The organism is Scandinavium tedordense (assembly GCF_024764965.1).
Lineage (GTDB): Bacteria > Pseudomonadota > Gammaproteobacteria > Enterobacterales > Enterobacteriaceae > Scandinavium > Scandinavium tedordense.
Window position 1 is genome coordinate 401546 of the sequence record NZ_JALIGG010000056.1, and the last position, 115343, is coordinate 516888.

General features: G+C 52.0%; 112 protein-coding genes, 8 tRNA genes, 2 pseudogenes and 1 other annotated feature (2 of these 123 running past the window's edge). Of the genes and pseudogenes, 56 read left to right on the forward strand and 66 right to left on the reverse strand.

Annotated features, from left to right (window positions below):
- Positions 1-362, reverse strand: partial view of an arabinose ABC transporter substrate-binding protein gene (locus MUU46_RS15070; RefSeq protein WP_258965918.1) — the 5' portion only. The gene continues 619 nt to the left of window position 1, outside the view; 362 of the gene's 981 nt are visible here — the first part of the coding sequence; it begins with the start codon at positions 360-362; its stop codon lies off the left edge, out of view.
- 285 nt (positions 363-647) lie between these two features.
- Positions 648-1205, reverse strand: coding sequence for a DJ-1/PfpI family protein (locus MUU46_RS15075; protein WP_258965919.1), 558 nt, complete (start codon positions 1203-1205; stop codon positions 648-650).
- Positions 1206-1466: 261 nt separating this feature from the next.
- Between MUU46_RS15075 and MUU46_RS15080 the strand changes: the two genes are divergently transcribed.
- Positions 1467-1970 (forward strand): non-heme ferritin-like protein, encoded by a 504-nt coding sequence (locus MUU46_RS15080; protein ID WP_258965920.1) that lies wholly within the window; start codon positions 1467-1469, stop codon positions 1968-1970.
- Between the two features lie 164 nt (positions 1971-2134).
- Positions 2135-3478, forward strand: coding sequence for an anaerobic C4-dicarboxylate transporter (locus tag MUU46_RS15085; RefSeq protein WP_258965921.1), 1344 nt, complete (start codon positions 2135-2137; stop codon positions 3476-3478).
- 80 nt (positions 3479-3558) lie between these two features.
- Here the strand turns inward: MUU46_RS15085 and MUU46_RS15090 are convergent, their stop codons facing one another.
- Positions 3559-3813 (reverse strand): DUF2766 family protein, encoded by a 255-nt coding sequence (locus tag MUU46_RS15090; protein WP_159753399.1) that lies wholly within the window; start codon positions 3811-3813, stop codon positions 3559-3561.
- A 187-nt stretch (positions 3814-4000) separates the two neighbouring features.
- Between MUU46_RS15090 and MUU46_RS15095 the strand changes: the two genes are divergently transcribed.
- A complete protein-coding gene (locus MUU46_RS15095; RefSeq protein WP_159753396.1) occupies positions 4001-5422 on the forward strand; it encodes an MFS transporter in 1422 nt (473 codons plus the stop codon).
- 38 nt (positions 5423-5460) lie between these two features.
- Here MUU46_RS15095 and MUU46_RS15100 read toward each other — a convergent pair whose 3' ends face one another.
- Positions 5461-6099, reverse strand: a complete 639-nt coding sequence (locus tag MUU46_RS15100; protein ID WP_110509649.1) for an RpiB/LacA/LacB family sugar-phosphate isomerase — start codon at positions 6097-6099, stop codon at positions 5461-5463.
- A 249-nt stretch (positions 6100-6348) separates the two neighbouring features.
- On the opposite strand from MUU46_RS15100, the gene MUU46_RS15105 reads away from it, so the two are divergent.
- The 8 genes from MUU46_RS15105 to MUU46_RS15140 all read left to right on the forward strand — a co-directional run bounded on the left by MUU46_RS15105 (position 6349) and on the right by MUU46_RS15140 (position 16504).
- Complete coding sequence (locus tag MUU46_RS15105) at positions 6349-8520, forward strand: HD domain-containing phosphohydrolase (protein WP_258965922.1); 2172 nt, start codon at positions 6349-6351, stop codon at positions 8518-8520.
- Positions 8521-8625: 105 nt separating this feature from the next.
- A complete protein-coding gene (yecR, locus tag MUU46_RS15110; protein ID WP_159753393.1) occupies positions 8626-8964 on the forward strand; it encodes a YecR family lipoprotein in 339 nt (112 codons plus the stop codon).
- A 191-nt stretch (positions 8965-9155) separates the two neighbouring features.
- Positions 9156-9653 (forward strand): non-heme ferritin, encoded by a 498-nt coding sequence (gene ftnA, locus MUU46_RS15115; protein ID WP_110509647.1) that lies wholly within the window; start codon positions 9156-9158, stop codon positions 9651-9653.
- Positions 9654-9897: 244 nt separating this feature from the next.
- Complete coding sequence (gene fdnG / locus MUU46_RS15120) at positions 9898-12945, forward strand: formate dehydrogenase-N subunit alpha (RefSeq protein ID WP_258965923.1); 3048 nt, start codon at positions 9898-9900, stop codon at positions 12943-12945.
- Between the two features lie 11 nt (positions 12946-12956).
- Positions 12957-13841, forward strand: coding sequence for a formate dehydrogenase subunit beta (fdxH, locus tag MUU46_RS15125; RefSeq protein WP_159753386.1), 885 nt, complete (start codon positions 12957-12959; stop codon positions 13839-13841).
- Positions 13834-14490 carry a formate dehydrogenase-N subunit gamma gene (gene fdnI, locus MUU46_RS15130; RefSeq protein ID WP_258965924.1) on the forward strand — a complete coding sequence of 219 codons (657 nt, stop codon included), beginning with the start codon at positions 13834-13836 and terminating at the stop codon, positions 14488-14490. The genes fdxH and fdnI overlap by 8 nt, the downstream gene beginning before the upstream one ends.
- Before the next feature lie 228 nt (positions 14491-14718).
- A complete protein-coding gene (gene tyrP, locus MUU46_RS15135; protein ID WP_258965925.1) occupies positions 14719-15930 on the forward strand; it encodes a tyrosine transporter TyrP in 1212 nt (403 codons plus the stop codon).
- A gap of 214 nt (positions 15931-16144) precedes the next feature.
- The gene (locus MUU46_RS15140; protein WP_258965926.1) at positions 16145-16504 is read left to right on the forward strand and encodes a DUF4156 domain-containing protein; all 360 of its coding nucleotides are present in this window, start codon (positions 16145-16147) and stop codon (positions 16502-16504) included.
- 31 nt (positions 16505-16535) lie between these two features.
- Here the strand turns inward: MUU46_RS15140 and MUU46_RS15145 are convergent, their stop codons facing one another.
- The 7 genes from MUU46_RS15145 to uvrY all read right to left on the reverse strand — a co-directional run bounded on the left by MUU46_RS15145 (position 16536) and on the right by uvrY (position 20848).
- Complete coding sequence (locus MUU46_RS15145) at positions 16536-17201, reverse strand: YecA/YgfB family protein (protein ID WP_258965927.1); 666 nt, start codon at positions 17199-17201, stop codon at positions 16536-16538.
- A 120-nt stretch (positions 17202-17321) separates the two neighbouring features.
- Positions 17322-17408 (reverse strand) — tRNA-Leu (locus MUU46_RS15150).
- A gap of 13 nt (positions 17409-17421) precedes the next feature.
- Positions 17422-17495, reverse strand: a tRNA-Cys gene (locus tag MUU46_RS15155).
- Between the two features lie 37 nt (positions 17496-17532).
- Positions 17533-17608: transfer RNA gene (locus MUU46_RS15160), tRNA-Gly, on the reverse strand.
- Between the two features lie 150 nt (positions 17609-17758).
- Positions 17759-18307 carry a CDP-diacylglycerol--glycerol-3-phosphate 3-phosphatidyltransferase gene (gene pgsA / locus MUU46_RS15165; RefSeq protein ID WP_110509640.1) on the reverse strand — a complete coding sequence of 183 codons (549 nt, stop codon included), beginning with the start codon at positions 18305-18307 and terminating at the stop codon, positions 17759-17761.
- A 55-nt stretch (positions 18308-18362) separates the two neighbouring features.
- Positions 18363-20195, reverse strand: coding sequence for an excinuclease ABC subunit UvrC (gene uvrC, locus MUU46_RS15170; protein WP_258965928.1), 1833 nt, complete (start codon positions 20193-20195; stop codon positions 18363-18365).
- Complete coding sequence (gene uvrY / locus MUU46_RS15175) at positions 20192-20848, reverse strand: UvrY/SirA/GacA family response regulator transcription factor (protein WP_159753373.1); 657 nt, start codon at positions 20846-20848, stop codon at positions 20192-20194. The genes uvrC and uvrY overlap by 4 nt, the downstream gene beginning before the upstream one ends.
- Before the next feature lie 457 nt (positions 20849-21305).
- Here uvrY and MUU46_RS15180 point away from each other — a divergent pair, with 457 nt between their 5' ends.
- Positions 21306-21530 carry a DUF2594 family protein gene (locus tag MUU46_RS15180; protein WP_159775409.1) on the forward strand — a complete coding sequence of 75 codons (225 nt, stop codon included), beginning with the start codon at positions 21306-21308 and terminating at the stop codon, positions 21528-21530.
- Between the two features lie 49 nt (positions 21531-21579).
- On the opposite strand, the gene sdiA is transcribed toward MUU46_RS15180, so the two are convergent.
- From sdiA to MUU46_RS15220, 8 genes are all read right to left on the reverse strand, one after another.
- Positions 21580-22302: a quorum-sensing transcriptional regulator SdiA gene (gene sdiA / locus MUU46_RS15185; protein WP_258965929.1), complete on the reverse strand. Its 723-nt coding sequence runs from the start codon at positions 22300-22302 to the stop codon at positions 21580-21582.
- Between the two features lie 258 nt (positions 22303-22560).
- A complete protein-coding gene (tcyN, locus tag MUU46_RS15190; RefSeq protein WP_159753367.1) occupies positions 22561-23313 on the reverse strand; it encodes an L-cystine ABC transporter ATP-binding protein TcyN in 753 nt (250 codons plus the stop codon).
- Positions 23310-23978 carry a cystine ABC transporter permease gene (tcyL, locus tag MUU46_RS15195; protein ID WP_110509634.1) on the reverse strand — a complete coding sequence of 223 codons (669 nt, stop codon included), beginning with the start codon at positions 23976-23978 and terminating at the stop codon, positions 23310-23312. The genes tcyN and tcyL overlap by 4 nt, the downstream gene beginning before the upstream one ends.
- A 12-nt stretch (positions 23979-23990) precedes the next feature.
- The gene (gene dcyD, locus MUU46_RS15200) at positions 23991-24977 is read right to left on the reverse strand and encodes a D-cysteine desulfhydrase (protein WP_258965930.1); all 987 of its coding nucleotides are present in this window, start codon (positions 24975-24977) and stop codon (positions 23991-23993) included.
- Positions 24978-25067: 90 nt separating this feature from the next.
- Positions 25068-25868, reverse strand: a complete 801-nt coding sequence (gene tcyJ, locus MUU46_RS15205) for a cystine ABC transporter substrate-binding protein (RefSeq protein WP_159753363.1) — start codon at positions 25866-25868, stop codon at positions 25068-25070.
- An 84-nt stretch (positions 25869-25952) separates the two neighbouring features.
- Positions 25953-26501 (reverse strand): flagella biosynthesis regulatory protein FliZ, encoded by a 549-nt coding sequence (gene fliZ, locus MUU46_RS15210; protein WP_159753361.1) that lies wholly within the window; start codon positions 26499-26501, stop codon positions 25953-25955.
- Positions 26502-26553: 52 nt separating this feature from the next.
- On the reverse strand, positions 26554-27285 hold the full coding sequence (locus MUU46_RS15215) for an RNA polymerase sigma factor FliA (RefSeq protein ID WP_159753359.1): 732 nt from the start codon (positions 27283-27285) through the stop codon (positions 26554-26556).
- A gap of 162 nt (positions 27286-27447) precedes the next feature.
- Complete coding sequence (locus MUU46_RS15220; protein ID WP_258965931.1) at positions 27448-28740, reverse strand: FliC/FljB family flagellin; 1293 nt, start codon at positions 28738-28740, stop codon at positions 27448-27450.
- A gap of 278 nt (positions 28741-29018) precedes the next feature.
- On the opposite strand from MUU46_RS15220, the gene fliD reads away from it, so the two are divergent.
- The 4 genes from fliD (at position 29019) to amyA (ending at position 32804) form a co-directional block, all read left to right on the forward strand.
- On the forward strand, positions 29019-30425 hold the full coding sequence (fliD, locus tag MUU46_RS15225) for a flagellar filament capping protein FliD (protein ID WP_258965932.1): 1407 nt from the start codon (positions 29019-29021) through the stop codon (positions 30423-30425).
- Between the two features lie 22 nt (positions 30426-30447).
- Positions 30448-30858: a flagellar export chaperone FliS gene (gene fliS, locus MUU46_RS15230; protein ID WP_258965933.1), complete on the forward strand. Its 411-nt coding sequence runs from the start codon at positions 30448-30450 to the stop codon at positions 30856-30858.
- A complete protein-coding gene (gene fliT / locus MUU46_RS15235; protein WP_110509627.1) occupies positions 30858-31235 on the forward strand; it encodes a flagella biosynthesis regulatory protein FliT in 378 nt (125 codons plus the stop codon). Before fliS ends, fliT begins: the two co-directional genes overlap by 1 nt.
- Before the next feature lie 81 nt (positions 31236-31316).
- On the forward strand, positions 31317-32804 hold the full coding sequence (amyA, locus tag MUU46_RS15240; protein ID WP_258965934.1) for an alpha-amylase: 1488 nt from the start codon (positions 31317-31319) through the stop codon (positions 32802-32804).
- Between the two features lie 60 nt (positions 32805-32864).
- Here amyA and yedD read toward each other — a convergent pair whose 3' ends face one another.
- Positions 32865-33278 (reverse strand): lipoprotein YedD, encoded by a 414-nt coding sequence (gene yedD, locus MUU46_RS15245; protein ID WP_258965935.1) that lies wholly within the window; start codon positions 33276-33278, stop codon positions 32865-32867.
- Between the two features lie 387 nt (positions 33279-33665).
- Here yedD and MUU46_RS15250 point away from each other — a divergent pair, with 387 nt between their 5' ends.
- Positions 33666-34379 carry a hypothetical protein gene (locus MUU46_RS15250; RefSeq protein WP_258965936.1) on the forward strand — a complete coding sequence of 238 codons (714 nt, stop codon included), beginning with the start codon at positions 33666-33668 and terminating at the stop codon, positions 34377-34379.
- A gap of 68 nt (positions 34380-34447) precedes the next feature.
- Here the strand turns inward: MUU46_RS15250 and fliE are convergent, their stop codons facing one another.
- Positions 34448-34759: a flagellar hook-basal body complex protein FliE gene (gene fliE, locus MUU46_RS15255; protein ID WP_159753340.1), complete on the reverse strand. Its 312-nt coding sequence runs from the start codon at positions 34757-34759 to the stop codon at positions 34448-34450.
- A 214-nt stretch (positions 34760-34973) separates the two neighbouring features.
- Here fliE and fliF point away from each other — a divergent pair, with 214 nt between their 5' ends.
- The 14 genes from fliF (at position 34974) to rcsA (ending at position 46476) form a co-directional block, all read left to right on the forward strand.
- Positions 34974-36653 (forward strand): flagellar basal-body MS-ring/collar protein FliF, encoded by a 1680-nt coding sequence (gene fliF / locus MUU46_RS15260; protein WP_258965937.1) that lies wholly within the window; start codon positions 34974-34976, stop codon positions 36651-36653.
- A complete protein-coding gene (gene fliG / locus MUU46_RS15265; protein ID WP_258965938.1) occupies positions 36646-37647 on the forward strand; it encodes a flagellar motor switch protein FliG in 1002 nt (333 codons plus the stop codon). The genes fliF and fliG overlap by 8 nt, the downstream gene beginning before the upstream one ends.
- A complete protein-coding gene (gene fliH / locus MUU46_RS15270; RefSeq protein ID WP_258965939.1) occupies positions 37640-38338 on the forward strand; it encodes a flagellar assembly protein FliH in 699 nt (232 codons plus the stop codon). The genes fliG and fliH overlap by 8 nt, the downstream gene beginning before the upstream one ends.
- Complete coding sequence (fliI, locus tag MUU46_RS15275) at positions 38338-39708, forward strand: flagellar protein export ATPase FliI (RefSeq protein WP_159753333.1); 1371 nt, start codon at positions 38338-38340, stop codon at positions 39706-39708. The genes fliH and fliI overlap by 1 nt, the downstream gene beginning before the upstream one ends.
- A gap of 18 nt (positions 39709-39726) precedes the next feature.
- Positions 39727-40170 (forward strand): flagellar export protein FliJ, encoded by a 444-nt coding sequence (gene fliJ / locus MUU46_RS15280; RefSeq protein ID WP_258965940.1) that lies wholly within the window; start codon positions 39727-39729, stop codon positions 40168-40170.
- Positions 40167-41390: a flagellar hook-length control protein FliK gene (locus tag MUU46_RS15285; RefSeq protein WP_258965941.1), complete on the forward strand. Its 1224-nt coding sequence runs from the start codon at positions 40167-40169 to the stop codon at positions 41388-41390. Before fliJ ends, MUU46_RS15285 begins: the two co-directional genes overlap by 4 nt.
- Positions 41391-41495: 105 nt before the next feature.
- On the forward strand, positions 41496-41948 hold the full coding sequence (gene fliL, locus MUU46_RS15290) for a flagellar basal body-associated protein FliL (RefSeq protein ID WP_258965942.1): 453 nt from the start codon (positions 41496-41498) through the stop codon (positions 41946-41948).
- Positions 41949-41952: 4 nt separating this feature from the next.
- Positions 41953-42957 (forward strand): flagellar motor switch protein FliM, encoded by a 1005-nt coding sequence (fliM, locus tag MUU46_RS15295; protein WP_258965943.1) that lies wholly within the window; start codon positions 41953-41955, stop codon positions 42955-42957.
- Positions 42954-43367, forward strand: coding sequence for a flagellar motor switch protein FliN (fliN, locus tag MUU46_RS15300; RefSeq protein WP_159753323.1), 414 nt, complete (start codon positions 42954-42956; stop codon positions 43365-43367). The genes fliM and fliN overlap by 4 nt, the downstream gene beginning before the upstream one ends.
- A 1-nt stretch (position 43368) precedes the next feature.
- Entirely contained in the window at positions 43369-43752 is a 384-nt protein-coding gene (fliO, locus tag MUU46_RS15305) for a flagellar biosynthetic protein FliO (protein ID WP_159753321.1), read from the forward strand.
- Positions 43752-44489 (forward strand): flagellar type III secretion system pore protein FliP, encoded by a 738-nt coding sequence (fliP, locus tag MUU46_RS15310; RefSeq protein WP_159753319.1) that lies wholly within the window; start codon positions 43752-43754, stop codon positions 44487-44489. The genes fliO and fliP overlap by 1 nt, the downstream gene beginning before the upstream one ends.
- An 11-nt stretch (positions 44490-44500) precedes the next feature.
- A complete protein-coding gene (fliQ, locus tag MUU46_RS15315; protein WP_110509611.1) occupies positions 44501-44770 on the forward strand; it encodes a flagellar biosynthesis protein FliQ in 270 nt (89 codons plus the stop codon).
- Positions 44771-44775: 5 nt separating this feature from the next.
- Positions 44776-45570, forward strand: coding sequence for a flagellar biosynthetic protein FliR (gene fliR / locus MUU46_RS15320; protein WP_258965944.1), 795 nt, complete (start codon positions 44776-44778; stop codon positions 45568-45570).
- A 282-nt stretch (positions 45571-45852) separates the two neighbouring features.
- Positions 45853-46476 (forward strand): transcriptional regulator RcsA, encoded by a 624-nt coding sequence (gene rcsA / locus MUU46_RS15325; protein WP_159753315.1) that lies wholly within the window; start codon positions 45853-45855, stop codon positions 46474-46476.
- Positions 46477-46530: 54 nt separating this feature from the next.
- Here the strand turns inward: rcsA and dsrB are convergent, their stop codons facing one another.
- On the reverse strand, positions 46531-46719 hold the full coding sequence (gene dsrB, locus MUU46_RS15330) for a protein DsrB (protein ID WP_159753313.1): 189 nt from the start codon (positions 46717-46719) through the stop codon (positions 46531-46533).
- A 130-nt stretch (positions 46720-46849) separates the two neighbouring features.
- On the opposite strand from dsrB, the gene yodD reads away from it, so the two are divergent.
- Positions 46850-47077, forward strand: coding sequence for a YodD family peroxide/acid resistance protein (yodD, locus tag MUU46_RS15335; protein ID WP_110509607.1), 228 nt, complete (start codon positions 46850-46852; stop codon positions 47075-47077).
- A 200-nt stretch (positions 47078-47277) separates the two neighbouring features.
- Positions 47278-48093 (forward strand): mannosyl-3-phosphoglycerate phosphatase-related protein, encoded by an 816-nt coding sequence (locus tag MUU46_RS15340; protein WP_159753311.1) that lies wholly within the window; start codon positions 47278-47280, stop codon positions 48091-48093.
- Here the strand turns inward: MUU46_RS15340 and dgcQ are convergent.
- From dgcQ to MUU46_RS15355, 3 genes are all read right to left on the reverse strand, one after another.
- On the reverse strand, positions 48072-49772 hold the full coding sequence (dgcQ, locus tag MUU46_RS15345; RefSeq protein ID WP_258965945.1) for a cellulose biosynthesis regulator diguanylate cyclase DgcQ: 1701 nt from the start codon (positions 49770-49772) through the stop codon (positions 48072-48074). The genes MUU46_RS15340 and dgcQ overlap by 22 nt on opposite strands.
- A gap of 73 nt (positions 49773-49845) precedes the next feature.
- Positions 49846-50025, reverse strand: a complete 180-nt coding sequence (locus tag MUU46_RS15350; protein ID WP_159753307.1) for a YodC family protein — start codon at positions 50023-50025, stop codon at positions 49846-49848.
- Between the two features lie 77 nt (positions 50026-50102).
- A complete protein-coding gene (locus MUU46_RS15355) occupies positions 50103-51011 on the reverse strand; it encodes a DUF808 domain-containing protein (RefSeq protein ID WP_159753305.1) in 909 nt (302 codons plus the stop codon).
- Positions 51012-51351: 340 nt separating this feature from the next.
- Here MUU46_RS15355 and yedA point away from each other — a divergent pair, with 340 nt between their 5' ends.
- Positions 51352-52263 (forward strand): drug/metabolite exporter YedA, encoded by a 912-nt coding sequence (gene yedA, locus MUU46_RS15360; protein ID WP_159753303.1) that lies wholly within the window; start codon positions 51352-51354, stop codon positions 52261-52263.
- Here the strand turns inward: yedA and MUU46_RS15365 are convergent.
- The 4 genes and pseudogenes from MUU46_RS15365 to MUU46_RS23055 form a co-directional block, all read right to left on the reverse strand.
- Positions 52238-52732: a very short patch repair endonuclease gene (locus MUU46_RS15365; RefSeq protein WP_258965946.1), complete on the reverse strand. Its 495-nt coding sequence runs from the start codon at positions 52730-52732 to the stop codon at positions 52238-52240. The genes yedA and MUU46_RS15365 overlap by 26 nt on opposite strands.
- Positions 52716-54137 (reverse strand): DNA cytosine methyltransferase, encoded by a 1422-nt coding sequence (locus MUU46_RS15370; RefSeq protein ID WP_258965947.1) that lies wholly within the window; start codon positions 54135-54137, stop codon positions 52716-52718. Before MUU46_RS15370 ends, MUU46_RS15365 begins: the two co-directional genes overlap by 17 nt.
- 57 nt (positions 54138-54194) lie before the next feature.
- Positions 54195-54890, reverse strand: a complete 696-nt coding sequence (locus MUU46_RS15375) for a phosphohydrolase (RefSeq protein ID WP_159753297.1) — start codon at positions 54888-54890, stop codon at positions 54195-54197.
- A 52-nt stretch (positions 54891-54942) separates the two neighbouring features.
- A pseudogene (locus tag MUU46_RS23055) lies at positions 54943-55056 on the reverse strand (cell division protein DrpB); the annotation flags it as partial.
- Positions 55057-55637: 581 nt separating this feature from the next.
- Here MUU46_RS23055 and ompC point away from each other — a divergent pair.
- Entirely contained in the window at positions 55638-56798 is a 1161-nt protein-coding gene (gene ompC, locus MUU46_RS15380; RefSeq protein ID WP_258965948.1) for a porin OmpC, read from the forward strand.
- A gap of 515 nt (positions 56799-57313) precedes the next feature.
- Here ompC and MUU46_RS15385 read toward each other — a convergent pair.
- A tRNA-Ser gene (locus tag MUU46_RS15385) sits at positions 57314-57403 on the reverse strand.
- Between the two features lie 92 nt (positions 57404-57495).
- On the opposite strand from MUU46_RS15385, the gene mtfA reads away from it, so the two are divergent.
- Together mtfA and MUU46_RS15395 are read left to right on the forward strand one after the other, a co-directional pair.
- Positions 57496-58293 (forward strand): DgsA anti-repressor MtfA, encoded by a 798-nt coding sequence (gene mtfA / locus MUU46_RS15390; protein WP_258965949.1) that lies wholly within the window; start codon positions 57496-57498, stop codon positions 58291-58293.
- Between the two features lie 100 nt (positions 58294-58393).
- Positions 58394-58469, forward strand: a tRNA-Asn gene (locus tag MUU46_RS15395).
- A gap of 46 nt (positions 58470-58515) precedes the next feature.
- Here the strand turns inward: MUU46_RS15395 and cbl are convergent.
- Positions 58516-59466 (reverse strand): HTH-type transcriptional regulator Cbl, encoded by a 951-nt coding sequence (cbl, locus tag MUU46_RS15400; protein ID WP_159753291.1) that lies wholly within the window; start codon positions 59464-59466, stop codon positions 58516-58518.
- Between the two features lie 102 nt (positions 59467-59568).
- Positions 59569-60486 (reverse strand): nitrogen assimilation transcriptional regulator NAC, encoded by a 918-nt coding sequence (nac, locus tag MUU46_RS15405; RefSeq protein WP_110509595.1) that lies wholly within the window; start codon positions 60484-60486, stop codon positions 59569-59571.
- Positions 60487-60817: 331 nt separating this feature from the next.
- Here nac and MUU46_RS15410 point away from each other — a divergent pair.
- A tRNA-Asn gene (locus MUU46_RS15410) sits at positions 60818-60893 on the forward strand.
- A 148-nt stretch (positions 60894-61041) separates the two neighbouring features.
- On the opposite strand, the gene MUU46_RS15415 is transcribed toward MUU46_RS15410, so the two are convergent.
- Positions 61042-61896: a 5'-methylthioadenosine/S-adenosylhomocysteine nucleosidase gene (locus MUU46_RS15415; RefSeq protein WP_159753287.1), complete on the reverse strand. Its 855-nt coding sequence runs from the start codon at positions 61894-61896 to the stop codon at positions 61042-61044.
- 228 nt (positions 61897-62124) lie between these two features.
- Between MUU46_RS15415 and MUU46_RS15420 the strand changes: the two genes are divergently transcribed.
- Together MUU46_RS15420 and MUU46_RS15425 are read left to right on the forward strand one after the other, a co-directional pair.
- The gene (locus MUU46_RS15420; RefSeq protein ID WP_258966020.1) at positions 62125-63579 is read left to right on the forward strand and encodes an AMP nucleosidase; all 1455 of its coding nucleotides are present in this window, start codon (positions 62125-62127) and stop codon (positions 63577-63579) included.
- A 17-nt stretch (positions 63580-63596) separates the two neighbouring features.
- The gene (locus MUU46_RS15425) at positions 63597-65363 is read left to right on the forward strand and encodes an aminopeptidase P family protein (RefSeq protein WP_258965950.1); all 1767 of its coding nucleotides are present in this window, start codon (positions 63597-63599) and stop codon (positions 65361-65363) included.
- A 137-nt stretch (positions 65364-65500) separates the two neighbouring features.
- Here the strand turns inward: MUU46_RS15425 and MUU46_RS15430 are convergent.
- From MUU46_RS15430 to MUU46_RS15440, 3 genes are all read right to left on the reverse strand, one after another.
- Positions 65501-65576 (reverse strand) — tRNA-Asn (locus tag MUU46_RS15430).
- A gap of 104 nt (positions 65577-65680) precedes the next feature.
- Positions 65681-67069 (reverse strand): APC family permease, encoded by a 1389-nt coding sequence (locus MUU46_RS15435; RefSeq protein WP_258965951.1) that lies wholly within the window; start codon positions 67067-67069, stop codon positions 65681-65683.
- 394 nt (positions 67070-67463) lie between these two features.
- Positions 67464-68882, reverse strand: a complete 1419-nt coding sequence (locus tag MUU46_RS15440; protein ID WP_258965952.1) for a glutamine synthetase family protein — start codon at positions 68880-68882, stop codon at positions 67464-67466.
- A 212-nt stretch (positions 68883-69094) separates the two neighbouring features.
- On the opposite strand from MUU46_RS15440, the gene puuD reads away from it, so the two are divergent.
- From puuD to MUU46_RS15460, 4 genes are all read left to right on the forward strand, one after another.
- Positions 69095-69859 (forward strand): gamma-glutamyl-gamma-aminobutyrate hydrolase, encoded by a 765-nt coding sequence (gene puuD, locus MUU46_RS15445; RefSeq protein WP_159753279.1) that lies wholly within the window; start codon positions 69095-69097, stop codon positions 69857-69859.
- Between the two features lie 25 nt (positions 69860-69884).
- Entirely contained in the window at positions 69885-70442 is a 558-nt protein-coding gene (gene puuR, locus MUU46_RS15450) for an HTH-type transcriptional regulator PuuR (RefSeq protein WP_110509576.1), read from the forward strand.
- 150 nt (positions 70443-70592) lie between these two features.
- On the forward strand, positions 70593-72089 hold the full coding sequence (puuC, locus tag MUU46_RS15455) for an aldehyde dehydrogenase PuuC (RefSeq protein ID WP_258965953.1): 1497 nt from the start codon (positions 70593-70595) through the stop codon (positions 72087-72089).
- Positions 72082-73362 carry an NAD(P)/FAD-dependent oxidoreductase gene (locus MUU46_RS15460; RefSeq protein WP_159753275.1) on the forward strand — a complete coding sequence of 427 codons (1281 nt, stop codon included), beginning with the start codon at positions 72082-72084 and terminating at the stop codon, positions 73360-73362. Before puuC ends, MUU46_RS15460 begins: the two co-directional genes overlap by 8 nt.
- Before the next feature lie 120 nt (positions 73363-73482).
- Here MUU46_RS15460 and MUU46_RS15465 read toward each other — a convergent pair whose 3' ends face one another.
- Positions 73483-74907 carry an EmmdR/YeeO family multidrug/toxin efflux MATE transporter gene (locus MUU46_RS15465; RefSeq protein ID WP_159753273.1) on the reverse strand — a complete coding sequence of 475 codons (1425 nt, stop codon included), beginning with the start codon at positions 74905-74907 and terminating at the stop codon, positions 73483-73485.
- A 79-nt stretch (positions 74908-74986) separates the two neighbouring features.
- The gene (locus MUU46_RS22980) at positions 74987-75094 is read right to left on the reverse strand and encodes a DUF5951 family protein (protein ID WP_374685010.1); all 108 of its coding nucleotides are present in this window, start codon (positions 75092-75094) and stop codon (positions 74987-74989) included.
- Between the two features lie 5 nt (positions 75095-75099).
- Here MUU46_RS22980 and MUU46_RS15470 point away from each other — a divergent pair.
- Positions 75100-75175: transfer RNA gene (locus tag MUU46_RS15470), tRNA-Asn, on the forward strand.
- Between the two features lie 62 nt (positions 75176-75237).
- Here MUU46_RS15470 and ldtA read toward each other — a convergent pair.
- The 5 genes from ldtA to dacD all read right to left on the reverse strand — a co-directional run bounded on the left by ldtA (position 75238) and on the right by dacD (position 79821).
- Positions 75238-76173, reverse strand: a complete 936-nt coding sequence (ldtA, locus tag MUU46_RS15475) for a L,D-transpeptidase (protein WP_258965954.1) — start codon at positions 76171-76173, stop codon at positions 75238-75240.
- Positions 76174-76381: 208 nt separating this feature from the next.
- Positions 76382-76717: a DUF496 family protein gene (locus tag MUU46_RS15480; RefSeq protein ID WP_159753269.1), complete on the reverse strand. Its 336-nt coding sequence runs from the start codon at positions 76715-76717 to the stop codon at positions 76382-76384.
- 164 nt (positions 76718-76881) lie between these two features.
- Complete coding sequence (locus MUU46_RS15485; protein WP_258965955.1) at positions 76882-77940, reverse strand: FUSC family protein; 1059 nt, start codon at positions 77938-77940, stop codon at positions 76882-76884.
- 101 nt (positions 77941-78041) lie between these two features.
- A complete protein-coding gene (gene sbmC, locus MUU46_RS15490; protein ID WP_258965956.1) occupies positions 78042-78515 on the reverse strand; it encodes a DNA gyrase inhibitor SbmC in 474 nt (157 codons plus the stop codon).
- A 139-nt stretch (positions 78516-78654) separates the two neighbouring features.
- The gene (gene dacD / locus MUU46_RS15495) at positions 78655-79821 is read right to left on the reverse strand and encodes a serine-type D-Ala-D-Ala carboxypeptidase DacD (RefSeq protein WP_185153719.1); all 1167 of its coding nucleotides are present in this window, start codon (positions 79819-79821) and stop codon (positions 78655-78657) included.
- A 188-nt stretch (positions 79822-80009) separates the two neighbouring features.
- Between dacD and sbcB the strand changes: the two genes are divergently transcribed.
- Positions 80010-81434 (forward strand): exodeoxyribonuclease I, encoded by a 1425-nt coding sequence (gene sbcB, locus MUU46_RS15500; RefSeq protein ID WP_258965957.1) that lies wholly within the window; start codon positions 80010-80012, stop codon positions 81432-81434.
- 69 nt (positions 81435-81503) lie between these two features.
- Here the strand turns inward: sbcB and MUU46_RS15505 are convergent, their stop codons facing one another.
- The 4 genes and pseudogenes from MUU46_RS15505 to MUU46_RS15520 all read right to left on the reverse strand — a co-directional run bounded on the left by MUU46_RS15505 (position 81504) and on the right by MUU46_RS15520 (position 84920).
- Positions 81504-82862 carry an APC family permease gene (locus tag MUU46_RS15505; RefSeq protein ID WP_185153716.1) on the reverse strand — a complete coding sequence of 453 codons (1359 nt, stop codon included), beginning with the start codon at positions 82860-82862 and terminating at the stop codon, positions 81504-81506.
- Positions 82852-82914 carry a membrane protein YoeI gene (gene yoeI / locus MUU46_RS15510; RefSeq protein WP_133461903.1) on the reverse strand — a complete coding sequence of 21 codons (63 nt, stop codon included), beginning with the start codon at positions 82912-82914 and terminating at the stop codon, positions 82852-82854. The genes MUU46_RS15505 and yoeI overlap by 11 nt, the downstream gene beginning before the upstream one ends.
- A 175-nt stretch (positions 82915-83089) precedes the next feature.
- Positions 83090-84062 (reverse strand): annotated as a pseudogene (locus tag MUU46_RS15515) (LysR substrate-binding domain-containing protein); the annotation flags it as partial.
- A 39-nt stretch (positions 84063-84101) separates the two neighbouring features.
- On the reverse strand, positions 84102-84920 hold the full coding sequence (locus tag MUU46_RS15520; RefSeq protein WP_258965959.1) for an SDR family oxidoreductase: 819 nt from the start codon (positions 84918-84920) through the stop codon (positions 84102-84104).
- Positions 84921-85222: 302 nt separating this feature from the next.
- Between MUU46_RS15520 and hisL the strand changes: the two genes are divergently transcribed.
- From hisL to hisIE, 9 genes are all read left to right on the forward strand, one after another.
- Positions 85223-85273: a his operon leader peptide gene (gene hisL / locus MUU46_RS15525; protein WP_258966021.1), complete on the forward strand. Its 51-nt coding sequence runs from the start codon at positions 85223-85225 to the stop codon at positions 85271-85273.
- Positions 85249-85372: a sequence feature (His leader region), on the forward strand. Its footprint overlaps the gene before it by 25 nt.
- A 46-nt stretch (positions 85373-85418) precedes the next feature.
- Positions 85419-86318 (forward strand): ATP phosphoribosyltransferase, encoded by a 900-nt coding sequence (gene hisG / locus MUU46_RS15530; RefSeq protein ID WP_159753149.1) that lies wholly within the window; start codon positions 85419-85421, stop codon positions 86316-86318.
- Positions 86319-86324: 6 nt separating this feature from the next.
- On the forward strand, positions 86325-87629 hold the full coding sequence (gene hisD, locus MUU46_RS15535; RefSeq protein WP_159753147.1) for a histidinol dehydrogenase: 1305 nt from the start codon (positions 86325-86327) through the stop codon (positions 87627-87629).
- A complete protein-coding gene (gene hisC / locus MUU46_RS15540) occupies positions 87626-88687 on the forward strand; it encodes a histidinol-phosphate transaminase (protein ID WP_258965960.1) in 1062 nt (353 codons plus the stop codon). Before hisD ends, hisC begins: the two co-directional genes overlap by 4 nt.
- The gene (hisB, locus tag MUU46_RS15545) at positions 88684-89751 is read left to right on the forward strand and encodes a bifunctional histidinol-phosphatase/imidazoleglycerol-phosphate dehydratase HisB (RefSeq protein WP_258965961.1); all 1068 of its coding nucleotides are present in this window, start codon (positions 88684-88686) and stop codon (positions 89749-89751) included. Before hisC ends, hisB begins: the two co-directional genes overlap by 4 nt.
- Positions 89751-90341, forward strand: coding sequence for an imidazole glycerol phosphate synthase subunit HisH (hisH, locus tag MUU46_RS15550; RefSeq protein ID WP_159753141.1), 591 nt, complete (start codon positions 89751-89753; stop codon positions 90339-90341). Before hisB ends, hisH begins: the two co-directional genes overlap by 1 nt.
- The gene (gene hisA / locus MUU46_RS15555; protein WP_258965962.1) at positions 90341-91078 is read left to right on the forward strand and encodes a 1-(5-phosphoribosyl)-5-[(5-phosphoribosylamino)methylideneamino]imidazole-4-carboxamide isomerase; all 738 of its coding nucleotides are present in this window, start codon (positions 90341-90343) and stop codon (positions 91076-91078) included. The genes hisH and hisA overlap by 1 nt, the downstream gene beginning before the upstream one ends.
- Complete coding sequence (gene hisF, locus MUU46_RS15560) at positions 91060-91836, forward strand: imidazole glycerol phosphate synthase subunit HisF (RefSeq protein ID WP_159753137.1); 777 nt, start codon at positions 91060-91062, stop codon at positions 91834-91836. Before hisA ends, hisF begins: the two co-directional genes overlap by 19 nt.
- Positions 91830-92429 carry a bifunctional phosphoribosyl-AMP cyclohydrolase/phosphoribosyl-ATP diphosphatase HisIE gene (hisIE, locus tag MUU46_RS15565; protein ID WP_258965963.1) on the forward strand — a complete coding sequence of 200 codons (600 nt, stop codon included), beginning with the start codon at positions 91830-91832 and terminating at the stop codon, positions 92427-92429. Before hisF ends, hisIE begins: the two co-directional genes overlap by 7 nt.
- Before the next feature lie 64 nt (positions 92430-92493).
- Here the strand turns inward: hisIE and wzzB are convergent, their stop codons facing one another.
- A complete protein-coding gene (gene wzzB / locus MUU46_RS15570; protein WP_258965964.1) occupies positions 92494-93498 on the reverse strand; it encodes an LPS O-antigen chain length determinant protein WzzB in 1005 nt (334 codons plus the stop codon).
- A 231-nt stretch (positions 93499-93729) separates the two neighbouring features.
- Between wzzB and MUU46_RS15575 the strand changes: the two genes are divergently transcribed.
- Positions 93730-94734 (forward strand): NAD-dependent epimerase, encoded by a 1005-nt coding sequence (locus MUU46_RS15575; protein WP_258965965.1) that lies wholly within the window; start codon positions 93730-93732, stop codon positions 94732-94734.
- A gap of 72 nt (positions 94735-94806) precedes the next feature.
- Here MUU46_RS15575 and ugd read toward each other — a convergent pair whose 3' ends face one another.
- The 18 genes from ugd to wzxC form a co-directional block, all read right to left on the reverse strand.
- Positions 94807-95973: a UDP-glucose 6-dehydrogenase gene (gene ugd / locus MUU46_RS15580; protein ID WP_258965966.1), complete on the reverse strand. Its 1167-nt coding sequence runs from the start codon at positions 95971-95973 to the stop codon at positions 94807-94809.
- A 230-nt stretch (positions 95974-96203) separates the two neighbouring features.
- A complete protein-coding gene (gene gnd / locus MUU46_RS15585) occupies positions 96204-97610 on the reverse strand; it encodes an NADP-dependent phosphogluconate dehydrogenase (protein WP_159753127.1) in 1407 nt (468 codons plus the stop codon).
- 173 nt (positions 97611-97783) lie between these two features.
- Positions 97784-98320, reverse strand: coding sequence for a dTDP-4-dehydrorhamnose 3,5-epimerase (gene rfbC / locus MUU46_RS15590; protein ID WP_258965967.1), 537 nt, complete (start codon positions 98318-98320; stop codon positions 97784-97786).
- 13 nt (positions 98321-98333) lie between these two features.
- Positions 98334-99758, reverse strand: a complete 1425-nt coding sequence (gene wbaP, locus MUU46_RS15595; RefSeq protein ID WP_258965968.1) for an undecaprenyl-phosphate galactose phosphotransferase WbaP — start codon at positions 99756-99758, stop codon at positions 98334-98336.
- Between the two features lie 20 nt (positions 99759-99778).
- Positions 99779-100693, reverse strand: a complete 915-nt coding sequence (locus tag MUU46_RS15600; RefSeq protein ID WP_258965969.1) for a glycosyltransferase family 2 protein — start codon at positions 100691-100693, stop codon at positions 99779-99781.
- Positions 100693-101664, reverse strand: a complete 972-nt coding sequence (locus tag MUU46_RS15605) for a glycosyltransferase family 2 protein (protein ID WP_258965970.1) — start codon at positions 101662-101664, stop codon at positions 100693-100695. The genes MUU46_RS15600 and MUU46_RS15605 overlap by 1 nt, the downstream gene beginning before the upstream one ends.
- On the reverse strand, positions 101665-102852 hold the full coding sequence (locus tag MUU46_RS15610) for an EpsG family protein (protein ID WP_258965971.1): 1188 nt from the start codon (positions 102850-102852) through the stop codon (positions 101665-101667).
- A 40-nt stretch (positions 102853-102892) separates the two neighbouring features.
- Positions 102893-104095 carry a CDP-glycerol glycerophosphotransferase family protein gene (locus tag MUU46_RS15615; RefSeq protein ID WP_258965972.1) on the reverse strand — a complete coding sequence of 401 codons (1203 nt, stop codon included), beginning with the start codon at positions 104093-104095 and terminating at the stop codon, positions 102893-102895.
- On the reverse strand, positions 104092-105321 hold the full coding sequence (locus MUU46_RS15620) for an oligosaccharide flippase family protein (RefSeq protein WP_258965973.1): 1230 nt from the start codon (positions 105319-105321) through the stop codon (positions 104092-104094). The genes MUU46_RS15615 and MUU46_RS15620 overlap by 4 nt, the downstream gene beginning before the upstream one ends.
- A gap of 12 nt (positions 105322-105333) precedes the next feature.
- Positions 105334-105726 carry an FAD synthase family protein gene (locus tag MUU46_RS15625; protein ID WP_258965974.1) on the reverse strand — a complete coding sequence of 131 codons (393 nt, stop codon included), beginning with the start codon at positions 105724-105726 and terminating at the stop codon, positions 105334-105336.
- Positions 105727-105782: 56 nt separating this feature from the next.
- A complete protein-coding gene (gene rfbA, locus MUU46_RS15630; RefSeq protein ID WP_258965975.1) occupies positions 105783-106664 on the reverse strand; it encodes a glucose-1-phosphate thymidylyltransferase RfbA in 882 nt (293 codons plus the stop codon).
- 53 nt (positions 106665-106717) lie between these two features.
- A complete protein-coding gene (gene rfbD / locus MUU46_RS15635) occupies positions 106718-107617 on the reverse strand; it encodes a dTDP-4-dehydrorhamnose reductase (RefSeq protein WP_258965976.1) in 900 nt (299 codons plus the stop codon).
- Positions 107617-108702 carry a dTDP-glucose 4,6-dehydratase gene (gene rfbB / locus MUU46_RS15640; protein WP_258965977.1) on the reverse strand — a complete coding sequence of 362 codons (1086 nt, stop codon included), beginning with the start codon at positions 108700-108702 and terminating at the stop codon, positions 107617-107619. The genes rfbD and rfbB overlap by 1 nt, the downstream gene beginning before the upstream one ends.
- Before the next feature lie 376 nt (positions 108703-109078).
- Positions 109079-109972, reverse strand: coding sequence for a UTP--glucose-1-phosphate uridylyltransferase GalF (gene galF / locus MUU46_RS15645; RefSeq protein ID WP_159753101.1), 894 nt, complete (start codon positions 109970-109972; stop codon positions 109079-109081).
- 146 nt (positions 109973-110118) lie between these two features.
- On the reverse strand, positions 110119-111522 hold the full coding sequence (gene wcaM / locus MUU46_RS15650) for a colanic acid biosynthesis protein WcaM (protein WP_258965978.1): 1404 nt from the start codon (positions 111520-111522) through the stop codon (positions 110119-110121).
- Between the two features lie 10 nt (positions 111523-111532).
- Positions 111533-112753: a colanic acid biosynthesis glycosyltransferase WcaL gene (wcaL, locus tag MUU46_RS15655; RefSeq protein ID WP_159753097.1), complete on the reverse strand. Its 1221-nt coding sequence runs from the start codon at positions 112751-112753 to the stop codon at positions 111533-111535.
- Positions 112750-114030 carry a colanic acid biosynthesis pyruvyl transferase WcaK gene (wcaK, locus tag MUU46_RS15660; RefSeq protein WP_159753095.1) on the reverse strand — a complete coding sequence of 427 codons (1281 nt, stop codon included), beginning with the start codon at positions 114028-114030 and terminating at the stop codon, positions 112750-112752. The genes wcaL and wcaK overlap by 4 nt, the downstream gene beginning before the upstream one ends.
- Positions 114031-114080: 50 nt before the next feature.
- Positions 114081-115343, reverse strand: the 3' portion of a protein-coding gene (gene wzxC / locus MUU46_RS15665; RefSeq protein WP_159753093.1) for a colanic acid undecaprenyl disphosphate flippase WzxC. It continues 216 nt past the right edge of the window; the window shows 1263 of its 1479 coding nt (coding positions 217-1479); its start codon lies beyond the right edge, outside the window; it ends in the stop codon at positions 114081-114083.

Consider the following 115343-nt stretch of genomic DNA (forward strand, 5'->3'; position numbering starts at 1 on the left):
TTACCTTTAGCGTTGACAAACTGATCGTCGACGGTGATGACCTTCATGTCATAGCTGCGTGCTTTGGCCATGATCGCAGGCCCCAGTTTTGGGTCAGGCGTACAGATGACGAACCCTTTCGCGCCGTTAGCCGCCAGGCTATCAATGGCGTTCAGCGTTTTCTCACCGTCCGGCACCGCGATTTTGATGACGTCAAAACCTAAATCTTTCCCGGCCTTATCAGCGAAACGCCATTCGGTCTGGAACCATGGCTCTTCCGGCTGCTTAACCAGAAAACCGAGTTTCATGGTTTCAGCCATAGCTGATTGTGACATAACCGCTGTCAGGCCAATAACCGCCAGCGCTTTAGTGAATTTGTGCATGGTTAACTCCAGCTTTAATGTTCTTTTTTGTAGGGGAAAATAGGAACAACTTATTTTTATCAGCAGTAAAACAATGCATTAGCGGCTTCGTTCAGAATCGCTATTACGTTAACCTATTAATAGCGGGAAATTAATTATCCATAAGAGAGCGCCATCACACCGCAGAATTACAGTAATTGCGTGCATAAATTCAGCGATAAATGACATAAAAAAAGGGTGAATTGTCAGACAATTCACCCTGGGGTTAGCAGAATAATCTATAGCGGCGGCCAGTAAATCCTTATCTCACCAGCGATAATAAATATGCTCTGCGTGTTCACGCACTGGCGCTTCATCCCCGAGTAATCTGGCGGCGACGGTAAAGGCGAAATCGAACACGTGTCCAAAACCTTTGCCGCTGATCAAATTGCCGTCTTCCACCACCGGTGCATCGACATAGTGGCCGTCTTTAACATCCTGCCAGAGATCGCCCGAGCACACGTAGTTGCGCCCTTTTAACAGGCCGTTGCCGCCCAAAACGCGTGCCGCCGCAGAGCAGATTGGGCAAATCAGTTTGCTTGCTGCATCATGTGTCGCCACAAAATCAATTACCTGAGGGTTGGCCGCTAAATTGACACTGCCCTGCGGTCCGCCGGGTAAAACCACCGCATCGTACAGGACGCCGCTGCGCTCGGTGAGCGTGCTGTCTGCTACCATTGGGATCCCGTGATAGCTGGTGACCCCTCGGGTGGTGGTGCAGGAAAGCAGTTCCACATCCAGATCCAAACGCCGCAGAATATCGATGGTGACGATGGCCTCACCTTCTTCAAATCCAGGTGCCAGAAGCACCGCGACTTTTTTCATTTCGCACTCCTTAAACTCAAATTTTTGCTTGCGGGAATTACCCCTAATATTGTCCAGAAATATATTTGTTAAAAGTAACAATAGCGATCAATGCAAAGCAGATCGCAGTTTTATCTTTTAAACACAGAATACAATTGCATTGAACATCATGCCGTTAACATCGGCTTTCGCAGAGTTTTAGAACGGTAATATCGAATATTTACGACATCATGTAACGAAGCGTAAATAATAACTGCGACAACGCTGAATAAGGATATTGCTATGACAGTCCCTGGAATGGTTAAAAAACTCAATGCGCATATGAATCTGGAGTTTTGTGCCTCCAACTTTTATCTGCATTTGAGCGAGTGGTGTTGTGAACATAAGCTACCGGGAACCGCAACGTTTCTGCGGTCACAGGCGCAGTCCAACGTCACTCAAATGATGCGCGTTTTTGATTTCATGAAAAAGGCCGGTGCCTATCCGGTGGTCAAAGAATCCCTCCCCTGCGACAACAGCTGTAAGACCCTTGAAGACCTGTTTCTGCAAACCCTTGAAGAACACCAGCAGCGGAGCAGCACGCTCGGCGCATTGACCCTTGAAGCCAAAGCGATGCATGACGACAGCACCCTGCGCTTTCTGAATACCCTGGAAAAAGAGCAACGGCAGGACGGTATTCTGCTGCGCACTATTCTCGATGAAGTGCGCAGCGCCAGAAAAGCCGGTCTTTGTATGCATCAGACCGATAAGCATCTGCTCAATGTGATGAATCATCGTCACCATTAATCTGTTTTGGGCGGCATAGTCCGCCCTACCCGCGCTCTATTTGTTAAATAAATGTACACAACAGGCTGTTTTTGTTGCTGTTTATAAATCCGATCTGTCTCTCAATTAAAAACATTACAAAATGTAATGCTTTATACCTTCTTTATGGATGAGACAGGTGAGAGATGATTACGCTTGAGTTTGCAGTCATTATTTTGTGCTTGCTGGTTGGAACCCGCTTTGGCGGAATGGGCCTGGGGCTAATTAGCGGTATCGGCTTATTTATTCTGTGCTTCGTTTTTGGGCTCGAACCAGGCAAACCGCCAGTAGAGGTGATGCTGACCATACTGGCAGTGATCGGCTGTGCAGCCACGCTGCAAACCGCAGGCGGACTGAACGTGATGATGCAGTGTGCCGAAAAGCTGCTGCGTAAACACCCGCAGCACATCACGCTTTTAGCCCCGTTCACCACCTGGACGCTGACTTTTTTGTGCGGCACCGGGCACGTGGTCTACACCATGTTTCCCATCATTGCCGATATTGCGCTGAAAAAAGGCATACGCCCGGAACGTCCGATGGCGGTGGCGTCGGTGGCCTCACAAATGGCTATCACCGCTTCGCCCGTTTCTGTGGCGGTCGTTTCGCTGGTATCGATTCTCGGCGCGCAGCATGGGATCGGCCATGCGTGGAGCATCCTCGAAATTTTGGCGGTTTCAGTGCCGGCATCGCTGTTTGGCGTGGCGATTGCGGCATTGTGGAGCCTGCGTCGCGGTAAAGAGCTAGCCGACGATCCAGAGTTTCAGGCCAAACTCACTGACCCGAAACAGCGCGAGTTCATTTACGGCAGCACTGAAACGCTGCTCAACCAACGCTTTTCGCGCGAAGCATACTGGTCGACATGGATCTTCTTCGCCGGGATTTTAGTGGTGGTGCTGCTCGGTGCCCTGCCGGAACTGCGCCCATCGTTCGAGGTGAAAGGTAAAATCGCGCCGCTGTCGATGAACCTGGTCATTCAGATGATGATGCTGATTGCCGGGGCGGTGATGTTGATGGTCTGCAAAGTGAACGCTGCCGCGATTTCCAACGGCGCTGTATTCAAAGCGGGGATGGTGGCGATTTTCTCGGTGTTTGGCGTGGCGTGGATGAGCGATACCTTTTTCCAGGCACATTTGCCTGAACTGAAAATGGCGCTGGAAGGCGTGGTACAAAACCACCCGTGGACTTACGCGATTGTGCTGTTCCTGGTGTCGAAACTGGTGAACAGCCAAGCCGCCGCACTGACCGCCGTCGCCCCGATGGGGCTGATGCTTGGCGTGGAGCCGAAAATGCTGATTGCCTTCTTCCCGGCGGCGTATGGCTATTTCGTCTTGCCGACCTACCCGAGCGATTTGGCCTGTATCGGCTTTGACCGTTCCGGCACCACCCGCATTGGTAAATTCATTATCAACCACAGTTTCATACTGCCAGGCCTGATTTCCGTAAGCTGCGCCTGCATGGCGAGTTATTTACTGGTTCAAGCGCTGTATTGAAAGCGCCCGGCGGCGCTGACGCTTGCGGCCTGCAATAGCATGTGTAGGCCCAATAAGCGTCAGCACCAACGGGCTTTTCATTAATGCGTGCTACCGTCCTGCGGCGTGAACTTCAATTCAATCAGCGCAATGGCTTTCTGAATGGCCCGCTGGGTAACTGGATCAGCCCCCGCCGGGTGCGCACTAAAATCAATCGCGCGTAGCTGGTTGGCCATTTTTTCACGGACTTCAACCGGGGCGATAACATCGATAACGTCGAGAATTTGTTTGATGACCAGCTGGCAGGCGACAACGTCGGAAACCAGCTCATCGTTGGCGGTCAGGTTTTGGGACATAATTTACTCCTGGTTTTCAGACCGCCATAGTACCCTGATTTTTCTAGCCAGAAATCAAAAAACCTGCTGAAGCCCGCATTTTCTTGCGCTATGGTCATCAGAGACAACAAACCTGGGCATTCGCCCATCGTGAAGCGGTACGACGACGCGTACAGTAAGCGATTCATTTGGATATGGCAGCTTTATCATGAGTGAAAATGTCTCCGCGAAGGAGAGCCGTGGTCTGTCACCGGCGGCACTGTTGGTGGCCGGTGCATTCTTTATGGAGTTTCTCGACGGGACGGTGATCGCCACCGCGCTGCCGGATATGGCGAAAAGTTTTGGCGTGGAAGCCGTCGCCCTTAACATCGGTATCAGCGCCTATCTCATCACCCTCGCGGTGTTGATCCCCGCCAGCGGCTGGATTGCCGATCGCTTCGGCGCCCGTAACGTGTTTACCCTGGCGCTGTTCATTTTCACCCTGGCCTCTGTTTTCTGCGGGCTGGCAACAAGCGTTGACAGCTTTGTCGCAATGCGCATTTTGCAGGGCGTGGGCGGGGCGCTGATGGTGCCGGTCGGACGTCTGGCGGTTCTGCGCACCACGCCGAAACACCAGCTGATCACTGCTATCGCGACGCTCACCTGGCCCGCGTTAGTGGCCCCGATAATCGGCCCGCCGTTGGGTGGATTCATTACCAGTTTTGCTAACTGGCGCTGGATCTTCTTTATTAATGTGCCGCTAGGACTGGTCGCAATTTTCCTGGCGCTGCGCATCATTCCAGATATTCGCGAGGATCAACGCCGTCCGTTTGACCTGCCGGGTTTCCTTGCCACGGCGATTGCGATGGTGAGCCTGGTATACGCGATGGAAGCCTTCGGCGCGGAACATGGCCGAAGCTGGCTGCCGTTTGCACTGCTGGCGTTGGGCGCGGCAACATTCCTGTTTGCCTTGCGTCATTTTAAACGCGTCGAATGGCCGATGATTCGCCTCGATGCGCTAAAGGTGCCGACCTTCAGGGTCACGATGTACGGCGGCTCGCTGTTTCGTGCCTCGATAAGTGCGGTACCGTTCCTGCTACCGCTACTGTTCCAGGTCGGTTTTGGTATGGATCCTTTCCATGCCGGGCTGCTGGTGCTGGCGGTGTTTGTCGGCAATCTGACCATTAAACCCGCCACCACGCCGCTCATTCGCTGGCTTGGTTTTCGTAAGCTGTTGCTGATCAATGGCGCGCTGAACGTGCTGGCGCTGCTGGCATGCGCTTTCCTCACGCCGCACACACCGCTGTGGGTGACGCTACTGATTCTGTACCTCGGTGGCGTTTTCCGCTCGGTGCAGTTTACCGGCGTCAGTACCCTCGCCTTCGCCGATGTGCCGTCTGCGCAGATGAGCTACGCCAATACCCTGTTCAGCACCGCGACGCAGCTCGCCGTTGGGCTGGGCATTACGCTTGGTGCAATTGGTATTCGTCTGGGCGAGAAGATGAGCGACTGGCTGCAGCTTGGCGCGGTTCCTGGGGCAAGTTTCCGGTTGGCATTTGTGTTTATCGCGGTGATTTGTCTGGTGGGAATGTTTGATACGTTACAGCTGACGCGGGATGCGGGAAGTTCGGTGTCGAATCGCAAGAAGTAAAATTATCCGGCGGCGCAATGCCGCCGGACGTCATATCGTTACGCTAAAACCTGGCGCACGAAGGCTTCAATTTCTTTATCCTGGCAGTTTTCAAAGAAGCACTGCTGGAAGCGCTGACCAGAGACGGCCGTTTTCACCAGTTCCGGATCGATGGCGCGCAGGGTGTCGAGATAATTTTCTTTCACCACCGCCGCTTTCACCTGATTCAGTATGCCCGCATTACGTACCTGTGGTTCTTTACGCTCCGGTGGATACCCTTCGCCGTTGCGACCGGTGAACGCTTTTTCAAAGATAAAGCGCACGTTCAGTTCCGCGCCCCAGCCAAAGCCTTTGGCGAACGGCAGAGACAGCGCGTTACCGTTGTTGATTTGCGCAAACAGGAACGCATCCGCCGGGTCGATACAGTAGCCGCAAACCACGCCCGGATGAATGTTCAGCGACATCAGTGCGCCCTGGCCGGTACCGCAACCGGTCACCACGAAATCGACCGCTTTGGCGTTGAGCAGAATACTGGCCATGATCCCGAGGTGGATGTAGGTCAGGTGATGGTCCTGTTCATCGCTCATGCCGACGTTGTAAACCGGAAAACCTTTTTCATCGGCCACGCCCTTGAGCTCACGATGGATGACCGCATTTTTAGCGGCCTGGCTGTTTTCCATCATCAGTGCAATTTTCATTCTTTTATCTCCTGAAATCTGCGCGGAAGACTCCGCAGTGAACAATGGTGTTACTCTCACCTTAACGCGCATCAAACGCACATTCAAATTTAATGAAATATTGTTTCATTAATTACAGTTGAGCTCACAGTTTTCTACGGCAATCACGATAATGAATGGTTATTCACAAAATCAACAAATCTCTATCTGGCGTCACGGCTGTTAGTTAGACTGAAAACAAACGACACAATAAAAATCAGGAACCTCCTTGTGCGCTCCTTGCTAACAATTTCGCTCACGTTGCTTTGGGTTACTCTGCTTACACACGCTTATTCTCTGCGGGCTGCACCGTTAAATGCCACGTCTTCCAGCGCCCCCATTCCAGTCTGGGTGTTCGATGCGGACAACTTCGAATTCTGGCGCGACACACAGGGAAATTTTCACGGTTATTACCCGGCTCTCATTCAGGAAATAAATAAACGCTACGGCTATCATCTCGTACTCAAGCCCATACACGGCGAGGAGATTAGCCGCCGTTTCAGCGCTAATAGCACCGGTTTGTACGCAGGCGTAGTGCGCACCGAGGAGCGCTCACGCACTAAAATCCTTTCCGCGCGTCTGTTTGATAACGAAGTCCTCGCCGCCAGCCTCAGCCGCACTGCCGCGGTACCGGAAGATCTCAATGATACGCGCGTCATTTTTCGCCGCGATGATGCCACTCAAAAACAGGTACTGCAGCATTATCCCTGGCTTCGATTTCGCAAGCTGATTCTGGTCGACAGCAGCACCGAAGCGTTCGCTTTGCTGCGCGAACGCAAAGCCGATTTCTACCTCAACGACGATTCCGAGATGGACGATACGCAGCACTATTACACGTTGTCGCGCCCGTTCTCCGATTTGCGCCTGCCCTGCGTGATGGGCTTCAGCCCTGAAATGCGCTTTATGCGCGATAATATTAATCAGCTGATTGCCGAATGGCAGCAAAACGGCAAGCTCAAGGCGCTGGAGAACCAGAGCAAGCGCAATTATCTGGTCAGCCGTATTCAGGTAACGCCTGCCGAAGCCGCATGGATGCGTGATAACACACTGACGGTGTGGCTGCCGAAAAACGAGAACTTCGCCCCGCTGCTGTGGCAAGACGCACACGGCTATCACGGCACGGTGATGGACATGATTAACGATATGCGCGACCTGCTGCACATCAACGTTGAGGTGAAATATACCGATAACTACGTCGCGCGCCTGCGCCAGGAGAAATGGCCGGTGCGGATGGTGAATGTTGTCGAGAGCCGGGACGATTCGCAGGCAGACGGAAATATTGGCCCGGCGCTTTCCTGGCATAACGTCTACTACAATCGCGTCGAGCAACCGTTTTTGTGGGATGAAGAACAGGTTCGCTATAAGCGCGTCGGCATTCTTCGTGGCTCGTTTTCGGCGCTGTATTTGCATCAGCGGTTTGGCAACGACATTACCCTTGTACCCGGGTCCTCGATTGAAGAACTCGTCAGCGCTATCGAGCAACATAAAATTGATTTCATTCTTGGAGATTTAAGTTCGCTGGAAGGCTCGCTGCGCGGTAACGATCTGTTCCACGGCGTGCTGAAAGTCGCTGGGCTGACGCGCTCGGATTACCAAATTGTCTCCTGGGTCGATGGTGCGCACCCAATGCACCCGCTGTTAACGCAAATCCATCGTATCTCAAGCTATCGCACGCAGATGGAGCGCCTGCCGGAAAGGTCATGGCTGCCGGACTTCAGCAAAAACACCTTCAAAATCATCAGTGTGGTGTTGTTCATTACCGTGCTGTTCAGCCTGTGCCTGCTGTGGCTCATGTGGCGGCAAATGAAGCAAAGCCAGGCGGTGAGCCGCAGCATCGTCGAGGCTATGGAAAAGGTGAATCGAGCCCACGACGATGAAACCGGCAGCCATATCCGGCGCGTGTCGGCCTACTGCGCGTTACTGGCCCGTGAAATCGGCCTGCCGCGCAAAACGGTGCAGGATATCGAACGATTCGCCTCGTTGCATGACGTGGGGAAAATTGCCGTCCCGGAGCGGATTTTACGTAAGCAAGGCCCACTGACCGAGGAAGAGTTCAGCGAGATGAAACTGCATACGCTCAAAGGCTGGCGCATTATTCAGGGGCTGAGCCTTGGACCAGTGGCGGAAAACATTATTCATTACCATCATGAGAAATGGGACGGCAGCGGCTATCCGGATGGGCTGTGCGGGGACCAGATCCCCATTGAAGCGCGTATTCTGGCGCTGGCCGATGTCTATGACGCGCTGCGCCAGAAGCGCGTGTACAAACCGGGATATACCCATGAGCATGCCTGTTCACTGATTTTTGCCGGCGCCGGGCGTCACTTCGATCCGGAACTGATTAACCGCTTCCATCAACTGCACCCGAAGTTTAAGGCTATTTATGACAGCCAGACCGACTGACATCGGCGGTAGCGAAAACTGAGGGCGATTGTGTCGGCTATTCAGGGCATTGCCTTTATGCCTGCACGCTAAGATGGCACGCAGGACTATTACGCAGAGTGAGCCATGAACAAACTCATCCCTGTCGCCGCGGCGATAGCGCTTTCCGCCTGTACGGTGCACCGTCAGGCTAACGTCACCGATGTGGATGCCACCAGCGGCATCGTACGTCTTACCTATGGCCAGGCGCCATTGCAGTCAGCCACTACCGACGACTATGTCGCTAACGGCACCGCCACCAAACAGTGCCAACAGATGGGCTATGCTACGGCTTTTGCATACGGTCAGCCCGTCACCACCTGCACCGTCACCAGCGGATCGCTGTGCATGAATCAAAGTGTCACCATTCAATATCAGTGCCGCGGCATCGCCGTTACCCAAACCCCTTCTACAAATTATTGGTAATTTTCATTGCCGGATAAATAACGCCGGCAGTGAATTATAATTATTCTCATTTCATTATTTAATAGCTGCAATGCGTTTTATTCCCATTTGCATTTAACATTATTTATTTTTTATTTTACCTTTTGCAAATAAGTTAATTACAAATTATAGTTTCGGCGTATTTCCCCTGATCCTAATATGACGGAGCACCTATGCTAAAAACGGAAATGATCGACCAACTCAATGAGCAAATGAATCTGGAACTCTCCTCCTCTCTGCTGTATCAGCAGATGAGCGCATGGTGCAGCTATCATAGCTTTGAGGGTGCAGCCGCGTTTCTGCGCCGTCACGCCCAGGAAGAGATGACCCATATGCAGCGCCTGTTCGATTATTTGACTGACACCGGTAGCCTGCCGCGTATTAGCACCATCGAATCTCCGTTTGCCGAATATGCATCACTGGATGAACTGTTCCGTGCGACCTATGAACACGAGCAGCTGATCACGCGTAAAATTAACGAACTGGCACATGCGGCGATGACCAACCAGGATTATCCAACCTTTAATTTCCTGCAGTGGTACGTGGCCGAGCAGCACGAAGAAGAAAAGCTGTTTAAATCCGTTCTCGATAAACTGTCTCTGGTCGGTAAAAGCGGTGAAGGTCTGTACTTCATTGATAAAGAGTTGGCGACCCTCGATACACAAAATTAATATTCTGCTGGCAGCGGGTCTCCGCTGCCCCTTCATTTATTGACATGGGATTATTACCCATTACCTCACCCTACCCCCCAGCGTAACCGCCGACATACCCTAAATAGTTAATGAATAGCGCCCCCCGACACCCCTTAAGGGCTATACCCATCACCATTCGTTAGCGAATTGATTTCACTCAATATTACCCCTCCTTTAGCTGCTATTTTCATCCTCGTAAATACGTCATAACAATGAGGTTACGATGGAAGTCAGTCGCAGAAAATTTTTTAAAATCTGCGCCGGCGGAATGGCAGGTACGACGGCTGCGATGCTGGGCTTTGCCCCAACAGCAGCTCTTGCAGAAGTACGCAACTACAAACTGCTGCGTGCGAAAGAGACTCGCAATACCTGTACTTATTGTTCCGTAGGCTGTGGATTGTTGATGTACAGCCTGGGTGATGGCGCGAAAAACGCCAAATCCAGCATTTTCCATATTGAAGGAGACCCGGATCATCCGGTAAACCAAGGGGCACTTTGCCCGAAAGGCGCAGGCCTGCTGGACTACGTCCACAGTGAAAATCGTCTACGTTACCCTGAATACCGCGCGCCAGGTTCCGATAAGTGGCAGCGCATCAGCTGGGATGACGCCTTCTCGCGCATTGCCCGCCTGATGAAAGAGGATCGCGACGCCAACTTCATTGAGAAGAACGCGCAGAATGTGACCGTAAACCGCTGGCTCTCCACCGGCATGCTGTGCGCTTCCGCTTCCAGTAACGAAAGCGGCATGCTGACACAAAAGTTTGCCCGTTCACTGGGCATGTTAGCGGTAGATAACCAGGCACGCGTCTGACACGGACCAACGGTAGCAAGTCTTGCTCCAACATTTGGTCGCGGTGCGATGACCAACCACTGGGTTGATATCAAAAACGCCAACGTAGTGATGGTAATGGGCGGCAACGCCGCTGAAGCCCACCCGGTCGGTTTCCGCTGGGCGATGGAAGCCAAAAACAACAATGACGCCACGCTGATTGTGGTCGATCCGCGCTTTACCCGCACGGCTTCGGTGGCCGATATCTATGCACCGATTCGTTCCGGTACCGACATTACTTTCCTGTCGGGCGTTATTCTGTACCTGATCACCCAAGGTAAAATCAACGCCGAATACGTCAAAAGCTATACCAATGCCGCGCTACTGGTACGCGACGACTTCAGCTTCGATGATGGCCTGTTCAGTGGCTATGACGCAGAAAAACGTCAGTACGACAAAACGACCTGGAACTATCAGTTCGACGAAAACGGCTTTGCTAAACGTGACGATACACTGACTCACCCTCGCTGCGTATGGAATCTGCTCAAAGAGCATGTCTCCCGCTATACGCCGGACGTGGTTGAGCATATCTGCGGCACGCCACAGGAAGATTTCCTGAAGGTCTGCGAGGTGCTGGCCTCAACCAGCGCTGCCGATCGCACCTCGACCTTCCTGTATGCACTTGGCTGGACTCAGCACTCCGTGGGTTCACAGAATATTCGTACTATGGCCATGATCCAGCTGCTGCTGGGCAATATGGGAATGGCGGGTGGCGGCGTGAACGCCCTGCGCGGACACTCCAATATTCAGGGGTTGACCGATTTAGGCCTGCTGTCCACCAGCCTGCCGGGCTATCTGACGCTGCCGAAAGACGCGCAGAGCAGCCTGGAGAGCTATCTGGACGCCAACACACCAAAAGCGACTCAGCCTAATCAGGTCAACTATTGGGGCAACTACCCGAAATTCTTTGTCAGCCTGATGAAGACTTTCTGGGGTGATGCCGCGCGTGCAGACAATCAGTGGGGCTATGACTGGTTGCCAAAATGGGACCAGGCCTACGACGTACTGAAGTATTTCGACATGATGGACAAAGGTGAAGTCAATGGCTACATCTGCCAGGGCTTTAACCCGGTCGCCTCGTTCCCGGACAAGAACAAAGTGGTCGCCTCTCTCAGCAAGCTGAAGTATCTGGTGGTGATTGATCCGCTGGTGACAGAAACCTCAAACTTCTGGCAGAACCACGGCGAATCCAACGACGTCGATCCCGCGCAAATTCAGACTGAGGTATTCCGTCTGCCCTCCACCTGCTTCGCGGAAGAAGATGGTTCTATCGTCAACTCCGGACGCTGGATGCAGTGGCACTGGAAAGGCGCTGATGCGCCAGGGGAAGCCCGGAATGATGGCGAAATCCTGGCCGGTCTCTACCATAACCTGCGCACGCTTTACCGCGACCAGGGCGGTACAGCCAGCGAACCTGTACTCAATATGACGTGGAACTACACGTTGCCGGACAAGCCTGAATCGGAAGAAGTGGCTAAAGAGAGCAACGGCTACGCGCTTGCGGATATCGTTGACGCCGATGGCAAATTGCTGGTGAAAAAAGGCGAACTGCTGGATTCCTTTGCCCAACTGCGCGACGACGGTTCGACTTCTTCAGGTTGTTGGATATGGAGCGGGAGCTGGACACGTCACGGTAATCAGATGGCTAACCGCGATAACAGCGATCCGTCCGGACTGGGTAATACCCTCGGATGGGCTTGGGCATGGCCGCTCAACCGTCGCATCATCTACAACCGCGCCTCCGCTGACCCGCAAGGGAAACCGTGGGATGCGAAACGGATGTTGATCGAGTGGAACGGCACAAAATGGGTTGGCAACGATATCCCGGACTACAACACCGCCGCACCAGGCAGTGGCGTCGGGCCATTTATCATGCAACCGGAAGGGGTCGGTCGACTGTTTGCGCTCGACAAAATGGCTGAAGGTCCGTTCCCGGAACACTATGAACCGTTTGAAACGCCGCTGGGGACTAACCCGCTGCACCCGAACGTCATCTCTAACCCGGCCGCACGGCTGTTCGACGCCGACGCAAAACGCATGGGCGAGCGCAAAGCGTTCCCTTATGTGGGCACAACCTATCGCCTGACCGAGCATTTCCATACCTGGACCAAGCACGCACGGCTTAACGCTATCATGCAGCCAGAACAGTTTGTGGAAATCAGTGAGAAGCTGGCCCAGAGCAAAGGCATTGCCAACGGCGATACGGTGAAAGTCAGCAGTAAGCGTGGCTTTATCCGTGCCAAAGCGGTAGTGACCCAACGTGTGCGGACTTTGCAGGCGGGCGGGCAAGAAGTGGAAACCGTCGGTATTCCGCTGCACTGGGGCTTTGAGGGGACGGCGCGTAAAGGCTATCTCGCGAACACCCTGACGCCATCGGTGGGTGATGCCAACTCACAAACGCCAGAGTACAAGGCGTTTCTGGTCAACATTGAGAAGGCATAAGGAGCGAACTCATGTCCATGCAATCTCAGGATATTCTCAAGCGTTCGGCCACTAACGCCATGACGCCACCGCCTCAGGCGCGTGACTACAAGGAAGAAGTCGCCAAGCTAATCGATGTCTCCAGCTGTATCGGCTGCAAGGCTTGCCAAGTCGCGTGTTCAGAGTGGAACGATATCCGCGATGACATCGGCCACTGCGTCGGGGTGTATGACAACCCTGCGGACCTGAGCGCCAAATCCTGGACGCTGATGCGCTTTAGCGAAACGACGCAGAACGGCAAACTGGAATGGCTTATCCGCAAGGATGGCTGTATGCACTGCGCGGATCCGGGTTGCCTGAAAGCCTGCCCTTCCGCCGGAGCCATCATTCAGTATGCCAACGGCATCGTCGATTTTCAGTCGGAACACTGTATTGGCTGCGGTTACTGCATCGCTGGTTGCCCGTTCAACATTCCACGTCTGAACAAAGAGGATAACCGCGTCTACAAATGCACGCTGTGCGTGGATCGCGTCAGTGTGGGCCAGGAGCCCGCCTGCGTGAAAACCTGCCCGACTGGCGCCATTCACTTTGGCAGTAAAAAAGAGATGCTGGAAGTGGCTGACGAACGCGTCGCGAAGCTGAAAAAGCGAGGATATCCTCAGGCGGGCCTCTACAACCCGCAGGGCGTTGGCGGCACGCACGTGATGTATGTGCTGCACCATTCGGACCAACCGGAGCTGTATCACAACCTGCCAAAAGATCCACAAATTGATACTCCTATCAGTTTGTGGAAGGGGTTGCTCAAACCACTGGCGGCGGCAGGCTTTATTGCGACCTTTGCCGGGCTGATTTTCCACTACGTGGGAATTGGACCCAACGAAGAGGTGGATGAAGACGAGGAAGAGCATCATGACTAAGAAGAGCAAGATGATCGTCAGGACGAAATTTATCGACCGCGCCTGTCACTGGACGGTGGTTATCTGTTTCTTCCTTGTGTCGCTCTCCGGCATCGCGTTGTTCTTCCCGACGCTGCAGTGGTTGACGGAAACCTTCGGTACGCCACAGATGGGACGTATTTTGCACCCGTTCTTTGGGGTGCTGATTTTCGTGGCGCTGATGTTTATGTTCGCGCGCTTTGTAAAGCACAACATTCCTGATAAACACGATATACCGTGGTTAAAAGGTATTGTTGAAGTGCTGAAAGGCAATGAACATAAGGTCGCCAAAGTCGGTAAATATAACGCCGGGCAGAAGATGATGTTCTGGACCATTATGAGCATGATATTCGTGCTGATGGTAACCGGAGTGATTATCTGGCGACCTTATTTCGCCGACTTCTTCCCGATAAAAGTCGTGCGCTATAGCCTGCTGATTCATGCCACCGTCGCCATTATTCTGATCCACGCCATCCTTATCCATATGTATATGGCGTTCTGGGTTAAGGGATCGATTAAAGGCATGGTGGTCGGTAAAGTCAGCCGCCGCTGGGCGCAGAAACATCACCCTCGCTGGTATCAGGAGGTAGAAGCGCAGGAAGCGAAGAAAGCAGGGACTGAAGGACATTAAGTCTCTTCACTCCCGCCTCTTTCTGGCCGCTACCGGTTATCAATTCCGCTAGCGGCCAGATTTTATTACGCCCCTTGTATAATCCCGCCAGCATCCTGAATGCTGTGGTCCCGCCAAGCCGTAAATATAACGTTACAAGCACTGTAATTCAGATTTGACGCGCTGCGGGTTTTCCCCTAACCTGCGCGGCATAATTAGCCATCTCTATCCTGAATAACAGAGGAAAGCGTGAAGAACCGCACCGTAGGGAGTATTTTAATCGTCGCCGGAACCACTATCGGCGCAGGGATGTTGGCCATGCCGCTGGCCTCTGCGGGCGTCGGCTTTGGCGTCACTCTGGTTTTACTGTTGAGCCTGTGGGCGCTGATGTGCTACACCGCACTGTTGCTGCTGGAAGTGTATCAGCACGTCCCCGCCGATACCGGTCTCGGGTCGCTGGCGTTGCGTTACCTTGGGCGTTACGGGCAATGGCTGACGGGCTTCAGTATGCTTTTCCTGATGTACGCGCTGACGGCGGCGTATGTCAGCGGTGCCGGTGAACTGCTGGCCTCGAGTCTCAGCCAATGGCTGAACATCGAACTGCCGCCTGCCGGGGGCGTCCTGCTGTTTACCGCCATCGGCGGCGGCGTGATTTGCATGGGCACGGCGTTGGTAGATTTATTTAATCGCTTCCTGTTCAGCGCCAAAATCGTATTCCTGATCCTGATGCTGGCGCTGCTGCTGCCACATATTCATCAGATGAACCTGCTGACGCTGCCGCTGCAACAGGGCCTGGCGCTCTCTGCGATCCCGGTGATTTTCACCTCGTTTGGCTTCCACGGCAGCGTGCCGAGTATCGTCAGCTATATGAAGGGTGATGTGCGTAAGCTGCGCCGGATTTTCGTGATTGGCAGCTTCATTCCGTTAGTGGCGTATATCTTCTGGCAGCTGGCGACGCTCGGCAGTATTGAATCGCCGGTCTTCAACGCCTTGCTGGGCGACCACGCAGGACTAAACGGTTTGCTGGAGGCGATCCGCGAAGTGGTGGCAACGCCGCATGTGGAACTGGCGGTGCATCTGTTTGCAGATTTGGCACTGGCGACCTCTTTCCTCGGCGTTGCGCTGGGGCTGTTTGATTATCTGGCGGATCTGTTTCAGCGTAAAAACAGCATCAGCGGTCGTCTTCAGACCGGGGCGGTTACCTTCCTGCCACCGCTGGCGTTTGCGCTGTTCTATCCGAAGGGTTTCGTGATGGCGCTAGGCTACGCGGGTGTGGCGCTGGCCGTTCTGGCGCTAATTATTCCGTCGTTGCTGACGATGAAAAGCCGCCAGCAGCATCCTCAGGCAGCCTATCGCGTTATCGGCGGAACGCCTGCGTTATGGCTGGTATTTGGCTGCGGCGTGGCGGTGATTCTGGTGCAAATCGCGATTGCAGTTGGAATGCTGCCTGCTGTCGGCTAATCTTCGGCTATAAAATCTGGTGCTTCGGCACCAGATCCTCCCTGGTATTAACAAACTCATTTCATCTTAATATTTATTCGCTCATCTATTTCAACATAGTTAAATAAATACCCAATCACTCTTCTGCCAGCCTCATCCATTAAGACTTTTCCTGTACAGCTTATTTTCTCCTGGCGTAATCTTGCGCTGTTTATTACTTCAGACAGAAAATATTATGAAAAAATTATCCCTTATCCTGCTAATGATGACCCTGGCAGGTTGTAGTGCCACGAATGCGAATTCCAATGCCAGCCGCGTCCGCGTCAGCACGAACGAGCCGGGAAAAGAGTGTAAATTCCTCGGAGACATTACCGGCAGCCAGGGGAATGTCTTCACCGGCGGCTGGACGTCGAACAGCAATCTGGAAACCGGTGCGCGCAATGACCTGAAAAACCAGGCCGCGAATATGGGCGGGAACGTGGTGTCGCTTATTACGCAGCGCGCGGGCCAGACCGGCAGCGCCTGGGACGGGAGCGGCAGTATGCAGCAGACCAACGTGACGCTAAGCGGCAATGTTTATCATTGCCCGGAATAGTAAAAAGGCCCTTTCGGGCCTTTTTTATGACTTATTTCAGACAGCAGCTTTTGTATTTCTTTCCGCTACCGCAAGGACATGGATCGTTGCGGCCAATTTTGATTTCATTCTTAATTGGCTGCTGTACTGGAGCCGCTTGCTGATTATCCAGCCAGTAATGGCAGAGCGTGAGCGCCGCAGGTTTCAGTAAATCGACGCTCGCCACATATTCTTCAGCAGTCAACGCTTCGATTCGCGAGAAATTCTCTTCGCTGCCATGTAGGGCAATCGCGTCTAACTGTGGCTGCAAACTTTCCGGCAGTGCCGACCAGTCGCTTAAAGCCACGCCGCGCATGTAACCAAAGCACCACTCTTCAACGATAGTGATTTCCTGACCTTCTTCTTCGCGGGTACCGAACAGAGGTTCATACTGATCCGGATAATCGCCCAGACGCTCACCGACATCATCCATATGCTGCAGAGTGAGATTCACGAAACGGTCCCGCTCGCGGTCATTGGCCCAGCGTGGTACGTAATCAGCCCCACCCCACACCGCCAGCATCCACTCAGCAGGCTCAATATCAACCGGGGATGAAAGAATAGCCGTCAGCATGCCGTCCAGTTCAGACACATCCATCACGGCCTGCTCGTTGCCATAGCGTGCCAGGACGTCGTCCAGCCACTCAAGTTCGCTTTCGTTTAACGGTCCGGTTTTCATCGCTGATTACTCGTGTTGGAAGTGTGTTGAAGATAGAACATCAGGATCGCAAATACAAAAAAACCACCCGAAGGTGGTTTCACGACACTGCTTATCATTGATTTTATTCTTTTGTTCCCATGGTAGCCGGAGTGGGACTTGAACCCACACAGCGCGAACGCCGAGGGATTTTAAATCCCTTGTGTCTACCGATTCCACCATCCGGCCTCGGGGAATAAAGTGGAGGCGCGTTCCGGAGTCGAACCGGACTAGACGGATTTGCAATCCGCTACATAACCGCTTTGCTAACGCGCCAAATTACTAACACCCGCAATTGCCGATGCTTTTAAACTGGAGCGGGAAACGAGACTCGAACTCGCGACCCCGACCTTGGCAAGGTCGTGCTCTACCAACTGAGCTATTCCCGCAGATCAGATGACTAACTTAATCATTTGATTTTGTTACCGTCTGGCAAGCTGTGCTGCCGTTCGATGCGTTGCATTCTACTTACCTGACGCACTGAGTCAACGTTAATTTTCACCGCACCGGATCGTTTGATGAAATTTACGTCGAAACGATCACTGTTCAAGCAAATCGCCGCGCGCAGCATTCAAATACTGGAACATCGACCACAGCGTCAGCACCGCCGCTACCATAAACAGACCAATACCTGCCCACTCTACCCACTCGTTCGGACGCCAAAGCATCCACACCAGTGCCGCCATTTGTGCCGTGGTTTTAACTTTACCAATCCACGAAACCGCCACGTTGCTGCGTTTGCCAAGTTCAGCCATCCATTCACGCAGTGCGGAGATGATAATTTCACGGGCAATCATGGTTGCGGCCGGGAGAGTCACCCACCAGGAGTGATAATGTTCGACAACCAACACCATCGCGATGGCGACCATCACCTTGTCGGCAACCGGGTCAAGGAACGCCCCGAAACGGGTGCTCTGGTTCCAGCGACGGGCCAGATAGCCGTCAAACCAGTCAGTTATCGCCGCAACGAAGAAGATAAACGCACAGGCAAACGGAGCCCAGACGAATGGCAGATAGAACGCCAGCACGAAAAATGGGATCAGGATGACGCGGAACAATGTAAGCAATGTAGGGATATTAAATTGCATGGCGACGGTAACTATCTGTTGTCAGTAAAATTAGCCCTATGTTGCTACAGAGCCCCTAATGTTTCAACGAGTAGAAGATCTTTTCTGCCAGACCGTGTGAAATACCGGGCACTTTCGCGATATCTTCGACGCTCGCTTTTTGCAGACCTTGCAGCCCGCCCATATATTTCAACAACATCTGACGACGTTTCGGTCCCACGCCCTCGATGGTCTCAAGGGTACTGGTACTTTTCACTTTCGCCCGTTTTTTACGGTGTCCGGTGATAGCGTGATCGTGAGATTCATCGCGAATGTGTTGAATGACGTGCAACGCCGGGGAGTCGGACGGCAGGTTAAACCCCTCACCTTCCGGCTCAAAATACAGCGTTTCCAGGCCAGCTTTTCGGTCACTGCCTTTGGCCACACCGAGCAGTAGCGGATGCTGTTTGTCCCAGTTGACCTCAAGTTCGGCAAAAACCTGCTTCGCCTGACCCAGCTGCCCTTTCCCACCATCAATCAGAATGACGTCTGGGATTTTGCTTTCTTCAATATCTTTGCCATAACGACGGCGCAGCACCTGATTCATCGCTGCATAGTCATCGCCAGGCGTAATGCCGGTGATGTTATAGCGACGATATTCCGCGCGTAGCGGACCGTTGCTATCAAATACCACGCAGGACGCCACAGTTTGCTCGCCCATGGTGTGACTGATGTCGAAACACTCCATACGCTTAACTTCCGGCAGTTCGAGCTGAGCCGCCAGCGCCTTCAGACGCTGATGAATAGTCGAATGCTGAGAAAGCTTAGTTACCAGCGCGGTAGCCGCATTGGTACGCGCCAGCTTCAGGTAACGCGCGCGATCGCCACGGGGCTTGGTCTGAATATTGATGCGTCGGCCGGCAAGTTCAGAAAGGGAATCTGCCAGCAGCGTTTTGTCACCAAGATTAAAATCGAGCAGGATTTCGCCCGGCAGCGTGCGCGCCTGGCTGCCCTGCAGATAGAACTGACCGACAAACGTCTCCACCACTTCGACAGGCTCAGTGCCCGCCGGGACTTTCGGGAAATAACTGCGGCTGCCGAGCACCTTGCCCTGACGGATAAACAGCACGTGAACACAGGCCATGCCGCCGTTAAAGGCCACGCCGATCACATCCAGATCGTCGCCTTCATTAGAAACGAACTGTTTCTCAGTGACACGACGAACCGCCTGAATCTGGTCGCGAATACGTGCGGCTTCTTCGAACGCCAGCGACTGGCTGGCTTTTTCCATCCGGGCCACCAGCTGATTCACAACCTGCTCGTCTTTTCCGGCCAGAAACAGGCGCACGTACTCAACCTGCTGTATATATTCGTCTTCGCTCACCAGCCCTGCAACGCACGGCCCGAGACAGCGGCCAATCTGATATTGCAGGCACGGCCGCGAGCGGTTGCGGTATACGCTGTTTTCGCACTGACGAATGGGGAAAATTTTCTGCAGCAGCGCCAGCGTTTCTCGCACCGCATAGCCGTTAGGGAACGGGCCAAAATATTCGCCTTTCGCGTGCTTCGCGCCGCGGTGCATGGCCAGCCGCGGATGGGTGTCGCCACTCAGGAAGATAAACGGATAGGATTTGTCATCACGTAGCAAAACGTTATAGCGCGGCTGATAGAGCTTGATGTAGTTATGTTCAAGCAGAAGCGCTTCTGTTTCGGTATGGGTAACGGTGACATCTATCTGGGAAATTTGCCCGACGAGCGCTTCGGTTTTGCGTGATCCAAGATTGCTACGGAAGTAGCTGGAAAGGCGCTTTTTGAGATCTTTGGCTTTGCCTACATAGATAACCGTGCCACCAGCATCGTACATACGATAGACGCCGGGCTGGCTGGTCACGGTTTTTAAAAAGGCTTTTGAATCAAATACATCACTCACTGACTTGCTAACGACTCCGCATTACACAGGCCATGGCGAATTGCCAGGTGAGTCAGCTCAACATCGCCATGAATGTTTAATTTACTAAACATACGATAACGATAGCTGTTCACCGTTTTCGGGCTGAGATTCAGTTGTTCAGAAATCTCAGTCACCTTCTGACCTTTGGTGATCATCAGCATAATCTGCAATTCACGTTCAGACAAACTGGCGAACGGGGATTCCGTTGATTTGGGCCCAATTTGACTCAACGCCATTTGCTGAGCGATGTCGGACGCGATGTAACGCTGACCGGCAAACACGGAACGGATGGCGTTGACCACCTCCTGTGGTGCAGCACCTTTGCTCAGATAGCCTGAGGCCCCTGCTTGCATCACTTTTGCTGGCAGTGGATTTTCCGTGTGAACGGTTAACATGATGACTCGAGTATCTGTGGTGGAGCGCGCAATCTTGCGCGTGGCTTCCAGCCCGCCAATACCTGGCATATTCATGTCCATGAGCACGACGTCAACTGGGTTTGCACGGCACCATTTCACCGCATCTTCGCCACAACAGACTTCACCAACAACGTTGATACCCTTTATATCTTCGAGAATGCGTCGTATCCCTGCGCGCACTAGTTCGTGGTCATCAACAAGAAGGATGTTGATCAAAGGAATAATCTCCAGAATAGGGATAACGCAACTGCCTCTAAATTCGCGTCCATATTAACGGGTTTTATCTCGACAATGAAAGGTAAAAGATGTCTCGTTTAAGATTTTACTTGGTTTTCTGGAAATTAGAATTTACATCTACTGGAAACATCCACAAAACAGTCAGATACGACAACCTTGTTTTTAAGCGCTTGCCTCCAAAAATTTCCGGATAACATTACGCTTTACAAAGATGATAAATACATACGCAAAAATGTAACAACAATTAACGGAGCGTGAACCAGTAAGAAACAAATAAGCAGTAGGCGGTTTCTTGTGTGCGATTAATATGTGTAAGCACCTCAGATCAGAGGACAAAAATCCTGCACTCCCGTTTTTACTGTTCTCTGTGGTATACTGCGCGACCTTTACTGAAACACCCCCCGCGTATGCGCGCTGAAATCCAACGAGGAAATAGATGAGCACTCCTGATTTTTCCACTGCTGAAAATAATCAACAATTGTCCCAGGAAGTTTCTTGCCTGAAAGCGTTACTCACGCTGATGTTGCAGGCGATGGGTCAAGCAGACGCAGGACGCGTGATTCTTAAAATGGAAAAGCAAATCACGCAGATGGAAGATGAAGCTCAGGCGGCCGTATTTTCCAGTACCGTTAAGCAAATTAAACAAGCTTACCGCCAGTGATTCCCTACCGGCTGCGAATCATCGCAGCCGGTTTCGCATTGGGTTGCGGTCAGATAATCCCTATCGCTGCGGCATAGCAGGCAATCTGCGTTTTGTTTGGCGCATTAAATTTCTTCTGCATATTCTTTTGATGAAAATTCACCGTATTCTCTGATATCGACAAGATTATCGATATTTCCGCTGAGGTCTTCCCTTCCGCCGTCCACTTCAGAATTTCATGCTCACGCTTACTGAATTTCATTTCCGGCGCCGTCACCATCGTATCTTCCATTCGCACCAGCGCAGCAAGACTGAACTCCATCAGCGTTTGCAGCCGCATTTCAGTTTCATCGTCTGATAATGGGTTAGCCTTGTCGCTCTGTCGTGATACCGATAAAAACCCGAGCGCACGATTAGGCAGCATCAACGATTGGGTAATTCCTCGACGTAAACCGTGCTCACGCGCTGCGTCCCAGAACGCCGGCGTTTCGCTGAATAAGCGCTCGCTCCACGGCAGATGTCCGTTGCGGTAATTTTCGGCTTTCAGCACCGGATCAATGGTGAAATAATTTTCGGCCTGATAATGATCCATCCATGCTTTGGGATAGGTGGTGTGCAAGGAGAGCTTGGGGCGGGTGAAGGGAACCGGGTGGCGCACGCAAAGGGCGAACCAGTCATATTCCAGTGAGTGAGTTTGCTGTTGTAAAATGGCATAGACTTGGTCATTTGCCGTGGCAGACTGAAATTGTTGCGAGATATCCTTCCGCCACTGAAAAAAATCGATGTCCCTCATACCTGAAGAGAAAACTCCTGATTGATAATCATTCCTATGAATACAACAAGCTAACACATAAAACTTATTTATATATATAAAATATCCGTGAAAGCGGAAATAATCTGAAACACCTTGCCTTCACAGGACAATCAGGGGGATGAGCAGGTTATATTTCGATGCAACGCGGAAAGGATGGCGTTTTGAAAGGAAAGTTTTACTTAAGTTAACTGTCTGAGTCATAAAAATGCGTGGCCTGTATTACCAGGCCACAGGAAGTTACTGCATGAGGAACTTTTCGAGGAACTGGCGGGTACGCGGCTGCTGCGGATTAGCAAACAGCGATTTGGCGTCGCCCTGCTCCACGATCCGGCCCTGATCCATGAAAATGGCGCGATCTGCGACGTCGCGCGCAAAGCTCATTTCGTGAGTCACAATCACCATTGTGCGCTTCTCCTTGGCCAGCTGGCGAATGGTGCTTAACACCTCGCCCACCAGTTCCGGATCCAGTGCGGAAGTCGGTTCATCGAACAGGATAACGTCCGGACGCATGGCCAGCGCCCGGGCAATGGCCACACGTTGCTGCTGCCCGCCGGATAAGCGACGCGGGTAGCTGGTTTCTTTGCCCGACAGCCCTACTTTCGCCAGCAGTTCACGCGCCAGCGTAGTGGCTTCGCTTTTGCTTTCACCTTTGACGATAACCGGCCCTTCAATGATGTTCTCCATCACTGTGCGATGCGGAAACAGATTGAAGCTCTGGAACACAAATCCGACATGCTGACGTAAACTGCGAATCAGCCCTTTTTGCTGACTCAGAGGACGCGCAGCGTCGATGGTGATGTCCCCGACCCGAATAGTGCCGCTCTCCGGCTCTTCCAGCAGGTTGATGCTGCGCAGCAGCGTGGTTTTTCCCGAGCCGCTCGGCCCGATAATCGCCACCACTTCGCCCTCTTTCACTTCCAGATCGATCCCGTGCAGCACCGTCTGACCGTGGAATTTCTTGACCAGGTTTTTAACGTCGATAGCACTCATTTCGGGTCACGCTCCTGGCGGTTCAGCTGGTTTTCGAAGTAGTTCTGCAACGCAGACAGCACGGTCGCCATCACCCAGTAAATTAACGACGCGGCCAGGTACATGGTGAACACTTCCAGCGTGCGCGAGGTGATGAGCTGCGCCTGACGGAACAGTTCCGGCACCTGAATGGTGGCCGCCAGCGAGGTGTCTTTCACCAGGCTAATGAAGCTGTTCGACAGCGGCGGCAGCGCCACGCGTGCAGCCTGCGGCAGGATCGCGCGACGTAGCGTTTGCCATGGCGTCATGCCGATACTCGCCGCGGCTTCCCACTGACCTTTATCAATTGAGGAAATCGCCGCGCGCAGCGTTTCAGAGGTATACGCCGCGGTGTTGAGCGACAGGCCAATCATCGCTGCCGGAATCGGATCCAGCTCAATACCAAACTGCGGCAGACCGTAATAGATCATGAACAGCTGGGCGATAAGCGGCGTACCGCGGAAAATCGAAGTGTAAAAACGGGCAATCCAGCGCACCGGCCCGATGGCAGACATGCGCATCAGCGCCAGGATAAAACCCAGCACCAGGCCGAAGAACATCCCGCCAATACTCAGCTGTAGCGTGAACACCGCCCCTTTTAGCAAATAAGGCAGCGAGTCGATAACCAGTTGGATACTTTCTTGCATTATGGCTTCTTTTTATACGTGTGGATGATAGGCAAACAATGCCGGAGCGCCGCCGGTGTGCACAAACAGAATCGGGCCTTCATCCTTAAAGCGTTTCTGGCTGATGCCGTCAATGAGTCCGGCCATCGCCTTGCCGGTGTACACCGGGTCCAGCAAAATCCCTTCCAGGCGAGCGAGCAGTTTCACGGCTTCCATGCCTTCGTCGTTCGGCGTGCCATAGCCCGGCGCGAAATAGTCATCCCAGAGGGTGATATCCGCGTTGGCCTTCAGCTCCAGGCTTTCCGCCACCGCCTGTTGCAGCGTGACGACTTTCGGTTTCTGATCGGCAACGCTTCGGGAAACGGTCACGCCAATCAGTTCCACGTCAGGCATCAGCTGTTCTAAACCGACTGCCAGACCCGCGTGGGTACCTGCGCTGCCGGATGCGACCACAACAGAGGAGAGCGACACTGCGCCTTCACACTGCTGCGCGATTTCCAGCGCGCTTTCGACATAACCCAGCGCACCCAGCGCGTTAGAGCCGCCGACCGGGATCACATACGGACGAAAGCCCTGCGCTTCAACGCGGGTCGCCAGCTCTTCCATCTGACGATTCGGGTCAGTCAGCGCATCGCACATCTCAACCTGCACGTTGAAATAGTCCAGCAGTAGGCGATTGCCATTGGTCAGATAGTTTTCTGCTTTGGTGCCAATCGGGTTTTCCAGCAACGCGATACAGTTCAGGCCAAGCTTCGCCGCCACCGCCGCCGTCTGGCGCACGTGGTTAGACTGAATCGCACCGGCGGTAATCAACGTGTCTGCGCCTTCGCGCAGCGCATCTGCCGCGAGAAATTCAAGCTTGCGCAGCTTGTTGCCACCCATCGCCATCGGCGTGACGTCATCGCGCTTAATAAGAATTTCGCGGCCCAGGTAATCGGACAGACGCGGCAGGTATTCCAGCGGCGTCGGCGAACCAATAAATTCCAGCCGTGGGAAGCGAGTAAGGTTTTGCAGTGACATAGCACCTCCTGATTTTCTTTTTATTATGCACACAGTTGCGGGCAAAATAAAAAAAGGCGCTAAATAGCGCCTTTTTTAAGCGATGCTGTGTTATTTGGTGACGTCAGCGCCGAACCATTTTTCAGACAGCGCTTTCAGGCTACCGTCTTTCTGCATACCCGCAATCGCGGCATCGATAGCTTTCAGCATATCTTCGTTGCCTTTACGCAGCGCAACACCAGACTCCTGACGGGAGAACGCTTCACCAGTGACAGCCAGCGTATTGTTGGTTTTCTTCACCAGATCCAACGCTGCCAGACGGTCAACCAGAATCGCATCGATACGGCCTACACGCAGATCCTGATATTTAGTCGGATCGTCATCATAGGTACGCACGTCCACGCCCTGCACGTTCTGACGCAGCCACTCTTCATAGTTGGTGCCCAGACCCACGCCGACTTTTTTGCCTTTCAGGTCAGCCGCGGTTTTGATAACACCTTCGTTGCCTTTTTTCACCAGCGCCTGAACACCGGACACGGTATACGGCGTGGAGAAGTCATATTTCTGCTTACGCACATCTGAAATGGTGACCTGGTTAATAACCACGTCGATACGTTTGGAATCCAGCGAGGCCAGCATTCCGTCCCATTTGGTCGGTTTCAGGTCCGCTTTCACGCCCAGATGCTTCGCCAGCTCCTGCGCGAATTCCACTTCAAAGCCGGTCAGTTTGCCGTCATCGCCCTGGAAGCTGAACGGAGGATAGGTGCCTTCCAGACCGACGCGCAGCGTGCCGCGTTCTTTAACCTGGTTCAGCAGGTTTTCCGCGGCGAAGGTTTTCACGCTTGCCCCGGCGACCAGCGCCACGGCCATCATTCCCATCAGAGCCTGACGGCCCATAAATGCTAATTTCATCATTCCCCCGAAAATTCGAATTTTTTGCAGTGTAAGACGTTTGGGAAAAACAGCTAATACCCGTCCGTTATATGCCATTCAAATTTAATATAACTCAGAGGTTGCCTGATACGCGAACTTCTGTTGGCCCAACACCGGCCGCAGGTTTTTGAATTGCGAATACTTTCGCAGTGCAATGCGATAGTTGTTGGTGCTGGTCTGCGGAAGCCACGGCGCGAGGTTTTCGTCCGCTTCGCCATCGAGCAGCTCACGGTCGATTTTCAGGGCCGACAGATGATTGCCAAGCCGACGCAGGCGCACGACATATTCGCGCACAGTGCCCGGGCTCATGTCAGTGTGTTCGAACAGATACTGTTTAAAGCCGAGGATATCGAAGAAGTCACTCTGCTCTTTGCAGTGCAGGTCGCCGCAGAAGCGGCACAGCGCGACCCACTCGCGGCGCTCCTGCAGCCAGTCGGCTTCATCCATTAAGGTATCGAGGCGGGAAATGGCGATTTTGTTGACGATTTCCCCGCTGCGCACAAGCGTAATGCGATCGAGCATTTTGTGGCAGTGGGCACAATGCGTCTGGCTGTGTTTAAAGTCTTTAAGATAGCGGCTTAAAGGCCGTCTTTTTACCTGCTGCACCGTCATGATAACTCCTGGTAGTCAATGCTATGTGCGGCATTACTCCAGGCGCGACGGCTTAGCCGCCTTCCTGGTACCGACCCAGTTTTGTTCGCAAACGCTTGATGGCCTGACTGTGAAGCTGACTGACGCGCGACTCTCCCACCTCCAGCACTGCCCCAATCTCTTTCAGATTGAGCTCTTCCTGGTAGTAGAGCGTCAGCACCAGCTGCTCACGTTCCGGTAACGCTTCAATCGCGTCCATCACGCGCTGACGCAGGTTGCCTTCCATCAGTTGATGGAGCGGGTTCTCCCGTTGATTCTCTTCAGTTACCAGCTCGATACTGTCGCCGTGCTCTTCCCGCCACTCGTCGTAGGAGAAAATCTGGCTGTTATTGGTATCCAGCAGCATCTGTCGATACTCTTCAACAGCAATGCCAAGACGTTGGGCGACTTCTGTTTCCGTCGCGTTACGTCCCAGCTCCTGTTCCAGTTGACCCATCGCCTGCGCCACTTCTCGGGCATTGCGGCGGACGCTGCGCGGCACCCAATCGCGGCTGCGCAATTCGTCCAGCATCGCGCCACGTATGCGCTGTACTGCATAGGTGGTAAATGCCGTGCCTTGCAGAGCATCGTAACGTTCGACGGCATTCAATAACCCAATGCCGCCCGCCTGAAGCAGATCGTCCAGTTCCACGCTCGCGGGCAGACGCACCTGAAGGCGCAATGCTTCGTGTCGCACCAAAGGAACATAACGCTGCCACAGCGAGTGTTTATCCATTACACCTTCAGCGGTATACAGTGAATTCACGATAAACAGCCCTGCAATAGTTGAGTTATCGGCATGATTATCCGTTTCTGGAGGGTTTTTAATCGACGGAATAGTGGCTAAAAGGGGGGGTTATTTGGCGAGTTAAGTAAAACTCTAAAACGAAAAAACCCCGCCGAGGCGGGGTTGGATGCATTATCAGGATTAGCCCTGCAGCAGAGACAGAACCTGCTGTGGAACCTGGTTTGCTTTCGCTAACACGGAGTTACCCGCCTGCTGGATGATCTGCGCTTTAGACATATTCGACACTTCGGTCGCATAGTCGGCGTCCTGAATACGGGACTGCGCTTCAGACAGGTTGGTGGTGGTGTTGTTCAGGTTGGTGATGGCAGAGTCCAGACGGTTCTGCACCGCACCCAGGGAAGAACGGAATTTATCAACGGATGCGATAGCTTTGTCCAGCAGAGCCAGTGGATCAGCTGAAGATGCACCTGCGAACACATCAGTTGTTGCTGTCAAATCGTATGGTGTATCAGTTGTTGTACCTGATTTCGCATCGGTGTTAGCTGTTGCGCCATTCGCTAAGAGCGCAGCATTGGCTGCCAGGTTTTTACCCTGAACCGTAACGAATGCAGTCGGAGCACCAGTAGAGTCAGCCCCAACTTTAACCAGTTGGTTACTCTGCGCTGCACCAGTTACGCCATTAGTAGAATCATTATAAGTCACTTTAGCAGTGTTCAGCGTAACTGCGCCATTTGCCGCTACTGTTGCAGCATAGAAATCATTGCCAGACTGAACTACATACTTATCAGTTGCCGCACCCGCAGCATTATTGACGTTATGCAGGGTCAGAGAGCTCGCATCAACTTTTAGAGAAACTGCTGCAGCCGCCAGGTCAACTTTAACTGGAGCAGTTGCGCCGCCAGTGCCGATCTGGGTAATAGAATCACCAACGCTCAGGCTCTGCTTAGACACGGAGAAAGCATTCAGACCCAGAGTAGAAGAGTCGATCTGCTGCAGGTCGATGTCGATGGTCTGGCCATCGTTCGCGCCAACCTGGATGGACATGGCGCCGTTTTTAGCCAGCACGTTCACGCCGTTGAACTGAGTCTGACCGGATACGCGGTCAATTTCGTCCAGACGGGATTTGATTTCGTCCTGGATTGAAGAAAGATCAGAATCAGAGTTGGTACCGGTGGTTGCCTGAACGGTCAGTTCACGCACACGCTGTAAGTTGTTGTTGATTTCGGACAGCGCGCCTTCAGCGGTCTGCGCCAGAGAGATACCGTCGTTGGCGTTACGTGCTGCCTGAGTCAGGCCCTTGATGTTAGAGGTGAAGCGGTTAGCAATCGCCTGGCCCGCCGCATCGTCTTTCGCGCTGTTGATACGCAGACCAGAAGACAGACGCTCAATGGAAGTCGACAGAGCAGACTGGTTTTTGTTGATGTTGTTCTGAGTGATCAGCGAGAGGCTGTTGGTATTGATGACTTGTGCCATGATTTCGTTTCCTGTGTTTCACGTCTGTGGTTACGGTTTGGGTTTCCACCCGTCGGCTCAATCGCCGTCAATGTGGTTATCGTCGTCCCCCCACCAACCTTTAGATTTTTTTCACACTTTTTTTCACAGACTGCGGAATTATTTTTTAGCCGCCGAAATAGTCTTCCCTGTTGCCTTTATTCCCGCCATTAAAAAAAGAAAATTAACCGTAAACTTTGCACCAACCCCGCCGATAACCCCGGTATTCGTTTTACATGTCAAAAGATTAAGGAATAAATATGGCAAGTATTTCTACGCTGGGAATAGGTTCGGGTCTCGATTTAAGTACCATTCTGGATAACCTTGAAGCCGCTGAAAAAGCGACGTTGACGCCTATCTCTACTCAGCAGTCGTCCTATACCGCAAAACTGAGCGCATACGGAACCTTAAAAAGCGCGCTGGTCTCTTTCCAGACCGCCAACACTGCGCTGAACAACGCCGATTTATTTACCTCAACCACCACCAGCAGTAGCTCTTCTGCCTTTAGCGCCACCACCACCGGCAGCGCCATTGCCGGAAAATACACCATCAGCGTGTCACAGCTGGCGCAGGCGCAAACACTGACCACCACCGGCTCCCAGGCTGACAGCAAAACCGCGATTGCCAGCGCTGACAGCAGCATCACCATTCAGCAAGGCGGCGGCAAAGACGCGGTTAAGATTGATATCAGCGCAGCGAACTCTTCCCTGAGCGGCATTCGCGATGCGATTAACAAAGCCGATGCGGGCGTCAGCGCCAGTATCATCAACGTCGGTAACGGGCAATATCGCCTGTCGATCACCGCCAACGATACCGGCTCTGATAACGCAATGACAATCAGCGTCAGCGGCGACAGCGCCCTGCAAAGCTTTATGGGCTACGACGCGTCCGGCAATGGCGGCATGGAAGAGTCCGTTACGGCACAAAACGCCAAGCTTAAAGTTAATAATGTCGATATCGAGAACAGCAGCAACACCATCAGCGATGCGCTGGAAGACATCACGCTGAATCTGAACGACACCACTACCGGCAACCAGACGCTGACGATTGCGAAAGACACCTCAAAATCTGAAAGTGCGATTAACGCGTGGGTCACGGCCTATAACGCGCTGCAGGACACCTTCAGCTCGCTGACCAAATACACCAAGGTTGATACTGGAACGGATGCCCAGGACACCAGCAACGGCGCCCTACTCGGCGACAGCACCCTGCGCACCATTCAGACCCAGCTGAAAAGCATGCTCTCCAGCTCCACCGGCAGCTCAGCGTATAAAACCCTGGCGCAGATTGGCGTCACCTCTGACCCAAGCACCGGCAAACTGACCGTTGACAGCACTAAGCTTGAAAGTGCGCTGAAAACCAACTCCGCAGACATCAAAGACATGTTTGTCGGCGACGGCAAAACCACTGGCATCACCACTACGATGGGCAGCAACCTGACCAGCTGGCTCTCGACGACAGGGATTATTCAGGCCGCCACCGATGGCGTGAGTAAGACACTGAACAACCTGACGACGCAATACAACGACGCCAGTGACCGGATCGACACTCTGATGGCGCGTTACAAAGCCCAGTTTACCCAGCTGGACGTGATGATGAGTTCGCTGAACTCCACCAGCAGCTATCTGACGCAGCAGTTCGAATCAACGTCCAGCAGCAAAAGCTAATTAAATATGCCCAGGAGCTAACATGTACGGCGCAAAAGGCACACAGACCTACGCAAAAATCGGAGTTGAAAGCGCGGTAATGAGCGCGAGCCAGCAGCAGCTGGTGACTCTGCTGTTTGATGGTGCACTCAGCGCACTGGTGCGCGCGCGCCTGTTTATGCAAGACAACAACCTTGAGGGGAAAGGCCTTTCCCTCTCGAAAGCCATCAACATCATCGAAAACGGCCTTAAAGTCGGGCTGGACGCAGAGAGTGACGATGAGCTTACGCAAAACCTGATTGCGCTTTACGCCTATATGGTCAGGCGTCTCTTGCAGGCCAATCTGCGTAACGAGGTGTCTGCCGTTGAAGAGGTGGAGGCCCTACTGCGCGATATCGCTGATGCCTGGAAAGAAGTTGCCCTCTCGCCCACTCTGATTCAGGACGCCGTCTAATGAGCACTGCACCGCAACTCTATAGTCTGTACCAGCAGCTGCTTGACCGAAGCCTCGTCATGCTGCGATTCGCCACAGAAGGACAATGGGACGAACTGATTGCCTGTGAAATGGAGTATGTCAGTGCGGTGCAAAAGCTGGCAGAAATCACACAACAAACGGAGCCGTCGACTGTCATCCAGGATCAGCTGCGTCCGGTACTGCGCGCTATCCTCGATAACGAAACCGAGGTCAAACGCCTGCTGCAGGCGCGAATGGAGGAGCTGGCAAAACTGGTTGGTCAGTCCACCATTCAGAAATCGGTCCTCACCACCTACGGCAAACAGGGCGGTCACGTTCTGGTGCCGCAGGAAAGCCGCGACACGCCAACCAACTGATTCGCTGGCGCGCACTGCGCGCCAGGCGTTTTTCCGCTTTGTATTCCATACTAGAGTCTCCTTGTCACACGGAGTCTGTGTATGCGCAATCCTACCCTGTTGCAATGTTTTCACTGGTATTACCCCACTGGCGGTGAATTGTGGCGAGAGGTCGAAGCGCTTGCGCCCAATCTCAATGAAATTGGCGTGAACATGATTTGGCTCCCCCCGGCGTATAAAGGCGCGTCGGGTGGATATTCAGTCGGCTATGACAGCTACGATCTTTTCGACCTCGGCGAATTTGATCAAAAAGGATCGGTCGCCACCAAATACGGCGATAAGACTCAGCTGTTGGCAGCCATCGATGCGCTGAAAAAGAACGATATTGCGGTGCTGCTCGACGTGGTGGTAAACCATAAAATGGGCGCCGACGAAAAAGAACGCATTCAGGTCCAGCGCGTAAACGATCAGGACCGCACGCAAATTGATGATGAAGTGATCGAGTGCGACGCGTGGACCAAATACTTTTTCCCGGTCCGCGCGGGGAAATATTCGCAGTTCGTCTGGGATTACAAATGCTTCAGCGGCATCGACCACATCGAAAATCCGGATGAAAACGGCGTCTTTAAAATCGTCAATGATTACAGTGGCGAGGGCTGGAACGATCAGGTCGACAACGAAATGGGCAACTTCGACTACCTGATGGGCGAGAATATTGATTTCCGTAATCATGCAGTCACCGAGGAACTCAAATACTGGGCGCGCTGGGTGATGGAACAAACTCAATGCGACGGTTTCCGTCTGGATGCGGTGAAACATATTCCGGCGTGGTTCTACAAAGAGTGGATTGAGCACGTGCAGGAAGTGGCGCCAAAGCCGCTGTTCATTGTGGCGGAATACTGGTCCCACGAGGTCGATAAGCTCCAGCATTACATCAATCAGGTCGATGGGCAGACGCTGCTGTTTGATGCGCCATTGCAGATGAAATTCCACGAGGCCTCACGCCTGGGCCGCGATTATGACATGAGTCAGATTTTCACCGGCACGCTGGTAGAAGCCGATCCATTCCATGCCATTACACTGGTCACCAATCACGACACCCAACCACTACAGGCGCTGGAAGCCCCGGTCGAACCGTGGTTTAAACCGCTGGCCTATGCACTAATATTACTGCGAGAAAACGGCGTGCCGTCGGTATTCTACGCAGACCTGTTCGGGGCGAGTTACGAAGACACAGGTGGCGACGGTAATAGCTATAAAATCGACATGCCGGTGATTGAGCAACTACACGAGCTGATTGACGCCCGCCAGCGCTTCGCCCACGGCGTGCAAACGCTGTATTTTGATCATCCGAACTGCATCGCCTTCAGCCGCAGCGGGACTGAGGACGCACCCGGCTGCGTGGTGGTGATGTCCAACGGCGACGAAGGCGAAAAAACGCTGACGCTCGGCGACAACTACGGCAACAAGCGCTGGAAAGATTTTCTCAATAATCGCGAAGAAGTGGTCGAAACTGATGAGCAAGGCAACGGCGTCTTTACCTGTAACGGCGGTAGCGTGAGCGTGTGGGTAATGGAGGACGTGCTTTAAAGCGTGAGCTCAAATTCACCCCGGCGGCGCGATGCCAGCCGGGTATACACGTAAAACAGATTACGGTAGCGGGGATAATAGCGGATTTTTTTGCAGGTAATCCGCGCATTCCTGCGTTGGGCGATCGACGCGTTTTAAGGTCATGCGATCGTAATCAATGCGCTCGCCTTCCCGGTCAATCGAATAGACGTCTTTGCGGTTGGTGACGTTATACAGGTCATCGCTGCGCAGCATCAGTTTGCCCGGTAATGCGATAACGCGCTGCCACTGGCGGCAATCCAGCGTATCCCCTTCCGGCGTAATAATCAGCGTGGCAATCGCTTCCGGGCTGATCATCGCACTCTGCGGCCCTTCCGACTGCCAGTAACCCGCCAGCCCCGCCGGGGCCGGCGCCTTGACCACATTATTGTAGTCGTCAATCTGAGCACAGCCGCTCAGCGCCAACAGAGCGCCGATAATCGCAATCTTTTTCATCACCTATCCTGAAAACCGTGAAAAAAATATTGTGTCATTAAAGCGTTATCGCTTCCAGCCTTTACTGCGGCGCAAGCGTGAGTCTTACGAGTAAACAAACTGCGTGATGGTGACAGGCATGGTTTTTCTCTGCGTTAGCGGGTCGTAATGGGAAGTATGGTCGCTTACGGCGAGACAAGTGTACTCTGCGGGGAAAAAATCATTTGCCAGGCATTCAGCACAATAAAACAGACACATTCCTGATTGCTCTAATTTGTTCCAAATCAATATCGCCATTAATTCATTCATTCATTAAATAAATTAATTCGCGTCAATCCATAAATGCAGCATATGATTGGCGCGCTTTAAATAAGCACATTTTAAAAAATAATATAAAGGTTAAATTTGATGATAGTTGATGTTAAAACTCTGGCGGTACTGGCGATATTATTCTCCAGTACCTGTAATGCCGCTTTTGAAAATATTAATGGAGGTGATTACCCGCGGACGAGTGACATGGGCCAGTATGCCGAAGTCATGAACCACTCAGACCGCTACGGCTCTGTGCCAACTGATGCGGCGGCTCAAGTGGAGAGTGATGCTAACAAGGCTTGGGGCAATAGTTATATTGATGCGAAGAACGGGGTTAATCAGCCCACAAACCAGCCAGTTTCCGGATATGGGAGCGCCTATCTTGATGCTAAGAATAGTCAATCAGGTTTCGGTAGCACCTATCTTGACGCCAAAAACAATCAGACGGGATATATTAAAAACGATCCTACGGGCAAGCCCGTTAATATTGTGTCAATGACAGGCATTAACCCTTCGCAACCGTCAATTAATGTTGCGGTCAATACTCTTTCACCATCCACGCGCGTGCTGACTCCCCACGGGGTGGTAACTGCAGGCTCGTTACCTGCAAATACACAGGTCACCGTGGCATTTAAAAGTGCCTTTTCCACCACACCGAAAAACGGTCATGCTCATTCTGCTCACGATAGTGGTGGAGAGCATGGCACCGGGAATGGTGCGAATAACGCAGCGGGCACCCATAGCGCACACGGCTTAGGCGGTAACTCGCATATTGGTGGTGGCCTTTCAGGCGGCGGGTTCCATTATTAAACACTGAAAGGGGCTAACGCCCCTTTTTTTACCGCCCACGGCTGACCATCATGAGGCCATTTTCACCGCTACACCTGCATGCCCATCATTTCCTGGTACGCCGCCACCAACTTGTTACGCACCTGAATGCCCATCTGCAGGGAGACGGATGATTTTTGCAGGTCGGTCATCACATCATTCAGCGCAATACCCGGCTCACCTAAGGCAAATTTCTCTGCCTGCGCTTTGGCGCTGTTTTGCGTATCGCTGATGCGGTCGAGGGCGGCATTGAGCTGGCCCGCAAAGCTGATAGACGGCTGTTCTTCCACCTGCTGATTGCGCGCGACGCTGGCCGCGGCCTGCATCTGCGTCAATACCCCTTCGATACCTGTAATGGCCATGTTAATCCCCTGGTCGATGTTATGGGCAGTGAGATTATCAGTTTGTCAATGAGATAAAGGCGCTAATTAACGTTAAAAAACCCGACTATTTGACCCATAGAAAATTCTGGAACGGCAAATAATGGCATAGCACCCATTTTGCCTTTGCCGACCGGGAGTCAGCCTTGCTTTTGTACACGTTTAACGCCATCGACCTGGATTCACGAGGTGCGCAATGAGCGCGACAGCCACGACCACGACACCAACCAAGATGCCTGAGTGGGTCGCTCGCCTGCGCGCTAACCCGAAAATCCCATTAATGGTTGCCAGCGCAGCCGCCGTCGCGATCGTTGTCGCGCTGGTGCTGTGGGCGAAAGCGCCTGACTATCGCACGCTGTTCAGTAACCTGACCGATCAGGACGGCGGTGCCATCGTCACTCAGCTTCAGCAAATGAACGTCCCGTATCGCTTTGCTGATAGCGGCGGCGCCATTGAAGTGCCTGCCGATAAAGTGCATGAGCTGCGTCTGCGTCTGGCCCAGCAAGGCCTGCCGAAAGGCGGTGCAGTTGGGTTTGAGCTGCTGGATCAGGAAAAATTTGGTATCAGCCAGTTCAGCGAGCAGGTGAACTATCAACGTGCGCTGGAAGGTGAACTCGCGCGTACCATCGAAACCCTCGGCCCAGTGAAAAGCGCCCGCGTGCATCTGGCCATGCCGAAGCCTTCATTATTTGTGCGTGAGCAGAAACTTCCCTCCGCTTCCGTCACGCTGAACCTCGAACCGGGCCGTGCGCTTGATGAAGGCCAGATTGCTGCGGTGGTACATTTGGTGTCCAGCGCCGTAGCAGGCCTGCCGCCGGGTAACGTGACGCTGGTCGATCAGGGCGGTCATCTGTTGACCCAGTCCAATACCGGCGATCGCGACCTGAATGACACTCAGCTGAAATATGCCTCTGATGTTGAAGCCCGCGTGCAGCGCCGCATTGAATCCATTCTGTCGCCGATTGTCGGCAACGGAAATATCCACGCGCAGGTCACCGCGCAGATCAACTTCGACAATAAAGAGCAGACCGAAGAGCAATACAGCCCGAACGGCGATGCCAGCCAGGCGGTAATGCGCTCGCGTCAAGTGAATGAGAACGAGCAGATTGGCGGCCAGAACCCAGGCGGCGTGCCGGGTGCATTGTCCAACTCCCCTGCTCCAGCGCCGAATGCCCCTATCTCGACGCCACCAGCGAACCAGCAGGCGGGTGCGCAAGGTCAGCAGCGTAATACCAGCACGAATAACCAGAGCGGGCCGCGCAACACTTCGCGTAACGAAACCACCAACTACGAAGTCGACCGGACGATTCGCCACACCAAAATGAACGTCGGCGATATCCAGCGTCTGTCGGTGGCGGTAGTGGTGAACTACAAAAATCTGCCGGATGGCAAGCCGCTGCCGCTGACCGCCGATCAGATGAAGCAAATTGAAGATTTGACCCGCGAAGCGATGGGCTACTCCACGACCCGTGGCGACACCCTGAACGTGGTCAACTCCCCATTTACCGCAGGCGACGAAAGCGGTGGCGAACTGCCGTTCTGGCAACAGCAGTCGTTCATCGACCAGATACTGTCCGCCGGACGCTGGGTATTGATCGCCCTGGTGGCGTGGATCCTGTGGCGCAAAGCCGTGCGTCCGCAGCTGGTGCGTCGCGAGGAAATCGCTAAAGCCGCCCAGGAAGAAGCGAAAATGGAGCGCGAAACTGCCGATGCGGTGGAAGTTCGCCTCAGCAAAGATGAACAACAGCAGAGTCGCCGCGTCAACCAGCGCCTGAGCGCAGAAGTGATGAGCCAGCGTATTCGCGAAATGTCAGACAACGATCCGCGCGTCGTCGCGCTGGTCATTCGCCAGTGGATGAGCAACGACCATGAGTAACACGACCCTTTCAGGCACCGATAAAAGCGTCATCCTGCTGATGACCATTGGCGAAGATCGCGCGGCGGAGGTGTTCAAGCACCTCAATACTCGCGAGGTGCAAACCCTCAGTGCGGCGATGGCCAACGTGCGTCAGATTTCGAACAAGCAGCTGACTGACGTGCTGGCAGAGTTTGAGCAGGAAGCTGAGCAGTATGCAGCACTGAACGTCAATGCTAATGAATACCTGCGTTCGGTACTGGTGAAAGCGTTGGGCGAAGAGCGTGCCGCCAGCCTGCTGGAAGACATTCTCGAAACCCGCGAAACCACCAGTGGTATCGAAACACTCAACTTTATGGAGCCACAAAGCGCCGCAGACCTTATTCGCGACGAGCATCCGCAGATCATCGCCACCATCCTCGTACACCTCAAACGCGGTCAGGCGGCGGATATTCTGGCGCTGTTCGACGAGCGTTTGCGCCACGACGTGATGCTGCGTATCGCCACCTTTGGCGGCGTGCAGCCAGCGGCGTTGGCGGAACTGACCGAAGTGCTGAACAACCTGCTCGACGGCCAGAACCTCAAGCGCAGCAAGATGGGCGGCGTGAGAACCGCAGCAGAAATTATCAACCTGATGAAAACCCAGCAGGAAGAAGCGGTCATTACCGCCGTACGCGAATTCGACGGCGAGCTGGCGCAGAAAATCATCGACGAGATGTTCCTGTTCGAAAATCTGGTCGAAGTGGACGACCGCAGCATCCAGCGCCTGTTGCAGGAAGTGGATTCCGAATCCCTGCTCATCGCGCTCAAAGGTGGCGAACAGCCGCTGCGCGAGAAGTTCCTGCGCAATATGTCCCAGCGCGCCGCCGATATCCTGCGCGACGATCTGGCCAACCGCGGCCCGGTTCGTCTGTCTCAGGTCGAAAACGAACAGAAAGCGATTCTGCTTATTGTGCGTCGTTTAGCGGAAACTGGCGAGATGGTGATTGGCAGCGGAGACGACACCTATGTCTGATTCCACACCATGGAAAATCTGGCAGCCTGACGACCTTGCTCCACCGATGCAGGCGTTTGTGCCAGAGTTCAGTGAAAGCCGCATCGAGGAGCCAGTCGATGCAATTTCCGAAGAGCAAAAGCTGCAACAGCAGCTGGCGCAGATACAGATGCAGGCCCACGAACAGGGCTATAACGCCGGACTGGCAGAAGGCCGCGCCGCCGGGCAGTCACAGGGTTATCAGGAAGGCTTAGCGCAAGGCCTCGAACAGGGTCAGGCGCAAGCGCAGCAGCAGCAGATCCCGCTGCACGCACGGATGCAGCAGCTGGTCAGTGAGTTCCAGCACACGCTGGATGCGCTGGACAGCGTGATCGCCTCGCGTCTGATGCAAATGGCGCTGGAAGCTGCGCGGCAGGTGATCGGCCAGGCGCCGATTGTCGATAACTCGGCGCTGATCAAACAGATTCAGGCTTTATTGCAGCAGGAACCGTTGTTCAGTGGCAAACCGCAGTTGCGCGTACACCCTGACGATTTGCAGCGCGTGGAAGATATGGTCGGCGCGACGCTGAGCCTGCACGGCTGGCGGCTGCGCGGTGACCCGTCGCTGCACCACGGTGGCTGTAAAATCTCCGCCGATGAGGGTGACCTTGATGCCAGCGTCGCCACCCGCTGGCAGGAGCTGTGCCGCCTGGCCGCTCCGGGAGTGGTGTAATGACCGCTCGCCTGACCCGTTGGCTCAACATGCTCGATAATTTCGAGACCAAAATGACGCAACTGCCGTCGGTGCGTCGCTACGGTCGTTTGACCCGCGCCACCGGGCTGGTGCTGGAAGCCACCGGGCTGCAATTGCCGCTCGGCGCGACCTGCATTATTGAACGTCAAAACGGAAAAGAAACTCACGAAGTGGAAAGCGAAGTCGTGGGCTTCAACGGTCAGCGCCTGTTTTTGATGCCGCTCGAAGAGGTGGAAGGCATTTTGCCCGGCGCCCGCGTGTATGCGCGTAACGCCTCCGGCGACGGTCTGCAAAGCGGGAAACAGTTACCGCTCGGCCCGGCACTGCTCGGGCGCGTACTCGACGGAGCAGGTAAACCGCTCGACGGCCTGCCCGCCCCGGACACCACCGAAACCGGCGCGCTCATCACCCAGCCGTTTAACCCGTTGCAGCGTACCGCCATTGAACACGTGCTCGACACCGGCGTACGGCCGATTAATGCCCTGCTCACCGTCGGACGCGGCCAGCGTATGGGCCTGTTCGCCGGTTCCGGGGTCGGTAAAAGCGTGCTGCTCGGCATGATGGCGCGCTACACCCAGGCCGATGTAATTGTGGTGGGCCTGATTGGCGAGCGTGGTCGCGAAGTCAAAGATTTTATCGAGAACATTCTCGGAGCCGACGGACGCGCACGCTCGGTGGTGATCGCCGCCCCCGCGGATGTCTCGCCACTGCTGCGTATGCAGGGTGCAGCCTACGCCACGCGCATTGCTGAAGATTTCCGTGACCGTGGTCAGCATGTGTTGCTGATCATGGACTCCCTGACCCGTTACGCCATGGCCCAGCGTGAAATCGCGCTAGCTATCGGCGAACCGCCCGCGACCAAAGGCTACCCACCTTCGGTATTTGCCAAACTGCCCGCGCTGGTTGAACGCGCCGGGAACGGCATCAGCGGTGGCGGCTCGGTCACTGCTTTTTATACCGTGCTCACAGAGGGCGACGATCAGCAGGATCCGATCGCTGACTCCGCGCGCGCGATCCTTGACGGCCACATCGTGTTGTCCCGCCGTCTGGCGGAAGCGGGCCACTATCCGGCCATCGACATCGAAGCCTCTATCAGCCGCGCCATGACCTCTCTGATCACCGAGAAACACTACGCCCGGGTGAGAAACTTCAAACAACTGCTTTCCAGCTTCCAGCGCAACCGCGACCTGGTGAGCGTCGGGGCGTATGCCAAAGGCAGCGATCCGATGCTCGACAAGGCGATCGCACTGTGGCCGCAGCTGGAGGGTTTTCTGCAACAGGGTATTTTCGAAAAAGCGGACTGGGAAGAGTCACTTCAGGCACTTGAGATTATCTTCCCGGTAGCCTGAGAGCAGGAGTAAATCATCATGGCGGAACATGGCGCATTAACCACGCTGAAAGAACTGGCCGAAAAAGACGTCGACAACGCCGCCCTGCAGTTGGGCGAGATGCGACGCGGCTGCCATCAGGCGGAAGAGCAGCTGAAGATGCTGATGGATTACCAGCTTGAGTACCAGAATAACCTGAACGACAACATGTCTCAGGGCATGGCCAGCCTGCGCTGGCAGAACTATCAGCAGTTTATTCAGACCCTGGAAAAGGCAATCGACCAGCACCGTCAGCAGCTGTTGCAGTGGAACCGTAAAGTCGATCAGGCGTTGAGCGCCTGGCGTGAGAAAAAGCAGCGTTTGCAGGCATGGCAGACGCTACAGGACAGACAGGCCGCCGCGACGCTGCTGGCGGAAAACCGTCTGGACCAGAAAAAAATGGATGAGTTCGCCCAGCGTGCCACCTTAAGGAAATCCGAATGATTACTCTGCCGAAACTTATCGTCAGTGATACCGACATCTCCCCTTCTGGACAAAGTAGCGCGGCCACCGGTACCGCTGACAGCGCTGAGGACTTTTTTGCCCTGCTCTCCGGCGCGATGTCCGGTAAGACGGGTAAAGACGGCAAGCTGACACTGGCCGACCTCCAGGAAGCGAGTCAGAAACTGCCTCAGGGCGAGGCCAAAACCACGCTCAGTAAACTGCTGGCGCAGCAGACTGACGACGACGCGAAGAAGGTGCACGTCACGACACTGACCGATGCGCAGTCGGTGTTGAGCGCCCTGACGCCAGAAGTCAAAAGCGACGTGGTAAAGCAGCTGACCAAAGATTTGCAAAAGATCGACGACAAACCGTCGTTGAGTGATGAAGAGATGGCCGGTTTGAACGCGCTGATGGCGATGCTGCCACACACCGCGACCACCGCCTCGGCACTGCCCGCAACCCAGACGGCTGGCGTGACTGCCACGTCCGGATCTTCTGCGAAAGGCATTGCAGAATTAGCGTCTGCGGCAACCAGCGTCGACACCGGCAATACCGGGCATTCCACGGGGAAAGCATTTACGTTCCCTCCGGCGGCGCATGGCCTGCAAGCCGTTCAGACTGACGATGCCTCCGGCAGCCAGACCACCCCGCTGGTGGCCGCTGCCGCAATGAAAGCCGATACTGACAGTTCACTCTCAGCCGCCGCGCCGACGGTAAACATTGCTCCGGTTATCAGCAACGCCACCGCCACGGTAAATACACATCCGGTGGTGACCGTCAACTCTCAACTCGGTACGCCGGAGTGGCAGCAGAACATCAGCCAGCAGATCACACTGTTTACCCGCCAGGGCCAGCAAACCGCCGAGCTTAAGCTGCATCCGGAAAACTTAGGCCAGGTGAATATCACCCTCAAGATTGACGATAACCAGGCGCAAATTCAGATGATGTCACCGCACAGTCACGTGCGTGCCGCGCTCGAAGCGGCTATTCCAACGCTGCGCACGCAGTTGGCGGATAACGGCATTCAGCTGTCGCAGAGCAACGTCAGCGGCGAAAGTTTTGCCGGACAACAACAGCAGCAATCCTCTTTCGGTCAGTCTTCTTCGCAACGTTCTGCTGAAGGTCGGGCATTTGCTGCCGATGAAGAAGAGACCCTGAGCGTTCCAGTGAGCCTGCAAGCGCAGGCCCGGGGTAACGGTAGCGTCGACACGTTCGCCTAACGCCAGAGGTAGCACGATTATTCCCGTCTTTTCCACCCTTTGAGCTGGACTTAAGTCGGGATAATCACCTGATAAGCAGTACCGAATACAGGAAAGACGTAACCGATGACAGACACCGCGGTAACAAAAAAAAGTAAGCGCTCAATCTGGATCCCGCTGCTGGTGCTGGTAACGCTCGCAGCCTGCGCAACCGCAGGCTATAGCTACTGGCGTATGCAGCAGCAGCCTTCCGCTGATGCGAAGAAAGAGGCGCCGGTGTTCTGGGCGCTGGATACCTTTACGGTGAACCTGGGCGACGCCGATCGTGTGCTTTACGTTGGCATTACGCTGCGTCTGAAAGATGAAGCGACCCGTTCGCGACTGAACGAATACCTGCCGGAAGTGCGCAGCCGTTTACTGCTGCTGTTCTCCCGTCAGGACGCAAACAAACTGGCGACGGATACCGGGAAACAAGACCTGGTGGACGCCATCAAACAGACACTTGCACCACCTCTGGTGGCGGGCCAACCGAAGCAGGAAGTGACTGACGTGCTGTATACAGCTTTCATACTGCGGTAATCCCATGGGCGACAGTATTCTTTCTCAGGCCGAAATTGACGCGCTGCTGAACGGCGACAGCGAGAAGAGCGATGAACCTCAGCCCGGCGCTCCCGGCGAGAGTGACATTCGTCCTTATGATCCTAATACCCAGCGTCGCGTGGTGCGCGAACGCCTACAGGCGCTGGAAATCATTAACGAGCGTTTCGCCCGTCAGTTCCGTATGGGGCTGTTTAACCTGCTGCGTCGTAGCCCGGACATTACCGTCGGCGCGATTCGCATTCAGCCTTATCACGAGTTTGCCCGCAACCTGCCGGTGCCGACCAACCTGAACCTTATTCACCTGAAACCGCTGCGCGGCACCGGGCTGTTTGTGTTCTCGCCAAGTCTGGTGTTTATCGCGGTCGACAACCTGTTCGGCGGCGACGGACGTTTCCCGACGAAAGTGGAAGGCCGCGAATTTACACACACCGAACAGCGTGTGATTAACCGCATGCTGAAGCTGGCGCTGGAAGGGTATAGCGACGCGTGGAAAGCGATTCATCCGCTGGAAGTGGAGTATGTGCGTTCCGAGATGCAGGTGAAATTCACCAACATCACCACTTCGCCGAACGACATTGTGGTCAATACCCCGTTCCATGTGGAAATCGGCAACCTGACCGGTGAATTTAATATTTGCCTGCCGTTCAGCATGATTGAGCCGCTGCGCGAACTGCTGGTCAACCCGCCTCTGGAGAATTCCCGCAGCGAAGATCAGAACTGGCGCGAAAACCTGGTTCGCCAGGTGCAGCATTCCGAACTTGAGCTGGTGGCGAATTTTGCCGATATCTCTCTGCGCCTGTCGCAGATTTTAAAACTCCAGCCAGGCGATGTGCTGCCGATAGACAAACCAGATCGCATTATCGCCAATGTAGACGGTGTGCCGGTATTGACCAGTCAGTATGGCACGGTGAACGGTCAATATGCGCTGCGCGTAGAGCATTTGATCAACCCGATTTTGAACTCGCTGAATGAGGAACAGCCCAAATGAGTGATATGAATAATTCGTCCGATGAAAACAGCGGTGCGATGGACGATCTGTGGGCTGAAGCGTTAAGCGAACAGAAAACAACCGGCAGCAAAAGTGCCGCCGACGCGGTGTTCCAGCAGCTGGGTGGCGGCGACGTCAGCGGTACGTTGCAGGACATTGACCTGATCATGGATATTCCGGTCAAACTGACCGTTGAACTGGGCCGCACCCGGATGACCATCAAAGAGCTGCTGCGCCTGACCCAGGGTTCGGTGGTGTCGCTGGACGGTCTGGCCGGTGAGCCGCTGGATATTCTGATCAACGGCTATCTGATTGCCCAGGGTGAAGTGGTGGTGGTCGCAGACAAATACGGTGTGCGCATTACCGACATCATTACGCCGTCCGAACGTATGCGTCGCCTGAGTCGCTAAAATGAAACCCCAGATTGGCATGTCACATCCGGTCACCACGACCCCACCTTCGTCTCCGCTGATTGAAGTCAGCGGCGCGCTGTTGGGTATTATTCTGCTGATCCTGATAGCAGCGTGGCTCGCAAAACGCTTTGGCATTAGCGGCGTGAAAAACACCGCAACCAAAGAGTTAAAAGTCAGCGCCAGTGCGGCCCTCGGCCAGCGCGAGCGCGTGGTGATTGTCGATGTGGAAGATGCCCGCCTGGTCCTCGGCGTGACCGCCACGCAAGTCACGCTGCTGCACAAACTGCCGCCGACGGTTATCGACCCGGACGCGCCTAAACCTGAAACCCCCGATTTTGCATCACTGATGAAATCCGTTATCAAGCGTCCTGGGAGACTCTGATGCGCCGTCTGTTGTCCCTTTCGCTTGTCGCGCTGCTGCTGTTGTCTCCGGCGGCGTTCGCCCAGTTGCCGGGTCTGGTGAGCCAACCGCTGTCTAACGGCGGCCAGAGCTGGTCGCTGCCAGTGCAGACGCTGGTGTTTATCACCTCGCTGACTTTCCTGCCCGCCATTCTGCTGATGATGACCAGCTTCACCCGCATCATCATCGTGTTTGGCCTGCTGCGCAGCGCCCTCGGCACCGCTTCTGCCCCGCCGAACCAAGTGCTGCTCGGCCTGGCGCTGTTCCTGACTTTTTTCATCATGTCGCCAGTTATCGACAAAATTTACAACGATGCGTATCAGCCATTCAGTGAAGATAAAATCACACTTGAGCAGGCGATTGATAAAGGCGCACAACCGCTGCGTGAATTTATGCTGCGCCAGACCCGGGAAGCGGATTTAGCTTTGTTTGCCCGTCTGGCCAATACGCCACCGATCCAGGGCCCGGAAGCAGTGCCGATGCGTATTTTGCTGCCTGCGTATGTCACCAGCGAGCTGAAAACCGCGTTCCAGATTGGCTTCACCATTTTTATTCCGTTCCTGATTATCGACCTGGTGGTGGCCAGCGTGCTGATGGCGCTGGGGATGATGATGGTACCTCCGGCAACCATTGCGCTGCCGTTCAAGCTGATGCTATTCGTGCTGGTTGACGGCTGGCAACTGCTGGTGGGTTCGCTTGCTCAAAGTTTCTATAGTTAAGGATCGCAGCCATGACGCCTGAATCGGTAATGATGCTTGGCACGGAGGCCATGAAAGTTGCGCTGGCACTGGCGGCCCCGTTGCTGCTGGTGGCGCTGGTGACCGGTTTGCTGATCAGTATTTTGCAGGCGGCGACCCAGATTAACGAAATGACCCTGTCGTTCATTCCAAAAATCATCGCGGTATTCGTGGCGATTATCGTTGCCGGGCCGTGGATGCTGAACCTGCTGCTCGATTATGTGCGTACGCTGTTCACCAACCTGCCGTACATCATCGGATAAGACGGATGCTACATGTCACTAGCGACCAATGGCTGCACTGGCTTAGCCTCTATTTCTGGCCGCTCCTACGCGTGCTGGCGCTGATTTCCACCGCGCCTATCCTCAGTGAAAAATCGGTGCCGAAGCGCGTCAAACTGGGCCTCGGGATTATCATCACTTTTATTATTGCGCCTTCCCTGCCCGCCACCGACGTGACGCTGTTTTCCCCGAACGCGTTGTGGCTGGCGTTACAGCAAATCCTGATTGGCACTGCGCTCGGCTTTACTATGCAGTTTGCGTTCGCCGCGGTGCGAACCGCCGGGGAAGTTATCGGCCTGCAGATGGGCCTGTCATTTGCGACCTTCGTCGACCCCAGTAGCCATTTGAGTATGCCGGTATTGGCCCGCATTATGGATATGCTGGCGATGCTGCTGTTTCTGGTGTTTAACGGCCATCTGTGGCTGATTTCGCTGCTGGTCGATACTTTTCACACCCTGCCAATTGGTGGCCATCCACTCAATAGCAACGCCTTTATGGCCCTGACCCGCGCGGGTGGGCTTATCTTTCTCAACGGTTTGATGCTGGCGCTGCCGATAATCACCCTGTTGTTAACCATTAACCTGGCTCTGGGGATGCTCAACCGCATGGCCCCACAGCTGTCGGTGTTTGTTATTGGTTTCCCGATTACCCTGACCGTCGGTATTATTTTGATGGCCGCGTTAATGCCCCTCATTGCGCCCTTCTGTGAACATCTATTCAGCGAGTTGTTCGATCTATTAGCAGATATTATCAGTGAGATGCCAACGATAAGTTCTCCATAATAATAAAAGGGATATTCTAAGGATATTCTTAAAACCCGACTTCAAAAACATCTACCAGGATATATCTGACGCGGGTCAATTGCTTTTACGGCTCTCACAGAACCTAACATTTACTTTACTTTAAGATGATTCCTGGCAAATTATACGTAACTTTACGGGATAGTTGAGGCCGCCCGATTATCTTCCTTTGCTCTTTGTCAGTACAGCTTCAGCGCATTGTGAAAAATAAGAGACAATCGGGCTATGGGTTAATTATCGTTATGCATTGAGTGAGGGTATGCCATGTCAACGATTATTATGGATCTATGCAGTTACACCCGGCTTGGATTAACCGGGTACTTGACCAGCCGGGGGATAAGGAAACGTGATATCGGCGACGTCGAGACCATCAGTGAGCTTGAAGAGGCCTGCGGGACATTACGCCCGGCTGTCGTGTTCATTAATGAAGACTGCTTTATCCACGATACAGACAGCAGTCAGCAAATAAAGCAGATCATTAATCAACACCCCAGGACGCTTTTTATCGTATTTATGGCAATTGCCAATATACATTTTGATGAGTATCTGTTGGTTCGGGACAATCTGCTTATTAGCTCTAAATCGATTAAACCTGAATCCCTGGACGGTATTCTGGCAGATTATCTGCAGAAGATTAGCGATAACGTTAGCCGGGTTAACATCCCTACTTTATCTTTAAGCAGGACTGAATCGAATATGCTAAAGATGTGGATGTCGGGACAGGGAACGATTCAAATATCCGATCAGATGAATATTAAGGCCAAAACGGTATCATCACATAAAGGTAATATTAAAAAGAAAATAAAAACCCACAATAAACAGGTTATTTATCACGTTGTCCGATTGACAGATAATGTGACGAGCGGGATCTACGTCAATATGCGCTGAAATGCTGAAACAATGCGCTGCACTGGCGGAATGACTCCGCCAGTGGAAAGACGTTTAGCCTACTTTTTCGACAAAAATGCCGTCATCATGGCCCGACTCATTAAAGAACCAGATCCCCATCGGGTAATCTTCCAGCGAAACCAAGTACATCGTCCCTTCACTGAATTGCTCTACTGCCAGCACCACACCTGGCCGACGCGGGCCACCGTCCGTTTTGACCGTTACTCGATCGTTAACCTGCATACCTTTTCTCCTGTCTTTTACTTCAGCCAGTGTAGAACAAAACGCCCATGCTGACAGCGTCCGGTATACCAATGGGTGTTTTTTTCAACGGTCTATACTTTACGGTGGGAGAACAAATGAGGGCCCCGCAATGAAAACTGCCAAAGAGTATAGCGATACGGCAAAGCGCGAAGTGAACGTTGATGTTGATGCCCTGCTCGACGCCATCAACGAAATCAGCGAAAGCGAAGTGCATCGTGCCGGAGACTCCACCCATCATGTCAGTATTGATGGACGTGAGTACCACACCTGGCGCGAGCTGGCCGAAGCCTTTGAGCTTGATATCCATGATTTCAGCATCACGGAAGTGAATCGCTGAACGCAGGCAAAAAAAACCCGACCATGGAGTGATCGGGTTGAAACTTGCTTTAGCAAGAAGCACTTGAAAATTCGCTACACCAAGAAATCTGATGTGGATAAGACATTATCCTCAATTATTTTGTAAGACAAGCAATATTCATAAACACCATGAATATATTTAAGATTTTTCTTGCCTGAATTTACGTTTAAGGAGAGGTAATGCCCGAACTGGATCAGCCCTTGATTGTGTTTACCGACGTTGAGGGCACCCTCCTCGACAGCCACACCCAGTTATGGGAACCCGCCCGCGACTGGCTGCTACGCTTGAAGCAACACAATGTGCCGGTGGTACTGTGCAGCAGCAAAACGGCAGTCGAGATGATGCTGCTGCAAAAAGAACTGGAGCTGGGCGCACAGCCGCTGATTGCCGAGAACGGCGCGGTGATTCAGTTAGCCGCAGACTGGCAGAACGAAGAGGATTACCCTCGCCTGATTACCGGTTCTCCCCACGAAGAAATCCAGCGTATCCTGCAACAGTTACGGGAAAATGACGGTTTTAAGTTCACCACTTTTTCGGACGTGAATGAGCAAACCATCAGCGAATGGACCGGCATGAATCTGCGGCACGCGGAGCTTTCACGTCTGCATGAGGCGTCCGAAACCCTCATCTGGCGCGATACTGACGAGAAGATGCTGGAGTTCACCACGACGCTTTCGTCCCTTGGTCTGCAGTTTGTTCAGGGTGCGCGGTTCTGGCACGTGCTGGATGAGCGTGGCGGCAAAGCCCAGGCCATCACCTGGCTGCTGAGCCGCTATCAGGAAAGGGAAGGATTCCGTCGAGTTTCCATTGGTTTAGGCGACGGGCCGAACGATGCCCCGCTACTCGACGCTACCGACTATGCGGTAGTGGTCAAAGGCTTAAATCGCGAGGGCGTCAGGCTGAAGGATGATTCCCCGCAGCGAGTGTTTCACACCCGTGAAAGCGGTCCGAACGGCTGGCGTGAAGGGCTGGATTACTGGCTGTCATCGTCCTGACAGCACACCCGGTTGCGCCCTTTTTGCTTCGCCAGATACAAACGCCCGTCGGCAATGGATTGCAGATATTCGATATCAAACATCCCTTTCTCATCACTGCTGCTGACGCCAAACGAGGCGCTGATGCGCAGCGTCGCGCTTTTGCCAATCAGGATTTCACGGCTGTTAATTCGCACCCGAATACGTTCCGCCATCGCGCAGGCGTCTTCCCGCGACGCGCCCGGCAGGACGATACAGAACTCTTCCCCACCGACGCGTCCGGCCAAATCCGTTTCGCGTATCTGCGCCCCGATGGTGCCCGCCACGTGGGTCAGCACCCGGTCGCCCGCCTGATGACCAAATCGGTCATTGATGCGTTTGAAGTAATCGAGATCGAGCTGAATCACTGACACCGACTGGCCCTGAGCCTCACTCTGCTTCGCCACTTTCCCCGCCAGGTCAAACAACGAGCTGCGGTTGTATAAACGCGTCAGGCCGTCATGCCACGCCTGCCATTGCAGCGATTCCTGCAACGTGCTCATGTTGCTCACCATTCGGCGAATCACCACCCACGCGAGGAGTAGCATTGAGGTAAAGAGCGCCCACAGCAAGCCCAGCGCAATTGAAATAGCGCCGAAATCGCCACGCACGCCCTCATCAAGGTTGTGAATACGCAGCAGAATGCCATCAAAATTGCGTATTTTTTCCCAGTTAACATAACGGGTGGTAAAGCGCAGACCGCCGCGATCGTCATGCTCAAAGGCCTGCGCCAGTTGGGCTTTTTCTGGCTCGCTCAACGGCGATGGGGTGTCACCCGGCGCCAAAGAGCTGGCGAGCAGGTTCATTTTCCGGTCGTAGAGACGGTATTCGCCTTCGGCTTCTCCCTGAGTAGAAGTGGTCAGCAACTGCTTCATTTGCGCCAGGGAAAACTCAATCGCCAGCACGCCGTGCCAGTAATGCTCATAATCTACAGGAAGCGAAACGGCCACGCGGCGTATCTCACCCTTTGGCGTGTCGGCCATCCAGCTCAGCCAGCGAAGGGTCCGCTCAGGATTATTGTGTTCAGTCTGTTCGGTAAACCACGGACTGGTGACCAGACCGTAATACTTCTCGACCGTATCATCATTGCTGCTCAGCGGATTGTTAGCGATAAAAAAACCGGCACGCGACACGTACATCATTTGCTGCGTCGTGCGTTTAAGGGTGGTGGAAAGTCGCAGCAGATAGCCCACTTCCAGCGTGGCGGTCAGTTCATTACCGAGGATCGCGTTATCGCGAGAGAGCAGGCTCGTTTCATCGACGAAGGCATCGGAAACGCCGTGCACTGGCAGGGTGCGACGGTTATCCAGCAAGATGGACCACTGGTGCAGCGCGCGCTTGCGCTGAAACTCCGCGTCGGCACTGTGCAGCACGTCGAAAGCCAACGGCATGCGAAGGACCGCTTGCATACTGTTCCGGTAAAACATCAGCCGGTCGATGTTGATTTGCAGCTGGTTGTTAAATTCATGCGCCACGTTTTCCAGCGTATTACGCTGGCTGGAAATATAGGCGCCTTCAAGAACGACGACTTCACGCCAGGTCAGCAGCGTTGAGAACAGCAGTACGACAAAAAAACAAACATTCACCACCCGACCCGGGTTGCTATAACGGCTGAGTCTATTCAGCCAGCGCGGATTTTCCACATGTGTAACGTGGTGCACTCAAACTCCCTGAACATTCCCTGATACATCGCCACGACCAACGAAAACGCCCGGCATTCGCCGGGCGGGGTCGTTATGCCTCATCTTGAATCCGCCCATCGCCCGGCATGAGTTCGTCTTCACGGAACGCTTCCCGCTTAACGCCAAACCCATCATACCAACGGCATTCAATCATTCCGCTGGCATAGCCGGTGACAACCATACGCGGCCCACCAATTTTCGGCTGAACTTCATCACTGACCAAAAAGACCATGACTGCCTCCGGTATCAGAGTGAAACTGTTTCACGATAGCTGAAAATGACGGGCTTTGCGTAGTCCCTGAAAAATATTTACGCAGCCGAACGCAGCCGCGATACCAGGTTGACGCCCAGCAGAACGACCGCGCCAACCACAAAACCGAAGATCAAATTAAACAACGTCGGCGCGAGGAGAGCAACGATGCCACCCTGCCCTGCGGCAAAATGTTCAATGAGATGATGCAGCGGCGCGATACCGTGAACCACGATCCCGCCGCCGACTAAAAACATCGCCAGCGTCCCGACGACCGTCAGCACTTTCATCAGTAACGGCGCGATAAACAGCAACGCTTTGCCCACGGCCTGCGCGATGGCGCTGGTTTTCTCCACCAGCCAATAGCCCATGTCGTCAAGTTTTACAATCACGCCCACCAGACCATACACGCCAATGGTTACCAGGATTGCAATGCCGGAAAGGATAAGCACCTGGTTGAGCAGCGGTGCATCGGCCACAATGCCGAGCGTAATCGCCACGATTTCGGCGGACAGAATGAAATCTGTACGCACCGCGCCTTTCACTTTATCTCGCTCAAACTCCATCGGATCCTGTTTGGCGATCGCTGCCAGGCGCTGCTTGCGCTCCTCTGGCCCTTCTTTGTGCTTGCGCGCATGCAGAGAATGCAGCACTTTTTCTACACCTTCAAAGCACAGGAACGCTCCGCCAATCATCAGCAGCGGCGTGATAGCCCACGGTAAAAAGGCACTAATTAACAACGCCAACGGTACGAGGATCACCTTATTCAGAAATGACCCTTTCGCCACGCTCCACACCACCGGCAGCTCGCGATTGGCGCGCACGCCAGACACCTGCTGCGCATTGAGCGACAAATCATCCCCCAGTACTCCGGCGGTTTTCTTCGCCGCCAGTTTGCCCATCAGAGAAATATCGTCCAATAGCGTGGCAATATCGTCGAGTAAGGTTAAAAGACTGCTTCCGGCCACATGATGCTCCTTCCGTTCTTCATGGTTCTATTTGCCTTACAGTATGAAGCAAAAGACGCACCGCGCCCATGCATACAAAGTGTCAACAAAAATACAACATAATCCACTGATTAAAGCGCTCGCCAGACGGTTGGTTTTCCCGTTAACTATATGCTTTGTGTCCCATACCCCAGCCACTTCTAAATGCAGGTAGGCGGCAATCGAATGACAAATTCGTCGGGAACGAATTTGACCAGCCATTAGCTGGCCACCGATGAGCTTATTCAAGTAAGTGATTCGGATGAATGAGAGCAACCAATACCCTGGCATTTTAAGGGCGACGAGCATTTCGTGAGGATGTATGCAGGTCAAACAACTATTACCGCTCATTGGAGCGCTTTTTGCACTTTATATCATCTGGGGATCGACCTATTTTGCCATCAGCATTGGCGTTGAAAGCTGGCCGCCGATGATGATGGCCGGGGTGCGCTTTCTGTCTGCCGGTGTACTGTTGATGGCTTACTTGCTGTTAACCGGGCATAAACTGCCCGCCCGCCGTCCACTGCTCAACGCCGCTCTGATTGGCGTGCTGCTGTTGGCCATTGGCAATGGTTTTGTCACTATCGCTGAACATCAGCGCGTGGCTTCCGGTATTGCGGCGGTGATGGTCGCAACGGTGCCGCTTTTTGCGCTGTGTTTCAGCTATTTGTTCGGGATTAAAACCCGCAAACTGGAATGGCTCGGCATCGCCATTGGCCTTGCGGGTATTGTGCTGCTGAACAGCGGCGGCAACCTGAGCGGCAACCCATGGGGCGCGATCCTTATCCTGATTGGCTCGCTGAGCTGGGCGTTTGGTTCGGTATATGGCTCGCGGATTGAACTGCCGAGCGGCATGATGGCCGGAGCGGTAGAAATGCTGGCTGCAGGCATTGTGCTGATGTGCGGGTCGGTTCTCTCTGGCGAACGTTTGACGCAAATGCCGACGCTATCGGGTTTTCTGGCGGTGGCTTATCTGGCGGTTTTCGGCTCGCTGATTGCCATAAATGCCTATATGTATCTGATTCGCAACGTCTCTCCGGCGGTCGCAACCAGCTACGCCTACGTCAATCCGGTCGTGGCGGTGCTGCTCGGTACCCATTTTGGCGGCGAATCTTTGTCATCCCTTGAATGGCTGGCTTTAGGCGTGATTATCTTCGCTGTCGTGCTGGTGACGCTCGGCAAAACCCTGTTCCCGGTGCGTGCGCCCGCTACATCTTGTGAGCTGGAGAAGTAACCGCCAGCGGCGCAATGCCTTGAATGTCGATCTGCGCGCTGCCTTCGCCGCCGCAGATCCACTCTTCCAGCCTGTCTGTTAACGCCGTATCACTGAGTTTCAGTTTTCCTCGCAGCGCACATTCCCAAACCACCAGCACTCGCCAGTCCTGCTCCTGAAGCAACGCAACATCTCGGGCGTCTCGCACCACATTTTTGCCTATTTTTTGCAGCCAGAAGTCGGTCCGCGTTTCGGGAATTTTAAACAGATAGCAGTTGTGATGATGCCAGAAACAACCGTGGGTAAAGAGAACACAACGGTATTCGGTGAGGACAAAATCGGGGCGGCCGGGCAAGGTCGCATCCTGAACGGTATATTCAAAACCGGCGTTGTTCAGCAATGCAGCCAGACGTTTCTCAATGACGGTATTCTGCGTGCCGATGGCACGCATATTTTTGCTTCTTGTGGCGGGGTTATGAACGTCCGCCATCGGCTTTCTCTGACTGACGCAGTTCCACCGCCTGCAAAATGCGAGATTTGAGCAATTTCGCTACCGCTGCAAATGCGGGAACCACCACTGAGTTGCCAAACTGGCGATAGGCCTGAGTATCTGACACCGGGATGCGGAACTGATAACCCTGCGGTGATTCAAAGCCCATCAGTCGCGCGCATTCGCGCGGTGTCAGACGACGTGGGCGTCGCTGCTGGTTTTGTGGATCGTCAAAATTCAGCTCGCCAAGCGCCTTGTCCCATCCTCTGTCGATCAGGATCTCCGCGCCGTCTTTGTAATAGCGAGCGGAAAGCGTACGCGCCACACTGCCCGGGCGGGTGGGATCAACCAGCCCGTAGCCAAAACCGTTGCCGCGCGCCTGATGCTTTTTGGCATAGCGATACAGGTATTTCCACAGCACCGGGGTGAGGATAAATTTGGCGTCAACCGTTGGCTCAAGCAATTCACCGAACGTCGGACGACGTTCCGGATACAGCGCGGGTAAATCACGCAACGTAAAGCCCTGATGCAGCTTCTGATCCCGACGAAAACCCACCAGCACGATGCGTTCGCGGTGCTGCGGCAGGAAATGCTGACCATCGATGATTTTCGGATCATCAGCACCCATTTCTGCGGAATCAGAAACGTCATAGCCTAGTGAATCCAGCGTTTGCATGATGATGCGGAAGGTTTTTCCCCCGTCGTGGCTTTTCAGGTTCTTGACGTTTTCCAGCACAAAAATGGCCGGACGACAGGCATCAATGATCCGCGCCACGTCAAAAAACAGCGTGCCTTGCGTATCGCAGGCAAAGCCGTGCGCCCGTCCCATGGCATTTTTCTTTGATACGCCCGCCAGCGAAAACGGCTGACAGGGAAAGCCCGCCAGCAACACGTCGTGCTGCGGGATAACGCTACGAATATGCCCCGCGGCTTCGCTGTCGCTGACGTCCGCTTTGTGACTGAGCGTCACATCGCGGATATCTTCATTAAACTGATGTTCAGCCGGGTCGCAGTACCAGTTGGCTTTATAGGTACGAACGGCGTGCTTGTTCCATTCGCTGGTAAACACGCACTGGCCGCCGATGGCTTCAAAGCCGTTGCGGATCCCGCCGATGCCCGCAAACAAATCGATAAAGCGAAATGAAGCAGGATGCATGGAAGGCTGCGGTAACAGCGCCGCCAAACGGGAAAACTCATTCTCACCCAGGCGGCGATTGATTTTCCCGTTGTCCGTCGCGCGTTTCAGAATAGCCGGGCTCCAGTGCTGTTCTCCCACGGCGTTGAGCGTTGCCACAAGGGTTTTTAAATCGTATATCGTCAGCAGCTGATTAAGCAGTGTCTGTGCGTCTGGCCCGGAATATTCCGCGTCTTGAGAGGGGAGAGTGCGAGTAAGTGTGTGCTGCATTTCAGTAACCGGGACAGACCATTTTCGCTGAGAGTAACACAATTTCCGCGGATGAACTCAGGCGTGCGGCGCAAAACGCGTCAGAATATCCTCATCATATTCCAGATAATCGCCCTGCAACTCTGCGCTGATTTTGGCCATAAACTGCACCAGATAGCGGGCATTGTGCACGGCCAGGGCTTTACCCTGCTCGGTTTGCATGGTGGCCGGAAGTCGAAGGAGTTTGTTCTGAAAATGATCGAGGGCGTAACGCTGGTCATTCAGCGGGCGAGAATCTGCAAACGGATCGTCGGCGTTGAACAGGGAAACATTTAAGCGGCCCGCCACGGTAAAGACGCGTGCCAGACCAATGGCCCCCAGCGATTCCAGCCTGTCGGCATCCTGCACAATTTTGGCTTCGCGCGTGGTTGGCGTGATGTTGGCGCTGTGACTATGCGCTTCAATCACATGCGCCACGGCTGGATAGAGCGATTCGGGGAAATCAGGGAAATCGTCGCGCAGGATGTTCAACGTTTTTTGCGATGCCATTATCGACGAACGACTGCGTTCCGGATGATTTTTCGGCAGGCTGACGATGTCATGAAAATAGCATGCCGTCAGGATGACGCGCTCATCGACCTTTTCGCCTTCAGCCAGACGTTGAGAAGTGGCCCAGACGCGGCGGAAATGAGAAATATCATGGGCCACGTCGTCATTGTCGTGATGCTGGGTCAGCCAGTTTTCAAAGCGTTGTTGCCAGGATTGCACTGTCATTCTTCCCTCGAGCGTTGCGTCATCAGAGAGTCGAGAATAGCAGTTTTTTATGTCAGCTTCCTGACGGTTCAGCACCACGTGGACGTGTGCACCAGGCAATCCCGCCGAGGATAGCACCCACGATACTGAGCACCAGAAAACCGAAAAACGCACCCAGCCATTTCCCCCACTAAGCATTCCAACTTATTCAAATGAGTGAAGTGAAATTTCTCTGATCTTCGGCAATTTTCAGGCAGAGGACGTCTTATGTTATTTAATGACCTGTTCACCCTTTATTGATCTGAAATTTTTCTTATTTTTCTGCACGGAGGGGCAAACTGTCAGGTTCCATACTTTATTTTATTTGCACATCATGTAAGTATCTTCTCTGCTTTTTGTTTTTTTACACTGCACTCACTTTTATTATCATTAATAAGACCTGGCAAAATATTTTGTCAGGTTTTTTTTTGCCTTCACGATAAACAGAACGATTAGTCCAAATATATTCATTGATTGGGTGAATCATATTTCAAATAATGACAGTAACAGTAACAAAAATCAGCAAAGCCAATGAATAAGCCGCATGAATGACAACCAGCCTTTCATTGCAGTGACATATGGAAACCCAAACAGAAACCATCTAAATTGATTTTAATAATTTACTTACACGTTTTATTTAAATTAAACTGAACTTCGTGGCGACTATCATTTTGAAGTTTGGATAGCGCCTCTTTCATTCATAAAATAAACCATTCAAAGGATTGTATAATGAAAAGAAATGTATTGGCAATTATCGTGCCGGCCTTACTGTTGGCTGGCGCAGCAAATGCGGCTGAAATTTATAATAAAGACGGTAATAAACTTGATTTATACGGCAAAGTTGATGCCCGTCATCAGTTCTCTGACAATGTAGGTGACGATGGCGATGCGACCTACGTGCAAGTAGGTTTCAAAGGTGAGACCCAGATTACGAATGATCTCATTGGCTTTGGCCAGTGGGAATACAAAATGATGGCCAACAATACTGAAGATAACGGTGGCAACACTGCGTGGACGCGTCTGGCCTATGCCGGTCTGAAATTCGGCGACTACGGCTCCTTCGATTACGGCCGTAACTACGGCGTAGTGTACGATGTGGAAGCCTGGGCCGATATGCTGCCGGTATTCGGTGGCGACTCCTACTCCTGGACCGACAACTATATGGTTGGCCGTGCTAACGGTCTGGCGACTTACCGCAACTCTGACTTCTTCGGCCTGGTGGATGGCTTGAGTTTCGCCCTGCAATATCAGGGTACTAACGAAGGCACCAATGCAAACGAAGATCAGGAAGGTACCAATAACGGGCGCGATATACGCTTCCAGAATGGCGACGGTTATGGTCTTTCCACTGTCTACGATTTCGGTATGGGTCTGAGCGTAGGCGCCGCCTACTCCTCCTCTGACCGTACCAACGAGCAGGAAGGTGTAGGTGCCGGCAACAATCGCTACAGCAAATACGCCGGTGGCGAAGAAGCCCAGGCGTGGACCATTGGTGGCAAATACGATGCTAACGACGTCTACCTGGCGATGATGTACTCCGAAACCCTGAACATGACGCCATACGGTGACGAAGGCATCGCTAACAAAACGCAGAACTTTGAAGCTGTTGCACAGTATCAGTTCGACTTCGGCCTGCGTCCGTCCTTAGCGTGGGTCTATTCAAAAGGTGTTGATCTTGGCGGTAATATCACCGGCAATGGCAACATTGATTACGTTGACCAGGATCTGGTGAACTACATCGATATCGGCGCGTACTACTACTTCAACAAAAACTTCACCACCTACGTTGATTACAAAATCAACCTGCTGGATGGCGATGACGATTTCTACAACGACAACGGGATTTCTACCGATGACGTTGTTGGCGTGGGCATGATTTACCAGTTCTAACTGACGCCTTCCCTATCAGGCCCGCCGCGAGCGGGCTTTTTTGTGCCTGAATTTCAGGAAGCGGCGTCGAAATCAGTCGCCTCACTTCGATTTGAAAGGACCGTTCTGAGGTCTGGAGCAGCAAGGGAAGACCTACAACTGACTGCAATTGACGCCTTTAAGTCAGCAAATTTCTTTTACGATGACGGGTAATCAGTTAGCGAGGCAGGGCTCGCATACGTTCAATTGTGTTAACCAGCAGCATTCCTTCGACCTGTTACGGCAGATCGGAAGCTTGCCAACGGACGGACGCTGAACATAAAGCACGACCAAACCGTGGATAAAAGCAGAAGAGCACATCAGACATTTCTGCCTTTTTGCTTTGGTTTACGGGCGTTGCATAGAGATGAGTCAGCGAGGACTATACTGGATAAGGAAACAAGTCGAAGGAAGTACGGGTTCTCTCAACAAAATTTCATAGATTGCATCAATGAGATTTTGGTCACTGAAACGAAACGGCGTAAGTGATTGAATAGTGGCGGAGAGAGGGGGATTTGAACCCCCGGTAGAGTTGCCCCTACTCTAGTTTTCGAGACTAGTCCGTTCAGCCGCTCCGGCATCTCTCCGCTGAGTGGTTGCCATGATGCCAGGTTCTTTGGCATTTTAACAGACCCTGTCCCTTCAATTGATATCAAGTGACGAGTTTGCGAGCAAAGCGATGATTAAATGGCCCTGGAAAGCACATGACGCTCCCATAAGCGAGGATATTCCTTGGGAGCAGGCACTTGCCATTCCTGTCCTGGCAAGTCTTTCACCGGAAGAACAGCTCAGACTCACTCAGCTGGCGGACCGTTTCCTGCAGCATAAACGCCTTGTTCCTTTGCAGGGGCTTGAACTGAACCCGCTGCAAACGGCGCGCATCGCGATGCTGTTTTGTCTGCCCGTACTTTCTCTCGGGATCGAGTGGCTCGATGGTTTCCATGAAGTTCTGATTTACCCTGCCCCGTTTGTGGTCGACGACGAGTGGGAGGATGATATTGGCCTGATCCACAGCCAACGCATGGTGCAATCAGGGCAAAGCTGGCAACAGGGCCCGATTGTGTTGAACTGGCTGGATATTCAGGACTCATTCGATGCCTCCGGCTTTAACCTTATTGTCCATGAAGTGGCGCATAAACTGGACGTGCGTAACGGCGATCGCGCCAGCGGTGTGCCGCCGATCTCCCTTCGCGAGGTCGCAGGTTGGGAACATGACCTCCATGCGGCAATGAATAACATTCAGGATGAAATTGATTTAGTGGGTGAAAGTGCTGCCAGCATCGATGCCTATGCCGCGACGGACCCTGCTGAATGTTTCGCCGTGCTCTCAGAATACTTCTTCAGCGCACCAGAGCTGTTTGCCCCGCGCTTCCCCGCGCTATGGCAGCGTTTCTGTCATTTTTATCATCAGGATCCGCTCCAGCGAATTCGTGAAAATGGCAGTGATGAACGCAGTAATCTGCACGTAGTACACTAAAACGGCACATTGCCTTTATTTCATGCAATTGAATCAGTCAGTTAAATTTAGTGTTGACACAAAAAAGGCCGCCCTTTAATATGCGCCTCGTTCACACGATTCCTCTGTAGTTCAGTCGGTAGAACGGCGGACTGTTAATCCGTATGTCACTGGTTCGAGTCCAGTCAGAGGAGCCATATTTAGAAAAGCCTGCTCAGGAAACTGAGCGGGCTTTTTGCTTATTTAAATCTGATAATCAATCGCCACTTCTTCCGGCTCCATCACCTGCCGTTTGATCTCCTCGACCGACAAGCCCGCATTGCACAGCTCCAGGAAGCGCCAGACATAGTTGCGCTGGAGTTGACCGCGCTTCAGACCCAGCCAGACCGTATTGGCATCAAATAAATGGTGTGTGTCCAGCCGGGTCAACCGCCCTGTTTCCTGATTATCGCCCGACTGTTCAGCCACCAGCCCAATCCCCAACCCGAGTTCGACGTAGGTTTTGATGACGTCGGAATCCTGCGCGCTCAGCACGATATCCGGCACCAGCCCTTTGCGATTAAATGCTTCGTCGATGCGTGACCGCCCGGTGATGCCCTGGCGATAGGTGATGAGTGGCCAGCGTGCGATGGCCTCCAGCGTCAGAGGGACAGTTTGGGTCAGGGGATGCCCTTCCGGGACCAGCAGATTGTGATGCCAGCGGAACCACGGGAACGCCGCCAGAGTTGAATCATTGCTCAGACGCTCGCTGGCAATGCCGATATCCGCCCCACCGTTATGCAAAAGCGCTTCAATCTCTTGCGGCGTGCCCTGGATGAGCTCCAGCCTGACCTCTTTGAATAATTCACGGAACGCCTTGATAACCGGCGGTAAACTGTATCGCGCCTGGGTATGCGTGGTGGCGATGGTCAACACGCCAGAAGCGTCGTTGGTAAACAGGTCGGCAAGACGACGTACGTTGCTCGCCTCGTTCAGGATACGTTCAGCAATGACCAGCAGTGCTTTGCCAGGCTCGGTCATCCCGAGCAGACGCTTGCCGCGACGGATGAAAATCTCAATGCCGAGTTCTTCTTCCAGTTCACGAATGTGTCGGCTCACGCCAGACTGCGAGGTGTAAAGCATGTTGGCGACTTCGGTCAGGTTGTAATCCTGCCGAGCCGCCTCGCGAATAATTTTGAGTTGCTGGAAATTCACCCTTTCCTCCAGAGGCCTGCAGATATAACGCTATTGTTAGAGTCTGCGCCTCTGGTGAACAAATAATAAAAACCCGCAACTTATACTTTTAAAGCATAACGCTTAGCTCACCATCAGCAGTTCGCGATTCTCAAGCGAAGGACGACTGACCAGCGACATCAAAATCTCTTTCACCGCATGAGCCTGTGGAGACAGCGACCCACGGGCTGACATGTTCAGCGACAGCGGTAAGCTCATCGACGGCGTGGTGATGCGAGCCATCCAGCCATTAGCCGCACCGCACAGCGAACGCGCAGCAGACTCCGGCAGTACCGTCACGCCCATTCCGCTGGCAATTGCGGCGGTCAGAGTGGAGAGCGATTCAATTTCGCCGATAATTTTCGCTGTCAGACGACGCAGCGAAAAGGCTTCATCGACCCGCGCCCGCACCGCGCTGTAGTCGCGCGGCAGGAAAAGATTCATCTCAGCAATCGCCGCCAGGTCGACACTCTGCCCCGGACAATCGCGGGTGCCAACCAGCCACAAATCTTCTTTCAGCAATTGCTGGCTGGTGATCCCGGCCACCGGTGAGCGTTCATACAGCACCGCCATATCGAGCTGCCCGCCAAGCAGTTTATCGTTCAGCACGGTGCCGCTGTTTTCATGCAGATACACGGTGACTTCAGGCAATTCGTTACGCACCGCCTGAAGCAGCGGCATGGTAATGGATGATGCGGCGGTGCCCGGGGCTAACCCAATCGACACCTGGCCACTCAGGGTCTGGCCGATATTACACACCGCCATCTGCGCTTGTTCGCACTGACGCAATATAGTCCGCGCATGGGTGTAGAGAATTTTACCGGCTTCCGTCGGCGTAACGCCCCGTTTGGTGCGGATAAGGAGCTGCTGATCCATCTCACCTTCCAGCGTAGCCACCTGCTGACTTAATGCGGGCTGAGCGATATGCAACACCTCAGCAGCCTGGGTCAGGCTACCGATATCGACGATTTTTACGAAGTATTTCAGTCGTCTTAAGTTCATTTTGCCTCCAGTTCGGGATGCCAGTGCCAACGCCGGCGATTCAGTTGTAGGAGGAGTTGCAATATGCTTGCCAGTTTTTGACCAAACGGACAAGAAGGCCCAGACAGGCCGTAGAATAAGAGATGCTAATAATTTCGCTGCTTTTAGTAACCCGTCAACGGATTGCGCTATGCCCTATCAGGAGACGAGTTGCACCAACTCAGTGCGCATTGTGCTAATTTTCAGCAATTGCGCTCATTTTGCTGAAATTGTCAGCAATCAAACACAAGGAGCGCATACAAGCTTTGACATGCTGCTCAGGCATCGCTACTATTCGCCCCGTTCACACGATTCCTCTGTAGTTCAGTCGGTAGAACGGCGGACTGTTAATCCGTATGTCACTGGTTCGAGTCCAGTCAGAGGAGCCATATTTAAGAAGCCCGCTTAAGGAAACTTAAGCGGGCTTTTTGCTTTTATCGAATAGCCTTTCCTGAAGCAGATTACACTCTCTTCGGGGGTCACAGGCGCATCTGTACGCCTGTAACGCGGTAAACGCCCGCCAGCCTCTACAGGCGATTAGTCAGGCTTTTGGCTCTGAACTTTAGCAATGTAAGCTTTCACCACCTGATAAACATAATCCTGACAGGCCAGTCCCGTTTGCGGGTCATAGGTTCCCTGATTGGTAATGTTGTTCGACAGGATCCGGATCCCCACAAACGGAATGTTAAAGGCAGCGGAAATCTGCGCCGCGGAGGCGGTTTCCATCTCTTCGACGGAAGTCTGATAGTTGCTGTGGAATGCGTGGATGCGGTCCAGTTCACTGTTCCACATATCGGCTGACCCGATAACCCCTTCCACGACGTTGCCCTTCTTGTAGCGCTCTTTCACGCTTTCCGCCACGGAGAGAAGCTGTGCATCTGCCGGGAATTTACGGATCGTATGCGGGGTCTTATCCTCACCTGCACTCCCCTTCGAGGCCAATAGATCCATCGGTTTCCATTGTAATGAGTCGCTGCCCTCGCCCATCTGCTTATGAGGTGTTTTAAACGCCCCCAGGTTAACCGAGTATTTGCCTAATACAATGTCATACACTTTCAGTGCCGGATCATGCCCCCCCGCGGTTCCCTGGTTAATGATAGCTACCGGGTGAAACTGCGTCGCAGCAATAGCCGTGGCCGCAGAGGCATTAGACATCCCTTTCAGGGTCTCAGAAACCACGACCGGATAACCATCAACCGTCCCGCGCCAGAAGCGCCAGCCTCCAATATCCAACTCTTGTGGATTATCAAGCCGTTGGGCGAAACGCTCTGCTTCGACGGGCATCGCCCCCTGGATAACAATCGGCCCTGTGACACGCTGCTGAGCCAAACTTAACGAAGAGACGGCCATGCAGCACGCTGCCACGGACATCACGATTGTCTTATTATTCATCACTACCACTTCTCTATTAAAAGCAAACGATTACCTTAACTAAAATCAAACCGTTAAGAAATATCTTTTTCCGTCACTACGGGTTCGTTATGGCGGCTTGATATCCTGGGGGTAACGGTATCGTTTTTTAGAACGCCCTAATTCTTCAGTTTTTTCCGCTGGCTTTTGTTTCACATTCCTGTGACATACTATCGGGTAACACCGCAGAGCTGAATGAAGGAGCGAATGATGAATAATAAAGGTGCCGGCCTGACCCCGGAACAAGCGCTGGAACAACTTGATGAGCTCTACAACCAATCGGTAACTGCGCTGCGTGAAGCCATTGGCCGCTTTATTAACGACAACGTGCTGCCCGACAATGAACAGCGTGCGAAAGGGTTATTCGTTTACCCCTCGCTGTCCGTTTCCTGGGATGGCGAGGCGCACAATGCGCTGAAAACCCGGGCCTGGGGCCGCTTTACTCACGCCGGTTGTTACACCACAACCATCACCCAGCCCACGCTATTCAGACCTTATCTGCTGGAACAGCTGACCTCGCTGTACCAGGATTACGGCGCGCATATTACCGTTGAGCTGTCGCAACATGAGATTCCGTATCCTTACGTGATTGATGGCTCCACTCTGACGCTGGATCGCTCAATGAGCGCCGGTCTGACGCGCCACTTCCCGACCACCGATTTAGCGCAGATCGGCGATGAAACCGCAGATGGCCTGTTCCATCCAACCGAACAATACCCGCTGTCGCATTTTGACGCTCGCCGCGTGGATTTCTCCCTCGCCCGCCTGCGCCACTACACCGGCACCCCGGTTGAACATTTCCAGCCGTTCGTGCTGTTCACCAACTACACCCGCTATGTAGATGAGTTTGTCCGCTGGGGATGCAGCCAAATTCTCGATCCGGACAGCCCGTATATCGCCCTTTCCTGCGCAGGTAGCGTGTGGATTACCGCCGATACCGAAGCGCCGGAAACGGCCGTGTCTGACCTTGCGTGGAAAAAACACCAAATGCCCGCCTGGCACCTGATAACGAAAGACGGTCAGGGCATTACGCTGATTAATATCGGCGTGGGCCCGGCGAATGCCAAAAATATTTGCGACCACCTGGCGGTACTGCGCCCGGACGTGTGGCTGATGATTGGCCACTGCGGCGGCCTGCGTGAAAGCCAGACCATCGGTGATTACGTGCTGGCCCACGCGTATCTGCGTGACGACCACGTTCTCGATGCCGTTCTGCCGCCGGACATCCCGATTCCGAGCATCGCCGAAGTGCAGCGCGCGCTGTATGACGCCACCAAACAGGTCAGTGGCATGCCAGGCGAAGAAGTTAAACACCGTCTGCGTACCGGTACCGTCGTGACCACCGATGACCGAAACTGGGAACTGCGCTACTCCGCCTCCGCGCTGCGCTTTAACCTCAGCCGCGCCGTGGCGATTGATATGGAAAGCGCCACCATTGCGGCGCAGGGTTACCGCTTCCGTGTACCTTACGGCACCTTGCTGTGCGTGTCGGACAAACCGCTGCACGGTGAGATTAAACTGCCGGGACAGGCGAACCGTTTCTATGAAGGCGCCATTTCCGAGCATCTGCAGATAGGCATTCGCGCCATCGATCTTCTCCGTGCAGAAGGCGACAAACTGCATTCGCGTAAGCTGCGCACCTTCAACGAACCGCCGTTCCGTTAAAAATCAGGATAATGACAATGCAACCGACATCACCTCTTTCTGCCTTGCGCGCCTATCTTCACGCGCAAGCGCTGGATGGCATGATTGTGCCACGTGCTGATGCGTGGCAGAGCGAATACGCAGCGCCGAATGATAATAAATTGGCGTGGCTGACAGGATTTACCGGCTCTGCGGGCGTGGCTCTGGTACTTCAGGACCGCGCGCTGATTCTGGTGGATGGCCGATATCAGGTCCAGGTCCGCAGTGAAGTCGATTTGCAAGCCTGGGAAATCCATCATCTGCATAATGAGCCGCTAGAGACGCATCTGCCCCCCGGAAGTCGCATAGGGTTTGATCCCATGCTGATGGTGAACAGTCAGTTTGAAGCCCTGAGCGCCACCGGGTGCAAACTCGTGCCGATGGCCGACGATCCGTTCGCTACCATCTGGCATGAGCGCCCTGCTGCGCCAAATGGCGCCATCCGCGAAATGCCGCTCAGCGTAGCGGGAGAAAGCAGTGACGATAAACGCGCACGTATCGCTGCGATTCTGGATACTCACGGCGCGGATTATCTCGCCGTGACCCAGCCGGACAATATCGCCTGGCTACTCAACGTTCGTGGGACGGATATCGCCACCAGCCCGGTTCCACTGTCCTTCCTTTTATTAAGCCGTGACCGCGATGTGGAATGGTTCGTCGATGCCGGAAAAACGTCCGGTTTACCACAGACTCTGCTCTGCGGACTGACGCTTTCGCCAATGGACCAACTGGTGTCGCGCTGCCAGCAAATTGCTGACGGGAAGCACATTCAGCTGGATGCCGACAGTGCGCCGGTTGCGCTGCGTTTTGCCGTAGAACAACACGGTGGCGAAGTGAAATGGGCCGCGGACCCAATAACGTTTATCAAAGCGACGAAGAACGCCGTCGAGCTGGAAGGCTATCGTGACAGCCACCATAAAGATGGCGCGGCATGGGTAAATTTCATTGCCTGGCTGGCGCACGAAGTTCCGGCGCGTCTCGCGTCGGGCAAGCCGTTAACCGAGCTGGAAGCGCAGGCCAAACAGCTCACTTTTCGCGAGCAACAGGAAAACTTTATCGAGCTGAGTTTTGACACGATTTCTGCCGCGGGCGCAAACGCCGCGATGTGCCATTACCACTCCAGCGAAGCCACAAACGGCGCAATCACGGCCGACAGTTTCTATCTGAACGATTCAGGCGGGCAGTATCACAACGGCACCACCGACGCGACGCGCACGCTGGCATTTGGCCCGCTTGATCCTCAGCGAAAGCGGCATTACACCGTGGTACTGAAAGGCTTTTTGTCGCTCATTACCCTACAATTCCCGTCTGGTAGCTGCGGCCACCAGCTGGATGCGTTCGCGCGTCGGCCACTGTGGGAGCTTGGCATAGACTTTGATCACGGCACCGGGCACGGCGTTGGGCATCAGTTGCTTATCCACGAAGCCCCGCACCGAATTGCGAAAAAAGTCAATCCGTGGCCGCTGGCGGCAGGGAATATCATCACTATCGAGCCGGGCTATTATCTGGAAGGGCAGTACGGGATCCGCATTGAAAATCAGGTTGAAGTCGTCGATGCGCAGACTGGCTTCTGTCGTTTCGCCTCATTGACGATGATCCCCATCGATCTGAGCCAGGTCGAGCTCAATCTGCTCACCGAGCAGGAAAAACAGTGGCTGGACGATTACCATCAGCAGGTGCGTGAAGTGCTTTCTCCACGCGTCGACAGCGATGCCCGTCCGTGGCTGTTCGCCGCAACGGCTCCCGTTCGGGTGCAGGTAAGTTAAGACAATCGCAAGTGACCGGCGGCGCAAGCTTGCCGGGCTTACGGTTCAGTGCAGCATTTTGAATTTGTCGGCCTGAAAAGGGTAAACGCGAAAAAGCAAAAAGCCCGCTCAGTTTCCTGAGCGGGCTTTTCTAAATATGGCTCCTCTGACTGGACTCGAACCAGTGACATACGGATTAACAGTCCGCCGTTCTACCGACTGAACTACAGAGGAATCGTGTGAACGGGGCGCATATTATCGATGCGCCCGCGCCTTGTCAAAGGCTGTTTTTCACAATTTTAATCGTTTGCCGATTTCTTCCACAGACTGGGTAAAAATCACTCCCAAGCCCGCTCCGCTTTTGCTGCATCGAACTGCGGTGGCGGCTTGCGGAAGCGTCCGGTCAGGTACGCCAGATACAGTAAACCGACTCCGGCCCACACCAGTCCCAGCGTTAAGGACGTCGCTTCCAGATTGATCCACAGCACGGCTACGGTTGCAGCACCAATCAGTGGCATGATCAGGTAATTCACCTTATCTTTCCAGGTTTTGTTACGGCCTTCACGACGCCAGAAGTGGTTGAACACCGACAGATTCACGAAGGTAAACGCCACCAGCGCACCGAAGTTAATCAACGCCGTTGCGGTCACCAGGTCGAAGAACAGCGCCGACAGCGAAACCACGCCCACCATCAGCACGTTCAGCGCCGGGGTACGCCATTTCGGATGTACGTAACCGAAGTATTTTTCCGGGAACACGTTATCACGGCCCATAACGTACAGCAGGCGCGACACGCTCGCATGAGATGCCAAACCAGACGCCAGCGTGTTCACAAACGTGGTGCAGAGGAAAATCGACTGGAACAGCTTGCCGCCAACGTACAGCGCAATTTCCGGCAACGCGGCATCCGGGTTCTTGAAGCGGCTGATATCCGGGAAGAACAGCTGCATGAAGAACGACGCCACAATAAAGATGATCCCGCCGTACACCGCCGTCAGGAAAATCGCTTTCGGGATTGTTTTCGCCGCATCCGGGGTTTCTTCAGACAGCGTGGTCACTGCATCAAAACCGAGGAATGAGAAGCAGACTATCGTCGCCCCCGTAATAATCGGGATCAGGTGCGCGTTCTGGCTGACAAACGGTTGCAGCGACCAGACCGTGCCGACGCCCTCTCCTTTATGCAGCCCTTGCACCACCAGGATGATGAACACCACCATGATGCAAATCTGCACCAGCACAAACAAGGTATTGAAGTTCGCCACCAGATTGACACTTTTCAGGTTTGCGGCGGTGAGGATGACCACAAAGCCGACGACCCAAATCCACGGTGCTACGTCAGGGAACAACGCGGAGAGATAGATTTTCGCCAACAGGACGTTAATCATCGGCAGGAACAGATAATCCAGCAGCGATGACCAGCCGACCATAAACCCGACGTGCGGGCTAATGGACTTCTGCGCGTAGGTATAAGCGGATCCCGCCTGCGGGAACTGGCGAACCAGTTTGCCGTAGCTGATCGCGGTGAACAACACGCCCGCCAGCGCCAACAAATACGACGCTGGTACGTGTCCGTTGCTGATACCGGAAACAATACCGAAAGTATCAAACACCGACATCGGGGTGAGATAGGCCAGACCCATCACCACCACCTGCCAGAGTTTTAAAGATTTGCGCAGCTGCGGTTTACCCGTCTGCGACTTGAGTTCGACAGAGGAATTAGTCGCCATGTCGAAGCCCCCCCATGCGCGTCCAGGTTTGCGATAATATCGTCGTTGTTGCAAACCTGCTTAGCCTGGAGGTGAGTCGTGTCAATAAAGGAGAAAACGTCGGGCAAGTACCGGAAGCCGGTCCGTCGTAGTCAATGCGGCAACGGCGTTCACCTTCGCCGTGCGGGTATTTAAACATCTGCATCATCTCATTTCCTCGTCATACAATTTGTCGTTTAACTGAAGACCCGTTGCCGCCTGCGCTCCTTTACGCGACACCGGGAAATGGCAGGTTGCCCTGCGAAACGTCCGGTCTGGCTCCGCTCAGACCGTATGATGCTGCTTATTATTTTGCTGCCTGGTATTACGCCCGGTGGCGCTACGCTCCCGGGCCTACAGGCCAGGAGACGCATCGTCAGGCGTTTTTCAGCATCCACTCAATTTCAGTTTCTGTGATCAGACGCTCAAACTGAATCAACTCGTCGTTCTTACAGGCGTGGAACACATGGCTGAAGCGCTCACCCATCAGTTCACGCAGGCTGTCGTTTTGCATGAATTCCCACAGCGCATCGCTCTGGCGAATCGGGAACGGCAGACCTTCCTGCTCCAGACCATTGCCTTCGACTTCTTCCTGAAGCGGTAGATCGTTGTTCAGTCCGTGCAAAATACCCGCGAGGATTGACGCCATCACCAGATAAGGGTTGGCATCAGCACCCGCTACGCGGTATTCGACACGATGATTGTCACGATCGCCACACGGGATGCGCAGCGCAACGGTACGGTTGTTGTGCCCCCAGGAAGCCTGCGTTGGCACGTACATACCCGGCTGGAAACGACGGTAGGAATTAACGTTCGGCGCTAACAGTGCCATAGATGCAGGCATCAGATCTATCATTCCCGCAAGCGAACGCTTGAGGATGCTCGAATCTTCGCCATCGGCGTCAGCCAGCACATTTTCGCCTTTACTGTTCAGCATGCTGATATGAATGTGCATCCCGCTTCCGGCATATTCTTCATACGGCTTCGCCATAAAGGTGGCGTGCATTTTGTGTTTTTCGGCCACCGTGCGCACCAGACGTTTCAGCGCCAGCGCATCGTCGCAGGCATCAAGCACGTTATCGGTGTGGTGAAGGTTGATTTCGAATTGGCCCGGTGACGCTTCAGCTACCGCACCATCCGCAGGGATCAGCTGCAAACGCGCTAAATCGTCGATATCAGTCAGCACGTCCGCAAAATGATTGAGGTTATCAACGGAGTAAACCTGGCTTTGGGTATTGCGGTCATCGGTGCCCGGCGCGCATGGCGGCTGCAGGAAACCTTCGTTATCGCGCTGACGGTCAAGTAAATAGAACTCCAGCTCTACCGCTACCACGGGGAACAGACCGCGCTGGCGCAGCTGCTGCCAGAGTCGATTCAGCACGTTCCGCGGCTCAACGTCAAAGGGAGCGCCATCTTCATCCAGCATGCTCAGCATCATTTGGCCGATAAATTCTGGGTCAGCCGCTGACGGGGTTAATGTGCCCAGTACCGGTACACAACTGCGATCCGGTTCACCCAGCTCTTGTCCAAGGCCCGCTTCTTCTACTACGTTGCCGAGGATATCCATCGCAAACACCGACGCCGGGAAGTAGCAACCTTTCTCAATCTTACTCAGGCTGGAGATCGGGATACGTTTGCCACGGAAGCAACCGTTCAGGTCGGTCAGCAGGACATCAACATATTGGGTATTGGGGTAACGCTCGAGGAAGGTCTTCACTTCGCGTGCAAACGCGCTACTTCGTCTTTCTTCGGAATGCTGAACAAAATTCTCAACTTCTACGATATTAGTTTCCATGATTCACCGCCGTTGCTTTGGATGCCGGTCACTGATTTCGACCGTTAAATATAATGTCCACTTATCGACAATGGCGCCTACTAAAATGTTTGTCAAATGTTAAATTGAGTTTGCAAAGAGGTTATCGCACTGCTAGATTGAGAAAATATTGAACGGAACAGGCCATATGGAATAGTTTTGGCAATAATTTAGTCCAGAATGTGAGGGTGATCATGGGCAATATATTTGACAAGCCAGTTATCGGGGTCGTGATGTGCAGGAACAGGCTTAAGGGTCATGAGACCCAGACCTTGCAAGAAAAGTACCTGAATGCTGTATTACATGCCGGCGGTTTGCCGATTGCCCTGCCGCATGCACTGGCGGAACCGGAACTGCTGAATGCCCTTCTGCCAAAACTTGATGGAATCTTCTTACCCGGCAGCCCCAGCAATGTGCAGCCGCACCTCTATGGTGAAAACGGCGATGAGCCTGACGCCGATCCTGGGCGTGATAAATTGAGCATGGCGTTGATCACCGCCGGGCTCGAAAGGCGCATCCCCATTTTCGCCATCTGCCGGGGTTTACAGGAACTTGTTGTCGCCACTGGCGGGACTCTGTATCGTCGCCTGTGCGATCAGCCTCAGTTCCTGGAACACCGTGAAGATTCGGAGCTCCCGGTGGAGCAGCAGTACGCGCCATCACATGAAGTTCAGGTTCAAGAGGGAGGATTGCTTTCGAGGTTAATACCGGGCTGCAACACGTTTTGGGTGAACTCATTACACGGTCAAGGTGCGAAAACGCTCGGTCCGCTACTGCGCGTGGAAGCCCGCTCGCAGGACGGCCTGGTCGAAGCCGCCAGCATTCACGATCACCCGTTCGCCCTCGGTGTGCAATGGCACCCGGAATGGAACAGCAGCGAATACGCTCTGTCGCGTTTGTTGCTTGAAGGTTTTATCACCGCTTGTCAGAACCACCTCGCTGAAAAACAGCGACTCTGACCCCTACAGTTAAGGAAATGCCAATATGAGCGATGACGGCCTGGCGCCGGGTAAACGTTTGTCAGCGATCCGCCAACAATTGGGTCTTTCGCAACGTCGTGCCGCCGAACTGTCTGGATTAACGCATAGTGCCATCAGCACCATAGAACAGGACAAAGTCAGTCCTGCCATCAGTACCTTGCAAAAGCTGCTGAAAGTTTATGGGCTGTCGCTCTCCGAGTTCTTCGCGGACCCGGAAAAACCTGATGAGCCGCAGGTGGTTATCAATCAGGATGACTTGATTGAAATCGGCAGTCAGGGTGTTTCAATGAAGTTGGTTCACAACGGAAATCCGAACCGTACACTGGCAATGATCTTTGAGACTTACCAACCGGGCACAACAACCGGGGAGAGGATCAAACACCAGGGTGAGGAGATAGGCACGATACTGGAGGGTGACGTGATTCTGACCATCAACGGCCAGGATTATCACCTCGTTGCAGGGCAAAGTTATGCCATCAACACCGGCATACCCCACAGCTTCAGCAACACTTCAGCAGGCATATGCCGCATCATCAGTGCCCACACCCCCACCACGTTCTGATATTCATACACTAAATTCGGCCTGAGCTTTTCAGGCCATTTAAAACGCCGCTCTTTTTACAGGATTTATTTCCTGGGGCGTTTTGCAGCCAGATTTTGCCGATAGCAGCAGAGAAAGACCGATTATCTTATTGAATACAAAGGAGTCACCATGGACTTTCAGCATCTGAATTACTGGCAGGAAAAAGCGAAAAATGCCTCAATAGAAACCCGTTTGTTTATTAACGGCGAATACTGCCAGGCGCAAGATAACAGTACCTTTGAAATTGTTGACCCCGCCGGACAACGCCCTCTTGCCCAAGTGGCGCGCGGGAAAAAAGCCGATGTTGATATGGCCGTGCGTGGCGCTCGCGACGTTTTCGAGCGTGGTGACTGGTCACAGGCCTCCCCGGCAAAACGTAAAGCCGTGCTGAACACGCTGGCAGATTTGATGGAACAGCATCACGAGGAGCTGGCGCTGCTGGAGACGCTCGATACCGGCAAGCCTATTCGCCATAGCCTGCGTGATGATATTCCCGGCGCAGCGCGCGCTATCCGCTGGTATGCAGAGGCTATCGACAAAGTGTATGGCGAAGTGGCCACCACTGGTGTAAACGAACTGGCGTTGATTGTGCGTGAGCCAATCGGCGTGGTGGCCGCCGTCGTACCGTGGAACTTCCCGCTTCTGCTGGCCTGCTGGAAACTGGGCCCGGCGCTGGCGTCAGGGAACAGCATTATCCTCAAACCTTCTGAAAAATCACCGTTAACTGCCATTCGTTTGGCGCAGCTGGCGAAACAAGCCGGTCTGCCGGATGGCGTGTTCAGCGTCATCAGCGGCTTTGGTCATGAAGCGGGCCAGGCGCTGTCTCAACATCCGGACGTGGATGTCATCACCTTCACCGGATCGACCCGCACCGGCAAACAGCTGCTGAAAGACGCAGGCGACAGCAACATGAAACGCGTGTGGCTGGAAGCTGGCGGCAAGAGCGCCAATATCGTGTTTGCCGATTGCCCCGATATTAAAAAAGCCGCCGCCAATACCGCCGCAGGTATCTTCTACAACCAGGGTCAGGTGTGTATCGCCGGTACGCGTCTGCTGCTGGAAGAGAGCATTGCCGACCAGTTTATCGCGCTACTGAAAGAGCAGGCCAAAAACTGGATGCCGGGTAATCCGCTCGACCCAAATACGACCATGGGCACGTTGATTGATAGCGCCCATGCCGACACCGTTCACAGCTTTATTCGCGACGCTGAAACTCAGGGCACACTGGCACTGGATGGCCGTGACGGCAAACATCCGGCGGCTATCGGCCCGACTATTTTTGTCGATACCGCTCCGACGGCGCACGTCAGCCGCGATGAAATCTTCGGCCCGGTGCTGGTTGTCACCCGCTTTAAAACCGAAGCGCAGGCGCTGGAACTTGCCAACGACAGCGAATACGGGCTCGGCGCTGCCGTGTGGACCAATGATTTGTCGCGCGCACACCGCATGAGCCGCCGTCTGAAAGCCGGTTCTGTGTTCGTTAACAACTATAACGATGGCGACATGACCGTACCGTTCGGTGGTTATAAGCAGAGCGGTAACGGGCGCGATAAGTCCCTGCACGCCCTGGAAAAATTTAGTGAACTGAAAACTATCTGGATTGCCCTGGAGCCTCTTCATGACTGAACATACCACCAGCTATTACGCCGCAAGCGCCAATCAGTATGAACCGTTTCCGACTCTGAGCGAGTCCGTCACCTGTGACGTATGCGTGGTCGGTGGAGGTTACACCGGGCTTTCCTCCGCGCTGCATCTTGCCGAAATGGGTTACGACGTGGTGCTACTGGAATCGGCACGCATCGGTTTCGGTGCCAGCGGTCGCAACGGCGGTCAGCTGGTCAACTCTTACAGCCGCGATATCGACGTTATCGAGCGCACTTACGGCCCCGGTTCGGCCAAAATACTCGGCAGCATGATGTTTGAAGGCGGCAAGATTATCCGGGAGCGCATCAAGCGCTATCAGATTGATTGCGATTATCGTCCGGGCGGCCTGTTCGTGGCGATGAATCATAAACAGCTCGAAACGCTGGAAGAACAAAAAGCCAGCTGGGAACGCTACGGCAACACCCAGCTGGAAATGCTGGACGCCAACGAGCTGAAGCGTGAAGTAAACAGCGATCGCTACGTCGGTGCCCTGCTCGACCACAGCGGCGGTCATATTCATCCGCTCAATCTGGCGATCGGTGAAGCTAATGCCATTCGCCTGAACGGTGGCCGCGTGTATGAGCAATCACCGGTGACGAATATTCAGCACAGCAACCCGCCTGTGGTCAGCACTGCAAAAGGCCAGGTGACGGCGAAGTACGTGATTGTCGCGGGCAACGCCTATCTGGGCGACAAACTGGAGCCGGAACTGGCAAAGCGTAGCATGCCGTGCGGCACCCAGGTGTTAACCACAGAACCGCTGAGCGAAGACGTCGCACGTTCGCTGATTCCGAACAATTACTGCGTGGAAGACTGTAACTATCTGCTGGATTATTACCGCCTGACCGGCGATAACCGTCTGCTGTATGGCGGCGGCGTGGTGTACGGTGCGCGTGACCCGGCAGATATCGAGCGCCTGGTAATGCCGAACCTACTGAAAACATTCCCGCAGCTGAAAGGCGTGAAGATTGACTACAGCTGGACCGGCAACTTCCTGCTCACGCTGTCACGAATGCCGCAGTTCGGGCGGCTGGATAACAACATTTACTACATGCAGGGCTACAGCGGTCACGGTGTGACCTGTACGCATCTGGCGGGAAGATTGATTTCAGAATTACTGCGTGGCGATGCAGAACGCTTTGATGCGTTTGCCAAACTGCCGCACTACCCGTTCCCGGGTGGCCGTACGCTGCGCATTCCGTTCACCGCGATGGGTGCGGCGTATTACAGTCTTCGCGATCGCCTTGGGGTGTAATGCTCTTCATACTTCACGCTACAGGGGTGTGAGCTGCATTCGCTCCCCCCTGTAGCGCGAATTATGTTGAGCACTGATTGAAATAGCCCAACGCACAGAGAGATCCCTTCTGTGCGTTTTTTATTGGCTTCTCACGCGAGGGTATTTCCACAACCAGCGACCGCTGATCATCCGCCAGTAGAACGCCACGCCGCGCACTGCCCAGTCGAGGAACATGCCGAGCCACACGCCGACCACGCCCCATCCCAGTACAATCCCGAGGAAGTAACCGGCAACCACGCGGGCGCCCCACATGCTGAACATCGATACCCACATGGCGTAACGCGCATCACGCGCGCCCTTCAGTCCGGCCGGTAACACCCACGATGCAGACCAAATCGGCATAAACGCGGCGTTCAGCCACAACAACTCTTTCACCACCTCTTTGACATCCGCTTCGTGGGTATAGAAAGAAGCGAACAAGCCGGCGAACGGTGCGGTGCCCCAGGCAATGGCGGTCAGCACAATGGTCGACATCCAGAACACATGGCGCAGCTGTTTTTCCGCCTGCCCAATTTGCCCTTTGCCGAGTCGCTTGCCGGTAATGATGGTCGACGCCGAGCCCAGCGCGTTCCCCGGCAGGTTTATCAATGACGCCACCGAAAAGGCGATAAAGTTCCCGGCGATAACGTCGGTGCCCATCCCGGCAACAAACATCTGCGTCAGCAGTTTGCCGCTGTTAAAAAGCACTGATTCAATACTCGCCGGAATGCCAATCCCCATCACTTCCCAGATAATGGCGAAGTTAAGCGGCTTGATATAACTTTTGAGCGGAAGACGAAGTGCCGGATTAAAGCCGACCGCCAGCACCGCGACAATCCCAATCGCACCGATATAGCGGGAAATCGTCAGCCCCAGACCGGCACCGACAAACCCCATACCCTGCCAGGAGAACGCCCCGTAAATCAGGACGCTACTGATAATAATGTTAAGGATGTTCATCCCGCCGTTAATCAGCAGCGGAATTTTGGTGTTACCCGCACCGCGCAGCGCCCCGCTGCCGATCAGCGCAATTGCCGCTGCCGGATAGCTCAACGCCGTCAGTTCAAGATAAGTAAGCGCCAGTTCTTTGACGTGCGGCGACGCGGCGCCGGCCACCACTTCAATAATTTCCCGCCCAAACAAATGAATGACTACGGCGAGAATAATCGCGAACAGGGTCATGATGACCAACGACTGACGGGCCGCTGCCCTTGCCTGCTTGCGGTTACGCTTACCGAGACTAAAGGCAACGACCACCGTTGTCCCGAGATCGATAGCGGCAAAGAACGCCATGATCACCATGTTAAAACTGTCTGCCAGCCCAACCCCGGCCATTGCGTCCGCTCCGAGCCAGCTCACGAGGAACGTACTCAACACGCCCATTAACAGAACGCAGGTATTTTCCAGAAAGATAGGCACAGCAAGGGGGGTGATTTCACGCCAGAACAGAACACGATAGGTTTTGCGATTTTTGTACCAGGTGGTGCGGGTGACGGCCTGGCGTACTGTGGCAGAGACGTTCAAAGGGGGCCTTAGAGAGAAAGTTGAAACCTCGTTTTAAATGATGAGGCAGAAATGCCAAACCTGCAACGTTGAATTACGTTTAAATTGTGGGTAAATACAACAGATTGTTGACGGAACCGTCAGTCGTGACGAAAGGTTTGAATAGAGGTTTGACAAAAATTTTTTCGCCGCTAAGATAAGCCTCCAACCGATTCCTCTGTAGTTCAGTCGGTAGAACGGCGGACTGTTAATCCGTATGTCACTGGTTCGAGTCCAGTCAGAGGAGCCATATTTAGAAAAGCCCGCTTAGGTAACTACGCGGGCTTTTTGCTTTATCTTCTCACCGAGAATTTACAGCTGCCCGGTGTTTGCGGCCCCCATACTCACCATAACCGGCATCCCGGAACGGCGCGTTAACGCAGCGCTGACCACGCTGGCATCCACTTCAGCGCCCCGAGTTGCGGCGTTCAATGCCGGAGTCATCGGCAGTGGGACTTTCTTGTCTGATTCAAACTCCGTCCGGTTACGGGACAGCGGCTCATGCACCTCCAGCCAACGCAGCCCGCCGGGTTCGACGGTGGTTTTTACTGGCCTGTCGATAAGCTGTACCCGCGTTCCTTCCGGCACGTTATCAAACAGGTATTTAATGTCGTCTTTGCGCAAGCGGATACATCCCTGACTGACGCGCAGGCCGATACCAAAGTTGGCGTTAGTGCCGTGGATGGCGTACAGCTTACCGATGTAGATTGCGTACAACCCCATCGGGTTATCCTCGCCCGGCGGTACGAACGCAGGCAAGGTCTTCCCCTCTTTCGCATACTCTCGCCGGGTATTTGCCGTCGGTGTCCAGCCCGGGGCTTCCTGCTTGCGCTCCACTTTCGTCACCCAGTTACGCGGTGTTTCACGCCCGGCCTGACCAATTCCTATCGGTAAAACCTCCACCGTCCCGCTTCCTGCCGGATAATAATAAAGTCGCATTTCGGCGACGTTAATTACAATGCCCTCGCGTACCGTGTCCGGCAGGATCAGCTGCTGCGGAATGGTCAACGCAGTCCCCACTTTCGGCAGGAACGGGTCAACGCCTGGATTGGCCTCCAGCATGTTGCTGAACCCCTGCCCATACTGTGCGGCAAAATATTCCAGCGGCTGGGTATTCCCCTCCGGAACGGTAACAATTAAGGGCGCACCTATCAGCCGACTCCCTTCGGGAGGAAGTGGATAGGTGACCGCCTGGGCACTATGAATAACGGCGGCTAGCCCCAAGGCAAGCGAGAGTGTACGAATCATAATTTCCCTATTATTGACATGATGGCTATAGGCTAAATATAGCTCTCTACATCGAGAGCGCAATAACCGGCATCGCCAGCGCCCTGCGTGGCGTTGGGTTGGCCTTCACCCGATCGCCGGACACCAGCAAATGACTCAGTTTATTGCAGCCATAAAAAAACCCCGCATCGGCGGGGTTTTCAGATTCAGGCTTTTGCGACGTGCAAACTTACTCGGTTTTGCTTTCAGCTGATTTCAGCTCGCCCATCACTTTCAGCTTTTTAGAGATCTCGCGACGCTCTTTAGACAGCTCAGCATTTTTGATGATGTAATCGTCCACGCGATCTTCGTAGTCGGTTTTCATGCTGGCGATGATGCCCTGAATAGCTTCAACGCTCATGCCTGGTTTGATGTAGTCACTGAGGTTATCAAGCAGCAGTACACGCTTCTGGTTGTCACGGACCTTTTTCTCAACGTCCTGAATTTCGCGCTGCAGTTTGTTTTTACGACGGAACAGACGAACAAACTCCAAAACGTCCTGAAACGAAGGTTTGGTTGTTTCCATTTTTACACCCCTGATAATTGAGATTCGGATTCGTAAAACAGCCGCTACGGGTAAACATAACTGCTAGCGGCCGCGAATGACAATGGTTTTTGCTCTGCCTCAATCATAACCCTAAACGTAGCTGAATCGAAACAAGCACGCGGCAAACCGTGACCGGGTGGGCGTTATTTGCGCAACGCCCGACAGATCAGGTGTGACAGTAGTTCCAGCTGTCGCGCCAGTTCCATGCTTAACCAGACATATCCATGCATCGGCGTTTCGGCCAGGTCTTTGCCTTTATAGTCATTCACCAACTGACGCAACTCGATGACGATATCGTTCAGCTTTTCGTTGTTAGCCAGAATCGGTTGCGGATTGCCTTCATAAAGCGCATGCGCAATGGTGAGCAATGTCTGCTGGGTCATCTGCTGCATGTCTCGCAGGGTGTGGGCGTTGAGCATCAGATAGTGGCTGTCGCGCGAGGCCCACCAGGCATTGATTTGCAGTTCAAGCATACAGACCAGATTACGATTCACCGTCTGAATACCTTCAAAAATCGATTTCTGAATGTGGGTCTCTTTACTGGCGGGTGTTATCAGGCCACGCATCTTTACCACGTCGTTCAGGACTTTTTGCAGTCGGCGTTCAAGACGCGGGCGTTCGAGTAAGTTCGGCGAGAACCCAGTTTGATAAAGACGGTTAAATTCAGTGACGTAGTTTGCCATCTGGATACGCCAGTGGAGAAACGCTCGCTGCGGCCAAATCCCGGTAAACAGCATCGCCAGCAGCGAACCGATAATCACATCCCCGCTTCGCCATAGCGCCATGTGCATATCGCCTGACGGCGCACCGATAACCACTGCCAGCGTGATGCCAATCAGCAGCGCCTGATACGGTTTATTGCCCAGAGCTAGCCAGCCGCAGAGGAACATCGCCGCCGCGCACCAGAGTAGCATCAACGGCAGCGACATCAGCTCCAGCTTCAGTGCCACCAGCCCCAGTACGGAGCCGAAAACTGTGCCGCCGATACGCTCAAACGCACGCGGGACCACGTTTCCCCAGAAAGAGATGGGCCCCATAATAACGACTAGCGTAATGAGCGGCCAGGTCCCCTCAGGCACGTGAAAAAGACGCACCAACAGAAACGTCAGTACAAACGCGAGAGCGATACGCACCCCGTGAACAACACGGTAGTTGCGGTATAAACGAATTTCAAAAGGACTCAGTGATTTATCAGCGCGCACACCCGCACTCCGGCTAGGGCAGAAAACACAATTGTATCTGTTTTTCTGCCCCTGGCATCACGGAAGCGTAAATAACCTTTTAAAAAGCAGGCTTGTTTACTTTAAATAGCGCGTTTTTTAACAGGTACATACATTTCGATATCCCAGTGACCTTCCTGATTACCGTCATTGAGATAAAGCTCGAAGCAGGGTTTTGCTTCTAACTCGTAGTCTTTGTCCTCCAGCACACTGTTGAAGAACTGATACCACGGGGTGGAGAAATCATGATTGACCACGCGTGTAGCGGCTTTGGCGTACATTCCTGCCGCGATTTCGGTGACAATCACCCCTTCACTATTGGCCGGTATCGTGAATCCGTCTTCCACGGTGACCACGGTGTCAGCCCGCAGCTTTTCCGCCGACACCTCATCTGGGTTATCGTAGTAAACCGCCACCCACTCTTTGGCGTGGATTTTGTGCCCGTTCACCCACATCGCCAACTGCTCAAAGCCCTGTTTGATGGTCTGTTCCCATGGGCCAACCATATGAAAACCGGCGATGACGCGACGATTTTCCTGAGTAATGCTGTAATCCATATTGCCTCCGCTAACATAGCTGCTGGACAAATATACAGTTAAAATCTAGCAAACAGACCTGAAGGAGTATGTGCGATGTTTCACAAATAGGGGAAGTAAAACGCCCTCCGAAGAGGGCGTTTGGTCAAACGGGATTGGCTCAGGATTTATGGTGCATCCAGTCGCTCAAGCGCGAGAACATGCCTCCTTTGCCCACGCTTTCCAGCGTCACCAGTGGCCAGTGAGCAACAATCTTATCGCCGTCGTAGAGTTCAATTTCACCGACGCGCTGATGGGCCGCGACTGGCGCATCCAGCTCTTTTTTGTCCATCACGTATTTGGCTTTGATTTTCGGCACTTCGGCTTTAGGTAAGGCCAGCCAGAAGTCCTGATCGGTGCCCAGGTCGATGTGTTCTTTATCGCCGTACCAGATGCGTTCAGTGCCGACTTTTTTGCCGGTATGCAGGATCTGAACGGTATCGAAATTCTGCTGGCCCCAGTGCAGCAGCTTACGCGCCTGGTCTTCACGCCCTTTCGAGCTCTCAGCGCCCATTACCACCGCAATCAGACGGCGCTTGCCATCCACCGCAGACGCAATGATGTTAAACCCGGCGGTAGCCGTGTGGCCCGTTTTCAGTCCATCAACGTTCAGGTTTTTATCCCACAGCAAGCCGTTACGGTTGTTTTGGGTGATGCCGTTCCAGGTCAGGCTCTTCTCGCTATACATATGATAGAAGTCAGGCTCACCATGAATAATCGCCCGGGATAATACCGCGAGGTCGAACGCCGAACTGTGCTGTCCTGGCGCATCAAGACCGTGCACGGTTTCGAAATGGGTATCTTTCAGGCCCAGTTTGCTCACGTAATCATTCATCATTTTGACGAACTGTGGCTGGCCACCTGCGACGTAGTCAGCCAATGCTACACAAGCGTCGTTCCCGGAATCGACAATCAGTCCGCGGCTTAAGTCATGCACGCTCAGACGATCGCCCGCCTTGAGGAACATTAGAGAGGATCCGTCAAAAACAGGATTGCCCTTTGCCCAAGCATCGCGACCCACGGTGACCATGTCATCTCCGGTAATGCGATGACTGTCGATCGCGCGGTCAACCACGTAGCCGGTCATCAGCTTCGTGAGACTGGCTGGGTTGCGCTGCTGGTGTTCGTTACCAGCGGTGAGTACCTGGCCGGTGGTGTAATCCATCAGCACCCAGGATGCGGCCTGGATCGCAGGAGGTTGTACCGGTGCGGGAATATAATCTGCAGCAACTGCGCAAGAAATGCTCGAAGCGAGCAAAGAAACAGCAATAAAAAAACGGCCTTTCAACAGCATATCCTCAACTTTTCGTATTCCCGTTCTTTTTACGGTAGTTACGCTTTGCTGACAGCGTTAAATTGCAAGAAAGTATGACATTTACTGGGAGCGACGCCGAGGGATCGCCCCGCCGAGCTTCTGATGATCGGGCAAATCGTTTACCATTACCGGCTAACGCGCCTACGGATCACAGACAGCCCATGCAAGAAACGCAACCGCAAGCCGGATTCCTGATTCACGACTACGAAACCTTCGGCACCCACCCGCAGCTGGACCGCCCCGCTCAGTTCGCGGCCATTCGAACCGACGCTGATTTCAATATCATTGGCGAACCTGAAGTCTTCTACTGCAAGCCTGCTGATGATTATCTGCCGCAGCCTCAGGCAGTAATGATTACCGGTATCACGCCGCAGGAAGCGCTGGCCAAAGGCGAAAATGAAGCGGCGTTTGCGAGACGGATCCATGATCTGTTTACCGTGCCGAAAACCTGCGTGGTTGGCTACAACAACGTGCGTTTCGATGATGAAGTGACGCGTAACATTTTCTACCGTAATTTCTTCGACCCCTACGCCTGGAGCTGGCAGAACCATAACTCGCGCTGGGATCTGCTCGATGTGATGCGCGCCTGCTACGCCCTGCGTCCGGAAGGCATCAACTGGCCAGAAAATGAAGACGGTTTGCCGAGCTTTCGCCTGGAACATCTGACCAAAGCCAACGGAATCGAGCACAGTAACGCCCACGATGCGATGGCCGATGTATACGCCACCATCGCGATGGCTAAACTGGTGAAAGCGCGTCAGCCACGCTTATTCGATTATCTGTATACCTTCCGCGGAAAGAATAAACTGGCGACGCTGATCGATGTGCCGCAGATGAAACCGCTGGTGCATATTTCCGGTATGTTCGGGGCATGGCGCGGAAACACCAGTTGGGTGGCACCGCTGGCCTGGCATCCGGACAACCGTAACGCGGTGATTATGGTCGACCTGGCGGGCGATATGTCTCCGTTGCTCGAACTGAACGCCGATGAACTGCGTGAGCGCTTATACACGCCGAAAGCCGATCTCGGCGAACTGTCGGCGGTTCCGGTGAAACTGGTGCATCTGAATAAATGCCCTATTCTCGCGCAGGGCAATACATTACGCCCGGAAGATGCCGACAGGCTAGGCATCAACCGCCAGCAGTGCCTGGATAATCTGAAGGTGCTGCGCGATAACCCGCAGGTGCGCGATAAAGTAGTGGCGATATTTGCTGAAGCGGAGCCTTTTGTACCCTCGGAAAACGTCGACACCCAGCTCTACAACGGTTTCTTTAGTGATGCAGACCGCGCAGCGATGAAAATTCTTCTGGAGACCGAGCCGCGTAATCTGCCCGCGCTGGATCTCACATTTGCCGATAAGCGCATCGAAAAACTGCTGTTCAACTATCGGGCGCGTAACTTCCCTGGCACGCTGGATGAATCAGAGCAGCAGCGCTGGTTGCAGCACCGTCGTAACGTCTTTACCCAGGAATTCCTTCAGGCTTATGCCGATGAACTGCAGCAGCTTTACGTTCAGTATGAAGGGAATGACGAGAAACTCGCCCTGCTGAAAACACTGTATCAATACGCACAAGAGATTGTTTAAGTCAGAATGACCGGCATAAAAAAACCGGAGACAGTGTCTCCGGTTTTTTTTGACTATCGCACGTCGAGATTACGCGATGTCTTCGTACTGCGGCACCGGGTTACGGAAGCTGCGAGTCACACAGGCCAGATAAATCAGGCCAACTGCACCCCAAATCAGACCGAGAACCATCGAGCTTTGTTCCAGGTTAATCCACAGCGCACCGACGGTCAACGCACCACATACCGGCATAAACAGGTAGTTAAAGTGATCTTTCAGCGTTTTGTTGCGCTTTTCGCGGATCCAGAACTGCGAGATTACCGACAGGTTAACGAAGGTGAAGGCCACCAACGCACCAAAGTTAATCAACGCCGTGGCTGTTACCAGGTCGAATTTAATCGCCAACAGAGCAATCGCGCCCACCAGTAGCACGTTCCATGCTGGGGTACGCCATTTCGGATGCACGTAACCGAAGAAGCTTTTCGGGAACACGCCATCGCGGCCCATCACGTACATCAGACGAGAAACGCCTGCGTGTGCTGCCATGCCAGATGCCAGCACGGTCACGCTTGAGAAGATAAGCACGCACCACTGGAAGGTTGTACCCGCCACGTACAGCATGATTTCTGGCTGTGACGCATCTGGATCCTTGAAGCGAGAGATGTCAGGGAAATACAGTTGCAGGAAGTAAGATGCAACGATAAAGACCCCACCGCCAATCAGCGCTGTCAGGACAATTGCTTTCGGGATAACGCGCTCGGCATCTTTGGTTTCTTCAGACAGAGAAGAGATACCGTCGAAGCCCAGGAACGAGAAGCACAGAATAGTCGCACCGGTGATCATCGGCGTGATATGCGCGCCATCAGACCAGAACGGGCGGCTACTGGTCAGCGTACCTGCACCCGTACCGTTGTGAACGCCCCAGATGATCATGCCGACAATAACGGCAACGATACCCATCTGCAGCACCACAATCAGGGTGTTGAAGTTAGCCACGGTTTTAATGCTGCGCAGGTTGGAAATGGTCATAAAGGCCACTAACCCGACAACAAATATCCACGAGGGAACCGAAGGTACCAGCGCTTCAAAGTAGATTTTTGCCAACAGGATATTGATCATCGGCATAAAGAGATAATCAAGCAGCGAAGACCAACCCACCATAAAGCCAACCGTCGGGCTAATGGATTTTTGGGCGTAGGTATAGGCTGATCCTGCGGACGGATAGCGGCGAACCAGCTTACCGTAACTTAACGCAGTAAACAGGATGGCTACCAGAGCGAATGCATAGGCTGTCGGGACATGACCATCGGTCATTCCAGATACGATACCGAAAGTATCGAACAGCGTCATAGGCTGCATATAGGCAAGACCCATCATAACAACCGGAATCAACGTAAGCGTCTTACGTAATTCCACGCGAGAGGTGTTTGGAGTAGCATTATGCGACATGGTTATTCCCCTTTACGGTGAAAACCGTCGCGTAAGCAAAAAATTGCCCCATTTTTTATATATCCTCGGCGACAACAACTGTCGATTTTTAAGTAAGTATCTATCCGGTACGAAGCCCGGCCTCTTGTATGAATGAGTGTGTCTCGAAAGCAAAAAAATAACCGACGCCATAAAATTGCGTCGGTTAGTCTCTTTTTTGCTGGCGCGTATTTTGCCCCCTTCCCCCCATAAAAACAAGAGAACCAGAGGCTCATCAAAGAAAACTTTTCCTTAAATGCCTGATTATTCACCAAGGGCGCGGTTATAGACTGCCGCGATAGCACTATTTGCCAAAACTGCCTCCCGCCACCAGGCGCTCGCCAGGCCCGCGGTCTGTTCATTCCAGCCGATCCACACCGCATCAAACGGAACGTGAGCCGCGACCTGTTTTTCGACTAAAGCGCCGCTTTCAAGAAACCGCTGCGCCAGATAACGCGGGAGATAACCGCAGCCCAGGCCGCTAATTTGCAGTTCCAGCTTAGTTTTAAAATCAAAAACAGTGATTGCGTCCTGATCTTCAAGCAATTGTTGAAATGCAGGGCAATCGGGAGTCGTGCCGTCGCCGACGATAATCGCCCGATGGTGTTTGATGGTTTTGCGGTTCAACGGTTCGGCCACTTCCGCCAACGGATGGTGGGCTGCCACAACGAAAATCTGCTCCAGTTCGCCTAATGGCGCGAAACCAAAATCACTGAGCGGCGGCGGGTCGTGCAGCGCGCCGATGACAATATCGGCCCGGCCTTGTACCAACGCATCCCAGGAACCGCCGAGAACGCCGTTGATAAACTTCAGCCGGGTCACGCTGTGCCTTTGGTAGAACTGTTCAATGAGGGGAGCAAGCAATGAGAAAGGAAAAGTGTCGTCCACGCCAATAACCAGATCGTTTTCCCAGCCTTCGTGCAGTTTGACCGCCTGCTTTTCGAGTTCGCGCACGGTATGCAGGACTTCCCGCCCCTTTTCCAGCAGCATTTGCCCAGTGCGGGTGAACTTCGCGCGGTGTCCACTACGGTCGAGAAGTTGAATACTGAGATCGCTTTCCAGTTTGTGAACGGTGTAGCTCAGGGCGGAAGGCGTTTTGAAGAGCTTTGCCGATGCCGCAGCAAAGCTCCCTTCTTTATCGAGCGCATCAAGAATGATGAGAACTTCCAGTAATGGTTTCATCGTCGCCCCCAGTCGGTACGCGATGTCACCGCGGGTCGTTTACTCCAGCGGCATCACCAGCGGATCGGGATGCTGGTACTCAAACCCCAGCTCAGAACAGATGCGGTTACCATCAATAATGCGTCCTTTCTCAGCGCTATCGCTGAATACAGGCGGCTCCAGGCCAAGCTCGCGGGCCATCTGCGGGTAAAACGTTGACCGAGACGGATGTCCGGGCGCACATAAATTATAGATGTGCCCGCCCTTCGGTGCCTGAAGCAGCAGTGTTATCGCGGAAATCACGTCTTCCAGATGCACCAGGTTGACACCCTGTTGCCCATCCGGCGCGGATTTCCCGGCAAAGAATCGACCCGGATGACGCTCCGGCCCGACCAGGCCCGCAAGGCGTAGAATATCGACGGACGTCCCAGGCAGATTGTGCAGCCAGTCTTCCAGCTCTTTCAGCACACGGCCGCTGGAGGTTATCGGGTCACGCGGGGCATTCTCTTTAATCGTGCCCTGCCCTTTGCCATACACCGACGTCGAGCTGGTGAACACAATGCGCGGGATGTGATACGCCAGCGCACTGTCGACAATCTCCTGCACCGCCTGCAAATAAAACTCTTCGCCGGGACCGCTGCGACGCGCAGGAAGCGTGATAACCAGCGCGTCGACGTTCATCAACGCATCCAAATCGTCCGACTCGCAGACCAGCTGCGGATCCAGGCGCAATAAATAGCTGTCGATGCCACACATTCTCGCGGCCTCTATCCCATCTTCGGTGGTTTTACTGCCGGACACCTGCCAGCCTCGCGCGTTCAACGACAGTGCCAGTGGCATACCCAGCCAGCCCAAACCTACGATTGCGACCTTTTTCATCTGTGCTCTCCTGACTCGTTCGCGTTCCTTTTATAAGGCTACGCCAGCCCTCGCCAACTGACAATTTATACTCGCCATACTTCACGCCGCAGGGTCGTTGGCCACATCTGTTCATCCTGGCCACAGAGTTATCTATGTTCCCAAGGGTTCACAGACTTGCCGCCTGCCTGCGACTCGAATTATCTAGAGTATATCTGATGAATATGAAATGAATTAAAGATGTAAAAAAGCCCTTGCTTTATAGCGATGAACTGGTTTAGGTTAAAAGGCATCAAATGCATAAGCATTCAACGAGAAATTTTATGAACAGCATTCAATTTAAAAATCACCATCATCATCATCACCCTGACTAGTCTTTCAGGCGATGTGTGCTGGAAGACAGTTAGATCTTCCAGTGGTGCAGAACGCAAGAGAAAGCCCCCGGAAGATTGCACTTCCGGGGGCTTTTTTTTGGGCGCGAGTTTCGAGTAATTCAGACAGGACTACGAGGATATAAAAATGTTAGACAACACACGTTTACGCATAGCCATGCAGAAATCCGGTCGTTTAAGCGATGATTCACGCGAATTACTCGCCCGTTGTGGCATAAAAATTAATATGCACTCTCAGCGCCTGATCGCGCTGGCTGAAAATATGCCTATCGATATTCTGCGCGTACGTGACGACGATATCCCGGGCCTGATCATGGACGGTGTAGTTGACCTCGGCATTATTGGCGAAAACGTGCTGGAAGAAGAGCTGTTGAGCCGTCGCGCACAGGGCGAAGACCCGCGTTACTTCACCCTGCGTCGCCTTGATTTCGGCGGCTGCCGTTTCTCACTGGCTGTTTCCGTTGACGACCCGTGGGATGGCCCAATCAGTCTCAATAATAAACGTATCGCGACCTCGTATCCGCACCTGCTCAAACGTTACCTCGATGGTAAAGGCGTTCAGTTTAAATCCTGCTTATTGAACGGCTCTGTTGAAGTCGCGCCGCGTGCCGGTCTGGCCGATGCGATTTGCGACCTAGTGTCTACCGGCGCGACACTTGAAGCCAATGGCCTGCGCGAAGTCGAAGTCATTTACCGCTCCAAAGCCTGCCTGATCCAGCGCGACGGCGAAATGCCGGAAGCTAAGCAGCAGCTGATCGACAAACTGTTGACCCGTATTCAGGGCGTGATTCAGGCCCGCGAATCGAAATACATCATGATGCATGCCCCGACTGAGTGCCTGGAGGAAGTGATTGCCCTGCTGCCGGGCGCTGAACGCCCTACGATTCTGCCGCTGGCAGGCGATAAGCAGCGCGTAGCGATGCACATGGTGAGCAGCGAAACTCTGTTCTGGGAAACCATGGAAAAACTGAAAGCGCTGGGTGCCAGTTCAATTCTGGTGCTGCCAATTGAGAAGATGATGGAGTAACCGACCATGAGCTTTAATACTGTCATCGACTGGAACAGCATCAGCCCCGAGCAACAGCGTGATTTGCTGATGCGCCCGGCGATCTCTGCATCAGAAAGCATCAGCCTTACCGTGGCGGAAATTCTCGACAACGTAAAAACCAATGGCGACCAGGCACTGCGTGAATACAGTGCGAAGTTTGATAAAACCGACGTCGCCGCGCTGAAGGTCAGCGAGGAGCAAATTGACGCCGCAAGCAGTCGTCTGAGCGATGAACTGAAACAGGCGATGGCGGTAGCGGTGAAAAACGTCGAGACGTTTCACGTCGCGCAGATGTTACAGCCGGTTGATGTAGAAACTCTGCCAGGTGTTCGCTGCCAGCAGGTGACGCGCCCTATCGCGTCCGTCGGTTTGTATATTCCCGGCGGCTCTGCGCCGCTGTTTTCCACCGTATTAATGCTCGCCACGCCTGCTCGTATCGCGGGCTGTAAAAAAGTGGTGTTGTGCTCCCCGCCGCCAATTGCCGATGAAATTCTGTATGCGGCCAAACTGTGCGGCGTGAAGGATATCTTTAACGTCGGCGGCGCGCAGGCTATTGCTGCGCTGGCATTGGGTACCGAATCGGTGCCGAAAGTGGATAAAATTTTTGGCCCAGGCAATGCGTTTGTTACCGAGGCAAAACGCCAGGTCAGCCAGCGTCTGGATGGGGCCGCCATTGATATGCCAGCTGGCCCGTCCGAAGTGTTGGTGATCGCCGACAGCGGTGCAACGCCGGATTTCGTGGCCTCCGATTTGCTGTCTCAGGCAGAACACGGCCCAGATTCCCAGGTGATTCTGCTGACACCGGATGCTGATATGGCCGCTCGCGTCGCGAAGGCCGTTGAACGCCAGTTGGCTGAATTACCACGTGCCGATACCGCGCGTCAGGCGTTATCCGCCAGCCGGCTGATTGTCGCCCGCGACCTTGCACAATGCGTCGAAATTTCTAATCAGTACGGTCCGGAGCACTTGATTATCCAGACCCGCGAGGCGCGCTCCCTGGTCGACAGCATCACCAGTGCCGGTTCAGTATTTTTAGGCGACTGGTCCCCGGAATCGGCAGGCGATTACGCCTCAGGCACCAACCACGTACTGCCGACCTACGGTTACACCGCCACCTGTTCAAGCCTGGGACTGGCCGATTTCCAGAAACGCATGACCGTGCAGGAACTCTCGAAAGAAGGCTTCTCCGCGCTGGCTTCCACGATTGAGACACTGGCCGCCGCCGAACGTCTGACCGCACATAAAAACGCCGTTACCTTACGTGTGGCCGCACTCAAGGAGATGAAATGAGCATTGAAGAGTTAGCCCGTAAAAACGTCCGCGATCTGACACCTTATCAGTCTGCCCGTCGCCTCGGCGGCAAGGGTGACGTCTGGCTGAATGCCAATGAATTTCCGACAGCGGTCTCCTTCGACCTTTCGCAGCAAACGCTGAACCGTTATCCGGAGTGCCAGCCCAAAGCCGTTATCGAAAACTACGCGCAATATGCTGGGTTGAAACCAGAACAAGTTCTGGTGAGTCGCGGGGCCGATGAAGGGATTGAACTGCTGATCCGCGCATTTTGCGAACCGGGCAAAGACGCCATTCTGTTCTGCCCACCTACTTATGGCATGTACAGCGTCAGCGCCGAGACCTTCGGTGTGGAATACCGGACGGTACCCACGCTGGAAAACTGGCAGCTCGATCTGCAAGCCATCGCCGACAAACTTGATGGCGTAAAAGTCGTGTACGTGTGCAGCCCCAATAACCCGACCGGGCAGATTATCAATCCTCAGGATTTTCGCGTGCTGCTGGAGATGACCCGCGGCAAGGCGCTGGTCGTGGCCGATGAAGCGTATATCGAGTTTTGCCCGCAGGCGACGCTGACCGGCTGGATTGCCGAGTACCCGAATTTAGTGGTGCTGCGCACGCTGTCAAAAGCCTTCGCCCTCGCGGGACTACGCTGCGGCTTTACGCTCGCCAGCGAAGACGTGATTGCCCTGCTGATGAAAGTGATTGCGCCGTACCCGCTTTCCACCCCAGTTGCCGATATTGCGGCCCAGGCGCTGAGCCCGTTGGGTATCAATGCAATGCGCGACCGCGTGGCACAGATCCTCGAAGAACGTCAGTATCTGATAACGCAGTTGCGTGACATCGCCTGCGTTGAACAGGTTTTCGACTCGGAGACTAACTACATTCTGGTGCGTCTTACCGCATCAAGCGCGGTCTTCAAATCTTTGTGGGATCAGGGCATTATCTTACGTGATCAGAATAAACAACCTTCTTTAAGCGGCTGCCTGCGTATCACCATTGGCACCCGCGACGAGAGCCAGCGCGTCATTGACGCCCTTCGTGCGGAGAAAGTATGACCCAGAAGTTCCTCTTTATCGATCGTGACGGCACCCTCATTAGCGAGCCGCCGAGTGATTATCAGGTCGACCGGTTCGACAAACTGGCGTTTGAAGCGGATGTCATTCCTTCGCTATTAAAGCTGCAAAAAGCCGGTTACAAGCTGGTGATGATCACCAACCAGGACGGACTGGGCACCGACAGTTTCCCCCAAGCGGAGTTCGACGGCCCGCACAACCTGATGATGCAGGTGTTCACTTCTCAGGGCGTGCAGTTTGATGACGTGCTGATTTGCCCGCATGTCGAAACCGACAACTGCGATTGCCGTAAACCGAAGACCAAAATGGTGGCAGCGTGGCTGAATGACGGCGTGATGGACGTAGCCAACAGCTATGTGATTGGCGACCGCGCAACTGACGTCACCCTGGCGCAAAATATGGGGATTGTCGGCCTGCGCTACAGCCGCGATGACCTCAACTGGTTGAAAATCACTGAGCAGCTGACGAAGCGCGACCGCTACGCGCACGTGGAGCGCAATACCCGCGAAACGCAGATTGACGTCAAAGTATGGCTCGATCGCGAAGGCGGCAGCAAAATTAACACCGGCGTTGGCTTCTTCGACCACATGCTCGATCAGATTGCGACCCACGGCGGCTTTCGCACCGAAATCACCGTTAAAGGTGATTTGTATATCGACGATCACCACACCGTGGAAGACACTGGTCTGGCGCTCGGCGAAGCGCTGAAGCTGGCGCTCGGCGACAAGCGTGGCATTAACCGTTTCGGCTTCGTGCTGCCAATGGACGAATGCCTGGCCCGTTGTGCTCTGGATATTTCCGGCCGCCCACACCTCGAATACCGCGCCGAATTTACCTATCAGCGCGTGGGTGACCTCAGCACTGAGATGATCGAGCACTTCTTCCGCTCACTCTCCTACACCATGGGCGTCACGCTACACCTGAAAACCAAAGGCAAAAACGATCACCACCGCGTGGAAAGTCTGTTTAAAGCTTTTGGCCGTACTCTGCGTCAGGCGATTCGCGTGGAGGGCGACACCCTTCCCTCCTCGAAAGGAGTGCTGTGATGAACGTGGTTATCCTTGATACCGGCTGCGCCAACCTGAACTCGGTGCGTTCGGCGATTATCCGTCACGGCTACGAGCCGGTGGTCAGCCGCGACCCGGATATTGTGCTGCGCGCCGATAAACTGTTTCTGCCGGGTGTCGGCACCGCGCAATCGGCAATGGATCAGCTGCGTGAGCGCGAGCTTATCGAACTGGTCAAAGCCTGTACCCAGCCGGTGCTGGGCATTTGTCTCGGAATGCAACTGCTGGGCCGTCGTAGCGAAGAGTCGAACGGCGTCGACATGATTGGCATCATTGAGCAGGATATCCCGAAAATGACCGATTTCGGCCTACCTTTGCCGCACATGGGCTGGAACCGCGTTTATCCGAAAGCCGGTGATCGTTTGTTCCGGGATATCGAAGATGGCGCGTACTTCTATTTCGTGCACAGCTACGCGATGCCGGTCAATCCGTGGACCATTGCCCAGTGCAACTACGGCGAAGCATTTACCGCCGCAGTGCAAAAAGACAACTTCTTCGGCGTGCAGTTTCACCCCGAGCGCTCTGGCGCCGCGGGCGCGCAGCTGCTGAAAAACTTCCTGGAGATGTAATGATCATTCCAGCTTTAGATTTAATTGACGGCACCGTGGTCCGTCTCCATCAGGGCGATTACGGCCAGCAGCGTGATTACGGCAGTGACCCGCTTCCACGTTTGCAAGAATATGCTGCGCAGGGCGCTGAAGTACTGCATCTTGTCGATCTCACCGGTGCAAAAGACCCGACGAAACGTCAGATCCCACTGATTAAAACTCTGGTGGCAGGCGTGAAGGTTCCGGTGCAGGTGGGCGGTGGAATTCGAACGGAAGAAGACGTCGCGGCCCTGTTAGACGCAGGCGTCGCTCGCGTGGTGATTGGATCGACCGCAGTAAAATCGCCTGAAATTGTGAAAACCTGGTTTACGCGTTTTGGTGAGGAAAAACTGGTGCTTGCACTGGATGTCCGTATTGATGACCAGGGTACCAAACAGGTTGCAGTCAGCGGCTGGCAGGAAAACTCCGGCGTGACGCTGGAAGAATTGGTCGAAACCTATTTGCCCGTCGGGCTCACGCACGTACTGTGCACCGATATTTCCCGTGATGGCACGCTGGCGGGCTCCAACGTTTCTCTGTATGACGAAGTGTGCGCCCGCTATCCGCAGGTGGCATTCCAGTCTTCCGGCGGTATTGGCGGCCTCGAAGACATCGCCGCGCTACGCGGGACTGGCGTTCGCGGAGTGATTGTCGGACGCGCGTTGCTGGAAGGTAAATTCAACGTAACGGAGGCCATCCAATGCTGGCAAAACGGATAATACCTTGTCTTGACGTGCGTGATGGTCAGGTAGTGAAAGGCGTACAGTTCCGCAATCATGAAATTATTGGCGATATCGTCCCACTGGCAAAACGCTACGCCGAAGAAGGTGCAGATGAACTGGTGTTCTATGATATTACCGCCTCCAGCGATGGACGCGTGGTGGATAAAAGCTGGGTGTCACGGGTCGCAGAAGTCATCGATATTCCCTTCTGCGTGGCCGGTGGTATCAAATCGGTAGACGACGCGGCCAAAATTCTGTCGTTCGGCGCGGACAAAATATCGGTGAACTCCCCTGCTCTCGCTGAGCCTGAGCTGATTACCCGCCTGGCGGATCGCTTTGGCGTGCAGTGCATTGTCGTCGGGATCGATACCTGGTTCGACGCGGATACCGGCAAGTATCACGTCAATCAATACACCGGTGACGAAAACCGCACCCGGGTAACGCAATGGGAAACGCTCGACTGGGTGCAGGAAGTGCAAAAGCGCGGCGCGGGTGAAATCGTCCTGAACATGATGAACCAGGACGGCGTGCGCAACGGTTATGACCTTGCGCAACTCAAAAAAGTGCGTGACGTTTGTCGCGTACCAATGATTGCCTCCGGTGGCGCGGGTACGATGGCGCATTTCCTCGAAGCCTTCCGTGATGCAGACGTCGATGGCGCGCTGGCCGCGTCGGTGTTCCACAAGCAAATTATCAATATTGGCGAATTAAAAGCGTACCTGGCGACTCAGGGCGTGGAGATCAGAGTATGTTAACGGAACAACTGGACTGGGAAAAAACCGACGGACTGATGCCTGCCATCGTGCAACATGCGGTATCCGGTGAAGTATTGATGCTGGGCTATATGAATCAGGATGCCCTGGCCGCCACTGAGCAGAACGGCAAAGTGACGTTTTACTCGCGCACCAAACAGCGCTTATGGACTAAAGGTGAAACGTCCGGCCATTTCCTCAATGTGGTCAGCATCACTCCGGACTGCGATAACGACACCCTGCTGGTGCTGGTTAACCCCATTGGCCCGACCTGCCATAAAGGCACTTCTAGCTGCTTTGGTGAGACCGGTCACCAATGGCTGTTCCTGTATCAGCTCGAACAACTGCTGGCTGAACGCAAAACGGCGGACCCTGAAGGTTCCTACACCGCGAAACTGTACGCCAGCGGGACTAAGCGCATCGCACAAAAAGTCGGTGAGGAAGGCGTGGAAACCGCGCTGGCAGCCACCGTTAATGACCGTCATGAACTGACCAACGAAGCCTCTGACCTGATGTATCACCTGCTGGTTCTGCTGCAGGATCAGGAGTTAGATTTGACGACGGTCATTGAGAACCTGCGCAAACGTCATCAGTAGTCTTTTTCAGTCGATAAAAAACCGGGCGAAGAAATGCCCGGTTTTTTATTACTGAACTGAAAGCTTAGGCTTTCGGCTGATAGTTACGCAGTGCGTTACGACCCAGCACCACACCGGCACCAACCATACCGCCTAATAGCACGGACAGGATCAGGATGATAGCACGTTTCGGGCTATCACGACGGAACGGCAGCGTTGGCTTCATCACGTAACGATAAGCGTGAACATTCGTGTTTTTTGGCTGGTCGTTCTTGTCTCCTGACAATAGACTATTCACATTAAATAATGCCTGTCGGGTTTGATAATAGCTATCAGGGAATGTCAACGGGCGCGTAGATTCGTTTTTCACCATCGCACTCAGCGCATCGCTACCCAACATAAACATGGTGTCCTGTGAAACTTGCTCTGCCTGCTGCACTTGCGGCAATTTGAGATTTGACTGTTCCGCAACGGCCAAAGCCTGAGTAATTTGCGCGATACGCAGCGCTTTCTGCTCGATAGCGACTTTTTCTTGAGTAGCAAGGGATTGAGCAAGATCGATTTTGCGGGAGATAATATTAGCCTTAAGATCGCCCTCTACCGCTTTAGAAATCTCTACATCAATTTGTTGGATATAATTTGCCAATGTCTGTCGTGCATCTTCAGCCGTGCGCCCTGTATAAGACACACGAAGTGGCAGGTTTTGCCCCTTAACAACAGACTCAACACTCAGAATCTCCGGCTCCTCTTGGTTATCTAATGTCTCAGAGAGAGCTGAAAATGAAGCATCAAAGCGGGAGATGAGATCTTGCTGAATAGCGCCAATTGAAGGTGCACTATTGCCATACAAGATATTCATAGCATTAGAATAGCTAGAAATTTGACCAGAATCAGGCTGTGTGAGAATTGCAGTAGAGGTCCATTTCTCTTTTGCAATCAAAATATAACCTACGGCAAGAAGAATGGCGACAATCACACATACGGCAACAATGACCTTATCACGCCAAATTTGTATCATCAAATCAATGAGATCAATCTGCTCCGGCTCGCTGCTGTGGCCGGTAAAACTTTTATTGTTGTCCTGAGTCATACAAACCTTAACTGCACAATTTAAGAAAAGCCCACAAGGGCGAATAGTCTACCCACGCGTATAAGAATTACTATAAGAATAGTGCCCGAAGTCCTGAGAATTGACCAAAAAACCAGGCTACCCTAATTGTAGATAACGATTATCTTTTTGCATCCGCTAACGGTATGATTTTGCTTTCAGTTATGCCAGCATCCAACTGATGCATTTCTGGTCAAAATTTGAGGAAAAAAGATGAAATACCTGGTTACCGGCGCCGCCGGTTTTATCGGCTTCCATGTCAGCGAGCGTCTGCTGCAGGCTGGCCATCAGGTGGTGGGAATTGACAATCTCAACGACTACTACGACGTTAACCTGAAGCAGGCACGTCTGGGCCTGCTGCAAAAGCCTGGTTTCAGCTTCCATAAAATCGATTTGGCTGACCGCGTCGCGATGGCAGACCTTTTTGCGGGCGAGAAATTTGATCGTGTGATTCACCTTGCCGCACAGGCCGGGGTTCGTTATTCGCTGGAAAACCCACACGCCTACGCGGATGCCAACCTGATTGGTCACTTGAACGTGCTTGAAGGCTGCCGCCATAACAAGGTGCAGCACCTTCTGTATGCCTCCTCCAGCTCTGTCTACGGCCTGAATCGCAAGATGCCGTTCTCGACCGATGATTCTGTCGACCATCCGGTATCCCTGTATGCGGCGACCAAAAAAGCCAACGAACTGATGTCGCATACCTATGCTCATCTGTATGGTTTGCCAACCACCGGTCTGCGTTTCTTCACCGTCTATGGCCCATGGGGTCGCCCGGATATGGCGCTGTTTAAATTCACCAAAGCCATGCTCGAAGACAAAAGCATCGACGTTTATAACTACGGCAAGATGAAACGCGACTTCACCTATATCGATGATATTGCTGAGGCGATTATTCGTCTGCAAGATGTTATCCCTCAGCCGGATGCCAACTGGACGGTCGAAACGGGTTCTGCGGCTAGCAGCTCCGCACCGTACCGCGTCTATAACATCGGGAACAGCTCACCGGTTGAATTGATGGATTACATCACGGCGCTTGAAGAAGCGCTCGGTATTGAAGCTGAGAAGAATATGATGCCAGTTCAGCCGGGTGATGTGCTGGAAACCAGCGCGGATACTCAACCTTTGCAAGAAGTGACCGGCTTTAAACCCGAAACCACGGTTAAAGACGGTGTGAAAAACTTCGTAGACTGGTATCGCGGCTTTTATAACGTTTAATTCCGTTAAGCTTAATGCCAATAACAAAAAGGCCCTCAATTGAGGGCCTTTTGATATCAGAGCAGCTCTGGTTTAGTCGTTACCGAACAAATCGCGGGTATACACTTTGTCAGCCACATCAGCGAGCTCTTCTGCCATGCGGTTGGAGACAATCACATCAGCCTCCTGCTTAAACGCTTCCAGGTCGCGAACCACACGTGAGTGGAAGAACTCGTCTTCCTCCATCACCGGTTCATAGATGATGACCTGCACGCCTTTAGCTTTGATGCGCTTCATGATCCCCTGAATTGAAGAGGCTCGGAAGTTATCAGAACCACTTTTCATGATCAGACGATACACACCAACGACTTTCGGTTTACGCGACAAAATGGAGTCTGCGACAAAATCTTTACGCGTGCGGTTGGCATCGACGATAGCCGAAATCAGGTTATTCGGCACCGACTGGTAGTTAGCCAGCAACTGTTTGGTGTCTTTCGGTAGACAGTAGCCGCCGTAGCCAAATGACGGGTTGTTGTAATGATTGCCGATACGCGGGTCCAGACATACGCCTTCGATGATCTGACGACTGTCGAGCCCTAAGCTTTCGGCATAGCTGTCCAACTCATTGAAGTAGGCCACGCGCATTGCCAGATAGGTATTGGCGAACAGCTTGATGGCTTCGGCTTCAGTTGAATCAGTGAATAACGTCGGAATATTTTCTTTAATAGCACCTTCCTGCAACAGCGCGGCAAAGCGCTCTGCACGTTCGGAACGCTCGCCGATCACGATACGTGATGGATGCAGGTTGTCGTACAACGCGCGGCCTTCGCGCAGAAACTCTGGCGAGAAGAACACATTATCGATACCCAGTTCATCTTTAATGGACTGAGTAAAACCCACCGGAATGGTCGATTTGATGATCATCACCGCGTTTGGGTTGAATTCCACCACATCACGAATGACTGCTTCAACGCTTGAAGTATTGAAGTAGTTGGTCTTAGGGTCGTAATCGGTTGGGGTCGCGATTATCACGTAATCCGCATCACGATAGGCATCCTGCTTGTCGGTCGTGGCGCGGAAGTTAAGCGTTTTGGTTGCCAGGTATTCTTCAATCTCTTTATCTGCAATCGGCGATTTCTTCTGATTGAGCATGTCCACTTTGGCCTGCACGATATCCAGAGCCACCACTTCGTGGTTCTGTGCAATCAGAATGCCGTTTGAGAGGCCAACATAACCTGTACCGGAAATTGTAATTTTCATTAGAACGCAACTTTATTCAGTTAACGGTGAAGATGGCACCTGGCCATCACGATAAACAATAGCTGTTGGGGGTTTTACCCCTTACTCGGAGGCACTGTCAAGGCGAAGCCTTTCAATTCACCTGATGTTGCAGCGACATTCAGACTACTTCGAATAAACACGCGATTTTTGGTTAAAAAAAACCCGGAGACAAGGCTCCGGGTTTGATGTCATTTGCTGCTTAATTCAGATTATTCCATCCACTCGGTATGGAATACGCCTTCTTTATCAGTGCGCTTGTAGGTGTGCGCGCCGAAGTAGTCACGCTGAGCCTGGATCAGGTTTGCCGGCAGAACTTCTGCACGGTAGCTGTCGTAGTAGGCAATGGCAGCGGAGAAGGTTGGAACTGGAATACCATTCTGCACCGCATACGCCACAACGTCACGCAGCGCCTGCTGGTAGTCGTCAGCAATCTTCTTGAAGTACGGCGCCAACAGCAGGTTCGCGATGTCTGCATTCTCAACATACGCATCGGTGATTTTCTGCAGGAACTGGGCACGAATAATGCAGCCCGCGCGGAAGATCTTCGCGATTTCGCCGTAGTTCAGATCCCAGTTATTCTCGTTGGAAGCAGCACGCAGCTGGGAGAAACCCTGCGCATAAGAAACAATTTTACCCAGATACAGTGCGCGACGAACTTTCTCAACGAATTCAGCTTTATCAGCGGCAGGTTTTGCCTGTGGACCGCTCAGTACTTTAGAAGCCGCAACACGCTGATCTTTCAGAGAAGAGATATAACGTGCGAAGACAGATTCGGTAATCAGTGACAGCGGCTCACCGAGATCCAGAGAGCTTTGACTGGTCCACTTACCGGTACCTTTGTTCGCCGCTTCATCCAGAATCACATCAACCAGGTAAATCCCTTCTTCATCTTTTTTAGTGAAGATGTCTTTGGTGATGTCAATCAGGTAGCTGTTCAGCTCGCCGTCGTTCCACTCGGTGAAGACCTGTGCCAGCTCTTCGTTGGAGAGCTTCAGGCCGCCTTTCAGCAGAGAATAGGCTTCAGCGATAAGCTGCATGTCGCCATACTCGATGCCGTTGTGGACCATCTTCACATAATGACCCGCACCATCTGGACCAATATAGGTCACACATGGTTCGCCATCTTCGGCCACGGCTGCGATTTTGGTCAGGATTGGGGCAACCAGCTCATAAGCTTCTTTCTGACCGCCAGGCATGATAGAGGGGCCTTTCAGCGCGCCTTCTTCACCGCCGGAAACGCCGGTACCGATGAAGTTGAAGCCTTCTGCAGACAGTTCGCGGTTGCGACGCACGGTGTCCGGGAAGTAGGAGTTACCGCCTTCAATGATGATGTCGCCTTTTTCCAGGTAAGGCTTCAAAGATTCGATGGCTTTGTCCGTGCCCTCGCCCGCCTTCACCATTAACAGGATGCGGCGTGGCGTTTCCAGAGACTCGACGAATTCCTGCACCGTGTAGAAAGGAGCCAGTTTCTTGCCAGGGTTCTCGGCAATCACTTCTTCAGTTTTTTCACGGGAGCGGTTGAAGATGGATACGGTATAACCACGGCTTTCGATGTTGAGCGCCAGGTTGCGCCCCATCACTGCCATACCGACGACGCCGATCTGTTGCTTGGACATTACATACTCCTGTCTGGTGTGGTCACCGTGACTTATGCACGGTTTTAGTGTTTAGAGAATGTTAACTCAGAATTTGACAAACCGGTAGTAAGAAACAGATGAGATAAATATCTCAGGTCATAATGTAAACAGCACTTTCATCGAAAGTTATCTGAGCATAAGATAATTATATTTTAAGAAAATAGTTCACTAAACTTTTTCCCAACTTTATCTTTTTCAGATAGGATTGGATGATCAAGTAACCAGTCTATATTTAAAAACGGGTCGTTCCATAATAAACACTGCTCTGAGGTCGGGTCATAATATTGTGTGCATTTATATTCGAAGTCTGCAATATCTGACAGCACGATAAAACCATGTGCTAACCCAGGTGGGATCCAAAATTGTTTCTTGTTATCTTCACTTAAAATCACACTTTCCCAAACACCAAAGGTCGGTGAATCTTTACGGATGTCAACGGCAACATCCAGAACTTCGCCTCTAACAACTCGAACAAGTTTCCCTTGCGGGTTTTCAGTTTGGAAATGAAGGCCTCTCAATACTCCCTTTGAAGACCGGGAGTGATTATCCTGCACAAAGTCATGACCTATATTAAGTTCACTTTGATATCTATTTTGCTGAAAGGTCTCCAGGAAAAAACCTCTGTTGTCACCGAATACTTTCGGTTCAATTATTTTAACATCATGAATTTTCGTATCAATAACTTTCATATTATCTCACAGCTTAATAAGCGCCATCACGTTTAAGGACAACATTTATCGTTTTGAAAAGAATGGCGATATCATTCCATAACGACCAATTTTTAACATACCACGAATCAAAATAAACCCGAGTTTCATAATCAATATCGTTGCGACCACTTACCTGCCAAAGGCCGGTCATACCAGGTTTTGCCATCAAATAATAGTCAACATCATCACAATAACGAACAAGCTCATCATCAATTATAGGTCGTGGACCTACGAGGCTCATTTCACCTTTTAATACATTGAATAACTGAGGTAGTTCGTCAAGGCTCGACTTTCTTATAAAATGTCCTATTTTGGTAATTCGTGGATCATTTCTTAATTTAAAGTCTTTTTCCCACTCACACCGAGCATTCTCATCTTCAGCAAGTAATTTTGCCAACACCTCTTGAGAATCTAAAACCATCGATCTGAATTTTAAACATTTAAAATGTTTGCCATTCCTGCCGACACGCTTATGCCCATAGATTGCTGGACCACCATCCTTTTTTACCTGCCAATATAAATAGATAAGAAGAGGTGACGCCACGAGAATTATTGCTAATGCCCCCACGATATCAAAGGTACGCTTTGCGAACCTGGAAGTCCTGGTTGCGAGGTTATTATTCACTCTCAAAATCAATACTTCATGGCTAAATATAAATGCCATATCTGTACCATACAGTGGTAACCCACGAATAGTAGGAATAACAGAAACATGTCTAAACTTGTATTTTGAGAGTTTTTTTATCCAACTATTTCTTACATCCAGTTGCTCAGATTCAACGGCGATAATAAATTGAGTTGTTTTATCAATTGTATTTTTAAGTTCCTCAACAGTAGTATTCAGAATGGGACAGCCAAAAAGTTGACTATTTTCATTATCACTTTTGCCAACAAAAAAACGGACGTCATAACCTAAATTCTTCTCACTATTGATAGCAAGATAAGCATCGATGGCATTTTTTCCGCATCCAATGATAATAGCTTCACGCTTCCAGATACGCACCTTTTGAAGAAGTTGTCTGACTAAGGAACGTCCAACAGGCACCAAAACAAAAGCCAACACCCATGTAAACACCCAAATATATCTCGAGAAATGCCATTTAGAAAAGGCATTAATAGCAAGTTCAATAATAGCGAATATAAAGAGGGTTCGGAGAATTTCTTTCAATTCAAACCAAAAAGGTTTACGGTAAGTGTAATGTCGTAAGCGTACCCAAAACCAACCGATACAAATAACAGATAACGACACATGCATAATCAGCTTATCGTCAAACTCATCTTGCGGAATGAACGCCGGAAGATTTTGGAATAAAATATCAACTAAATATATTGACAAACCAAAAGAAACTATTAACAAAAACAAATCTACCAAGGCAAATGTAAATTTAGCGATGGTCAATTTTATATTGATACTCATTTTGATCTCACAACAATTGGTTATTCCCAATATTTTCTGTGCATGCTACAACACTTGACCCATCGAGAAGGAAGCGATTTATATTTTTTCCCCAATTTATAGCCGCAAATTTTGGCGAAATTATTAACCATAGATACGGGAATCCACAATGGCGCATGTTTTAGAAGATATTTAAGCTCTGATTTAATAAAGCGTTTTCCTTCACCACTAGCACCGCCAAAATTTTCAGAAATCCACGATTCAGTCGCATGGAAGACACCAATATCAAAATACCGTTTAAACTCTTCTACTGCAGAATAGTTATGTGAATGTTTAGCCAAGGCACTGGCCGCGTAACCAATTTTATAACCATTCTGTAGTGATCTGGCGGCAAAAAACATATCTTCACATAAAATAGTATTCACAGGGAAGAAACCAATTGTTTTTAGCGCGTTAATTTTATACGCTGAAAATGAGTTTGAAAGAAATGCTTTTTTTATTCCTACAACATTACTATCCGAGAAACTGGTAACGTAACTTTTTGAAGGGTAATTATAATATCTTGCATGTCGGGATATCGGGTTAGCATCATCATGCGGTAATTGACGCCCGTATACAGCTGCTAGCTCTGAATCAGACTCCAGGAAGGAGATAATATTTAAAATGCTATCTGTACCTTCCAGTAAACAATCCTGGGTAAGAAAAATGATAATATCAGTGTCATCATTAGCCAAGCTAATGCCATCGTTTCTTGTTTTACCGTGATTAAACTCCGATGAAGGTATTACATGCAATTTAAAACCGTTATCTAATGCGATTTGTGCTGAATCATCCGCGGATGAAGAATCTATTACGATCACTTGTCCTAAAAAGTTGTTTTTTATTCGTGATGCACACTCCGTCCAAATTACGCCACCATTATAAACAGGCACTACAATAGTTACCTTAGACTTCATCACTCACCCTCAAAATTCCAAAACACATAGACAAAAAAGAAAACAAAATTCCTAATAATAGAATGTTTTCGGAATCCATAAACAAAAAAACAGCGCAATCTTTTAATCCAACTTTGCTCAAACGAGTCAATAAACGATTTAAGCTCTTTTAACCTGTGGCTATTTTCACCACTATTATGAGTATAAAATAATTTCGCTTGAGCTTTTGTTTTATTAACAGAATCTCTGGCGCTTTCAAAAAGCAAAGGGAAATTTCTAAATGACTGCAAAAGTGATGATATATTTAATTGTTTTGCTCCAACCTGATTATTTGAATGCTGTCTGTATAAAATCGTAGGCTTATCGATGAAGTAGATTTCACCATAAAAACTGACATATAGCGCTATATACCAGTCATGCATTATGCTGTAAGTGAAATCCACATCCTTTATCAACTTAAAAGCCGATTTATTGATTGCCATAACACAACCAGTAACATTATTTTGCGTTATCAACTCATTGAATGTTGCGTTTTTATTTAGCTTTTGACTGTCAAACATCGACAAATAATTAGGGAATAAACACTCGTCAACAACTGTCAAATCAGAATGCAATAATAAAGGTACATTGCTATCGCGTTCTATAAACTCATCAAGGAAAAGTTTTAATTTATTTGGTAGCCAAAAATCATCCTGGTCACAAAAAAACATGTAATCACTATCGTCTGGGATATTATTCACCAAAAAAAGAAAGTTATTCTTTACACCACCCTTACGTTCACTATCTATCAAATTTAAAAATTTATGTTTTTCAGACAGACCTTTGATAATTTCTACCGTATTATCTGAGGAAGCATCGTCTGAAATGAAAACATTAAAATCGTATTCGTTAGTTAATGAACGAATCCCCAGAGCAATGGAATCAATTTGTTGATGGACATACTTTGAACCATTATAAGTGGCGAGTAATATTGAAACCTTTTTTTTATACATTTAATTGCTAGCCCCTGCTGGCTCCCATGTGTCCCAAAAATAAGCAACCGTTTTATTTCGCCTAATGTCATAGGCATGGTCATCAGTAACAATATAAGAAAGGTAGTTTTTTGCCGGTATTATATTTTCGATTGCTGAATCCGTAGTTAAAGCATCAACCATAGTATGTAAGGAATAGATTATAACAACGAATATTATTATGTATGATACGCCCTTATTTTCAATTACCTTTAGTGACAGAAATACTGACAGGAGCATAAATAAAACAAAATAAAGCGAGATACGTACCCACATTGTTTCAGAACTATAAAATAGATTTTCATATAGCACCTGTAACAAAAAGGCTGAAAAAGAGATAGATAACATGTTCAGGTAAGCATGATCGCCACAACCTTCACGCGAAAACTTTGCTTTTACTTTCATGTATAAATAAAACACAACCAATACAAAAATATTTCTGAAAACATGTTTTATCGTTAGTGGACTTCCGCCACCATAAGAAAGATAGACTTCTAACTTAGTTACAGCTATAGAGTTTGGAGCAATCATTTTCCCTATACTTAAAATCCCGGTTAATATATCGAAATGAGAAATACTTAATGCAAAGGTAATGATAGCGAGCACGACTAAAATAGATTGTAGAAACCAACTTCTATATATAAAGTATAGCGGCAACGTAACAAGTAACGTAATATGGAACGTTGAACCACATAGGATCAATAATAAAAATAGGTTTTTTTTATTTGCAACTAAAGCTGACACTGCATACAATAAAAAAATTAGCGCGAACTGCTGCCGCAAATTCTCAATCATTAACTGTGTAGTCAATGCGATAAAAAGGACAAATAACAACACATTACATTCTGGTGTGACTTTTTTTATAAAATCAAATATAGCTACAGCTGCAATTATTTTCAGTAAAAAATAAAAAGCAAAAAAACTGATATTGAGATAAGAAAAAAATCTCATAAGAATTCCAAAACCAAACTCTACTGTTATTCCATCATAACTATCATAATTATCATACTTACTTTTATACAAAAACCAATCAACACCAACCTTATATTCCAGACAACAAAATATTATATATGCACTTATGACTACTAATCCAAGAAATAATGTTGATCGCTTATTTAATGGAATGAGGCCTAACAAAGTAAAAACTGGCACCAATAGAAAGTACATCATTATAAAATCATCTCCAGACAGCCATTTAAAAAATAATCAATCATTTTATTGGAAACGACCTGTTTATTTCTTTCATCAAGGAATAATAAAGCTTCCGTGAATAATAATGCTCCTCATCTTTGTCATTGACATCATCATGAAATCTCAGAAGAGACGGGTAATTATAAGTACCTTTATTATTTAAGCCATTATTTAGCAATGATAATACCTCCACCCAACTATAAGCGATGCTTTCGCCCGCAATGATTCGATAGTCAAAGTACATACCTCGTTCATCTAATAAATACTCTTTTAGATCAAACGCTGCGAAAATAATTTGTTTACCCGACAATGCAAAATCAAACATTACACTTGAGTAATCAGTAATCAGACAATCATATTCTCCTATCTCATTATAGATATCGTCAGAAGAAGACATATAGATATTATCACTAATCTCTATAGCTTTAACCATTTGCTCATCGGGCTTATTTGCAGGATGTATTCTTAACGTTAATTTAATGTTTTTTTCACGTAGGAATTCATCAATGGCAGCTAAATTGAAATTATATCTCTCTTCCAGTAAATTAAATGTTGTATCATAACCAGATCGTAAAGTCGGCATATACAATACATTGTATTTATCTTCAGCTTTCTTTTTCGACTTAATAAAAAAAACATCATTTCTTGGGAAACCGGAATTTAATATTTTTTCAGGCGGTTCATCAAAAGCAGACTGGAAAATTTTAGAGACATTTTTCCCCGTACTAAGTACGTAAGTATTAACATTATTAATTGTTAGCCTATATAGTTTGTTTTTTCTAAATTTAGAAAAACTAAATTCATCATCATAACCTATTTTTTTTAATGGAATACCATGCCACATCTGAACACGCTTAGTATTCCACGAAATATAATTTGAATTAAGATCGGTATGAATTGTATGAGTATAAAAAACTATACTTGCACGAAGTTGTATAAGAATCCCTTTAAAACTTCTGTAAGAATATGCTTCTATTTTTAGCCTCAAGGCTTCGTTCTTAACATTATTGTCTTTATAAATCCAAACGGCACGAGTATTATGCGACTGGTAATTATTTATATATTGCAATAAATACTTTGGATTATCAGAGATCCTTTGCCCATACCACCCGCCAAAAACCCATAGTTTCTTTTCTTTCGGGATTAGGCATGCAATAGTTACTGACGTTAACCGAAAACAGATTGTTATCAGCTTTGCTATTTTAAGTATAAAATTCATCATGATCTGTTCATATTTAGTTTCATAAGAAAGATAATTCTTATGGCTAAAACGATTGTCTCTGTCGCGAGTACTGAGAGTGAGACATTCATTGCACTGACGTTTTTAGTCACAAATAGTATTACTAGTAAAAAAACTTGCATAGCACCACCAACCATCACGGTATAATTAGCAATATTTATCTTCCCTATCGCAGCAAAAGCCGGATAGCCAAAATTAACGCTAACAAACGTGACTACCGAAATTATCAAGAATACTTTTAGTACATATTGGGCATCAACAAATCCAGCACCATATATTAATTTTATAATATCAGAAGCATAAATATAACAAACTGAACAGCCAATAATCATTGGTATCAAAAGTACTAACGTCGTTTTGATGAGAATATTTTTATTTCCAGTTCTAGCCACATAAGGATATAAAGCCTGACTTACTGGCGATGTTAGATTTTGTCCCGCTTGATATAATTTTTCGGCGCTTGAATATAAGCCAGCCTGAATGACTCCTGATACTGAACCAACAATAAGTGTACTGGCACTTGTATATGCACCTACAGCTAATCGTGAAAGAAAAAATGATGTGCTTGACATGAACGTATCAACGAAGATTTTTTTATTTGGCATCCTAACTGTATAACCTGACACCCAAATAAGTACCACACCGATAATGGTTGCCATTATATTACTAGCCAAAAAACAGAAGAGAACAATAATATCATCTTCTTTATCTTTAACAAACGCAAAAATAAATATCAAATATGATAATTTTGCAGTAACCATAAACATGGTCACATTCTTCATTTTCTCGATCCCTTGAAAAAACCATACTGGCTGATATGCCTGAACAATTGCAATGCAATAAATCAAAGAGTATATTATTTTAATATGCACTGTGTTAGCCGAAAAAAAGAGTACATATAGAGTTAATACAATGCCAATAACAATTAAAATAGCTGCTTTGATAAGAAAAACCGCACCGACCACGCGCGACACTCTATTTTTATAAATAGAGTTCCTGGCAATCCAATATGGCGCAGACAAATTAAACCCAAAATCTGTCAGAATATAACATAACGTGCATGCTGAAAATGCGATCATTATGAGGCCGAACCCTTCAATGCCTAAGGTTCTACTTAGCAATGGCAATACCAACAATGGTGCCAGATAATTTGAAAACTGAATTATCGTCAAAAAAACGATATTCTCAACGACAATGTTTTTGGCCACAAAGGAGTCCCATTAAATGGATTTCACAATTTCAATTATTTCAGTGGTTGATATTGACGGGGTTCTTGGTAAATAAAGAACCTCACAGGCAGGCTTCACCCAATCAAAACGCCCCTTCCAGTCATCACCCATCACTAGAATTGTTGCATTATGCTTATTAATATATTCTAGTTTCAGGTCCAAACTTTCCTCAATGAAAACCTCATCAACGAATCGCATTGCTGATATTATTTTGACTCGATCCGCTTCATTATAAATAGGATATCTATTTTTTTTGCTAAAATTAAGTTCATCTGAAGAAACGCCAACAATAAGATAATCACCCATTGCTCGCGCACGCTCAAGAATATTAATATGCCCTACGTGGAAGACATCAAATGTACCAAAGGTAATTACTTTTTTCATAAAATCAAATTCCGCAAGTAAAAATTGGCAGAGATATATTCCCCTGCCAAAATAAGTTAGTTAATGTCACGTATTAGATTTAAAAGATACTGCCCATATTGGTTTTTTTGTAGCGGCTGTGCAAGAATTCTAACTTGCTCTGCATCAATAAACCCTTTGCGGTATGAAATCTCTTCTGGACAAGCAACCTTCAGTCCCTGACGCTCTTCAATAGTCGCGATAAAGTTACTTGCCTCAATTAAGCTCTGGTGAGTACCGGTATCCAGCCACGCATAACCACGGCCCATCATGGCAACAGACAGACGCCCCTGCTCCATATAGATACGGTTAATATCAGTGATTTCCAGTTCGCCACGCGCAGAAGGTTCCAGATTTTTTGCCATTTCAACGACGCTGTTGTCATAGAAATAAAGGCCAGTCACTGCATAATCACTCTTCGGCTTAAGCGGCTTTTCTTCCAGGCTGATCGCTGTGCCATTTTTATCAAACTCGACGACACCATAACGCTCAGGATCATTGACGTGGTATGCAAATACTGTTGCGCCATTTTCCTGATTAACGGCTGAGTCCATCAATTTCGGTAAATCATGGCCGTAGAAAATATTGTCACCTAACACTAACGCGCAATCATCACTACCGATAAACTCTTCACCGAGGATAAAGGCCTGGGCTAACCCATCCGGACTTGGCTGGACTTTATACTGAAGGTTTAGACCCCATTGGCTGCCATCACCGAGCAGTTGCTCAAAGCGAGGTGTATCCTGCGGTGTACTGATGATAAGAATATCTTTAATACCAGCCAGCATCAGCGTTGACAATGGATAATAAATCATCGGCTTATCATAAATAGGTAATAATTGCTTACTTACCGCCATCGTCACTGGATACAGCCGAGTTCCAGAGCCACCAGCCAGAATAATTCCCTTACGCGTTTTCATTTCATCATCTCATTAAGCAGAAAATGCCCGAATCCGGGCATTATTGAAATATTTTAAATAGCCGTCGCTGCAAGCAGTTCTGCGAGCATACGTTTGACACCCATTTCCCAGTGTGGGAGTACCAAATTAAAACTTTGCTGGAATTTACGGGTATCTAATCGTGAATTATTGGGTCTGATGGCCGGCGTCGGAAATGCAGTTGTCTCTACAGCATTTAATTTATTCAGTGCCAGCTCGATTCCTGCTTTACGCGCTTCGTCAAACACCAGAGCAGCATAGTCATGCCATGTTGTTGTTCCTGACGCCACAAGATGATACAAGCCCGCAACTTCAGGTTTCTTGAGCGCGACACGAATAGCGTGTGCAGTGCAGTCCGCCAGAAGTTCTGCCCCAGTGGGCGCACCGAACTGGTCGTTTATCACCGAAAGCTCAGAACGATCTTTCGCCAGGCGCAGCATGGTCTTCGCAAAATTATTACCTTTTCCTGCATAGACCCAACTGGTACGGAAAATCAGATGCTTAGGGCAATGCTGCTGTAATGCTTTTTCACCATCTAGTTTAGTTTGGCCGTACACATTCAACGGAGAAGTAGCATCATCTTCGTGCCATGGCGTTTCGCCATCACCTGGGAATACGTAATCTGTTGAGTAATGAACAACCCATGCACCAATCTTGGCCGCTTCTTTGGCTATCGCTTCAACACTGGTGGCATTGAGCAGCTGCGCAAAATCAGGTTCAGATTCTGCTTTATCAACAGCAGTATGCGCAGCCGCATTAACGATAACGTCCGGCTTAATCGCACGTACGGTGGCCGCGATCCCTTCTGGATTACTGAAATCGCCACAATAGTCTTTAGACTGGACATCAAGTGCAATGATGTTACCCAGTGGAGCCAATGACCGCTGAAGTTCCCAGCCTACCTGCCCTGTTTTGCCAAAAAGTAAGATATTCATTATTTACGTTCCTGGTAGTTCTGTTCGATCCACGTCTTATAAGCCCCGCTTTTAACATTTTCGACCCAACTGGTGTTGCCCAGGTACCACTCGACCGTTTTACGTATACCGCTTTCAAATGTTTCTTCAGGCTTCCATCCCAAGTCGCGGCTAATCTTTTCTGCATCAATCGCATAACGGCGATCATGACCAGGACGATCAGTAACATAGGTAATCTGATCACGATATGAGCCTTCTTTCGGCATAATTTCATCCAGCAAGTCACAGATGGTATGAACCACATCGAGATTCTTCTTCTCATTGTGGCCACCGATATTATACGTTTCGCCCTTCTTGCCCTGTGTCACGACGGCATAGAGTGCGCGAGCATGATCCTCTACATATAGCCAGTCACGTATCTGGTCTCCTTTGCCGTAAATTGGCAGGGGCTTACCGTCCAGTGCGTTGAGGATGACCAGGGGGATCAGCTTCTCGGGGAAGTGGTATGGGCCATAATTGTTCGAACAATTAGTCACTATCGTTGGCAAGCCATAAGTGCGAAGCCATGCCCTAACTAAATGATCACTTGATGCTTTGGAAGCAGAATATGGGCTGCTCGGCTCGTAAGCCGTCGTTTCTGTAAACAAAGGGAGTTCACTCCCTATTGCAACTTCATCCGGATGAGGAAGATCGCCGTAAACCTCGTCTGTCGAAATGTGGTGGAAACGGAATGCCGCTTTTTTGTCCGCACTCAATTCTGACCAATATTTACGTGCAGCTTCCAGTAAGACATAGGTACCGACGATATTCGTTTCAACAAACGCAGCAGGCCCTGTAATCGAGCGATCCACATGGCTCTCTGCCGCAAGATGCATGACAGCATCAGGTTGATGTTCAGCAAAAATACGCGCCATCGCGTCAGCATCACATATATCTGCCTGCTCAAATGCGTAGCGTTTGTTGTTTTCAATCTCAGCCAGAGATTCGAGGTTGCCAGCGTAAGTTAATTTATCAACATTCACGACAGCATCCTGGGTATTACTTATAATATGTCGGACAACCGCAGAACCAATAAATCCCGCACCGCCAGTAACCAGAATTTTCACGTTTATATTTCGCTCTTGATCTATTATTAGAGAAAGTAAGGACTATACATTTTGCGGCAAAGGCACTTATTCGCATGTTTAAACACGCTACCGCCCCTGGCTCAACAGCTACCAGTGCACTGGACGAAAAGTCAGTATGTAATTTGGTTCCATGGCTAAATTTCAGCCATAAGCGCCATCAATCGAATCCAATATTGTGGTCTTAATTACGCCTCAAAACAAGGGGAAATCCCAGCAATCCGGTACAAAATTGTATGGTGGACTACCAAATTTAGTCATTGATTTTAAACGCAAAAAACGGCAGTGATGTCATGATAGCGTATTATCGCATCACGACCTCTCCTGCCGTTTAGTCAAACTCTGCGTGCTTTACAAATTAGTCTACCAGTAACTTCTTAATGCTCTCTCTGAACTTCGCGCCTTCATTCAGGTTGCGCAGCCCATACTTGACGAAGGCCTGCATGTAGCCCATTTTCTTACCGCAGTCGAAGCTGTCGCCGGTCATCAGCACTGCATCAACAGACTGTTTTTTCGCCAGTTCGGCAATCGCATCGGTCAGCTGCACGCGCCCCCATGCGCCTGGTTCGGTTTTTTCCAGTTCTGCCCAGACGTCTGCGGACAGCACATAACGGCCAACGGCCATTAAGTCGGAATCCATGATCTGTTTCTGTTCTGGTTTTTCAATGAAATCAACGATACGGCTGATTTTTCCTGAAACTTCCAACGGCTCTTTGGTCTTAATCAGCGAGTATTCACTCAGATCGCCTTCCATGTGTTTTGCCAGCACCTGGCTACGACCTGTTTCAGTGAAACGCGCCACCATTGCCGCGAGGTTATAACGCATCGGATCGGCGGTCGCATTGTCCAGTACGATATCCGGCAGTACCACCACGAACGGGTTATCACCGACAATCGGGCGAGCACAAAGGATAGAGTGGCCCAGACCCAGCGGCTGTGCCTGACGCACATTCATGATGGTCACGCCCGGTGGGCAAATGGCCTGTACTTCTGCCAGCAGCTGACGCTTAACGCGCTGCTCAAGCAGTGACTCAAGTTCGTACGAGGTGTCGAAGTGGTTTTCTACCGCATTTTTAGAGGCGTGAGTGACCAGAACGATTTCTTTGATCCCTGCAGCAACAATCTCGTCGACAATGTACTGAATCATTGGCTTATCGACGATCGGTAGCATTTCTTTCGGAATAGCCTTCGTGGCAGGAAGCATGTGCATCCCGAGGCCAGCTACCGGAATAACTGCTTTCAAATTAATCATTATCATGTCCACCTATGAATGGTTGGAGAATTATAGCCAGTCAGAACGTTTTATCCAGCATGTTTTTTTGATGATACCCGGCAATATTTGATAAAACCTCGGGGTTAATCCGATAGTTGCGGCAATATCCCAGGAATCGTCGTATTTTATTTCCCCGGCAGTCTAAAATTTATCCCGGTGGCGTTCACGGTGTGCTGATCCACCCGGTCGATGTCTACCGAGCCCTGCCCTTTTTCATTCACAGCCTTTATGTTTGCCAGTGACAGCAGCGTGTCCTGGCGGGCCATAAACTTGCCACGAACGTCTTTGCGCAGGTCAAAATTCATCGACAGCGCAGGACCCCGGTCAGCATCTTGCATCACATTGATATTGCGCATGAAGAGGTGCTGCGGCTTGTTGTGCAGCTCCAGCGAGGCACGTTTAAGGTCGAGGTTGGTTATCGACACAAATGACTGAGCATTACCTGAAGAAATCTGGATCCCACGCAGCTTGGTGGCCAGCTTGGTATTGTCCATATGAATGTCATTGAGTTTGAAGTTCTGCGGGATCGAGAGGTAGTTGCCTTTGATGACGCCATAGCCGATCAGCATACCGGCACTATTTTCCATAGTGACATTATCAATTATGAAATTATCACAACCGTAAATTGCCACGGTGGCATTATCAATTCCCGCCTTCTTGCTGAACTCCGGGGTAATATTTTTGGCTTTCACATTACGGATAATAAAGTGTTTGCCGTTCTCGACGTGAACCAGCTGTCGACAGTTGCTTCCGGTGATATTGGCGACGACAAAGTTCTTCACTGCCTGCTCTTCCGGATAGCCGTTGTCGTATGTGCTTCCCGCCAGGCCGATGCCGATGCCCCAGTTGATTTTACCGTTGGTGCAGTTGATGTTGTCGATAACGTGATCAGAAATCAGGATGTTTTTATCGTTAATCGCCACGTTCCATTCGATGGCGTCGCCCTGCAAATGGGTGAAATGGCAATTAGTTATCTTCACGCCATCAAACTGGTTATGGAAACCCTGGCGCAGAATGCCGTAATTAGCTTTGGTAATCACCATGTTGTCGATGAGCAGGTTACGCATGGTGCGCTTGTCTTTGCCGCCGATGTAAATCTGCGCCACGGGCCCATACCCGCTCAGTGTCACGCCCTGAATCACGCAATCAGAACCGCGTACATCGAGGCAGATGTTATTCAGGCTGCCCTTTTTACCGATGATTTTGCAGCCGTCCTGTAGTGCAAAGCGCCCACGGCCATTGCCCTTCAGCACCCCGCCAACCTGCAGCGTTTTGCCCGGTGGGATGATGATGCCGGTATTGATGTTGTCACACACCACGCCCTCCGGCACTTCAACCACGTCGCTGTCTTTGAACGCATCGTTGAAGGCGCGGATCCAGTCATTGCCGGGATTGTAATTGCGGATATCAGCGGCATCGTTACGCCCCAGCGCTAGGGCTGCGGGGCTATTGATGAGTGGCAGTGCGGCCAGCGCGGAACTGGCCCCAAGGAAGGAGCGGCGTGATAGGGTAAACTTTTTTTCCGTCATGCGACCTCTTTTACAGCGTCTGCAGCAGGCTGGCTAACTGTTGATTAATCACCTGCTGGTTGAATTCAGTTTCGACTTTTGCCCGTGCTTTGGTGACGACCGGCTGCAACGCTTGTTGATCAAACGCGCCGAACGCGCTGAGTCGGTCAGCCAGGGATGCCGCGTCGTTCTCTGGCACCAGCCAGCCGGACTCTCCGGCATCAATGAGTTCCGGAATACCGCTGTGAACCGTGGACACCACCGGAATCCCCACAGCCATCGCTTCCATCAGCGCGACCGGAATGCCTTCCATATCGCCATCGGCTCCGGTGACGGAAGGCAGCAGGAATACATCGGCTTCATCGAGCATCGCTTTCACTTCGTGGCTCGGCTTGAAGCCCGGCATCTCAATCACATCCTCGAGCTGATATTGCTCGATGAGCGTGCGAAGGCGACGCTCCCACGGGCCAATGCCGAGAATGCGATAGTGGAAACGCACGCCGCGCTGCTTGAGTTGACGGCAGGCTTCGATCGCCACGTGCAGCCCTTTTTTCTCGGTCAGACGCGCAACCGAGATAATTTGCAGCGTTTCATCCGGCGCTTTAACCGGACGCAAGGCAAAGCGCTCCATGTTGACGCCCATTCTCGACACCACGATTTTATCTGCCGGGCAGCCCATGCCTTGCAGGCGCTCAGCCCACAGGTCGCTTATCGGTAGCATCAAATCACCACGACGGAACAGCTGCTGGTATTCAGGGGTGTAATGGGTGAGTACGTCCCGGCTCGAGACGTCGATTCCGTGGAACACGGTCGCAATTTTGCCGCTCAGCACGCCGAGCTCACGCAGTTTTGCGGCGGTGACGCCCGCAGGGCCAAAGTGGGCGATAAACACATCGGCATTGAACGGCGCGGTATTTTGCGCCGTGATGGAAGAAAGGATCAGGTTACGCGCCTCGTCACCGTAGCGGCTAGCGTTCAGCGCCTTCCACGTGGCCCCGCGATGCAAGCCTTTCAGGGTGTTGAGCGCGCGATAACGCAGTTTGGCCAGTTTTCCCACCGGCTCATCCTGCAACCAGCGAGTTTTCTGCGCCAGACCGTAGCGCGTGTAAGCCTCATGGGTATTGGTCATGTCGCCCTTCAACAGCGCGACAATTTCCACTTCATAACCCATTTCGATAAACGCGACGATCTGATTTAAGACGAAGGTTTCTGACGACAGCGGGAATTTTAACAGGAAGAAACCAACCTTCATTTCCCCTCCCCGATACGGTCGAGGACGGATTTTACCATCGTAATACCGTTCTGGCGTTCAGCTTTAACCGCCACGCGCAGGCGTTCATTGATCGCCGGAAGCTGACCGAGGGTATCCGCTACCATCGCGCCAAGACTGCCATCCAGCAGATGACGAATGTCCATCGCCATTTCCGGCATCCCGAGCTGCTGCATGATGCCGGCAGATTTGTGTTCGTAATTGATGGCAATCGCCGGGGTATCGAAGTTCATCGAGATAATCGCGGAGTGCAGTCGCGTGCCGACGGTCAAATCACAGGCGCCAAGAATTTTGCCCATTTCCAGATCGTTAAGTTCATCCATCACCACGTGATAGCGCGACGGGTCGCTGATGTGTTTATGCAGGTTCAGCGCCACCATGCGATCGTCTTTGTTGTAGCTGTCGATCCCGGTACAGGTTGAGAGCGCAACTACCTGATAACCGGCGTCAATGATCCGGTTCACTACGCCCGCAAACGCTTCTTCATAGGCCTGCTGCGTGGTGCCGAGGCGCTTATCGAACGGCGCCAGTTCGCGCAGGGTGACGGCCACCGTTTTTTGCTGACCGATTTTGTTCAGCCAGTGCTCCACGGCATAGCTGGCGGTGTAATCCTCGTCGTGATGATCGACCAGCCAGGCGGTATCAACGCCCTGCTCCACTTTGGCGGTGCTGATTTCACTGCGTTGCATCAGATTCAGGCTGACGGACTCACGCAGGATCAGCGCGTCACACTGACCGAAAACGTAATTCGCCAGCTGGTTAAACTGTGGATCCTGGAACGGGCCGACGCTGTGACCAATCATGTACAACGGCTTTTTCGCCATAAAGGTACAGAGCGCGTGTTCGAACTGCGGCGCGCCGTACAGGTCAACGAAGAACGAGCCGCCAACCTGAATAATCGCATCGTAATTGCTGAGCAGACGGACAAAGTCGGTAAAGCCCTGAGCGATGGCGATATTGCGCAATTTGCCGCTGTCAGTCACACGTGAAAGCAGGACCTGGTGCTGATAGCGACGACGCAGGACTTTTTTCACGCGTCCCATTACGCCCGCCGCGCTGTTGTGCTGTTTCATCTGCGTATAAAGCGGATCGCCCATCACCGGGCGGTTGAGCAGCCAGGAAGAACTCACCGGATAACGGCTCATGACGTCCACTTCGGCGTCTGGATTCAGGGTGTTGATGGCGTCCAGTAGGCCGCGCAAAATGGCACTGTCGCCACGGTTGCCGCAGGTGTGGTTGCCAAGGATCAATAATTTCATGTGTGACCTCTTAATCGGGGTTCTTAATCCATCGGGTGGGGTTGATTCACTCAGCCCGCACGCAAAAGCATTTTCATTTTTTCGCTGCGACACAGCTGACGCTTCATTTCCACCACCAACGGATGGCGTGAAAACAGAATCATCAGGGCGAACGCCAGCACACCGGCGGCAATCTGAATCACCAACAGCAGCGGCAGCGATAACGCGCCATTGAACGCCACGCCGAGGCCATAGCTCACCGCCAGTGTCGGCAGCGACAGGTAAAACGGCAGCCATAAACTCAGGATGTACTGGCGATAGCTCGAGCCCAGCACCGGTTTGATCATCACGAAGTAGCTCAGAACAGTATTCACCACCTGCACCAGCAGGAAGCCGAGCGTCACGCCAAGCGCGCCAGCCACGTGGCCGCCGATGATAATCGCCGGGATGAACAGGAATGTTTTGAACACGTTGAATTTAAAACTGATATCGACGCGGGCTTTCGCCATCAGCAACGAGCCAATCGGGTTACCGATGGAGCGCAGTAAACCCACCACGCACAGCAGTTGCAGAACAGGCACAATGCTGACCCACTTCTCGCCGAACACCAGGGGCACTACGTTGTTGCTGACCACCATCAGACCCAGCAGCACAGGGAAGTTGATGATGCCGACAACCGACAGCAGCTTGTAAAAGTTGACGCGCAGCTTGGCGGTGTCGTCCTGAATTTTGGCAAAGGCCGGGAACAGCACACGGGTGATAATCGGGTTGAGCTTCATCGGTGGCACAACCGCGACGTTGTAGGCCAGGTTATATCCGCCCGCCACGCTCGCGCCAAGAATACGCGCCAACACCAATGTAGACAGGTTGGTATTGACGTAGTTAATGATGCTGTCGGCGGTCAGCCATGCGCCAAAGCGCAGGTTCGATGAAACAGAAGCCAGCGAAAAATGCAGCCCCGGACGATAAATACGACGGCCAAACCAGCCGAACAGCAGCGTACGCACGGCGCTGTTCACCAGATAGCCGAGGATCGCCGTTAATGCCAGCGGCCAGAAATGGGCACTGACCACGGTGAAGGTGAAACCGGCCAGAACCGCGGAGGTTTCAATCATGCCGATCTTGCTAAATTCGAGCTCTTTTTGCATCAGCGCCCGGAACTGCTGTCCGTGCGGGATAACGACAAAGGCAAACGACAGCGTACGCATCAGCGGTGCCAGATCCGGGTTACGCAGGACCCCAGCAATCACACCACTCAGGGAAAAGACCAGCGCAAACACCACAATCCCCAGTCCCACGTTCAGCCAATAAAGCGTGGTCAGTTCGAGATGACT

Coding starts and splice junctions, on each gene's coding strand:
- MUU46_RS15075 (WP_258965919.1), bottom strand. CDS start 1,205: ATGAAAAAAGTCGCGGTGCTTCTGGCACCTGGATTTGAAGAAGGTGAG.
- MUU46_RS15080 (WP_258965920.1), top strand. CDS start 1,467: ATGACAGTCCCTGGAATGGTTAAAAAACTCAATGCGCATATGAATCTG.
- MUU46_RS15085 (WP_258965921.1), top strand. CDS start 2,135: ATGATTACGCTTGAGTTTGCAGTCATTATTTTGTGCTTGCTGGTTGGA.
- MUU46_RS15090 (WP_159753399.1), bottom strand. CDS start 3,813: ATGTCCCAAAACCTGACCGCCAACGATGAGCTGGTTTCCGACGTTGTC.
- MUU46_RS15095 (WP_159753396.1), top strand. CDS start 4,001: ATGAGTGAAAATGTCTCCGCGAAGGAGAGCCGTGGTCTGTCACCGGCG.
- MUU46_RS15100 (WP_110509649.1), bottom strand. CDS start 6,099: ATGAAAATTGCACTGATGATGGAAAACAGCCAGGCCGCTAAAAATGCG.
- yecR (WP_159753393.1), top strand. CDS start 8,626: ATGAACAAACTCATCCCTGTCGCCGCGGCGATAGCGCTTTCCGCCTGT.
- ftnA (WP_110509647.1), top strand. CDS start 9,156: ATGCTAAAAACGGAAATGATCGACCAACTCAATGAGCAAATGAATCTG.
- fdxH (WP_159753386.1), top strand. CDS start 12,957: ATGTCCATGCAATCTCAGGATATTCTCAAGCGTTCGGCCACTAACGCC.
- fdnI (WP_258965924.1), top strand. CDS start 13,834: ATGACTAAGAAGAGCAAGATGATCGTCAGGACGAAATTTATCGACCGC.
- MUU46_RS15140 (WP_258965926.1), top strand. CDS start 16,145: ATGAAAAAATTATCCCTTATCCTGCTAATGATGACCCTGGCAGGTTGT.
- MUU46_RS15145 (WP_258965927.1), bottom strand. CDS start 17,201: ATGAAAACCGGACCGTTAAACGAAAGCGAACTTGAGTGGCTGGACGAC.
- pgsA (WP_110509640.1), bottom strand. CDS start 18,307: ATGCAATTTAATATCCCTACATTGCTTACATTGTTCCGCGTCATCCTG.
- MUU46_RS15180 (WP_159775409.1), top strand. CDS start 21,306: ATGAGCACTCCTGATTTTTCCACTGCTGAAAATAATCAACAATTGTCC.
- sdiA (WP_258965929.1), bottom strand. CDS start 22,302: ATGAGGGACATCGATTTTTTTCAGTGGCGGAAGGATATCTCGCAACAA.
- tcyN (WP_159753367.1), bottom strand. CDS start 23,313: ATGAGTGCTATCGACGTTAAAAACCTGGTCAAGAAATTCCACGGTCAG.
- tcyL (WP_110509634.1), bottom strand. CDS start 23,978: ATGCAAGAAAGTATCCAACTGGTTATCGACTCGCTGCCTTATTTGCTA.
- dcyD (WP_258965930.1), bottom strand. CDS start 24,977: ATGTCACTGCAAAACCTTACTCGCTTCCCACGGCTGGAATTTATTGGT.
- tcyJ (WP_159753363.1), bottom strand. CDS start 25,868: ATGAAATTAGCATTTATGGGCCGTCAGGCTCTGATGGGAATGATGGCC.
- fliZ (WP_159753361.1), bottom strand. CDS start 26,501: ATGACGGTGCAGCAGGTAAAAAGACGGCCTTTAAGCCGCTATCTTAAA.
- MUU46_RS15220 (WP_258965931.1), bottom strand. CDS start 28,740: ATGGCACAAGTCATCAATACCAACAGCCTCTCGCTGATCACTCAGAAC.
- fliD (WP_258965932.1), top strand. CDS start 29,019: ATGGCAAGTATTTCTACGCTGGGAATAGGTTCGGGTCTCGATTTAAGT.
- fliS (WP_258965933.1), top strand. CDS start 30,448: ATGTACGGCGCAAAAGGCACACAGACCTACGCAAAAATCGGAGTTGAA.
- fliT (WP_110509627.1), top strand. CDS start 30,858: ATGAGCACTGCACCGCAACTCTATAGTCTGTACCAGCAGCTGCTTGAC.
- amyA (WP_258965934.1), top strand. CDS start 31,317: ATGCGCAATCCTACCCTGTTGCAATGTTTTCACTGGTATTACCCCACT.
- yedD (WP_258965935.1), bottom strand. CDS start 33,278: ATGAAAAAGATTGCGATTATCGGCGCTCTGTTGGCGCTGAGCGGCTGT.
- MUU46_RS15250 (WP_258965936.1), top strand. CDS start 33,666: ATGATAGTTGATGTTAAAACTCTGGCGGTACTGGCGATATTATTCTCC.
- fliE (WP_159753340.1), bottom strand. CDS start 34,759: ATGGCCATTACAGGTATCGAAGGGGTATTGACGCAGATGCAGGCCGCG.
- fliF (WP_258965937.1), top strand. CDS start 34,974: ATGAGCGCGACAGCCACGACCACGACACCAACCAAGATGCCTGAGTGG.
- fliG (WP_258965938.1), top strand. CDS start 36,646: ATGAGTAACACGACCCTTTCAGGCACCGATAAAAGCGTCATCCTGCTG.
- fliH (WP_258965939.1), top strand. CDS start 37,640: ATGTCTGATTCCACACCATGGAAAATCTGGCAGCCTGACGACCTTGCT.
- fliI (WP_159753333.1), top strand. CDS start 38,338: ATGACCGCTCGCCTGACCCGTTGGCTCAACATGCTCGATAATTTCGAG.
- fliJ (WP_258965940.1), top strand. CDS start 39,727: ATGGCGGAACATGGCGCATTAACCACGCTGAAAGAACTGGCCGAAAAA.
- MUU46_RS15285 (WP_258965941.1), top strand. CDS start 40,167: ATGATTACTCTGCCGAAACTTATCGTCAGTGATACCGACATCTCCCCT.
- fliL (WP_258965942.1), top strand. CDS start 41,496: ATGACAGACACCGCGGTAACAAAAAAAAGTAAGCGCTCAATCTGGATC.
- fliM (WP_258965943.1), top strand. CDS start 41,953: ATGGGCGACAGTATTCTTTCTCAGGCCGAAATTGACGCGCTGCTGAAC.
- fliN (WP_159753323.1), top strand. CDS start 42,954: ATGAGTGATATGAATAATTCGTCCGATGAAAACAGCGGTGCGATGGAC.
- fliO (WP_159753321.1), top strand. CDS start 43,369: ATGAAACCCCAGATTGGCATGTCACATCCGGTCACCACGACCCCACCT.
- fliP (WP_159753319.1), top strand. CDS start 43,752: ATGCGCCGTCTGTTGTCCCTTTCGCTTGTCGCGCTGCTGCTGTTGTCT.
- fliQ (WP_110509611.1), top strand. CDS start 44,501: ATGACGCCTGAATCGGTAATGATGCTTGGCACGGAGGCCATGAAAGTT.
- fliR (WP_258965944.1), top strand. CDS start 44,776: ATGCTACATGTCACTAGCGACCAATGGCTGCACTGGCTTAGCCTCTAT.
- rcsA (WP_159753315.1), top strand. CDS start 45,853: ATGTCAACGATTATTATGGATCTATGCAGTTACACCCGGCTTGGATTA.
- dsrB (WP_159753313.1), bottom strand. CDS start 46,719: ATGCAGGTTAACGATCGAGTAACGGTCAAAACGGACGGTGGCCCGCGT.
- yodD (WP_110509607.1), top strand. CDS start 46,850: ATGAAAACTGCCAAAGAGTATAGCGATACGGCAAAGCGCGAAGTGAAC.
- MUU46_RS15340 (WP_159753311.1), top strand. CDS start 47,278: ATGCCCGAACTGGATCAGCCCTTGATTGTGTTTACCGACGTTGAGGGC.
- MUU46_RS15350 (WP_159753307.1), bottom strand. CDS start 50,025: ATGGTCTTTTTGGTCAGTGATGAAGTTCAGCCGAAAATTGGTGGGCCG.
- yedA (WP_159753303.1), top strand. CDS start 51,352: ATGCAGGTCAAACAACTATTACCGCTCATTGGAGCGCTTTTTGCACTT.
- MUU46_RS15365 (WP_258965946.1), bottom strand. CDS start 52,732: ATGGCGGACGTTCATAACCCCGCCACAAGAAGCAAAAATATGCGTGCC.
- MUU46_RS15370 (WP_258965947.1), bottom strand. CDS start 54,137: ATGCAGCACACACTTACTCGCACTCTCCCCTCTCAAGACGCGGAATAT.
- MUU46_RS15375 (WP_159753297.1), bottom strand. CDS start 54,890: ATGACAGTGCAATCCTGGCAACAACGCTTTGAAAACTGGCTGACCCAG.
- ompC (WP_258965948.1), top strand. CDS start 55,638: ATGAAAAGAAATGTATTGGCAATTATCGTGCCGGCCTTACTGTTGGCT.
- mtfA (WP_258965949.1), top strand. CDS start 57,496: ATGATTAAATGGCCCTGGAAAGCACATGACGCTCCCATAAGCGAGGAT.
- nac (WP_110509595.1), bottom strand. CDS start 60,486: ATGAACTTAAGACGACTGAAATACTTCGTAAAAATCGTCGATATCGGT.
- MUU46_RS15415 (WP_159753287.1), bottom strand. CDS start 61,896: ATGAATAATAAGACAATCGTGATGTCCGTGGCAGCGTGCTGCATGGCC.
- MUU46_RS15420 (WP_258966020.1), top strand. CDS start 62,125: ATGAATAATAAAGGTGCCGGCCTGACCCCGGAACAAGCGCTGGAACAA.
- MUU46_RS15425 (WP_258965950.1), top strand. CDS start 63,597: ATGCAACCGACATCACCTCTTTCTGCCTTGCGCGCCTATCTTCACGCG.
- MUU46_RS15435 (WP_258965951.1), bottom strand. CDS start 67,069: ATGGCGACTAATTCCTCTGTCGAACTCAAGTCGCAGACGGGTAAACCG.
- MUU46_RS15440 (WP_258965952.1), bottom strand. CDS start 68,882: ATGGAAACTAATATCGTAGAAGTTGAGAATTTTGTTCAGCATTCCGAA.
- puuD (WP_159753279.1), top strand. CDS start 69,095: ATGGGCAATATATTTGACAAGCCAGTTATCGGGGTCGTGATGTGCAGG.
- puuR (WP_110509576.1), top strand. CDS start 69,885: ATGAGCGATGACGGCCTGGCGCCGGGTAAACGTTTGTCAGCGATCCGC.
- puuC (WP_258965953.1), top strand. CDS start 70,593: ATGGACTTTCAGCATCTGAATTACTGGCAGGAAAAAGCGAAAAATGCC.
- MUU46_RS15460 (WP_159753275.1), top strand. CDS start 72,082: ATGACTGAACATACCACCAGCTATTACGCCGCAAGCGCCAATCAGTAT.
- ldtA (WP_258965954.1), bottom strand. CDS start 76,173: ATGATTCGTACACTCTCGCTTGCCTTGGGGCTAGCCGCCGTTATTCAT.
- MUU46_RS15480 (WP_159753269.1), bottom strand. CDS start 76,717: ATGGAAACAACCAAACCTTCGTTTCAGGACGTTTTGGAGTTTGTTCGT.
- sbmC (WP_258965956.1), bottom strand. CDS start 78,515: ATGGATTACAGCATTACTCAGGAAAATCGTCGCGTCATCGCCGGTTTT.
- sbcB (WP_258965957.1), top strand. CDS start 80,010: ATGCAAGAAACGCAACCGCAAGCCGGATTCCTGATTCACGACTACGAA.
- MUU46_RS15505 (WP_185153716.1), bottom strand. CDS start 82,862: ATGTCGCATAATGCTACTCCAAACACCTCTCGCGTGGAATTACGTAAG.
- MUU46_RS15520 (WP_258965959.1), bottom strand. CDS start 84,920: ATGAAAAAGGTCGCAATCGTAGGTTTGGGCTGGCTGGGTATGCCACTG.
- hisG (WP_159753149.1), top strand. CDS start 85,419: ATGTTAGACAACACACGTTTACGCATAGCCATGCAGAAATCCGGTCGT.
- hisD (WP_159753147.1), top strand. CDS start 86,325: ATGAGCTTTAATACTGTCATCGACTGGAACAGCATCAGCCCCGAGCAA.
- hisC (WP_258965960.1), top strand. CDS start 87,626: ATGAGCATTGAAGAGTTAGCCCGTAAAAACGTCCGCGATCTGACACCT.
- hisB (WP_258965961.1), top strand. CDS start 88,684: ATGACCCAGAAGTTCCTCTTTATCGATCGTGACGGCACCCTCATTAGC.
- hisH (WP_159753141.1), top strand. CDS start 89,751: ATGAACGTGGTTATCCTTGATACCGGCTGCGCCAACCTGAACTCGGTG.
- hisA (WP_258965962.1), top strand. CDS start 90,341: ATGATCATTCCAGCTTTAGATTTAATTGACGGCACCGTGGTCCGTCTC.
- hisF (WP_159753137.1), top strand. CDS start 91,060: ATGCTGGCAAAACGGATAATACCTTGTCTTGACGTGCGTGATGGTCAG.
- hisIE (WP_258965963.1), top strand. CDS start 91,830: ATGTTAACGGAACAACTGGACTGGGAAAAAACCGACGGACTGATGCCT.
- wzzB (WP_258965964.1), bottom strand. CDS start 93,498: ATGACTCAGGACAACAATAAAAGTTTTACCGGCCACAGCAGCGAGCCG.
- MUU46_RS15575 (WP_258965965.1), top strand. CDS start 93,730: ATGAAATACCTGGTTACCGGCGCCGCCGGTTTTATCGGCTTCCATGTC.
- ugd (WP_258965966.1), bottom strand. CDS start 95,973: ATGAAAATTACAATTTCCGGTACAGGTTATGTTGGCCTCTCAAACGGC.
- gnd (WP_159753127.1), bottom strand. CDS start 97,610: ATGTCCAAGCAACAGATCGGCGTCGTCGGTATGGCAGTGATGGGGCGC.
- rfbC (WP_258965967.1), bottom strand. CDS start 98,320: ATGAAAGTTATTGATACGAAAATTCATGATGTTAAAATAATTGAACCG.
- wbaP (WP_258965968.1), bottom strand. CDS start 99,758: ATGAGTATCAATATAAAATTGACCATCGCTAAATTTACATTTGCCTTG.
- MUU46_RS15600 (WP_258965969.1), bottom strand. CDS start 100,693: ATGAAGTCTAAGGTAACTATTGTAGTGCCTGTTTATAATGGTGGCGTA.
- MUU46_RS15605 (WP_258965970.1), bottom strand. CDS start 101,664: ATGTATAAAAAAAAGGTTTCAATATTACTCGCCACTTATAATGGTTCA.
- MUU46_RS15610 (WP_258965971.1), bottom strand. CDS start 102,852: ATGATGTACTTTCTATTGGTGCCAGTTTTTACTTTGTTAGGCCTCATT.
- MUU46_RS15615 (WP_258965972.1), bottom strand. CDS start 104,095: ATGATGAATTTTATACTTAAAATAGCAAAGCTGATAACAATCTGTTTT.
- MUU46_RS15625 (WP_258965974.1), bottom strand. CDS start 105,726: ATGAAAAAAGTAATTACCTTTGGTACATTTGATGTCTTCCACGTAGGG.
- rfbA (WP_258965975.1), bottom strand. CDS start 106,664: ATGAAAACGCGTAAGGGAATTATTCTGGCTGGTGGCTCTGGAACTCGG.
- rfbD (WP_258965976.1), bottom strand. CDS start 107,617: ATGAATATCTTACTTTTTGGCAAAACAGGGCAGGTAGGCTGGGAACTT.
- galF (WP_159753101.1), bottom strand. CDS start 109,972: ATGATTAATTTGAAAGCAGTTATTCCGGTAGCTGGCCTCGGGATGCAC.
- wcaM (WP_258965978.1), bottom strand. CDS start 111,522: ATGACGGAAAAAAAGTTTACCCTATCACGCCGCTCCTTCCTTGGGGCC.
- wcaL (WP_159753097.1), bottom strand. CDS start 112,753: ATGAAGGTTGGTTTCTTCCTGTTAAAATTCCCGCTGTCGTCAGAAACC.
- wcaK (WP_159753095.1), bottom strand. CDS start 114,030: ATGAAATTATTGATCCTTGGCAACCACACCTGCGGCAACCGTGGCGAC.